The organism is Xanthomonas sp. NCPPB 1638 (assembly GCF_041475635.2).
In the GTDB taxonomy this organism is placed as follows: Bacteria; Pseudomonadota; Gammaproteobacteria; order Xanthomonadales; family Xanthomonadaceae; genus Xanthomonas; species Xanthomonas cucurbitae.
Map to the genome: position 1 here is coordinate 746,040 of NZ_CM192984.1, position 110,670 is coordinate 856,709.

Sequence of the window (110,670 nt, forward strand, 5' to 3'; positions counted from 1 at the left end):
AGGCGGCACGCGCTGAGGCGCAGCGCCCGCACCCTCATCCCTGGTTAGCAGGTTATTTACCATGCTCGTGGTATCAGGCCGGTCGTGTACACGATCCAATCTAATGAGGGAGAGGCGATGCGCAAGCTGTCGGCTATGCTGTGGGTGCCATTGATGCTGATAGGCTGCGGCCGCAGCGAAGGGCCGAAGGAAGCGGCGGGCGCCGGCACTGCCGCGCCAGCGGCAACGCAGGCCGCGCCACCGACGCCAGAGGCCGCCGCAGCGGAACACGCAGCCGTGCCGGAATTTCCCGCCATCCCCACCATCGTTGTCCCGGATATCGTCGGCGTGACGCCCGCCCAGCGTGCGCTGGAGGCCTCGTTGCAACAGATCCTCGACCCCGTCGAAGGCGTCAGCGTGGCCCCGGCACGCTGCGGCGATGGCGGCACGCTCATCAACGATGCCGGCATCACCAGCATCGATGCCAACGGCAACCTGCTGCGCAATGGCGCTGGCGGTCTGTTCAATCTCAAGGCCGACGGCAGCGGCACCGCCAACTTCGACGGCGGCCTGGTCAACGTCAATGCCGACGGCAGCGGCACCATCAACGCGACCGGGCAGGGGGGCGCGCTGATCGATGTGCAGGCCAATGGGGGCGGCACCTACAACGGTCCGGCCGGCCTGATTAGCCTGGATGGCAAGGGCGCCGGCACCTGGAACAGCGACAAGAGCGGGTTGATCGACAATCGTGGCGACGGCAGCGGCACCTGGAACGGGCCGCGTGGGCTGGTCACCATCAATGCCGATGGCTCGGGCAGCTGGAACGGTCCCGATGGCCTGGTGCAGAACCGTGGCGATGGCACCGGCACGGTTGGCACGCCGCCGCGTGAGGTGCGCATGCCGCCGTTGCCGAAGGTGCCACCGGCCGGCCGTTTCCCGCCGCTGCAGAAGTTCGCCCCGCCCGGTGCGCCCTGCGGCTACCTCATCACCTTGAACGACCGCATCCTGTTCGACTTCGACAAGTCCGACATCCGCCCCGACGCCGCGCGCGTGCTCGATACCCTGGCCAGCGCGCTCGGCAAGGTGACGGCCACGGAGATGGAGGTGCGCGGGCATACCGATGCCAAGGGCGAGGACGCCTACAACCAGGCGCTGTCCGAACGCCGCGCCAACGCGGTGCTGGCGGCGTTACGCACGCGCGGTGCCGCGCAGGCGGCAGGCGCGAAGGGCTATGGCGAATCGCAGCCGGTGGCGCCCAATACCGTCAATGGGCAGGACAACCCCGGTGGGCGGCAGCTCAATCGGCGCGTGGAGATCTTCTTGCGGACGTAGCGCGCCATCGCACGCAGGCGGTGGTCACCTCGATGTCGTGCAATGCACTCAGGGAGGAAGGCTTCGCGGACGTACATGTCGGTGTACGACTCTCTCAATCAAGGTGCCCGTTGGGACACCCTGTGGATCAAGCCGATCACCCGCGTGGATCCATCGGTCGCCAACCTGACCAGGCAGCACAGCGATTGGGCGCACGTCGGTCACAATACCGATGCCATTGTTCGATAATGTTGATTCGGGCATGACCAGTCGGGTGACCGCAAAGTATGTGTTCTGGGCAGGTGGCAGCGGTGGAGCAGGGCCGCAAGCAGGGCAGTGCAGGCGATGACTGCAGCGAGGTGATCCGGGTCGCGTCGCCTGCATCGCGGGCAGGCGCTTGGCAGCGGTCGAAAGCAGGGTATTGCACCGGCTGGATGATCACAGCGCTGGGGGTGTGCACGGTGTTGCTGCTCGGTTGCGCGCCGCGCGGGCCGGCTGCGCCTGCGGTACTGCAGTCCCCACAACTGGAGCGGGTGGTCGTGGTATTCCGGCACGGTGTGCGCGCCCCGCTGCAGGGCGAGGCTGCTGCAGCGGATTATGCCGATGCGCCGTGGCCGCAGTGGTCCACGCCCGCCCGCCTGCTCACTCCGCATGGGCGCGTTGGCGTGCAGCGCAGCGGTGCCTACCTACGTCAGTGGCTGGCGCAGCAGGGCGTGTTGCCGCGCGGGGGGTGTCCGGCCCCGGGCAGCGTGGCGGTATGGGCCAATACCGATCAGCGCACCATCGACAGCGGCAGCTTGCTTGCCGAGGCGCTGGCGCCCGGCTGCGGCATTGTCGCCGGGCATCTCCAGGCCGGTCGCAACGATCCGCTGTTCCGGCCGATCGAAGCCGGCGCACTGCCATTCGATGGCACTGCCGCCGTTGCCTACATCATGCAACAGACCGGGGGGCCGGCGGCGTTGTTGGCTGGACATGCGGCTGAATTGCAGGCGATGCAGCACATTCTTAGCTGCACACGCACGCCGTGCGATTTCGCACGCATGCCCTCCTCAATGGCGCCTTCCACCAATGGGCGGGGCCTGGCGCTGGCGGGGCCAATCGATCTGACCTCGGGCACTGGCGAGGTGTTGCTGCTGCAATACGCCGAAGGCCTGCCGTTGTCGCAGGTTGGTTGGGGCCGCGCCACACCTGAGCGCCTGGCGCAGGTCTCGCGGCTGCATGCCTTGTTGTTCGATATCTATGCACGACCGCACTACATGGCTTCGCGCTCGGGTGCGCCGCTGGCGCGCGAGGTGCTGCAGCGGTTTGACGATGCCCAGGCGCCCAGGCTGTCGGTGTTTGTCGGCAGCGACACGCATATCGCCGCGTTGAGCAGCCTGCTCGGCGTGCACTTCCACTTGCCCGGCTACGGTGCCGACGACCCACCGCCGGGCGGGGCACTGTTGCTGGGCCTGTGGCGTCAGGCCGACGGGACGCGTGTCGTGCGTGCACGCTATCTGGCGCAATCGCTGGATCAACTGCGCACGCTGGCGCCGCTGGATCTGGACCATCCGCCGCTGCAACAGGAGCTAGCGCTGGATCTCTGCGCGCCCGAGCAGCGCATGGCATGCCCGCTGCCGGCGTTCGTGCAGGCGCTGGAGACGCGGCTGAAGCTGGATCCGTAGTGGCGGTGTGGCGAAGTCGCTTGTTTGTCCTGCTTGAAGCAGAACGCTCTTCAGCCAGCGGGCCTTGATCCCTTCTCCCACCGGGAGAAGGTGCCCCGCAGGGGCGGATGAGGGCGCGCGCAGCCGCTTGAAAACGCAAATGGGCCGCATCAGCGGCCCATTTGCTACGCCTCACGCTCAAAAGCGCGCGGCTTACTTCAGTTTCGCATCGGTGCGCAGGGCATCGGCGCGGTCGGTCTTTTCCCACGAGAACGAGGTGGCCGAGTGCTGCACGCCGGCACCGTCGGTGTAGCTGAAGTCCTTCGGCTTGCGGCCGAAGTGGCCGTAGGAGGCGGTCTGCTGGTACATCGGGTGGATCAGGTCGAGCATCTGGATGATGCCGAACGGACGCAGGTCGAAGTGTTTGCGGATCAGCTTTTCGATCTGCTCGTCGGCGATCTTGCCGGTGCCGAAGGTGGTGACCGAAATCGAGGTCGGCTCGGCCACCCCGATGGCGTAGGAGACCTGCACTTCGCAACGGTCGGCCAGGCCGGCGGCCACGACATTCTTGGCCACGTAGCGTGCGGCATAGGCGGCCGAACGGTCGACCTTGGACGGATCCTTGCCCGAGAACGCACCGCCACCGTGACGGGCCCAGCCGCCGTAGGTGTCGACGATGATCTTGCGACCGGTCAGGCCGCAATCGCCCACCGGGCCGCCGATCACGAACTTGCCGGTCGGGTTGATGTGGAACTTGGTGCCCTTGTGCAGCCACTTGGCCGGCAGCACCGGCTTGAGGATTTCCTCGCGCACCGCTTCGATCAGGTCCTTCTGCTTGACGCCCGGATCGTGCTGGGTGGACAGCACCACTGCATCGATCGCGGTCGCCACGCCGTCTTCATAGCGCAGGGTGACCTGCGACTTGGCATCCGGACGCAGCCAGGCCAGTGCCGAGTTTTTCTTCTTGCGGATCTTGGCCTGCTGCTCGACCAGGCGGTGCGACAGGTGGATCGCCGCCGGCATGTAGCTGTCGGTTTCGTTGGTGGCATAGCCGAACATCAGGCCCTGGTCGCCAGCGCCTTGTTCTTCGGGCTTCTTGCGGTCCACGCCCTGGTTGATGTCCGGCGACTGCTTGCCGATCAGGTTGAGCACGCCACAGGTTTCGCCGTCGAAGCCGACGTCGGAGCTGTTGTAGCCGATGTCCAGGATCACCTTGCGGGTCAGCGCTTCCAGGTCGATCCAGGCGCTGGTGGTCACTTCGCCGGCCACGATCGCCACGCCGGTCTTGACCATCGTTTCGCAGGCCACGCGGGCGCGCTTGTCCTGAGCCAGGATGGAATCGAGCACGGCGTCGGAAATCTGGTCGGCGATCTTGTCCGGATGGCCTTCGGAGACCGATTCGGAGGTGAACAGGTAGCTGGACATCAGGCTTATATCCCTTGATTCGGATGAAAAGATGGGTGCGGATGATACACGGCCACGGTGACCGTTGCATTGTGCGCCTGAACGTGACGGCATGGGGCAAGTCCAGCGGCGGGCCACGGCGGACGATCGCGTGTGCAAGCGGGTGCCGGCGCAACGTCCACCATCACGCGTCAATGGATCTGCGCCCGGCCTGCTAGCATCGGCCGACGGATTCATTGACCCAGATCGTTCTTGGCGGCGCCATCGCTGCCGCCATCGCGCCGCCGACACAGCGCCGCGCCGCGCTGCTGGCCGGTGCGGCGCTGGGCACCTTGCCCGACCTCGACTCGCTGGCGCTGCTGCCGTTCACCGACGACCCGGTCACCCTGATGACGGTGCACCGCAGCGTCAGCCATTCGCTGTTCGTGCTGCCATTGCTCGGCTGGCTGATCTGGTGGCTGTTCCGCCGCTACGGCAATGGGCGCGTGGCCGGCGCGCCCAGGCGCTGGTTCTGGGCGATACAGCTGGCCTTGGTCACCCACCCGTTGCTGGACGCCTTCACTGTGTACGGCACCCAGCTGTGGTGGCCGTTGCAACCGCATCCGACCATGTGGTCCAGCGTCTTCATCATCGACCCGGGCTATACGCTGTGGCTGCTGCTGGCCTGTGGCATCGCCTGGTTTGCGCGCACCCGCCCGTTGGCGCAGCGCGTGTTGGTACTCGGCCTGGTGGTCAGTTCGGCCTATCTGGGCTGGTCGCTGATCGCCAAGCAGCTGGTCGATCGGCAGGCCGATCACGCACTGGCGGCCATGGGCCTGGCCGATGCGCCGCGCTTCTCGGTGCCGATGCCGTTCAACACGCTGCTGTGGCGCGTGGTGGCGATGACGCCCAATGGCTATGTCATCGGCGAGCGCTCGCTGGTGGCCGACAGCGGCCCGATGCAGTTCCGCGGGTTTTCCAGCAACACCCAGGCGCTGGGCGAGGTGGCCGCGTTCGATTCGGTGCGCCGGCTGACCTGGTTCAACCGCGGCTTCATGCGTGCGCGGCTGGTGGACGACGACCTGATGCTCAGCGACCTGCGCATGGGGCTGGAGCCGGACTACAACTTCAACTTCGTGGTCGCCCATCGCGCAGATGGACGCTGGCAACCGATCGTGCCGCGCCAGGTCCAGGCCGCGTATCGCGCGCCGGTGGCCCGCGACCAGATCCGGGCGGTGCTGGCGCAGATGTGGCACCGGATCTGGAACGCGCCCACCGGCAAGGCGCTGACCGGCGATCTGGAACACGACGGCAGCCCGGCCACCGCACCGGTGTCGGCATCCGCGCCCCGCTAGCGGCTCGCCTGCGCCTGCGTGCACTGTCCTGCATCGTGCGTAGCGTTTGCGCAGCCGTTGCAACGACCAGGGCGCCTCAGGCGGCGTTCGGTAGCGGCGGTGCCACGCCGGCGATCAGCGCATCGAAATAGTCGCGTGTCAGCGCCAGCTGCGCCTGCGGCGTGTCGGCGCGATTGACCACGCTGCGGAAGTCTGCGCTTTGCGGGTGATCCTTGGCATACCAGCCCAGATGCTTGCGCGCGATGCGCACGCCTTGCGGTTGCCCGTAGAACGCGTGCAGTGCTTGCAGATGGCTCAGCAAGGTGTCGCGCACGAAGGTCAGCGACGGCGGCGGCAGCGTCTTGCCTGTGGCCAGGTAATGCGCCACCTCACCGAAGATCCATGGCCGCCCCTGCGCGGCACGGCCGATCATCACCGCATCCACGCCGGTCTCGCGCAATACCTGCGCGGCCTTCTGCGGCGAATCGATATCGCCGTTGGCAATCACCGGAATCTGCAGCGCGGCCTTGATCTGCGCGATGGTGGCGTACTCGGCGCTGCCGTTGTAGTGCTGGTCGCGGGTGCGCCCGTGCACCGCCAGCGCGGCGATGCCGCAGTCCTGCGCGATGCGCGCAATCACCGGCCCGTTGCGGTGGTCGCAATCCCAGCCGGTACGGATCTTCAAGGTCACCGGTACCTCCACCGCCTGCACCACCGCGCGCAGGATGCGCGCCACCAGCGCTTCGTCGCGCATCAGCGCCGAGCCGGCCCAGGCGTTGCATACCTTCTTGGCCGGGCAGCCCATATTGATGTCGATCAGCTGCGCGCCGTGGTCTACGTTGTAGCGCGCCGCTTCAGCCAGTTGCTGCGGTTCGGTCCCGGCGATCTGCACGCTGACCGGATCCGGCTCGCCGGCATGGTCCATGCGGTGCAGCGACTTGCGCGTGCCCCAGAAGCGCGGATCGGAGATGGTCATCTCCGACACCGCCAGCCCGGCACCAAGCTGTTTGCACAGCAGCCGGAACGGCTTGTCGGTCACGCCCGCCATGGGCGCGAGGATCACCTTGGGGGCGATGGTGTAGGGGCCGATCTGCATGGGGGCATTGTAGCCGGGCGGGGAATCGGGAATCGGGAATCGGGAATCGGAAGAGCGTTTCCAGCCTTCGGTCCTGCGCGATGGCTGTGCGGGTCGTAGGACTGGATAGAACGAGGGCGGCGGCTGACCGTACCCTCACCCCAACCCCTCTCCCGGGGGGAGGAGGGGCTTTTATTCCTTACTCTGCCTCGGGGTGGGGGAGCCGCTTCTATTCCTTCTCCCGTCGGGAGAAGGTGGCGCGTTAGCGCCGGATGAGGGTATGGGCGCCCGACGCTGCATCACGCCTTCGACGCGTGCGACTTACACAGCCAGGTCGGGCACCATGCGCGGCATTGACACGGCCGCGCCTTCCAGTTCGGTGGAGCGCGCCGCGTAGCGGGTGGCAAAGCGTACGTGGGTGTTGAAGCTTGCGCCGGGCGACTGCGCCAGCGAGGCCACCAGCGCACCGTTGAAGGCATCGCCAGCACCGGTGGTGTCCACCGTCTGCGCGCTGTCGGCGCCCACCCGGTAATGCGCGGCGGCATCGCCACGCAGTTGCTCGTCGGCATGCGAGATAAAGGCGCCTACCGCGCCCAGCGTCACTACCACGGTGCCACCGGGCAGTAGCTTGCGGCACAGCGAATGCAGCGTGTTGCCGTCCAGCGCGGCCACATCGTCGGCATTGATGCGCTCGCCGACATGGCGGCCGAGCAGGGCAGCGAATTCGGTTTCGTTCGGGGTCAGCACGTCCGACAGCTTGAGCAGGCCGATCGAGGTGGGCGCGTTGGCGGGTGCGGCATTGAGGATGGTGAGTACACCGCATTCGCGGGCCAGCGCCAGCGCCGATTCGATCGTCTCGGCGGGCGATTCCAGCTGCGCCAGCATCACCTGGGCCGCGGCGACCAGCGCGCGCTGGCCGTCGATGAAGCCCGGGCTCAGCACCGCATTGGCGCCGGCACCGATTACGATGGTGTTGCGGCCATGCCCATCGACATAGATGCCGCCGGTGCCGGTGGGTTCATTGCTGGGTTCGGCGATCAACGCAAAGCCGTCATGCGCGGCCAGCGCGCGCGCCAGCGCACCGCCGGCGTCATCGCCCAGCGCGCACAGAAAATGCGTCTTGGCACCGGCACGCGCGGCCGCCACTGCTTGGTTGAATCCCTTGCCGCCCGGGCCGGTGCTGTAGCGACCGGCAATGGTGGCGCCTGGCACAGGCAGCACGTCGCAACGCCAAACGTGATCGACATTGAAAGACCCGACAACCACGACCGAACTCATAAATACCTGCTTGCTTGAATGACTGAGATGACACGTGGCGTGCCGCTATTAGAACGGTACGCCGATGAACCCGCCCCGCCTCAACCGAAATGCGAGAGTACGCCAGCGATGGTAGCGGTCATGAAGGTGGCGATCGAACCACCGAGCACCGCGCGCAGGCCGAATTTGGCCAGATCGTGACGCCGTTCCGGCGCCAGCCCGCCAATGCCGCCGATCTGGATCGCAATCGAGCTGAAGTTGGCAAAGCCGCACAGGGCATAGGTGGCGATCAGCCGGCCTTCCTCGCTCAGGCTGACACCGGCGACCTGGCCCTTCACGATCTGCGACAGCTCGGAGTAGGCGACGAATTCGTTGATGACCACCTTCTGGCCGATCAGCGAGCCCACCGTGGTCGCATCCACCCACGGCGTGCCGATCACCCAGGCCACCGGGGCCAGCAGGTAGCCGAAGAGCGTCGACAGGTTGGTTGGCCGGCCCAGCGCCGCCGCCGCGCCGGTCACCTCGCCCAGCCAGGTCAGCGGTGCGTTGATCAGCGCGATCAGCGCAATGAAGGCCAGCAGCATGGCACCGATGTTCAGCGCCAGACGCAGGCCGTCGCCGGCACCGGCCGCGGCCGCATCGATGATGTTGCTGGTGGTCTTTTCCACTTCCATCTTGACCGTGCCACGGGTCAGCGGCGTGCCGGTTTCCGGCACCAGCAGCTTGGCGACCACCAGGGTGGCGGGCGCGGCCATGATGCTGGCGGCCAGCAGGTGCTTGGCGTAGAAGGCCTGCTGGGCCGGATCGCTGCCGCCGAGCATGCCCACGTAGGCGGCCAGCACGCCGCCGGCGATATGCGCCATGCCGCCGATCATCATCGTCAGCAGCTCGGACTGGGTCATCTTGGGAATGTACGGGCGCACCGTCAGCGGCGCCTCGGTCTGGCCGATGAACACGCTGGCGCAGACGCTGGTGGTTTCCGCACCGGACACGCGCATCACCTTGGTGATCGCCCAGGCCATCGCGCGTACCACCAGTTGCATCACGCCCAGGTGGTAGAGCACGCCCATCAGCGCCGAGAAGAAGATGATGGTGGGCAGCACCTGGAACGCGAAGATGAAGCCGTAGCTGTCGATGTTCATCAGGTTGCCGAAAATGAAGGTGGAGCCTTCATTGACGAAGCTCAGCACCTTCACGAAGCCTTTGCCCAGCGCGTCGAACACGTCGCGCCCGCCCGGCACCAACAGCACCAGCGAGGCGAACGAGATCTGCAGCAACAGGCCGGTGCCGACCAGTTTCCAATCCACGGCGCGGCGGTTGCTGGAGAACAGCCAGGTGATGCCGATGAGCACCGCCAGACCGAACAGGCCGAAACCGATCCTTCCCAAACCTTCGACCATCCCAATCCCCGGAGCTGCTGACTGCAAAACGGGAAGCGTAGAGCAGGGGGTGACGGCGGGCAAGGCGAGCGGCATTCAGACGGCCGCCACTGGCTCGCATCGGCGAGCGGACCGCTAAACTGCGCAATCCGGTCCGGGGCAGGTGCCCCCGGAGGATGCAGGAGTTCGCCATGCGTTACCGTCGTCTGGGTTCCACCGGGCTGCAGCTGTCGGCCGTGTCATTCGGGGCCTGGATCACCTTCGGCAAGCAGATCGGCCGCAGCGAGGCGCGCAACCTGATCGCCGCCGCCTGGGACAACGGCATCAACTTCTTCGACAACGCCGAGGTCTACGCCCGCGGCCGCGCCGAGGAGGTGATGGGCGATGTGATCGCCGACCTGCGCCTGCCGCGCGATGGCTACTGCGTGTCCAGCAAAGTGTTCTTCGGTGCGGTGGACAGCCCGCGCCCAACCCAGCGCGGGCTCTCGCGCAAGCATGTCACCGATGCCTGCCACGCCGCGCTCAAACGCCTGCGCGTGGACTATCTGGATCTGTATTTTTGCCATCGGCCCGACCCGGACACGCCGATCCAGGAAACCGTGCGGGCGATGGACGCGCTGATCCGCCAGGGCAAGGTGCTGTACTGGGGCACGTCCGAGTGGAGCGCCGAGCAGCTGCGCGCGGCGATCGCCATCGCCGAGCGTGAGCATCTGCATGCGCCGTCGATGGAACAGCCGCAATACAACCTGCTGCACCGTCAGCGGCTGGAGCAGGAGTATGCGCCGCTGTGCGCCGCTGGGCTGGGCACCACCATCTGGTCGCCGCTGGCCTCCGGCCTGCTGACCGGCAAGTACAACGCCGGGGTAGCGGCCGACAGCCGGCTGGGGCAGTCCGACAATGCCTGGCTGCAGGACGATGTGCTGGGCACGCCGGAATCCCGCCGTCTCGAACGCGCCCGCGCGTTCTGCGCGGTGGCTGCCGAGCTGGGCCATGCGCCGGCGCCGCTGGCGATCGCCTGGTGCCTGCGCAATCCGCTGGTGTCCACGGTCATCCTCGGGGCCAGCCGGGTGGCGCAGCTGGAAGAGAACCTGGCCGCGCTCGCTGTGCTGGAGCAGGTGGACGCTGCCGGCTGGGCGCAAGTGGAGGCAGTCACACGCTGATTGATGGATTTGATAGAAAATCGGATATCGATATAAAAATGGCGTAATAAAGATGAGAATGAATCTTGATTATCAAATGAGAATTGTTATTATTTGTCGTGCCAACTGACTGGAGATCCCGATCATGACCGCTCACCCCGTGCTGCTTCGCTCCGAACCGGTCAACCTGCGCGACCGCGCTGTGCCGCGTGTGGTTCCTGCCGAAGACCTCATCAGCAGCGAGGCGCTGCTCAAGGGCCGGCGCGAAGTGCTGATCCAACATGGCGATCGCGTCTATCGCCTGCGCCACACCAGCAACGACAAGCTCATCCTGACCAAGTAATTCCCGTCCCCCACGTCATCCCAGCGAAGGGAACCGCTGCGCCCTGGTAGAGAGGGCGCCGCCGCCACGGCTGCCATCGGCCGCCGCAGCAAGCTGCCAGCATCGCTGCGCGCGATGCCGCTGCCGGCACGGTTCCGCAGCCACTGCAATCGCACCACCGGCCCGCTCTGAATGGGCGCCGGCTGTTCGCCGCGGGCGTTGCCGCCGCCGTCCGCCATCCATCTCTCCACCCTCGGTTGCCGTGCGCGGCCGGTTCGCTGTGCGCGCCGCCGGGGGGTTCTTCCACAAAGGTTGCTTGATGATTCGCCTGCATCCGCTGGTGGTCGCGCTGTCGCTTGCGCTGCCTGCCGCCCCGTTGTGTGTCCACGCCGCAGAACCCGATATCGGCGGCGACGCTGCGCGGGAGGTGCACGACTTCGACCGTCTGCAAGTCACCGCCACGCGCACCCAGCGCGCGCTGGTGGATGTGCCGGCCACGGTGGATGTGATCGACCGCGAACAACTGGACAACCAGCTGGTGCGCGAACTCAAGGACCTGTTCCGGTATACGCCCGGGGTGGCGGTGACCAGCACCAACGGCCGCTTCACCGGCGCCAACGGCATCCGCATCCGCGGCCTGGACGGCAACCGGGTGGCGATTTTGGTGGACAACGTGCCGGTGTCGGACACCTTCGCGTTCGGCAGCTACCTCAATGCCAATCGCAACTTCGTCGACCTGGAAACGCTCAAGCGCGTGGAAGTGGTGCGCGGGCCGGCCAGTTCGTTGTATGGCTCCGACGCCCTGGGCGGTGTGGTGGCTTTCGTCACCAAGGACCCGGCCGATTATCTGCGCGACGACAAACACAGCTATGTTGGCCTGAAGTTCGGTTATGAAGGCGACTGGAATGGCCTGTTCGCAGGGGCCACTGGCGCGTTCGGCGGCGAGCGCTGGAGCGGGCTGGTGGCGGTGGCGCATCGCCAAGGCCAGGAAACCCAGAACCAGGGCGACAACCGCAGCCGCGACTTCACCCGCACCGCCGCCAATCCACAAACCGTGGACGGTCGCAGCGTGTTGACCAAACTGGTCTATGCGCCGAGCGCGCAGCAGCGCTTCAAGCTCACCGTGGAAGGCAACGAAGACTACGGCAGCATCGAGGCCTTGAGCAGTATCGATACGCGCTCGCCCACCGCCTCGCTGCGCGTGTTGTCGCAGCAGGGGCGCGATCACCAGACCCGTGCGCGGGTCTCGTTGCGGCACGAGCTGGATGCGTTGGATACCGCACTGGCCGACGACCTGCAATGGCTGCTGTATCGCCAGGACAGCGAAAGCCTGCAACGCACCAACGAGTTGCGCGGCAACAACACCCGCCGCCACAACGAACACAGTTTCGACCAGCGCGTGTATGGGCTGCTGGTCAATGCACACAAGCAGGTGGCCACCGATACGATGCGCCACGACATCACCTATGGGCTGGATGGGACCTGGACCGACACCCGCGCCAAGCGCGACGGCTATTCGCTGAACCTGGCCACTGGCGCGATCAGCAACCGGGTTGGCCAGGATGTGTTTCCGGTGCGCGATTTTCCCAAGAGCCAGACCACGAAGCTTGGCCTGTATGCGCAGGACGAGATCGGCCTGCTGGATGGGCGGCTGTCGCTGACGCCGGGCGTGCGTGTGGACTATTTCCGCCTGTCGCCGCAGCCCGATGACATCTTCCGCGAAGATAATCCGGGCGTGGGGGTGGCAACCATCGATCAAACCCAGGTCTCGCCCAAGTTCGGCGCGGTGTGGCGCTTTTCCGATGCCTGGTCGGCATATGCCAATTATGCGCATGGCTTCCGCGCACCGCCCTACAACGACGTCAATATCGGCTTCACCAATCTGCAGTCGCGCTACACCGCCATCGCCAACCCTGATCTGAAGGCCGAGACCAGCCGCGGCGGCGAGTTGGGCCTGCGCTTCAACGATGCGGTGGGCTATCTCGGTCTGGCGCTGTACTACACCGACTACCGCGATTTCATCGAGTCCAATGCGCCGGCCGGCGTCAACGCCGATGGCTTCATGGTGTTCCAGTCGCGCAACGTGGCCGATGTGGTCATCAAGGGGGCCGAAGCGCGCGGCGGGCTCGACCTGGGCGTGCTGGCCGGCTGGCAGGGTTGGTCGTTGAACAGCGCAGTGGCCTACGCGCAAGGCGACAACCTCACCGACAGCACGCCGCTCAATTCGGTGGACCCGCTGCGCGGAACGCTGGGTGTGGCCTTCGACGGCGAGCAATGGGGCGCCGAACTGATCGGCACCTTCGTCGCGCGCAAGCGCCGTCCGCAGCTGGACAGTTACTACACGCCAGCCGGCTACGCCACGCTGGATCTGATGGGGCATTGGGAGTTCGCCCCTGGTGCCAAGGTCACCGCCGGCATCTTCAATCTTGCCGACCGTCGCTACGTGGACTGGAATGCGCTGCCCAACGGCACGCTCGCCGGCAGCACGGTGGTGGACCGCTTCACCGCTACCGGGCGTACCGCCTCGGTCAGCCTGGCGGTGAGCTGGTAGCGGCCATGTCCATCGCCCGCCCATCGTCGTTGTCACCGAGCGCGCGTGCCACCGGCAGCACGCTGCCGCGCCCGGCGCAGCTGGCCGCGCTGGGGACGGTGCTGTGCCTGTACCGCCCGGCGCTGGGCAACGAACTGGACGGATGGCAGCACGCGATCGAGGCGGCCACCTGTCGGCAGCTGGACAGCGATGGCGTCCGCGAGGGCATCTGTTTCTTCGATGCCGACGGACAATGTTGCTGGCGCCTGTATCTGCTGCCGGACAGCGATTTTCTGAACTGGGATCGGCTGGTGTCGCGGTTGCCGGCGCTGTCGATCGAGCCCCAGGGGCTGGGGGTCGGCGAGCGCCTGTGGCGTCGCCTGGCAGGACGCATGCGCGGCGAAAGCTGGCGATTGAGCGCGCTACGCCTGCGGGCCGCCAGCGATCGCACGCCGTCGCTGGCGGCCAGCCTGGCCACGGTCTCGGCGCTGGGCGCCGACGTCGCCGCGCGCCTGGCGCACGCTGAGGGCATCGACGCACGCGTGGTAGTGGATGATTGCTGTTGCGCGCGTGCCGCCGCGCTGCGGGCTGCCTCACCTGCCACCGCCGGTAGCGACCCGGCCGCCATGACCTCTGCCTTGCTGCGGCTGCCCCGCTGATGCTCCTGATACCACCACCGAGAATCGAGATGAACCGAGTGTTGCCGTGCTGTCTTGCCGCCACGTTGTCCCTGTTGCCGCTGTCGGCGGTTGCTGCCGCCGACCCTGAGCGCGATCGCCAGAGCATCCTGGCCATGCAGGGCGAGTACGCGGTGGACTTCGCCTTCGACGAAACCGTGCTGCTCAAGCCCGGCTACGAACGCGCCTCGGCAATGCGCAGCGGTGCCAACGAAGTGGTCATCGTGGTGGAGGATTCGCCCCGCAAGCTGGTATTGCAGCATTTGCTGGTCGACGAAAAGACCAAGCATGTGACCAAGCACTGGCGACAGGACTGGGTGTACGAAGCGCCCCAGCGCTTCGAATTCACTGCCGAGCAGACCTGGCAGGTGCGTGCGTTGCCCGCATCGGCCACGCAGGGTGCGTGGACGCAATGCGTGTTCGAGGTCAGCGATGCGCCGCGCTATTGCGGCACTGGCCGCTGGGACTACGCCGACGGCCATCCCACCTGGACCAGCGACCTGAGCTGGCGTCCGTTGCCGCGCCGCGAATACACCAAGCGCAGCGACTACAACGCGCTGTCGGTCATCAACCGGCACACGCTCACGCCTGGTGGCTGGACCCACGAACAGTTCAACACCAAGGTACTGCGCAAGCCTGACGGCGCCCAGCAAGCGATCGCGCGCGAGTTTGGTTTCAACGATTACCGCAAGACCACCGAGGTGGATTTCGCTCCGGCGTATGCGTACTGGAAGGGCACCCAGGGCTATTGGGCCAAGGTGCGTGCACGTTGGGCGAGGTTCCTGGACACCCCGCCGGGCCTGCATCTGAAAACCAAGCCGGACGGCATGGCGATGATCCTGCCGATGTTCGAACAGGCCGAACGCGTACAACAAGGCAAGCGGGTCAAGGACGCGCAGATCGCTGCGGTATTCGCGCAATGGGTCGACCCAGCGAATTGACCCCGGGATGTCGTAGGAGCGCACCCGGGCGCGACGAAGCGTTCCTGGGAAGGCCCGTCGCGCCCTGGTGCGCTCCTACTGGGGAACCGGCCGTGATGGCCTGTCCGACGGCATGGCGATGATCCTGCCGATGTTCGAACAGGCCGAACGCGTGCAACAGGGCAAACGGATCAAAGACGCGCAGATCGATGCAGTGTTCGCGAAGTGGGTCGACCCAGCGAATTGACCCCGGGATGTCGTAGGAGCGCACCCGGGCGCGACGAAGCGTTCCTGGGAAGGCCCGTCGCGCCCTGGTGCGCTCCTACGGGGGAGTCGGCCGTGATGGCCTGTCCGACGGCATGGCGATGATCCTGCCGATGTTCGAACAGGCCGAACGCGTGCAGCAGGGCAAGCGGGTCAAGGACGCGCAGATCGATGCGGTATTCGCGCAATGGGTCGACTCAGCGAATTGACCCCGGGATGTCGTAGGAGCGCACCCGGGCGCGACGAAGCGTTCCTGGGAAGGCCCGTCGCGCCCTGGTGCGCTCCTACTGGGGAACCGGCCGTGATGGCCTGTCCGACGGCATGGCGATGATCCTGCCGATGTTCGAACAGGCCGAACGCGTGCAACAGGGCAAACGGATCAAAGACTCGCAGATCGATGCAGTGTTCGCGAAGTGGGTCGACCCAGCGAATTGACCCCGGGATGTCGTAGGAGCGCACCCGGGCGCGACGAAGCGTTTCTGGGAAGGCCCGTCGCGCCCTGGTGCGCTCCTACGGGGGAGCCGGCCGTGATGGCCTGTCCGACGGCATGGCGATGATCCTGCCGATGTTCGAACAGGCCGAACGCGTACAACAAGGCAAGCGGGTCAAGGACGCGCAGATCGCTGCGGTATTCGCGCAATGGGTCGACTCAGCGAATTGACCCCGGGATGTCGTAGGAGCGCACCCGGGCGCGACGAAGCGTTCCTGGGAAGGCCGGTCGCGCCCTGGTGCGCTCCTACGGACAAGGGCGCGGTTATTCCTTGAACATCAGGAACGCCGCTACCAGGATCAGCCCGAACGCGGCCCAGTGATTCCACCTCAGCGACTGGCCCAGGTAGAAGGTGGAGAAGCCGGCGAACACCAGCAACGTGATGACTTCCTGCATGCCCTTGAGCTGCGGCGCGGAGTACACCGCGCTACCCAGGCGGTTGCCCGGCACCTGCAGGCAGTATTCGAAGAAGGCAATGCCCCAGCTGACCAGGATCGCGATCATCAGCGGCGTGCTCTTGTACTTCAGGTGGCCATACCAGGCGAAGGTCATGAACACATTGCTGGCGATCAGCAGCAGCACCGGGTACAGGTAGGCGGTGAAGGGGGCAGTGGGCATGACGGCGGCGGCTGAGAAGGGGCCGGCAGCATAAGCCAGTCCCGTTAAGCGCACGCGACCGTGCTGCCGCGTTTGCTGTCAGCGCTGCATGCCCCAGCGGCGCACGGTCAGCCGCTCGATGGCCTGGAACACCACGCCTTCCACCAGCAGGCCCAGCACGATCACCATGGCCAGTCCGGCGAACACCCGGTCGGTGTACAGCTCGTTGCGGTTCTGGAAGATGTACCAGCCCAGCCCACCCTGGCCGGAGGTGGCGCCGAACACCAGCTCGGCGGCGATCAGGGTGCGCCAAGCGAATGCCCAGCCGATCTTCAGCCCGGACAGGATCGCCGGCAGTGCGGCCGGGATCAGCAGCTGTGCCACGTAGCGCGGCCCACGCAGCCCGTAATTGCGCCCGGCCATGCGCAGGGTCTCCGGCACCGCCTGGAAGCCGGCGTAGGTGGTCAGCGCCAGCGGCCACAGCACCGAGTGCACCAGCACGAACACCAGGCTGCCGGTGCCCAGGCCGAACCACAGCAAGGCCAGCGGCAGCAGCGCGATGGCCGGCAGCGGATTGAACATGGCGGTCAGCGTGCCCAGGACATCGCGGCCCCAGCGGGTAGACGCGGCCACCGCGGTCAGCCCGAACGCCGATACCACGCCCAGCAGATAGCCCTGCGCCAGTACCTGCAGCGAGGCGCCCACCCGGCGCAGCAACTCGCCCGATAGCAGGCCGTCGTAGAACGCGCGTGCGGTCTGCGCCGCGCTGGGCAGCATCAGGTCGTCGCCGACCACGCGCGCGGCGATTTCCCACGCCGCCGCCAGCACCACCAGCACCAGGGCCTTGCGCAGCCACGCCGGCGCCTGCCAGGGGATTGGCGCGGCGGCGGTCAGCAGGGCCGGATCCAGCGGCTGCAGCGCCAGCTCGTATTCCGGGCGCACCGGCGGAACGGGCGGCAGCGCAGTGGCGGGTGCGCGGCTCATGGCAGCGCCTCGCGTTGCAGCGGGGCAGAGCGACGCAGCGGCGCCACCTTGTCGTCGGCCAGCGTGTCGTCAGGCAGGTCGAACAACAGGCGATGGATGCGCTGCGCCGTCTGCTGGAAGGCCACGCTGCCGGGGCTGTGCGGGCCGAAGGCATGCGCATTGAGTTCGGCACGCACCTGGCCCGGATGTGGCGACAGCAGCAGCACGCGGTTGCCGACCACCAATGCTTCCTCGATGGAATGGGTGACGAACAACAGGGTGAAGCGCGCCTGCTCCCACAGCTCCAGCATCTGCTCCTGCATGCGCGAGCGGGTCAACGCATCCAGTGCGGCGAATGGTTCGTCCATCAACAACACGCGCGGGCGCATCGCCAGTGCGCGCGCGATCGCCACGCGCTGCTTCATGCCACCGGACAAGGTGTGCGGATAGGCCTCGGCAAACCCGCTCAGCCCAACCTGGGCCAGGCTCTCGTCTGCCCGCTCGCGGGCTTCGCCGCGGCCGAGCTTGCGCGCTGCGCGTAGCCCGAACACCACGTTCTCGCGCACGGTCTTCCAGGGCGCGAGTTGATCGAATTCCTGGAACACCACCACCCGGTCCGGCCCCGGCCCGGTCACCACCTGCCCATCCAGGCGGATCTGCCCCTCGCGCGGCGGCACGAAGCCGGCCACCGCCTTGAGCAGGGTGGACTTGCCGCAGCCGGACGGCCCCAGCAGCACGAAGCGGTCGGCTGCATGCACATCGAAGCGCACCCGATGGGTGGCCCGCACTACCCGCTGTGCGTTGACGTATTCCAGGCTGACGTGATCGACCTGCAACAAGGGTGTGGCCATCGCTCAGCTCCCGCCCGCAATCAGCGGGTCGTCGAAGAAGTAGTCGCCCACCTTGACCGGCGCCTGCTTCATCGCACCGCTGCGGTGCATGAACTGACCCAATTTCAGCGTGTTCTGTGGCGCCACGGTGAACTGCACCTTGGGGTCCTTGAGGATCTGCAATATCAGCGCACGGTCGATGCTCGACCCGTTACGGCGCAGAAAGATATCTGCCGCCTGCTCCGGATGCGCGGTCACGAACTTCGCCGCCTGATCCAGTGCCGCGACGAAGGCGCCGTAGGTCTTGGGGTTGTCGCTGCGGAATTTCTCGGTGGCGTACAGCACCGTCGCCGACGACGGGCCGCCCTCGATGTCGTAGGAGCTGGTGACGATATGCGCGGCCGGGTTGCGCGCCAATTCCTGCTCCTGGAAGGGCGGGCTGGCGAAATGCGCGGTGATCTCGGTGCGGCCGCGGATGATCGCCGCCGCCGCATCCGGGTGCGGCAGTGCTACCTGCAAGGGGTCCAGCTGATGGGTGCCCTTGTCGCCCCAGCGTTGCTGCGAGGCATGCTGCAGAAACCGCGATTGCACCGATACACCGGTGGCCGGCACGGCGATGCGGTCCTTCGGGGTGAAATCGCCGATGCTCTTGATGCGCGGGTTGTTGCTGATGAGGTAATACGGAAAGTTGCCCAGCGACGCCACACCACGCACGTTCTGCCGGCCACGGGTGCGGTCCCAGATGGTGAACAGCGGCCCGACACCGGCCCCCGCGATATCGATCGAGCCGGTGAGCAAGGCATCGTTGACCGCCGCGCCGCCGGACAGTTGCAGGAACTGCACGTCGATGTCCACGCCGGCCTGCTTGCCTTGTTGCTCGATCAGCCGCTGCTCCTGCGCCACGTCCAGCAGCAGGTAGACGATGCCGAACTGCTTGGCGATGCGCAGCTTGCCCTCTGCCTGCGCCGCGCCGCTCAACAGTGGCAGTGCCGCCAGCAGCAGGACCGCCACGCGCCGCGAGAAACGGCGGCGCAGCAACGGTGCGTGGGAAGTGACGGTCAGACGCATGCAGCGCTCCGGGTGCAAGGGGGGGAGGGGATGGCGGCGCGCTCAGAACGGCGCATCGCCTTCGATGGTGGTGCGGTTGAGCCGGCGGCGCAGGTGGTCTGGCGTACCGGCGGCCAGATGCATCACCGAGCGGTTGTCCCAGAACACCATGTCGTGCGGCTGCCAGCGGTGCCGGTACACCAGCGCCGCGCGCGTGCTGTGCGCGAACAAGGTCTGCAGCAGCGCGTGGCTTTCGTCCTCGGGCAGCCCGACGATGCGGGTGGTGAAATGTTCGCTGATGAACAAGGCCTTCTGCCCGGTTTCCGGGTGCGTGCGCACCACCGGATGCTGCACCGGGGTGACCTCGGCAATCTGCTCCGGCGTCAACGCCGGGCGCCACGGATTGCGCGCGCGCAACTCCTCGTATTTGGCCAGATAGCTGTGCTCGGCGCGCAGGTCCTGCACGGTGCGCTTGAGTGCATCAGGCAAGGTCTGCCAGGCCAGATGCTGGTTGGCGAACAAGGTATCGCCGCCCTCGGCAGGCAGCTCCTGTGCATGCAGCAGCGAACCCAGGCTGGGGGTGTCCTTATATGACAGGTCCGAATGCCAGTAGTGCCCGGCATCGCCCAGGCCGATCGGCTGGCCGTTTTCCTTGATGTTGGACACCACCAGCACTTCCGGATGTCCATGCAGCTGGAAATTACGCAGTACGTGGATCTGCAGCGGGCCGAAGCGGCGGCTGAACTCGACCTGCTGCGCCGGGGTGATGCGCTGGTCGCGAAACACCAGCACGTGGTACTGAAGGTGCGCGCGATGGATGCGCGCGAAGGTGTCCGCATCCAGCGGCTGCGACAATTCCAGCCCGATGACTTCCGCGCCCAGCGGCGCATCGAACGGCACGATCCGCACGCCGGCGGTGTGTCCCGTGTTGGCATCGGCGCGCGGCGGCTGCACGCGCACTGCAGAACTGACGTTGGCCACGAACTTGCACCTCGACAACAGCAAAGGCCGCCTGACACGGCGACCGGACTGGTCACTGTAGGCAGTCGGATTCCTGCTGCGAACGTACGATTGGCAAGGTGCTTATGCGCTGCGGGTATATGCATCGGTTGGCACCATGTGCAGGTCTGCCAACCACACACGGGGGTGCCACGTGACCGCTTGGGCGAGTGACCGCCGCAGGCCAGCGCTTGGTTCAGCTGCTCAACAAGGTTGATGAGCCTCCGTGACTTATTAACTTTTGCAGGGGCCGCGCCAGATGGATCGGTTGCTCTTGCATGCAATGGCAACCGATCTGTGTACTCAATCCGCGCGCAACGCCAACGCAGGCGGCGTGGACAGGATACGCCGGGTGCCGGACCAGCCGGCAAGCAGGCTCAGCGCCAGTCCGAAGGCGCCGCCCAGCAGCAGGCGCGGCCAGTCCGGTGCCAGTGCGATGTCGAAGGCTTGCTGGCCCACCACCGCGCCGATCACTGCCGCCGCGGTCACCGCCAGGCCGGCCGCCAGCAGCCCCAGCGCACCGAATTCCACCAGCACTGCGCCGCGCAACTGCCCGCGGCGTGCACCCAGTGTGCGCAGCACGGCGCTGTCGTAACGGCGCTCGCCGGCAGTGGCCTGCAAGGCGGCCAGCAGCACCAGCACACCAGCCAGCAGGCTGAAGCCCATCACCAGCTGCACGGCTTGTGCCACCTGGTCGATCACCTCGCGCACCCGGCCCAGGATGGCATCGATATCCAGCACCGAGATGTTGGGGTAATCGCGGCTCAGCGACGCCAGCCTGGGCGCATTGCCAGGAGGCAGGTGGAAGGCAGAAATCAGGTTGTAGGGCGCATCGCCCACCGCACCTTCATTGAGCAGCAGGAAGAAGTTGACCCGGAACGAGTCCCAGTCCGCCTTGCGGATGCTGGTGACGGTGAAGCTGCGTTGTTGCTCGCCCAGCAGCAGGGTGATGCGGTCGCCGAGCTTGAGCTGATAGCGCTGCGCCCAGCCTTCTTCCACCGAGGCTTCGGCAGCGGTGCTGTCGGCGCTCCAGAACTTGCCCTGCAGCAGCGTATTGGCTGGCGGAAACGCATGCCGCCAGGAGAAATTGACCGGGCGGTTGTCGCCATCGCCATCGTCGGCCGGATCGCGGTCGCCGCGCACCGGCGGTTTGTCGTTGATGGCGACCAGGCGGCCGGTGGAGAACGGCTCCACTGCCGCATTGTCCACCCCCAGCCCACGCAGCGTTTGCAACACCGGCGCGGTCTGTTCGGGCTGGATGTTCATCAGGAAATAGTTCGGGGTGTCTGCCGGCAGGCGGTCGCGCCATTGGCCGAGCAGGCCGGGGCCGACCACCGCCAGCAGCAATAGCGCGCACAGCGACAGCGACAGGCCGACCAGCTGCACCACGCTCAGGCCGCGCCGGCGGGTGAGCGAGGCCAGGCCCAGTTTCCAGGCGCCGCGCAGGCGGTGCTGGATCGGCCGCAGCAGGGCGAGCAGGCCCAGCCCCAGCAGCATCGCCACCAGCGCCAGCGCGGCCAGGCCGCCCAGCACCCAACCCGCCAGCACCAGGTTGCCGGTGGCGTAGACGGTGAGCGCCAGCGTTGCGGCCAGGGCCGCGCCGTAGACCAGCAACGCACTCGGCGGCACCGCGGCAAAGCTGCGGTTGAGCACCCGCATCGGTGGCACGTTGCGCAGCCGCAGCAGCGGCGGCAGGCCGAAGCCCAGCAACAGCACCAGGCCGATCCCTGCGCCCGCCAGGGCCGGGGTAGCCTGCGGCAACGGCAGCCGGTTCGGAATCAAACTGCCCAGCGCCTGTAACAAGCCTTCCTGCGCCAGCATGCCCAGGCCGATGCCGACCAGGCAGGCCGGGATGGCGGTGAACAGCAATTGCAGCGACAGCATCGCCAGGATGTCGCGCTGCTTCGCGCCCAGGCAACGCAGCACCGCCACGGCATCGATGCGCCGCATCGCAAAGCGGTTGGCCGCCAGCGCGGTCGCCACGCCCGACAGCAGCACGGCGAGCAAGGCCGACAAGGCCAGGAAGCGCCCGGCCCGGTCGAACGCCGCACGCATGCCGCGCTGGGTGTCTTCGATGCCGACCAGGCGATATTCGCTGGCGCGCGGCTTGAGCCAGGCGCGCAGGTCGGCGATGGCATCCGGCGCACCGGCGAACATCAGCCGATAGGAGGCGCGGCTGCCGGGTCCGAGCAGACCGGCGCTTTCGATATCGGCGCGATTGACCAGCAGCGGCGGCGACAACTGCATCAGCTCGCCGGAGGCATCCGGCTCGGCGCGCAGCACGCCGGTGATGGTCAGGTGGCCGGCGCCGAACTCCAGCTGTTCGCCCACGCGCAGGCCCAGCGCCTCCAGCAGGCGTGGGTCGGCATAGGCCTGTCCGGGCGGCGGCGCGGTGTCAGGCGTGCCTTCGGTAGCGCGGCCGTCCCTGGACACCAGCAGCTGCCCGCGCAGCGGATAGCCGGCGCCCACGCCACGGATGTTGGCCATCTGGCTGGCTTCTTTGTGGAACAGCACGCTCGGGAAGCTGACCATGCGCGTGCTCTGCAGCCCGCGCCGCTGCGCTTCGGCGGCGAAGTCGGCCGGAATCTCCTGGCGCCCGGTTACGCCCAGGTCGCCACCGAGCACCTCGGCCGCACTGGAGGTCAGCGCCAGCGTCACCCGGTCCACCAACGTGCCGACGGCAGTCATCACCGCCACGCCCAACACCAGTGCGGCGAACACGGTCAGCAGATCGCCGGCCAGGAATTCGCGGCGTACCGCGCGCGCCGCCTGCTTGACGACGTTCATGCCGACGCGCCGGAGGCTTGCGCGTGCAGGCGGCCGCCGTCGATGCGGTAGATGTGGCGGCAGCGCTGCGCCAGGGTCATGTCGTGGGTGACCAGCACCAGGGTGGTGTCGCTGGTGGCATTGAGCGCGAACAGCAGGTCGCTGACCTGCGCGCCGGTGGCCTGGTCCAGGCTGCCGGTGGGTTCGTCGGCGAACAGGATGCGCGGGCGCGCCACGAAGGCGCGCGCCAGCGCCACGCGCTGCTGCTCACCGCCGGAGAGCTGGCGCGGGTAGTGCCGCGCACGCGCACTCAGGCCCACCGCCTCCAGCACCTCGCGCACCCGCGCCGGGTCTTCGCGCCCGGCCAGCTCCAGCGGCAGTGCGATGTTTTCTTCGGCCGTCAGTGCCGGTAGCAGATGGAAGCTCTGGAACACGAAGCCGACCTCACGGGCACGCAGGGCGGCGCGCGCTTCTTCGTCGAGCTGGCCCAGATCCTGCCCGGACAGCGCGATGCTGCCGTGACTGGGCAGGTCCAGCCCGGCGAGCAGGCCGAGCAGGGTGGTCTTGCCCGACCCGGACGCGCCAACGATGGCGATGCTGTCGCCTTCACTGACCGTCAAGCTCACGTTGTCGAGGATGTGCAGCGTTCCCTCCGGGCCACTGACGGATTTGCCGACCTCGCGGACGTCGATGGCGGTGCGGGTGCTGGAGCGGGGGGCCAGACTGTCGATGAGGAATCTCCGAATGCGTGAAAGAACACTGCGATATGGCGCGCTGGTCCTGTGGCTGCTGACACTCTCCCTGCTTGCGCCGGGGATTGCCGCTGCCAAGCGTCCGGCGACGACCGCACCGATCCTGGTGGTGGGCGACAGCCTGAGCGCTGCGCACAACATCCCGGTGCAGTCCGGCTGGGTCACCCTGTTGGACCAACGCCTGAAGCGTGACATGGCGACGCCCCCGGCGATCATCAATGCCAGTATCAGCGGCGAGACCACCTCCGGCGCGCTGACCCGGCTGCCGGGCCTGCTGCAGAAGCACGCACCCGGCGTGGTGGTGATCGAGCTGGGCGGCAACGATGCGCTGCGCGGGCTGACCCCGGCCCAGCTCAAGAGCAATCTGGAAAAGATGATCCAGCTCAGCCAGGCCTCCGGGGCCAAGGTGCTGCTGCTGGGCATCGACGTGCCGCCCAATTACGGCCCGGCCTACCGCGAGCGCCTGAAGGCGACCTATGCGGACTTGGCAAAGCAATACAACACGGCGCTGGTGCCATTCTTCCTGGAAAAGGTTGCCTTGCAGCCGGGCCTGATGCAGGCCGATGGTCTGCACCCGACCGCTGCTGCCCAGCCCAAGGTACTGGAGACGGTGTGGCCGGCGCTGCGCCCGTTGCTGGGACGCTGATCGGATGGCATGAAACGTTATTCGGCCTTCACGTTGCTTGCACCGGCCATCCGGCATGTTTCACAAAGCTGAAGACCGAGGAAAGTCCATGCGTCAGACCAAGGAAACGTCCGGCCTCGTGCTGGTCGTCGAAGACAACCGCAATATCTCCGAAATGATCGGCGAATACCTGGAAGGCCGTGGCTTCGAGGTCGACTACGCGCAAGATGGACTGGACGGTTACCGTCTGGCCGCCGAGAACAGCTACGACGTGGTCGTGCTGGATCTCATGCTGCCGCGCCTGGACGGCATCGAGGTGTGTCGCCGCCTGCGCAACGACGCACGCAAGTCCACCCCGGTGCTGATGCTGACCGCCCGCGACACGCTGGACGACAAGCTCACCGGCCTGGGCTTCGGCGCCGACGATTACCTGACCAAACCGTTCGCGATCCAGGAGCTGGAAGCGCGCTTGCGTGCCCTGATCCGCCGCGAACGTCGCCAGGTGGGCTCGGAAGTGCTCAAGGTCGCCGATCTGGTGTTGGATCCGGTGAGCATGCGCGCCACCCGCGCCGGCACCGAGCTGCAGCTCTCGCCGATCGGCCTGCGCCTGCTGACCATCCTGATGCGCGAATCGCCGCGCGTGGTGACCCGCCAGGAAATCGAGCGCGAGATCTGGGGCAACGGGCTGCCCGATTCGGACACCTTGCGCAGCCATCTGTACAACCTGCGCAAGATCATCGACAAGCCGTTCGACCGTCCGCTGCTGCACACTGTGCAAAGCGCCGGCTACCGCATTGCCGACATCGCCCAGCCGATGACCTGATGTTCCGGCCGGCCGCCGTCAGGTGGCTGGCCGCTCCTGCAGGCGCTCCCGCGCCACTCGCCCTCCCGTGCCGCCAACAGGCTGCACGACGGACTCACGGACGCGTTGCCCGACCTGCGGCACGCGTCCCTGGATGCAGCAATGCCACACGGGCTCCCGCGAAAAATACGTCTGGCGTTCCTGTTGCAGGTTGCGCTGGCGAGCCTGGCCATCGTGCTGGGCGGGTACCTGATCTCCTTCGTCATCAAGTACAGCCTGGTGCGCACTGTGCTTGCCGACGAAGCGGTGCATTTCTGGCGCATGCACAAGAGCACGCCGGACTACCGGCCGCCGAATACGCGCAATATCCAGGGGTATTTCTCGCCGGCCGGGGCTGTTGCCGATGCGGCGCCAGCGGCGCTGCGGCGCCTGTCGCCGGGCTTCAGCGAAGTGGCCGCCGCCGACGCGCTGGCCTATGTGGACCAACGCCCGGAAGGTCGCCTGTACCTGGTGTTCCCGCGCTCGCGCGCTGCCCATCTCACCTGGTGGTTCGGCGTGGTGCCGGCCATCATCGTGCTGCTGGGAATCTACGGCGTGTCGTGGTTCACCTACCGGGTGTCCAAACGCCTGGTGTCACCGATCAGCTGGCTGGCACGGCGCGTGTCGCAGTGGGACCCGCGCAACCCGGATGTGGACGAACTGGCGCCGGAGCGTTTGCCAGCGGAATTGCAGGGCGAAACCCGGCAATTGGCGCTTGCGCTGCACGCGCTGGGGCAACGGGTCAGCGAGCATGTGGCGCGCGAACGCAACTTCACCCGCGATGCCAGTCATGAGCTGCGCACGCCGCTGACGGTCATCCGCGTGGCCAGCGACATGGCCCTGGCAGACGACGATCTGCCGCAGCGTAGCCAACGCAGCCTGCGTCGGATCCAGCGCGCCGGCCGCGACATGGAAGCGGTGATCGATGCATTCCTGATCCTGGCCCGCGAGGCGGAGATCGATCCGCAGAGCGAGACCTTCGACTTGTCCGAATTGGCCAGTGAGGAGGTCGATAGCGCGCGTGAACTGCTGGGCGACAAACCGGTGTCGTTGCGCATGGTCGGCGACCGGCACCTGCAGATGTTCGCCCCACCGCGGGTGATGCGGGTGGTGTTGAGCAACCTGCTGCGCAATGCCTGCGCCTATACCGACACCGGCAGCATCGAGGTGGAGGTGGCCCAGGACCGGATCGTGGTGCGCGATACCGGTATCGGCATGACCGACGAAGCGCGTGCACGCGCATTCGAGCCGTTCTTCCGCGCCGATCCCACGCGTCCGCAGGGCACCGGCCTGGGCTTGTCGATCGTCCGCCGGCTGTGCGACCGCTTCGGCTGGCGCATCGAGCTGGAGAGCCAGGCCGGCGTGGGCACTTCGGTGGCGGTGGTGGTGGCCTGAGGCTGGCCGGATGCCGGTCGCGACGGGGATCGGGAGATCGCGTGGGTGGCGCGCGCCGCGTCGCCGCATCAGGCGGGGACCTGCGTGACGCGGAGGGAATGCGCGCTGGCGTGTCACCGGGGAGCCAGCGACGCGGAAGCAGAGTCTCGCTGCGTCGCTCAGTGCACTCCGGCGACGCATGGCCGGAGCGCACTGAGCGACGCCCTGGGCGATCACTCCAGCACCGGGGCCACGGCCTTGCGCCACAGCGCGTAACCATCCGCAGTCATATGCAGCCTGTCTTCGCGGAACAGCTGCGGGCGCGGCGTGCCGTCGGCGTCGAGCATGGGGGTATGGACGTCCACGTAGTCGGTCTGCGGAAACTGCGCCAAGGCATCGCGGATCAGCCGATTGGCGGTTGCCACCGACGGCAGCAGCCCCGCGCGCGCGGGGCTGGGCTTGATCGATAGATAGCTGATCCGCGCCTCGGGCAGGTCGCGCCGAATGCGCTGCACGAATGCCACGACATCGTCGCGCACCTGTTCGGGCGTGCGCCCGCTGTTGAGATCGTTGTCGCCGGCATACAGCACCACCTGGCGCGGGGCGTACGCAATCACGATGCGGTCGGCATACCAGGTGCTGTCGCGTACCTCCGAACCGCCGAAGCCGCGGTTGATGACCGGCTTGCCGGGAAAATCCTGCGCCAGTGTGTCCCAGAAGCGGATCGAGGAGCTTCCCACGAACACGATGCCATGCCGGGGAGGTGGCTGGCGCGCGTCGCTGGCGGCGAAGCGTTGCATGTCCTGTTCCCAGGCGGTGCTGGAGACCTGGCTGGGGACGGCGGGCGCGGTCTCCAGGGCGATGGCCTGGCTGGAGACCAGCAGCAGCGTAGCCAGCAGTGCGCGTAAGCGGTATTGGATCATGAGCAACCCTGCAGCGAAGGAGCCAGTGGGCATGGTGCCGCAGTCTGCAAGCCGTGGGCAAACCAGTCCGTCGCTGGCGGTGCGTGGCATCACGGTGCAAGATTCGCACTTTCCCCAGCAGCGAACAGGCCATGCATTCTTTTTGTTTCCGGCCGCGCCCTTGCGGCTGCAGGTCCTGACGCATGGCCGATCAGCTGGGACACGTGCCGCGCGGCCCGCGCCGCATGCTCAAGGCGGCGATCTGGTCGTGGCAGGGATTGCGCGCGGCGTGGCTGCACGAATCCTCGTTCCGGCTGGAAGTCTGCCTGGCGGTGGTGATGGCGCCATTGGGAGCATGGCTGGGGCAGTCGCCGCTGGAACGCATCGCGTTGATCGCGCCGTTGCTGATCGTGCTGGCGGCCGAACTGTTGAACTCGGCCATCGAAGCGGTGATCGAGCGCTACGGCCCGGAACACCATGTGCTGGCTGGCCGCGCCAAGGACATGGGCTCGGCGGCGGTGTTCCTGCTCCTGCTCAATGTGCTGTTGTGCTGGGGCCTGGTGCTGTTGCCACGGATCGTTTGAGCGCCGACCGCTGTGGCGTCTGCCGGCAAGCGGGGCGTGACGGTACAGCCCGGTGCGTTGCGTCCGCGCGCAGCGACGCAGTCAATGCGCCGGTGCGCGTCTGGAGTTGCCGGTGGCGGGCCGCCTGCATCGCTGGGCGCTCATTGCACTGCCGTGATGCCCAGCCGCTTCGCCATGCGCGCAAGATTGGCGCGGTCCAGCTTCAGTGCGCGCGCGGCAGCCGACCACTGGTAGCGATGACGCTCCAGCGCCGTCCGAATCAACTGTTCTTCGAATGCGGCCACGCGCTGGCGATATCCCAGGCTTGCCTCCGCTGGATGTTCGGCCTCCGGAACAGGTGCGTCGGCAGCGACCTGGGCAAGCGCCAGATGTGCCACCCCCAGTGACACGATGCCTTGGGGGCCCGGGCCGGTGCCCATGGCCTTGATGACCGCGCGGCCAATGACGTGCTCGAGTTCGCGCACATTGCCTGGCCATGCGTAAGCCAGCAGCGCTGCCTGGGCAGGCCCATCCAGGCGCAGCCCGCGCAGGCGATAGCGCGCACGGGCGTCTTCCAGGAAGTAGCCGGCAACGCGCAGCACGTCCCGTCCCCGGGCCCGCAGGGCGGGAACGCGGATTGGATAGACCGTGAGCCGGTGATAGAAGTCAGCACGCATGGCACCCTTGCGAACCTGCTCGGAAAGATCCGCATTGGTCGCCGCGATCACCCGTACGTTCACGTGATGCTCGCGGTCCGATCCCAGGCGTTGGACTTGGCCCTCCTGCAGGACGCGCAGCAACTTGGCCTGCGTGGCAAGGGGAAGCTCGCCGACCTCGTCGAGAAACAAGGTGCCACCGTCGGCCAGTTCGAACTTGCCCCGACGGTCTGCATGCGCACCGGTATAGGCGCCCCTGACGTGCCCGAAGAGTTCGCTCTCCACCAGCGTGTCAGGCAGCGCTGCACAGTTAAGGCTGACCAGCGGTTTGCCACAGCGCGAGGATGCGGTGTGCAGGGCGCGCGCCACCAGTTCCTTGCCAACCCCGGTCTCGCCCTGGATCAGCACGCACAGGTCGCTGGGACCGGCCAGCGCGATCTCCCGGATCAAGGCTTTGTAGGCAGGACTCTGGCCGATCAGCTGTCGCTGCGCATGCGGGGCATCCCGCAGGATCTGCGCGGCGTGTTCGTGTGCGGCCTCGGCCAGGTCGGTCAGTGCCTCCATGCGCTGCGCCGCCGCCACGGAGGCACCCGCCAGGCCGGCAAACGCCGATAACACGTCCAGTGCGTCATGGGTGAAGCGCTCGGTCTCCAGCGCATCCAGCGTGATGATCCCCCAGGGACGCCCGTCCACACGCAGCACGCATCCCAGGCAGTCATGCACCGGGAGATGGCCCTGCACGCTCTCCACCAGCCCATCGTAGGGATCGGGCAACGGACTGTCAGGGTCGAAGCGCACCGGCCCCGCCGCGTCGAGGATCCTCGCCAACCGCGGGTGTTCGGTGACACGAAAGCGCCGCCCCATCGTGTCCGGGGTCAGCCCGTCCACCGCCACCGGGACCAGATCCTGTCCCTCCAGGCGCAGCAGCGCAGCGGCATCGCACGGCAACAAGGTCCGAAAACCCTCCAGCAGACGGCGGTAGCGATCTGCGTCGGGCAGATCCTGGGTGAGGTCCGAGAGCAATGGCAGCAGTGCAAGTAGCTGGCTGGATTGAGTCATTTCGACCTGTATGGAGTCGATTCGACTCATTTCATGCTGGAGTCATTATGACACGGAAGATCGCAAAGTGATTGATCTCAAAGGATAAGCGGGTTGGTACGGGCTTTGCTGCCATGCGCTGCACACCAAACGAGAGACCGCTCATGTTGTCCGAGATCCACCGCGCCACCGTCGCCTCCACCGTCCCGCTGCTCGAACAAGGTGGAGAGGCGCTGATAACCCATTTCTACAAGAAGATGCTGGCCGATCACCCCGAAGTACGGCCTTACTTCAACGCTGCGCACCAAGCCAATGGCGATCAGCCGCGCGCGCTGGCAAACGGCGTGTTGATGTATGCGCGGCACATCGAGCGCCTGGAGGCACTTGGCCCCCTGGCCACCCAGATCGTCAACAAGCACGTGGCGCTGCAGATCCAGCCGGAACACTACCCGATCGTTGGCAACTGCCTGATCGCGGCCATCGCTGAAGTGCTTGGCCCGAACACGGCCACGGTTGCCGTGCTGGACGCATGGGCCGCCGCCTATGCGCAGCTGGCGCAGATCCTGATCGATGCAGAAAGCGCGCGCTACGCCGAGCAGGAGGCTGCCCATGGCGGTTGGCGGGGCGGCCGCGATTTCACCGTGGTCGGCAAGACCATCGAGAGTGCAGAGATCACTTCGTTTTATCTCGCCCCGCTCGATCAGGGGCCGGTGATGGACTTCCAGCCAGGCCAGTACATCGGCCTTCACCTGTGGATCCAGGGGCAGGAACATCGTCGGAACTATTCGCTTTCCGCGCCGCCCAATGGCAAGACCTACCGCGTCAGCATCAAGCGCGAGGCCGGCGGCGTGGTATCCAACCATTTGCACGACAGCGTCGACATCGGCGACACCCTGGAACTCAACGCGCCCAGTGGCGCGTTCACCCTGGTGGCCGGCACACGTCCGATCGTGTTGATCAGCGGTGGCGTGGGCATCACGCCGATGCTGCCGATGCTGGCGCAGGGGCTGGAGACGGGGCGGCCGATCACCTTCATCCATTGCGCACGAAACCGCGATGTGCACGCGTTCAAGGACAGGATCGATGCGGCGGCTGCCGCACATCCTCAGCTCACGCACTATTACTGCTACGACACGGTGGCAGGCGCTGAATCGCAAATGCCGCACGGCGTGGGGCTGCTCGATGCGGCTCGCCTGAGTCAGTGGATGCCGGCAGATACATCCGGTGCCCGGGACGTGGATGTGTATTTCCTTGGGCCGAGGCCTTTCATGCGCATGCTGCGCAGGCAGCTGTCCGAACTCGGGGTGCCTGACGCGCAGGTGCGCTTCGAGTTCTTCGGCCCCGCGTCGGCGTTGCAATAGCGGCGGGCCTGGGCGACCGGTCACGCGTCAGGCGATCGCTGCACCATATCCGCAGGTGCTGTCGTGGTGTGTCATCGCCGCTGTGATCCCGCCTGGCCCTTCGCCCCGGGCGCGCGTCGGTGGACGCATCGGTTGCGCGGGTCGTTGCTGCATATTCGGCCGCCAAGGGTTGCCGGCCTCTATCGCGGCCGGTAGCCCCGCGCGAGGCTGCGCGCGTGCATGCGGGCTTGACCTGCGGTATGCCATGCTGCGGCCATCTTTCGATGGGGCAGCTGCATGTCCGTGCTGATGCGTACTTTGGTGGTGTTGATGCTGACCGTCTTTTTGTCTGGCTGCGGCTATAACGCGATCCAGCAAAAAGAGGAGAGCGTGAAGGCGGGTTGGTCGGAAGTGCTCAACCAGTACCAGCGTCGCGCCGATCTGATTCCCAACCTGGTGCGCACCGTGCAGGGCTACGCGCAGCAGGAACGCCAGGTGCTGACCGAAGTGACCAATGCCCGCGCACGCGTGGGGCAGATCCAGGTCAATGCCGACGATGAAGCATCGCTCAAGCAATTCCAGCAGGCCCAGGGCGAATTGGGCAGCGCGTTATCGCGCCTGCTGGTGGTGAGCGAAAACTATCCGCAGCTCAAGTCCGACCAGTCGTTCCGCGATCTGCAGGTGCAGTTGGAAGGTACCGAAAACCGCATCACCGTGGCGCGCGGCCGCTACATCCAGACCGTGCAGGATTACAACACCTACATTCGTTCGTTTCCGCAGGTCGTCACTGCCAAGCTCTTCGGTTATCAGCCCAAACCGAATTTCAGCGTGGAAAACGAAGCGCAGATCTCGCGCGCGCCGCAGGTGGACTTCGGCAACCAGCAGGCACCGCAGCCGCAGCCTGCACCACAGCCTGCCCAGTAATCAGCAGCCTGCGCAGTAATCACAAGCCCCTCCCCCCCCTCGGGAGAGGGGTTGGGGTGAGGGTACTTCGCGAAGCTTCTGTGTTTTCCAACTGCACGTGGCTTCGCTCGCACCTTCATCCGCCCCTTCGGGGCACCTTCTCCCCCATGAAGGGGGACAATGTCCCGGTGGGAGAGAGGGGAAAGACTGAGTGTCAGTACGCATCAGGTAGGAGTTGGCAATGCGGCGAACGTCTTCGAAAGTGGTGTGGATGATGGTGTTGCTGCTGCCGGCGTCGCTGCTGGCGCAGGAGCTGGCGGCCATTCCGCCGCTGCACTCGCCCGTCGTCGATGTCACCGGGACGTTGGATGCGGCGCAGGTCCAGCAGCTGGAACAGCAGGCGCGAGCGCTGCAGCAACGCAAGGGCGCGCAGCTGCAGATCCTGGTCGTGCCGACCACGCAGCCGGAGACGATCGAGCAGTACACCCAGCGCGTGTTCGATACCTGGAAGATCGGGCGCAAGGGCGTCGACGATGGGGTACTGCTGTTGGTGGCTAAGGACGATCGCCGCGTGCGCATCCAGCCCGGCTATGGCCTGGAAGGCGCCATTCCCGACATCGTGGCCAATCGCGTGATCCAGGAGTATCTGGCGCCGCGCTTCCGCGAGGGCAACTACGGCGGCGGTATCGGCGACGCCACTGCAACGCTGGCCGGCCTGATCGAGGGCGAGGCGCTGCCGGCGCCGGTCAGCGGGCACCAGGGCGGGGCCGGCAATGGCGGCGGTGGCTGGATCATGGCGTTGTTTGTCGGCTTTGTGGTCGCGATGGTGGCGCGCGGCATCCTGGGGGCGTTGCCGCGTCCGGTGCGGGCCTTGTTGACCGGCATTGCGGCCGGTGGCGCGGCGCTGCTGTTCACCTCCCTGCTGCTGGCCAGCACCGGTGCGGCCGTCATTGGGCTGTTGGCCGGGTTGGCCTCGGCATCGCCGGGGCGCTTCGTGGGCGGCGGTGGCTGGGGCGGGGGTGGGTTCGGTGGGTTCGGAGGCGGTGGCCGCGGTGGTTTTGGCGGCGGCGGCTGGGGTGGCGGTGGTGGTTCATCGGGAGGCGGTGGCGCCTCGGGGAGCTGGTAATGCGGTGGCTCAGGCATGTCTTCGCGCCCTCGGCGCAACGCAGATTTCCAGCGTCCTGCATGGAGACGATCGCCGCGGCGGTGGCCGCCAGCGAACGCAGCCACACCGGGCAGATCATGGTGGCGGTCGAGGCGGACCTGCCGATGGCCGCGCTATGGCGCGGGCATACCGCGCGGCACAGCGCCGAACAGGCCTTCGCGCACCTGCGCACCTGGGAGACGGAGGCCAACAACGGGGTGCTGATCTATCTGCTGCTGGCCGACCACGCCATCGAGGTGGTGGCCGATCGTGGCCTGCGCGCCCGGGTGCCGGACGCCCAGTGGGGCGAGGTGTGCCGGCGTATGCAGCAGTTCCTGCGCGAGGGCCAGTACGAGGTGGCGGTGCTGGCGGGCATCGAGGCGGTGACCGAGCTGCTGGCCGCCCACTTCCCACGCGACGCTCATGCCCCGCATGAAGACGAGCTGCCCAACCGGCCACAGCTTTTAGGCTGAGGGTGCCTGAGGTGTCAGAATAGCGGCCTCGCTTTTTTATGATCCGCGGTCCGCATGATCTATCTGCACGCCATCGACCCCATCGCCTTCTCGCTTGGCCCGGTGCAGGTGCACTGGTATGGCTTGATGTACCTGGCGGCCTTCTTCTCGGCCTGGGCACTGGGGCGCTCGCGCGTCCTGCGCGGCCGCTTGCCGGGCGTGGACATGGACGGGTTCTCCGACCTGCTGTTCTACGGCATGCTGGGTGTGGTGCTGGGCGGGCGCATCGGCTACATGCTGTTTTATGCGTTCGACACCTTCCTGGCCAACCCGCTGATCCTGTTCAAGGTCTGGGAGGGCGGCATGAGCTTCCACGGTGGCCTGCTCGGGGTGCTGCTGGCCTGCTGGCTGTGGGCGCGCCGCCATCGCCTGCACTTCTTCGACGTGATGGATTTCGTCGCGCCACTGGTGCCGCTGGGCCTTGGGTTCGGGAGGCTGGGCAATTTTGTCGGCGGCGAGTTGTGGGGCAAGTTCACCCAGGCCGGTTGGGGCGTGATCTTTCCGCATGCACCGGAGCTGGCCAATATGGCGCCGGCACAGATCCAGGCGCAATACGCCGCCGGGGCACTGGATCGGTTCGCGCGTCATCCGTCGCAGCTGTATGAAGCGGCGTTGGAAGGCGTGGTGATGTTCGTGGTGCTGTGGGCGCTCTCGATGAAGCCGCGCGCCCGCTATGCAGTGTCGGGCGTGTTTGCGTTGCTGTACGGCGTGTTCCGCTTCGTCGTGGAATTCGTGCGGGTACCGGACGCACCGATCGGCTACCTGGCGTTCAACTGGCTGACGATGGGGCAGATCCTGAGCCTGCCGCTGATCGCAGTGGGGCTGGTGTTGCTGGCGATGTCGCGCCGCGCCCCGGTGTTGCAGCCGGTGCTGCCGGTGCCTGCCAGCGTGGAGGCGGCCAAGTGAAGCCGTATCTGGACCTGCTGCAGCATGTGCTGGAACACGGTGCCGAGAAGTCCGACCGCACCGGTACCGGCACGCGCAGCGTGTTCGGCTGGCAGATGCGCTTCGACCTCACTGCCGGGTTTCCGCTGGTCACCACCAAGAAACTGCACCTGCGCTCGATCATCCACGAGCTGCTGTGGTTCCTGCAGGGCGACACCAATATTGGCTATCTCAAGGACCACCAGGTCCGTATCTGGGACGAATGGGCCGACGACAACGGCGACCTCGGCCCGGTGTACGGCAAGCAGTGGCGGCGCTGGACCGGCCCGGACGGCGTGGAGATCGACCAGATGCAGTGGCTGGTGGACGAGATCAAGCGCAACCCGGATTCGCGGCGGCTGGTCATCAGCGCCTGGAACGTGGGCGAACTGCCGCAGATGGCCTTGATGCCCTGCCATAGCCTGTTCCAGTTCTATGTGGTGGACGGCAAGCTCAGCTGCCAGCTGTATCAGCGCAGCGGCGATATCTTCCTGGGCGTGCCGTTCAACATCGCCAGCTATGCGCTGCTGACGCACATGGTGGCGCAGGCTACCGGCCTGGGCGTGGGCGACTTCGTGCATACGCTGGGCGACGCGCACCTGTATGCGAACCACTTCGACCAGGCCCGCGAACAGCTGGCCCGCGCCCCGCGTGCGTTGCCGACACTGCGCCTGAATCCCGAAGTGACCGACCTGTTTGCGTTCGGCTTCGATGACATCGCCATCGAAGGCTATGACCCGCATCCGGCGATCAAGGCGCCGGTGGCGGTATGAGTGGGCAGAACAGCCGGCTCGCCATCTCCCTGATCGTTGCTTTCGACCGCAACAACGCCATCGGCCGCGACAACGACCTGCCGTGGAAGCTGCCGGACGATCTCAAGCGTTTCAAGGCGCTGACGCTGGGCAAGCCGATCCTGATGGGTCGCAAGACGGCGCAATCGCTGGGGCGTGCGCTGCCGGGACGTTTGAACCTGGTGCTGACGCGGTCGGGACAGGTACCGTTCGAGGGCATGCAGGCGGTGGCATCGGTCGATCAGGCGATCGCACTTGCCGAGCAGGCGGGTGCGCCGGAGGTGTGCGTGATCGGTGGTGGCGAGGTTTATCGGCTGACGCTGGAGCGTGCCGACCTGTTGGCCGTCACCGAGGTGGACACTGCGGTCGAACAGGCCGATACGCATTTTCCGGCGATCGATCCGGCGGTGTGGATGCCGGTGCAGCGCGAAGAACATGCCGCCGATGCGCGGCACGCGTTCGCATTCTCCTATGTGGAGTATCGGCGCCGCTGAGCGGCGGGGCTTTGGCGGCGGGCAAGGCCGGGCAACGCGCGACGCCGCAGTGCAGGGCCGCGCAGCAGTCGTGGATCGACGCCCGGCACATCACTGGACGCGCTTGTGGACCACCAGCTCGCCCAGCTCGATCAAACGCGCACGCACGATGTTGCGGCTCAGTCCCAGCAAGGCCGCGGTTCGGACCTGGTTATGGTGGCAATGCCGGTAGGCGGCGCGCAGCAGCTGCGCTTCGACGGTGGCATGCAGCGCGCCGTCATTGCTCTCGAACAAGGTAGCGAAGGCGCGTGCGAGCAAGGCCGCAGCATCGTCGGGCTGCGTCTCGCTGGAGGACTGGGTGGGCAAGCGCAGCTGCGACAGCCGGATATCGTCGGCGCGCACCACGCCGTCGCGGTGGATCAGCAAGGTGTGGTGGATGACATTTTCCAGCTCACGGATGTTGCCCGGCCACGGGTGCTGCACCAGGCGCTGCTCGGCCTCCGGGCTGATCGTCACCTGGCCATGGCCCAGGCGCTGGCTGTAGATCTGCACGAAATGACGGATCAACGGCGCAATGTCGCCGGGCCGTTCGCGCAGCGGCTTGAGTTCCACGCCCACCACGTTGAGCCGGTAGAACAGGTCCTGGCGGAACTGCCCCTGGCCGATGGCCTGGTCCAGCGGCACGTTGGTGGCGGCCAGCACCCGCACGTCGATCGGAATGCTGCGGCGTGAGCCCAGGCGCACCACTTCGCGCTCCTGCAACACGCGTAGCAACTTGACCTGGATCGGCATCGGCAGGTCGCCGATCTCGTCGAGAAACAGCGTGCCGCCATTGGCTTCCTCGAACCAGCCGGCCTTGGCGCTGAGCGCGCCCGTGAAGGCGCCTTTTTCGTGCCCGAACAATTCCGCATCCACCAGCGATTCGCTGAAGGCTCCGCAATTGACCGCCACGAACGGATGCTGCGCACGCGCGCTGAGGCTATGGATATGGCGTGCCACCAGCTCCTTGCCGGTTCCGGATTCGCCCATGACCAGCACGCTGGCTTCGCTGGGCGCCACGCGTTCCAGGTGCGCCAGCAATGCCTGCGATGCCGGGTCTTCGAACACGTGCGCCGCTGCAGTCCTGCCGTTGCCGGCAGCGGCGCGTTGTGACACCGAAGGCAGGGTCAGTAGACGAAAATCGGACATGGGCCGGACGCGAAGAGGGAGAAGGGGGCGCTGCGCAACAACCAGATGCGCAAGCGAACTCGCTGTGGCGACAACGCCGCCAACGGATTCATGAGTAGAAGCTGGGCGTTGGTGCCTGTTGCCGTAGCGCCCATTCGCCGAGTTCGCGCACCTTGTAGTCGACCGGGTCGTGCAGGGTATGGGTGCGCAGATTGCGCCAGTAGCGGTCCAGCCGCAGCGCCGCATGGGTGGCGCGCGCGCCGGTGACCTCGAAGAGTTTGCTGCTGACCTCCAACCCCACGCGTGTGGTGGCGACCTTGGCGGCGGCCACTGCCAGGGCCACCTGCGCGCGTTCCTCGCCGGTGAGCGCATGTTCCTTGCGCCAGGCAGCATCGAGCAGATCGGCGGCGCGACCGGCCAGCAGGCGCGCGCTTTCCAGGCCCAGCCAGAACTCGCCGTAATGGGCCAGGATGTAGGGATCGTCGCTGGCTTGCGCGACTCCGGAGCGATGCCAGGGGCGTGTTTCGGTCAGAGTGTAGCTGCGCGCTTCGTCGAAGGCGCCTTCGGCGATGCCGAGGAAGACATGCGCAAACAGCAGTTGCGCCAGCAGCGGGCGCAGGCAGGCGAACGGCGTGCTCAGCGGGCCGGGATCGAGCAGCAGCTCGTTCTCTTCCACCCGGACGCGCTCGAAGGTGGTGCTGCCGCTGTCGGTCTGGCGCTGGCCGATGTTGTCCCAATCGTGGCCCAGCGTGATGCCGCTGCGTGCGGTGGGCACCGCGCCGATCAACAGCGTGCCGCTGCGTTCGTCCAGTGCGGAGGCGATCAGCATCTGCGAGTCGAGCGCGCCGGAACAAAAACTCTTCTTGCCGGAAAATTCGCGCCAGCCCGCGTGCTGCACGGCGATGGTGCGCGTATCCAGGGGATTGAGCGCGTTGCCCCAGAACCACTGCTTGCGCGCGGTCTGCTCCAGCCACGGCTGCCATTGTGCCCGCTGGCCGAACAAGCGCACCGTGGCCAGCATCAGGTGGTGAAAACCGAAGACGTGCGCGATCGAGCTATCGACCTTGGCGAATTCGCGCACGCTGGTCAGCACCTCGCTCCAGCTGGCGCCAAGACCGCCGTACTGCACCGGGATGCTCAAGCCCAGTAGGCCGCTGGCGCGCAATGCATCGCGTTCTGCCTTGGGGGTGCCGCCACGCGCATCGCGTTCGATCGCGGTGGCAGCGAATTCGGTGGCCAGGCGCCGGGCCGTGTGCAGCGGATTGAGCATGGTGGGTTGCAGTTGCTGGCTGGTCATGCGCGATAACCTCGTTCGGGTCGCAGGTAAATGATCGATGCACGGTGGTGCGGGTGCATGCCGGCGGGCAGTGGCAGGTGTCGGCAGGCGATCACCACAGACCTACACTGCATGGATGTCGTGCAGCGCAGCCAGCAGCTCCTGGCGCGCCGCACGCAGCGTGGCCTCGTGCACCTGGCGGTCGCGTGGCCGCGGCGTGTCCAGCACCTGGGTATGCACGATGGATCCGGGCTGGCCGCCGATCACGACGGCACGGTCGCTCAGATAGGCCGCTTCCTCGATATCGTGCGTCACCAGCAGCACGGTGAAGCCATGCTCGCCGGCCAGACGCAGCAGCAGCTCCTGCAGCCGGATGCGGGTGAACGCATCCACGGCGCTGAAGGGTTCGTCCAGTAACAGCACCTGCGGTTGCCGGTACAACCCGCGCGCCAGTGCCACCCGCTGCGCCTGGCCGCCGGAGAGTTGCTTGGGCAGGGTCTGCGCGTGGTCGAGCAGGCCGACTTCGGCCAGCAACTGCTGCACGCGCGGCGACTGCCGTGCTGCCGCCGGCGAGAGGCCGGCGTCGTCGGCGAAGGCGACGTTGGCCGCCGCGTCCAGCCAGGGCAGCAGGCGCGGCTCCTGGAAGATGAAACCGATCCGGCGGTCGATCCCCTGTACGCGCTTGCCGTCCAGCAGCACCTCGCCGCTGTAGTCGCGCTCCAGGCCGGCCACGATACGCAACAAGGTGCTCTTGCCGCAGCCGCTGGCGCCGATCAGGCTCAGCACTTCTCCCGGTGCCACGCGCAGGTCGATGTCCTGCAGCACGCGGCGCGCGCCGAAGCGTTTTGCCGCCACCCGGATCTGCAGGCCGGCACTCATGCCCGGTGCGCCGCGTGCGGATGGGTGTGGCGGTTCTGCAGGTTGTCGCGCCAGTGCAGTGTGCGGGTTTCCAGCGCCTTGAGCACGCTGTCGCTGAGCTTGCCGAGCAGGGCCAGCAATACGATGGCGGCGATGACGATGTCCGGCCGTGAGGTTTCGCGCCCGTCGCTCAGCAGATAACCCAGCCCGCGCGTGGCGGCGATCAATTCGGCGGCCACCAGAAACATCCAGGCCAGGCTCAGGCTGGTACGCAGCCCGGTAAAGATGGAGGGCAGGGCGGCCGGCAGCAGGATCCGCTGCACCATGCGGCCCCAGGACAGGCCATAGGTCTCGCCCAGCTCGATCAGCGTGCGGTCGACCTGGCGCAGGCCATTGGCCACACCCAGATACATCGGAAAAAACGCACCGATGGCGATCAAGGTGATCTTCGGTGCTTCATCGATGCCCATCCACAGCAACAACAAGGGCACCCAGGCCAGGCTGGGAACCGCACGCAGCGCCTGGAAGCTGGGATCCAGCAAGCGTTCCAGCCAGCGGTTCAAGCCGACGCCGATGCCGATCAGCAGCCCCAGCCCGGCGCCCAAAGCAAAGCCCACCAGCACCCGCAGCACGCTGGCGCCCAGGTGGCCGGCCAGTCCGCGGCCGGCTTCGTCTGCAAGCGTGGTCAGGATCTGGCTGGGAGGCGGCAGCAGATGACGTGGTGTCCAGCCCAACGCCGAGCACAGTTCCAGTGCGGCGAAGAAGGTCACTGGCAGCACCAGGCCCAGACTGCCGGCAGGCAGGCGCCAGTGCCGCTGCAGGGAGGGTGGCAGGGTGCGCGACAGGCGCAGCGAGGTCTGATTCATCGTGGTCGTCATCCCTGCACCACGCGTGCGCGCGTGGCATAGCGTGGATCGATCAGTGTGCCCAACACCTGGGTCAGGTCGGTTCCGGGCCGCACCAGGCCTTCTTCGAGCAGGATCGGCGCGGCGCTGCGCAAGGCCGCCAGCTGTTCGGCGCCGATCACTGGCTGGCTGAGATCGGTGCGCTGCAACTGCAGTTGCGCCACCGGCACCGAGAGCCGTGCCTGTTCGGCGATCAGCTTGGCCAATGCCTGCGGATGCGCGATCGCCCAACGGCGCGCCTTTTCATAAGCCTGCAGTACCAGCGGAATCTGCTCGGGGTAGGCGGCGGCAAATTTGTCGCTGGTGTTCAAGAAACCATACGAATTGAAGGCGACGTTGCGATAGAGCAGCCGTGAGCCGGCTTCGAGCTGGCTGGCGGCCATATGCGGGTCCAGTCCGGCCCAGGCATCGACGTTGCCGCGTTCCAGGGCGATGCGCCCATCCGGATGCTGCAGATGGACGATCTCGACATCGTTTCGGTGCAAGCCGACTTCGTGTAGCGCGCGCAGCAGGAACAGATACGCATCGGTGCCCTTGGTGGCGGCCACCCGTTTGCCCTTCAATTCGGCCACGCGCTGGATGGGCGATTGCTTGCCGACGACCAGGGCGACCCACTCCGGGCGCGAGTACACATAGATCGACTTGACCGGATTGCCGTTGGCGCGGCCCAGCAGCGCGGCCAGGCCGGCGGTACTGGCGAAGTCGATGCTGTTGCCGGCCAGATACTCCAGTGCGCGATTGCTGCCGGCCGACAGCACCCAGGTGACCTCGGTGCCTTGCGGCTTGAGCGCCGCTTCCAGCCAGCCGAAGTGCTTGAGCACCAGCGAGGTGGGCGAGTAATAGGCGTAATCCATGCGCAGTCGTTCGGGAACGGCGATCTTGCGTGGTGCATCCGCCGCGCTGGACAACAGCGGCGGGGCAGCCAGCGCGACACCGGCCAGCGTTCCGAGTTTGAGCAAATTGCGTCGTTTCATGGGTGCTCCGGTCAGCGCGCCGCAGCGCGTGGCACGATGGTGTTGGCGATGACTTCGCCGAAGGGGCCGCTCAGTGGTTGCCCGGGCAGTGCTTGCCGGCGCGCGCGTGGCAGCAGCGGGAAGACCAGTTCGGCGAAGCGATACGCCTCTTCCAGATGCGGATAGCCGGAAAAGATGAAGGTGTCGATGCCGAGCGCGGCGTATTCCTCGATCCGCTGCACCACCGTTTGCGGGCTGCCGACCAGGGCAGTGCCGGCTCCGCCGCGAACCAAGCCAACCCCGGCCCACAGGTTCGGGCTGACTTCCAGATCGGCGCGCGTGCGGCCCTGGCCACGCCCATGCAGGGCGGCCATGCGCCGCTGGCCGACCGAGTCCATGCGGGCGAAGGCACGCTGCGCGCGCTCCACGGTGTCATCGTCCAGATGACGGATCAGCGCATCGGCGGCGGCCCAGGCCTGCTCATCGGTTTCGCGCACGATCACATGCAGGCGGATGCCGAAGCGCAGCGTGCGCCCGAGCGCGGCGGCCTTGTTGCGAACGGTGGCGATCTTCTGCGCCACTGCGGCCGGCGGCTCGCCCCAGGTGAGGTAGGTGTCCACCTGTTCGGCGGCCAGATCGTGCGCCGCATCGGACGAACCACCGAACCACACCGGTGGATACGGCCGCTGCACGGTGGGATACAGCAGTTGCGCCGCCTTGACCTGCAAATGCTTGCCATCGAAGTCGTAGCTCTGGCTGTCATGGCTGTGGCGGATGATCTCGCGCCAGATCCGGATGAATTCGGCCGAGGCGTCGTAACGGTCGGCATGATCGAGAAACACGCCATCGCCTTCCAGCTCGCCGCGGTCGCCGCCGGTGACCAGATTGACCAACAAGCGCCCGCCGGAGAGGCGGTCGAAGCTGGCCGCCATGCGCGCGGCCAGTGCGGGCGCCATCAGCCCGGGGCGCAGCGCCACCAGAAACTTCAGTTGGCGCGTGGCATTGATCAGGCTGGACGCGATCACCCACGGGTCTTCGCAGGAGCGCCCGGTGGGAATCAAGACCCCTTCATAGCCCAGCGTGTCGGCCGCCACGGCCACCTGGGTCACGTAGTCGGCGCTGACCTGGCGCGCGCCCTCGCTGGTGCCCAGATAGCGGCTGTCGCCGTGGGTGGGAATGAACCAGAACATCTCCATCGCAATCTCCTTAATGTGGGCTGCCGGGCTCGCGCCGGCGAACCGGATCAGGCAATGCGCAGTCGCGCGTCGGGGCGTACGCCCAATACGCCGGCAGCGCGTTCGGCGGCCAGGGCGATGCGTTGGCGTAGCGCCGGATCGACCACCTGGTAATCGCGAAAATCGCTTTCGCTGGCATAGATGCCGATCGGCAACGTCAGTGCCTGGAAGAACGCGAACAATGGCCGCAGCTGGTGATCGATCACCAGCGCGTGTCGCTCGCTGCCACCGGTGGCGGCCAGCAATACCGGTGTGTCGATCAGTGCGTGCATGTCGATCAGGTCGAACAGGTGCTTGAGCAAGCCCGGATACGAACCGCGATACACCGGTGCGACCACCAGCAGCAGGTCTGCCGTTTCGATCTGGCGCAGCACCTGTTCGGTGCTTGCATCGACATCGCCGCGCCACTGCGCCGCTCCCAATGCGCGTGCGATATCGCCCAGGTGGATGCGGCTGGGTTTGAGCGCCAGATGCTGCGCCAGCTCGTCCAGGGTGGCATCGGCCAGGGCCAGGCTGCGCGATGGGCGCGCGGTACTGCCGGACACGGCAACGACATTCAATGGTGTGCGCATGCGAGATTCCTGTGGGGGCGGTGTCGAGCCGTCACGCAAACTCCGTGCCATGGCGACAGTCGCGCTGTTGCTGCACAGACAACAAACGCGGGAGAAACCTGCGTCGATGTGCCGGCAGCGGGTAATGGCATCTGACTGCATGGCGCGATGCAGTGCAATGGCAAAGCACCATCGGGATTGGCGTGCGCTTAGCAGATTTGAGAATGAGCTAATGAAATTGCAGAAAACAGGCTGTTTCAAGTGGCTTTTTCTGCAATCCTTATGCTGTCGTCGGTATGAGCATAGAGCGCGCAGCGATAAGCGCCGCAAACATGTTTGCAGGGAAACAGCGAATCAGCAGTTTGTGTATTTTCGTCGCGCGACACATGGGCGCCACCGGGGATGCGCTGTGAATCGTGCGAGTGGATTTGTTTAGTTCGATACGGCCCGGTGTTTGCGGGAGGGTCGCGGACACGGGGTTGGAGGCGGGAATTGTCACGACCATCGGGTTTGTCGAATGAGCGCCGGTGGTGGTGCGCGCATCGCCGATACCCGTAAGCCATCGTGCAGATTGGGTGGCATTCGTGTCGCGGCGCTGGCTGCGTCGTGTCGCCGTATCGGTTTGGTGGGGGGCGGGGTGGCTGCCTTGACGCAGCGTGCAATCGTCGCCCGTGCGATGCGGATTGCATGGCGATTATCTGGATATGTCGCACGGGGATAAGCGTGGCACGCGATGTGCGTTGCCTGCACGTGCAGTGACGCGCACTGCAGCACGCTGGCCGCACCCATGGGCCCGGTGATGCGTCACTGGCCGCGCAACGTCGTCCTCTCCCTTCAATCCTCCGATTCCCGCAGGAGTTTTCAATGAGCCACTCATCCAACGCTGCGCCGCTGACCTTCGCCTACTGGGTTCCCAACGTCAGCGGCGGGCTGGTTGTCAGCACGATCGAACAGCGCACCGACTGGAGCCTGGACTACAACGTGCGGCTGGCGCAGGCCGCCGAGCACGCCGGCTTCGATTACGCGCTGACCCAGATCCGGTTTACTGCCGGCTATGGCGCCGAGCATCAGCATGAGTCGGTGTCCTTCAGTCAGGCCTTGCTGCACTCCACCTCGCGCCTGAAGGTACTGGCGGCCATCCTGCCCGGCCCCTGGACACCGGCCGTGGTGGCCAAGCAGATCGCCACCATCGACCACATCAGCAACGGGCGCATCGCCATCAATGTGGTCAGCGGCTGGTTCAAGGGCGAGTTCGATGCCATCGGCGAGCCGTGGCTGGAGCACGACGAGCGCTATCGGCGTTCCAGGGAATTCATCCAGGTGTTGAAGGGGATCTGGACCCAGGATGCTTTCAGTTTCCATGGCGACTTCTACCGCTTCGACAACTACACCCTCAGTCCCAAACCGCTGCAGAAGCCGCATCCGGAGATCTTTCAGGGCGGCAGTTCGCGTGCGGCGCGCGACAATGCGGCAAGCGTGTCGGACTGGTATTTCACCAATGGCAACACGCCCGAGCAGTTGCGCGTGCAGATCCAGGACCTGCAGACCAAGGCCGCCGCCAATGGTCATACGGTTCGCGTGGGCGTCAACGCCTTCGTGATCGCGCGCGAGACCGAGCAGGAAGCCCAGGCGGTGCTGCAGGAAATCATCGCGCATGCGCATGTGGAGGCGGTCAAGGCGTTCGCCGATGCCACGCGGCAGGCCGGCCAGGCATCGCCGGAGGGCGAGGGCAACTGGGCCACCTCCACCTTCGAGGACCTGGTGCAGTACAACGATGGTTTCCGCACCAACCTGATCGGCACGCCGCAGCAGATCGCCGAGCGCATCCTCGCCTTGCAGGAAGTAGGCGTGGATCTGGTGCTGTGCGGCTTCCTGCATTTCATCGAAGAGGTGGACTATTTCGGCCGCGAAGTGCTGCCGCGCGTGCGCGCGCTGGAGGCGCAGCGCGCGGAGTCGGCGCTGGCCTGATCTTGCGCCGCCAGTTCGCCAGTTCGCCAATTCGCCAATTCGCCAATTCGCCAATTCGCCGGCCGCCAGGCAGACTTATTCGGTGGCCGGGCGTGCGCCACCAGCGCCTGGGGCGCCGGCAGCGGGGGGGGCGCCCTTGCCATTGGCACCAGCACCACCGCCGTTTCCGCCACGTCCACGTCCACGCCCGCGTTGGCGGCCCTGGCCTTCGCGCGGACGTCGAGGGGCGTGCGCGGCCGGTGTCGCCGGGGCGGTGACTTCACGTCCCGGGACCTGCACCACGCACAGTTCTTCGGTGTCCAGCTGCAGCGCAGTGAGCTTGCCGCCCCAGACCGCGCCGGTGTCGATGGCATGCACACCCTGGGTAATCGTCAGCCCCAGCGCCGACCAGTGCCCGCAGACGATCTTCAGATCGCGCTCGACCCGGCCCGGTACCTCGAACCAGGGGTACAGCCCCTGGGCCTGCGTGCCCGGCGTGCCCTTGTCTTCGGTGGCGATGCGCCCGCGCGGGGTGCAATAGCGCATGCGCGTGAACAGGTTGATGATGGCGCGGCTGCGCTCGTAGCCGCTCAGGCCCGGCGACCAGCCGGGCTGGTCGCCGTACATATTGCGCAGCAGCTTGCGGTAGCCGCTGCCCTGCAACTGTTGCTCGACCTCGCGCGCATGCTTTTCGGCCAGTTGCGTGGTCCACTTCGGCGCCAGCCCGGCATGGATCATCATCCAGCCCAGCGTGCGGTCCACATGCGCCAGTTTTTGCATGCGCAGCCAGTCCAGCAGCACGTCGCGGTCTTCGGCCAGCACAACGCGCTGCAGGTCCGGATTGACCTTGCGTTGCTCTTCTTCCGAGCGCGCGCCGATCGCCAGCAGCGACAGGTCATGATTGCCCAGCACCACCACGCTGTGCGCGCGCAGCGAATGCACCAGGCGCAGCGTTTCCAGCGATTGCCCACCGCGGTTGACCAGATCGCCGCAGAACCACAGCGTGTCCTGTGCCGGGTCGAAATTGATCTTCTCCAGCAATCGCTGGGTAACGTCGTAGCACCCTTGCAGGTCGCCAATTGCCCAGACGCTCATCGCGTTCGCTCCATCAGTCCAGCCGTCATCAGTGCAGCGTCCTGGGTACGCTCAGCACGAAGGCGGCGATCGGGGCGATGAATTCGGTGCCATCGTCGGCCACCATGTCGTAGTGGCCTTGCATCTGTCCATGCTCGGTGCCCAACACCATGCTGGACGTGTAGTCATAGGTTTCGCCCGGCCGCAGCCAGGGCTGGTCGCCGACCACGCCTTGCCCATCGACCTGCTCGGTGCGGCCGTCGGCGTCGGTGATCTGCCAGTGGCGGGCGATCAGGCGTGCAGGCAGGGTGCCCGCGTTGAGGATGCGGACGTTGTAGGCGAAGGTGTAGCGGCCTTCGTCGGGGACCGATTGCTGGGCGAGGAAGCGTGGCAACACCTCCACCTCGATCCGGTAGCGTGGATCATCGTGCATACGAAAAGTCTAAATAGAGTGTGGGAGCCGCGCTCACGTCGGCTCGACATTGGCCAGCCGGATGAAATCGGTGACCTCGAGTTGTTCGGCGCGGGCATCCGGGCGCACGCCGGCGGCCTCGAACTGCGCCGCATCGCAGACCCCGGACAAGGCGTTGCGCAAGGTCTTGCGGCGCTGTCCAAAGCCGGCGCGGACCACATCGGCAAAACGGCGCCGGTCGGTGATCTCTACCGTGGCCGGGTCGCGCGGCACCAGCCGCACCACCGCCGAGTCCACCTTCGGTGGCGGCCGGAACGCGCCAGGCGGCACCACGAACAGCGCAGTGACCTCGCAGTACGCCTGCAACATCACGCTCAGCCGGCCATACACCTTGCTGCCGGGGCCGGCGGCCATGCGGTCGACCACTTCCTTCTGCAGCATGAAGTGCATGTCGGCCACGGCGCCAGCGTGGTCCAGCGCATGGAACAGGATCGGCGAGGAGATGTTGTAGGGCAGGTTGCCGACCAGGCGGATCGGGCTGCCATTGGCCAGCGCGGTGAAGTCCACGCTGAGCACGTCGCGGTGGATGATGTTCAGCGCACCGATCGGCGCGGCGGTCTCGGTCAGCGGGGCGATCAGGTCGCGATCGAACTCGATCACGGTCAACGCGCCGTGCTTGCGCAGCAGCGGGAAGGTGATGGCGCCCTGGCCGGGGCCGATTTCGACCAGGTGCTGGCCGGCGCGCGGGTCCACCGCCTGGACGATCCGGTCGATGTAATACCGGTCGGCAAGAAAGTGCTGGCCGAGCGACTTCTTGGCCGGTGCGCTGAAGGAAGAATTCATCCACGCAGTTTAACGGAGCCGGCGGCCGCACGCGGTGTCGGTGCCAGCGCTGCAGTGTGCGGCCAAGGGCGCGCCAGGCCACGTGGCAGTGCTGCGGCGTCTGCTCAGCCGCGCGCCGCCAGCCGGGCGCACAGCGCGGTTGCCGCCATCAGGCTGGACGGGTCGGCGATGCCGCGCCCGGCCAGTTCCAGCGCGGTGCCGTGATCGACCGCCACGCGCGGGTAGGGTAGGCCAAGGGTGATATTGACTGCTTGCTCGAAGCCGCTGTACTTGAGCACCGGCAGGCCCTGGTCGTGATACATCGCCACCACCGCATCGAAGCCGCTCAGTTTCTGCGGCAGGAAGGCGGTATCTGCCGGCAATGGACCGATCAGCTGCAAGCCTTCGCCGCGCAGTTGCGCCAGCAGCGGAATGATGACGTCCAGTTCTTCACGGCCCAGGTGGCCATCCTCGCCCGCATGCGGGTTGAGCCCGAGCACGGCGATACGTGGCGCAGGCAGGCCGAAGTCGCGCTGCAGCGAGGTGTGGGTGATGCGCAGGCACTGCGCCAGCGCTTGGGCGGTAATCGCATCGGCCACCGCGCGCAACGGCAGGTGGGTGGTGACCAGGGCGACGCGCACGATGTGGTTGGCCAGCATCATCACCACCGGGCAGCCGGCCTGCTCGGCCAGCAACTCGGTGGTGCCGGTATAGGCGATGCCGCCGGCGTTGATGACCGCCTTGTGCACCGGCCCGGTCACGATACCCTGCAGGCGCCCGGCCAGGCAGTTCCCGGCAGCGGTGCGCAGGCCGGCGATCACCGCCGCGGCATTGGCCGGATCAGGTGTGCCGAAGCGGGTCGGGATGGCCTGGCGAATCGGGAACAGCGGCAGGTCGCCGGGTGCCCGTGCAGGCTGGTCGGGATCGAGCAGCCGCACAGACAAAGACAGCGCCTGTGCGGCGCTGTGCAAGGTATCTGGATCGGCATAGGCGATCAGGTGCGCATCCGAACGCGGCCGTTGGGCAAGCCGGATGCACAGCTCCGGCCCGATCCCGGCCGGCTCGCCTGGCACCAGCGCGAGCGACGGGACCGGCATCGGCTTAGCGCGCCGGCTGTGCCGACGGCGGGGTCGGGGCAGCCGGTTCTGCCGGCTTGCTCGCCTTGTCCGGCTCGGCAGTGGCATTGCCGTCGGCACGGTCGCCGCTGCGGTAGCTCACATAGGCTTCGCCGCGCAGTTCCTGCAGGTAGCGGTTGTACTCTTCTTCCAGCTTGCGACGGCCGATCGTCTCGCGGATCTGGCCGCGCTGGTTATCGGCACTGACGTCGGTCTGGCGGCTGCCGACGCGCTGAACGATATGCCAACCAGCCTGGGTACGGAAGGGTTCGGACACCGCACCGTCGGCCAGGCCTTCGACCTGCTTGCCGAAATCCGGGCCGAAGGCATCGGCCGGGAACCAGCCCAGGTCGCCGCCCTGGCTGCGGCTGTTGGTGTCTTCGGAGGATTCCTTGGCCGTTGCCTGGAAATCGGCGCCGCCGGTGATGCGCGCACGCAGCGTGTCGATCTTGGCCTTGGCCTGGGCTTCGGTCTGGTTGTCGCCGATGCGGACCAGGATGTGCCGCGCGTTGTACTCGGTCACCATCTTCTTTTCGCCGCCGGCATTGGCGTCGCGCATTTCCACCAGCTTGAGCAGCTGGAAGCCGCTGGGGCCACGCAGCGGGCCGGCCACCTGGCCTGGCTGCATGTCGCGGATCAACTGTGCGAAGGCATTGGGAATTTCGTCCAGGCTGCGCCAGCCCAGATCGCCGCCTTCCAGTGCATTGGGGCTGTCCGAATAGCGCACCGCTGCAGCCGAAAAGTCAAGCTCGCCCTTGTCGATCAAGGCCTTGACGCCATCGACCTTCTTCTGGCCGGTGGCGATCTGTTCGGCGGTCGCGCCTTCCGGCAGGCCAACCAGGATGTGCGCCAGGTGATACTGGCTGCCGGTGGTGGCCTGCTGGGCCAGCGCGCTATCCACTTCGCCTTCGCTGACGCTGATGCGGCTCTGCGCGAAGCTCTGGCGCAGGCGCTGCACGATGATTTCATCGCGCACCGAGTTGCGGAAATCGCTGTAGCCCATGCCGTCGGCCGCCAGCTTCTGGCGTAGCCCATCGACGCTGGTACCGTTCTGCTGGGCAATGCTGGCAATGGCGCGGTTGAGCTCTTCGTCGCTGACGCGGATGCCGCTGCCGTCGGCACGACCGACCTGCAGCTTGACCAGGACCAGGCGCTCGAGCACCTGGCGCTGCAGCACATCGTCGGGCGGCAACTGGTTCTCGCGGCCGGCATATTGCGACTTGACGTTGCGCACGGCGCGATCAAGCTCGCTCTGCAGCACCACGTCCTCGTCCACGATGGCGGCGATACGGTCCAGTGGTTGGGACTGCTGCGCCGATGCCAGCGGCGGGACCGCGCTGGCGAGGGCCAGCAACGAGGCAAGAACAACGGAGAAAGGCTTGGTCATGGAATCAGGTTCGGATCGTAATCGTCCGGATTGGTCGTGGTGTTGCTGGGCGGGACCAGGTACAGGTCGTCGCGGTAATAGCCGAGAATAGCACGGCGCAAGGTGCGGTCCGTGTTCTGGCCAAACGAGCTCAAGCCCTTGAGCACGAACTCGAACTGGATGGAGTTGTCCATCTCGCCATCGCGGTTGCGCACGAACCGGCGCACCAGCGCGCGCACGGCCAGGCAGCAGCTGTCCCACTGCACGCCACCGATGATTTCCAGCGGTTTGCGGTCCAGCAGCGAATAGTAGTAACGGCCGACCGCGCTCCAGCTCGGGTTGATCGGATACAGGAACGAGAAATCGGCCTGCTTGAGCTGGTCGGTTTCGTCGATCAGGTTGCGCCGGTAGCGGTAGGCCAGGTTGATGATGCCGTCGTTGCCCAGCAGGTAACGCGTGCGCAGGCTGGCCAGATCCTCCTTGCGCGAGTTCGGGTTCCACTGGTAGGTAGCGCCCATCGACCAGCGGTCGTTGATCATGTAGTTGGCGTCGGCCACCCAGGCGGACTTGCCCTGCTCGATGGGCTGTTCGCTGCCGGCGGCGGCGTTGGTGCTGTTGTTGATGGTGACCAGCGAGTCGTTGAAGTACAGGATCTGGCCTGCGCTCAGCGACAGCTTCTCGCGGCCGTCGTCCTGGCGCAGCCAGCGCGAGGTCACCGCCAGGGTCAGCTGGTTGGCATCGTTCTGGCGGTCGGCGCCGGTATAGCGGCTGTCGCGGAACAGCTGCCCGTAGCTGAAGGTGAACGGGCGGGTGTCGAACACCGGCAGGTCGTCCTGGTCGCGATACGGCACGTACAGGTAGTACATGCGCGGTTCCAGGGTATTGAGATAATTGCTGCCGAACAGCGAGGTTTCGCGGTCGAAATACAGGCCAGCATCCAGCGAGGCGATCGACAGGCTGCGCGTAGGCGTGCGGTTGCCGGTCAGCGGCGCGGTGTTGGCCAGGGTCGAGTCCAGCTGGTAGGCGGTGTAACGCCAGGCCACGGTCGGGGTCATGAACCAGGCCGCGCCCGACAACGGCATCGAGATGTACGGCTTGATGTCCAGGCGCGAACCGCTGCCGTATTCCTTGTTGCGGATATTGGTGCGGACGTAGTCGTCGCCTTCCTCACGATTGCTGCCTCGGTTTCTTGGCGGCACCACAAGGTACGAATCGTCATGCGTAAAGCGCACCGCCTCGGCGTACACCCCGGCCTCGAAGATCCCCAGCGGCTTTTCCCAGGTGAAATAGGCGCGTGGTTGGCGGTTGTAGGGCAGGGCCTGCTCGTCCAGGGTGTAGTCGGTGAGCTGCCAGCGGTCGGCCATCAGGCCGGCGGTCCAGGTCTCGCCAGTGCCATAGATGCCTGCGGTACTCTGCAGGCTGGAGGCCGAGCCCATGCCGTTGATGCGGCTTGTGAAATCTTCCACGTAGCGGGTGTCGCTGACCCAGGCGATGCTGCTGCGCGCCTGCCAGTGGCTGTCGATGTTGTGATAACCGGTGTAGAAGACGCTGCCGCGGTCCTTCTTGCGCAGGTTGTCGTTGGGCAGGTAGTTGCCGGTGATCTCGCCGCGGCCGCCTTCGTACAGATAGCGGAATTCGGTGCCGAACATCAAACCGCGCTTGCTCATGTAGCGCGGCAGCAGGGTGGCGTCGTAGTTCGGTGCCAGGTTGAGGTAGATCGGCTGCAGGTAGTCGAAGCCGTTACGCCCGGACAGGCCGAACTGCGGGAACAACAAGCCGGTCTGGCGGCGGTCGTCGATGGGGAACTTGAACCACGGGAAGTACAGCACCGGCACCTTGCCGATCTGCAGCACGGCGCTGCGCGCAGTACCGAAGCCTTCTTCGTTGTCCACGTCGATCTCCGGCGCACGCACGCGCCAGATCGGCTGCGACGGGTCGCAGGTGGTGTAGGTCGAACGGTGCATCTGGCCGACCTGGCCTTGCAGGTCCACGGATTCGGCGCCGCCGTTGCCGCGCCGGTCCACCAGTTGGTACTGGATGTTGGTGACCTTGTGGCTATCGGTGTCCTGGTTGCCTTCGGCGCGGTCGGCCACCATGCGGAAGGAGCTGTCCTGGTAGCGCACGTTGCCTTCGGCGATGTAGTTGCCGGTCTCGGTGTCCATGCGCAGGCTGTCGGCGCCCAGGAACTGGTCGCCACGCCTGAGCGCCACGTTGCCCTGGTACTGCGGCGTAGTGCTGGTGCCGGACAGCTGGTCGCCTTCGATGTCGGTGGGCAGCTGTTGACGTATCTCGGCGGCCTTGGGATCGGGCGCGGGCGCGCCGTCGAAACCTGGGAGCGGATCCACGGCCGGGCACAGTCCCCAGTTCAACGGCTTGTCAACGGCCATGGCCGGGAGGCAGATGGCAATGCTCAAGGGCAGGGGCAACAGGCGAAGAGCTCGGCGCACGCGGGTTCAACCAATAAAATGGTCGCTAGCTTGACGTATACCCGGCATAGGGGCAATGAAGAACCCGGCCTGGAACCCGGACAGGTTCAGCGCCGGCCCGGCGCGGCCGACGTGCGGCCAAGGCTCAGCGCAATGCGGCAACGTGGGCGACGCTGCTCTCACGCAAGGCCTGCAGGTCGTAGCCGCCTTCCAGCATGGACACCACGCGGCCGTGCGCATGCCGCTCGGCCAGGGTGCGCAGGGCGGCGGTCAGCCAGCCGAAATCGTCGTCGTCCAGCATCAGGTCGGCCAGCGGATCGCGCAGATGGGCGTCGAAGCCGGCCGAGATCAGGATCAGTTGCGGGCGAAACGCATCGATCAGCGGCAGCATCTGGTCTTCCCAGACATTGCGGAAGCGCAGGCCGTCGCTGCCCGGCGGCAGCAGCAGGTTGTGGATGTTGCCCACCCCGCGCTCGTGGACGCTGCCCGAATGCGGGTACAGCCCGGACTGGTGGGTGCTGAGGTATTGCACGGCCGGGTCGCGTTCGAAGATGGCCTGGGTGCCGTTGCCGTGGTGCACGTCGAAATCGACGATGGTGATGCGCTCCAGCCCATGCCGGTCGCGGGCGTGGGCGGCGGCCACGGCGATATTGTTGAACAGGCAAAAGCCCATCGACACTTGCGCGGTGGCGTGGTGGCCCGGCGGGCGCACCACGCAGAAGGCGGTGCGGGTGAGGTCCTGCATCACCGCGTCCACCGCCGCGATGCCGGCACCGGCCGCGCGCAGGGCGGCCGCGCGCGAAGCCGGCACCATGCGGGTGTCCACGTCCAGCTGGCGGTAGCCGGTGAAAGGGGTTTCCAGCACCGCATCGACCTGTTCGCGCTCGTGCACGCGGCACAGGTCGCCCAGCTTGGCCAGCGGCGCCTCGCGCCAGGCCAGGTCGGGAAAGGCGGCGCGCAAGGCCTCGACCACCGCTTCCAGGCGGGCGGGACTCTCGGGGTGCTCAGGGCCGGCGTCGTGGCCGAGGCAGGCGGGGTGGGTAAAGACCAGCATGGGGCAACTCTAGCCTCTCCGTGGCGCCGGGCACATGCTCACGCGCGACGGCGGTCGTGCCGCCACAGCACTTCCTGCTGGCCATCGACACGTGCCAGCACACGTGCCAGCACGAACAGCAGGTCGGACAGGCGGTTGAGATAACCGATCGCCTCGCTGCGCACCGCTTCCTGGCGCGACAGCGCGACGGTTTCGCGCTCGGCTCGGCGCACGATGGTGCGGGCCAGATGGCAGTGCGCGGCCGCCTCGCCACCGGCCGGCAGGATGAATTCCTGCAGCGGCGGCAAGCTGTCGTTGAAATGGTCCAGCTGCTGCTCCAGGGCCTGGATGTCGGCTGCGGTGATGGCCGCATGCCCGGGGATGCACAGTTCGCCGCCCAGATCGAACAATTGATGCTGCACGGTGGTCAGCAGCGCGGCGATCGCGGTCGGCACACCGGGGGCCGCCAGCAGCACGCCAATGGCCGAATTGGCTTCGTCCACGGTGCCGTAGGCGTTGACGCGCAAGGCGTCCTTGCCGGTACGGCTACCATCGCCCAGGCCGGTGCTGCCATCGTCGCCGGTGCGCGTATAAATACGGGAAAGACGATTGCCCATGACGTCAGTCGGCCTGGGTCTGGCGTGGCGGGGCCACCAGGCGTTCGGCGACGACCTGGACGAGCGCCGCCGCCGCCACGTACAGCGCAGCACTGCGCAGGTACGGCCCCAGCCAGTCGGTGTAGTTCTTGAACCAGCCGGCCACGGTGGGCTGGCTCACGCTGGCGCTGACCCAGTAGAAGCTGCCCTGGGCGATCAGCTGGCATAGCGCCACCGCGATCAGCAAGGCGGGAACCAGGGTGACCAGCGCGCCCCACCGCGCGCCGCGATAGTGCCGACGCAGCCAGACGCCGCCGGCCCACAGCGCAAAATACGCCGGGATCAGGCACCAGTACGCCGGCGACACGCAGTAATGCTGCCAAAAGCTCATGCCCTGGCCGGTGATGACCAGCCAGTCCACTGCGACCGCCAGCCCCATCAAGAGCGGGAATGCCAGCCGGCTGCGCGCGGCCAGATGGAAGCCGCCGATGAAAAAGACCGCCCAGGAGGCATCCGGCACCGGCGCGAAGTGATTGATCCGGGTGCCGGCCATCAGCACCGCCAGCAGGCTCAGGATCAGGGTGTCGTGCGAGCGAGAGGTCATGCGCGAGGGGGCCGGTTCACAGGCCGTGGAGTGTAGCGTGGAACCCGGCGCACCCGCGCCATCGCGGTGCGGCCGGCACGGGCCCGGGGGCGGTCCATGGACGCGGCGACCTGCCGCAGGCCGCCGCGGCAACGCGCCCGGAGCGAGGGCTTATCATATGGCGATGACACATGCACATGACGTTCTGATCGTTGGTGGCGGCCTGGTCGGCTCCAGCCTGGCGATCGCACTGGACCGCCTCGGCCTGGATGTCGGGCTGGTGGAACTCACCCCCGCCGGCACTCCGCCGGCCGTGTTCGACCAACGCAACCTGAGCTTCGCTGCGGCCACCGTCAATGCGCTTGGCACGCTCGGGGTGATGGCCAAGCTGCGCCGCCCGCCCGGCCCGATCCGGCGCATCCACGTCAGCCGTGCCGGCGACTTCGGGCGCGTGCAGCTGGAAGCGGCCGACTACGGGCGCGACAGCTTCGGCCAGGTGGTGGTGGCAAGCGATTTCGGCGACGCCTTGCAGGCACGTCTGGATGAAACGACCGGTGTGCGCCGCTACCGCCCGGCGCGCTGCATCGGCGTGGAGCCGGTGCGCGACGGCCTGCGCGGACTGCGGCTTGCCGGCGATGAGGGGGAACAGAGCGTCCACGCCCGTTTGGTCGTCGGCGCCGATGGCAGCTACAGTGCGGTGCGTGAATTGCTGCATCTGGGCTCGGATCAACACGATTTCCTGCAGACCCTGTTCGTGGCGCGCGTGCGCGCGTCCCGGCCGCCGGACGGCACGGCCTGGGAACGGTTCACCGACCACGGGCCAACCGCGCTGTTGCCGCGGGGCGACCGCCATTACGGCGCCATCCATTGCGTGGCGCGTGGCGAGGCCGAGGCGGTGGCCGCCCTGGATGACGCCGGCTGGCTGGCCCGATTGCAGCGCGCGGCCGGCTGGCGCGCCGGGCGTTTCGTCGCCAGCGGGCAACGCAGCGCCTATCCCTTGGTGCAGGTGCTGGCGAATGCCCTGATCGCCGAACGCGTGGTGCTGCTGGGCAATGCCGCACAGACGCTGCACCCGATCGGCGCGCAGGGCTTCAACCTGGGCCTGCGCGATGCGCTGACGCTGGCCGAACTGATCGAACACGATCGCAGCGATGCCGGCGCCAGTGCCTTGTTGACCGCGTATCTGGCGCGCCGTCGCGTGGATCGCGAACAGACCATCGCATTCTCCAGTGGCCTGGCACGCCTGACCGGCAACCCGGCGCCCTTGCTGCGGCCATTGCGCAGCCTGGGATTGCTGGCGACCTCGCAGGCCGCGCCGCTGCAATCGATGCTGGTCGGCGGTGCAATGGGCTTCCGTGGCGAGGTGCCGCAGCTGTGCCGGGGGATCGCATGAGCCGGCGTCCTGCACGCGATGCGGTGATCGTCGGTGGCGGCGTGGTGGGCGCGGCCTGTGCGCTGGCGCTGGCCGATGCCGGCTTGAACGTGGCGCTGGTGGAAGGGCGCGAGCCCGCGCGCTGGCAGGCCGACCGGCCAGACCTGCGCGTGTATGCATTCGCTGCCGACAACGCCGCGTTGCTGGACGGCCTGGGGGTGTGGGCGGCAGTGCGGGCTACGCGCGCGCAGCCGTACCGGCGCATGCGGGTGTGGGATGCCGGCGGTGGCGGCGAACTGGGTTTCGATGCCGATACGCTGGGGCGCGACCAGCTGGGCTGGATTGTCGAGCACGACCTGCTGGTCGATCGCCTCTGGGCGGCCGTGCATGCCGCCGGCATCGCCCTGCATTGCCCGGCCCGCGTGGTCGAGCTGGAACAGGACGCCGCCGGCGTGCGCCTGCGCCTGGACGATGGCAGCCGGCTGGAGGCGGCCATTGCGATCGCCGCCGACGGTGCAGCCTCCACCTTGCGCGAGCTGAGCGGCGTGCCGGTGGCGCGGCATGCCTATGCGCAACGCGGTGTGGTCGCCTTCGTGGACACCGAACACCCGCACCAGGCCACCGCCTGGCAGCGCTTTCTGACCACCGGGCCGTTGGCGCTGTTGCCGTTCGCCGATGGCCGCAGTTCGATTGTATGGACCCTGCCCGACGCCGACGCCGAGCGCGTGCTGGCATTGGACGATGCGGCGTTCTCGCGCGAGCTGACCCTGGCGTTCGCCGCGCGGCTGGGCCACATGCGCGTGGTGTCCGCACGCGCGGCATTTCCGTTGCAGCGGCAGCTGGTGCAGCAGTATGTCAGTGGACGGGTGCTGGCAGTGGGCGATGCGGCGCACGTGGTGCATCCGCTGGCCGGCCAGGGCGTCAACCTGGGCCTGCGCGATGTCGCCGCGTTGCGCGACACGGTGCGACAGGCGCTGGCCAAACGTGCCGAATGGGCCGCTCCCCATCGCCTGCAGCGCTGGGCACGGGTCCGGCGCAGCGAGAACACGCTGGCTGCCTACGGCTTCGACACGATCAACCGCGTGTTCTCCAACGACGACCTGCACCTGACCCTGTTGCGTGGATCGGTACTCGGCTTGGCCGGCCGCCTGCCGCCGCTGGTCGATGTGCTGTGGAGGCGCGCTTCCGGCGCTGGCTGACGGGCCTGCAGGCCCGTCAGCCGCGATGCGGCGGACGGGAGGGCTTTGCATATGTCTATTTGCTTATAGCGGACGACGCATCTTCCATACGACGGATGTGAGCGGCGTGGCTACAGTCGGGCCATGAGTCCACCCGCCTTGTCTTTCGCGTCTTTCTTGTGGCTGCCCTGCAGCCTGCCCCGCGATGCCGTGGTCCGGGGAGCGCGACCCGCCACCCCGGGCGGCCTGGCCAGCGTGCAGATGCTGGATTTCGCCGGCTTCGACGACGGTGCGCGCATGGCGGCGCACGTAGCGCCCAGCACGCTGGCGCAGTGCGCCGTTGCCGGCCATTGGATGGACAGGCCGGTAGCGCCTGACGATGTGCACCAGGGGCCTGCGCGGGCATCGTGGCTCGGCGTGTCCGAGACAGACGCTGGCACTGCTCGGCAGTGTCGATGACGGCCTGTTGCGCGAACAGCGCTGGCTGTACAGGCAACGGCTCGTTACGCAGCAGCGGCAATCGCCGGGCGATCTCGGCGCACGGCCACCCTCTTGATCGCTGTGCCGGCGCAGCCGTTGCGCTGCAGACCCTCCACTTTTTCCTCCCCCCCGTCGCGTCGCCTTCATCCATTCATTCGCATCGGAGATCCGCCCAGTGGAACGCGTTCGCCTACCTTCCCGTCGTCGCGCCGTGTCGACCTGTCTGTCGTCGCCTCGGCGTCTGCGCCTGCTCGCCGTTGCCCTTTTCGCTGCAGCGACGCCGATCGCGGCACTGGCGCAGTCCGTGCCGGAAACGGTCTCGCCGCCGCAAGGCATCAACGTGGGCGGTACCAGCTTCCTCGACGGGTTCGGCTCCACCACGCCCGGCTGGACGTTCATCGGTTATGCGCGGCATTTCAATTTCAACGCGATCAAGGATGCGCGCGGCAACGACTCGCCGGCCTTTCGCGATCCCAGCATCGGCGCCTCGGTCCTGCTGTCGCAGCTGATCTACGTCACGCCCTACACCTGGATGGGCGGCTCGCTGGCGTTCAATGCCATCCTGCCGTTGGTGAACTACGACACCTCGTTCGCGGCCGATAGCCCGGTGCGGCTGCGCGACAACGGCTTCGGTGTGGCCGATGTCTCTTTCGGCCCGGCCTTGCAGATGCCGCCGGTCATGCGCGACGGGCGTGTCCTGTTCTTCCAGCGCTTTGCGATCGACGCCTTTGCACCGGTCGGCAAATTCGACCACGATGTGTCGATCAACCAGGGCAATGGATACTGGGCGGTGGCACCGCACTGGGCTTTCACCGTACAGCCCAGCGATGATTGGGAAATCAGCATGCGGCTGCATTATCTCTACAACTTCCGCACCAGCCGCGCCGGCGGCGTTCCGCCGATACCCGGCTTCCAGTTCCGCAACGGGCAGGCCGGCGACGTGGTCTGGGCCAACTTCGCCAGCTCGGTGAAGGTGAGCGAACAACTGCGACTGGGCATCAACGGGTATTACCTGCAGCAGCTGCAGGACAACCGTACCAATGGTCAACGCGTGCCCGACAGCAAGCGGATGCAGTTCTATGTGGGCCCGGGGCTGTCCTGGCGTCTGGACAAGGAAAACCTGCTCAACTTCAACGTGTATTTGCCGGTCGATGTGAAAAATTCCGTGGCCGGCAACAACGTCAACCTGATGTTCGTGCATTCGTTGTAGTGCGCGTCTGCCCGTGGCAGCCTGTGCTGCCACGGGTCCGCCCGGCAACCATGCCGGCAAGCGGCCTGCGGCCGCCTCGCATGCCCGCCACAGCGGGTGCGGGTAATCCCCGGGCAATCGACCCGCTCAATCGGCCCATGCAGGCCGATACAGGTGCAGCACGGCGGCCTGCCTCCCAGCCCTCGGGCCGCACGCAACCAGGAATGGTTCGTCCCTGGCGCCATTCCCTCGCGCCGTACTGCAGCGCACGTTCACCTGAACGGCAAAACTGGCAATGACTGGTATAAAAAACCTTGCGGATGAGGGCGCTTGATGGCACTTTGGATCTCAAGGATACCTTCTTGGAACTCCGCAGGGATTGGTCGTCCCCTTGGGGCCTGATGCGCGCGGTCCCGACACAATCAGTGCAACTGGTCCGATCGCATTGGGCCGCGTTGCGGGAGTGCAGCATGGCAAGCCACATTGTCGGTATCGCAACGGCGCCGATTCGTGCACGCGGCGGGCTCGGATTCGTGCAAGATGGCGCCACTTTCGCGGTCACCGACACATGCGCACGGCACGTACGGACGACCCCGGGCAACGCGACGCGATCATGCGTGGCGCGTCCTTCGACGGCTTCATGCAGGCGCGGTGCATTGCGGCGGCGTGCCGAGTCACCGCCTCACCCGACTTCCCAACGCAAGGCCCACTTCCCATGACCATGTCCTCCGTGTTCTTCGAACACCGCATCAAGGTGCGACACCTGCGAGTCATCGAGGCGTTGGACCGACAAAAGAGCCTGCTGCGCGCCTCGCGGGTGTTGAACGTGACCCAGCCTGCGCTCACGCGTGCGCTGCAGGAAATCGAAGAGATCGTCGGTGCGCCGTTGTTCGAGCGCCACTCGCGTGGCGTGCGTCCCAATGCCATGGGCGAGGTGCTGGTGCAGACCGCGCACGTGGTGCTGGGACAACTGCGCCGGGCGCAGGACACCTTCGAGGGGCTGTTGCAGGACGACGCGCTGACCATCACCGTCGGCGCGTTGCCGGTGGCGGCCAGTGGTCTGCTGCCGGCGGTGCTGGCGGCCCTGTACCGTACCGAGCCGACGCTGCGCGTGCGCCTGCTGCACGGCCGCACCGACGAGCTGCTGCCCAAGCTGGCCGGTAACGAGGTCGATCTGGTGGTCGGCAGGCTGTATCCCCTGGTGCGCTACGACGCACTGATCCGCAAGGTGCTCTACAGGGATCCGATTGCCTTGGTAGCGCGCAGCGACCACCCGCTATTCGTGAACGGCCCGGTGCGGGTTGCCGAAGCGGCGGCTTATCGACAGGTATTGCCGACCTTGAGCCAGCATGTGGAACGCGACGTGGCGCAGGTGATGCGCGAACACGGGCTGGCCACGCGCGACCATCTGCGTTCCAGCTCGGCCAGTTTCACCCGCGAGATCCTGCTTGGCACCGATAGCATTGCGGTGATGCCGAGCATGATGGTGTCCGGCGACATCGCACGCGGCGAGCTGCGTGCGTTCCAGTTGCAGCAGCCGGCGCAGGCGCGCGCGGGTGGCTTGATCTACCGCGATGGCAGCGCCATCCACAAACCCGGCGTGCGGCTGCTGCTGCGCGAACTCGAACACCAGCTGGCGCTGATGGCCGAGCAGGGCGCGATCTGGGTGGATCGCCACGAGGGCGAAGAGGAACTGCTGCTGGAGGCGTCTGCGTGAACGCGGCGGCGGCCTCGGTATTGGCCGCACGCGCATGCCGGGAGCCGCTGCCGCGCCGATGAGGCAATGCCGGCAAACGCCGCAGCCCCGGGAGCAGGACGCGTCGATGCCGATGGCACAGCCAGGGCCTCGCACGTGCGGACAGCCGGCAACCCGACAAGCTGTTCGGCGTCGTGGCACACGCCGGGCCGGAGCGGCGCCTCGCGCCAGCGGCCGGCGTACCGATCAGGGCTGGTCGGTCAAGGACCGCTTCAACTGCGCCTTCTGCAATTTGCCGGTAGCCGTACGTGGCAGGGCCTGGACCACGCGCAGATGCTTGGGCACCTTGTACTTGGCAAGCCGTGCGATCAGGTACTCGCGGATCTGTTCCAGATCCAGCGTCGGGCCGGCCGGGACGATGGCCAGATACCCGACCTCGCCCCACTGCGGGTCGGCGATGCCGACCACCGCGCATTCGCGAATCTGCGGATGATCGGCCAGCGTGGCCTCGATCTCGGCGGGATAGACGTTCTCGCCGCCGGAAATGAACATGTCCTTCTTGCGATCGACCACCCAGAAGAATCCATCGGCGTCGCGCCTGACGATATCGCCGGTATGAAACCAGCCTTGCGCGTCCAGCGCCTCGGCGCTGGCGTGCGGATCGCGCCAATAGCCAGGGCTGAGATTGGGCCCACGTAGCAGCAATTCGCCAGCCACCTCGGGTGGGCAGTCGTTGCCGTCGGCGTCCAGCACCCGTGTCTGCACGGCCGGCGTGGAGATGCCGACGGCGCCCAGCTTGCGGCGGATCACGGCCTGGTCGACCGACATGCCGAACACCGTGCCGGCCTCGCTCATGCCGTACCCGCAGACCATGGGGATGCCATCTTCCAGCCAGCCAAGCAGATCCTCGCCAGCGTGCGGCGCACCGCCGCTCACCAGCGCAGTGAGGTGGCGAAGGGCAACAGGATCGAAGCCAGGTTGGTGCCGGAAGGCCTGCATCATCTGCGGCACACCGACGTAGTGGGTGATTGCCAGGGTGCGATCGCACAGCCAGTTCAACGTACGCTCCGGTTCGAAGCCGTTGGACACCTGGATCGAGCCACCCACCGCCAGCGCAGGACGGACGTTGGTGACCAGGCCGATGACATGGAACATCGGTGCCTCGCACAGGAAACTGCTGCGCGCGTCCACCTGCGTGAGCACGCCGAAGTTCTGCGCTGTCTGCTGCAGGTTGCCTTCGCTCAGCATCACGCCCTTGGGCTGGCCGGACGTGCCGGAGGTGAACAGGATCAGGCTGACACGCTCGGGAGCAATGGCGGGCATCTGTGCTGCGGCGAGCGCACTGGCGTCCTCGACGAAGGCCGCCAACGCCTCCACGTCCGCGCGCCCGGCCGCGACCTCGTCGCCCAGTACCAGGCATGGCTCGGCACGCTGCAGCAGGATATCCAGCTCGGCGGCACTGAGCCGCCAGTTGAGCGGAACGTAGATGGCACCGACCCGACCACAGGCAAAGTGCAGCGCCACCTGCCAGACCGAATTGCGCGCCAGCACCGCCAGCCGTTCGCCTTCGACACAGCCGCGTGCCAGCAACAAGGCGGCGAGCCGGCCGACCAGATCGTCCAGTTCGGCGTAGCTCCAGTGCCGATCCAGTACCAGGTCGCGGGCCGCGAGCCGGTGCGGGGTGAGGCGGGCGTGCAGGGCAATCGAGTCGATCGGCGAAGTCATGGCGCTGTGTTCCGAAGGCAGGGCTGAAAGGAAGGCGACGACAGGCACACGGGGGAGGGGAGGAAACGCCTGCGCGCGACGCGAAGTGGTATGCAGGCGCAGCGGCAGTGCACGCCGGCCACGCTGCGGGCCGGCCAGTTGCGTTGGTCGCGTGCCGTATCCGGCTGTGCAGTGCAACGGCATGGCGGCATCGGCGATCCGGTCTGGCGGCCAACGCTACCTAGCGAGCAATCCTCAGGCGGTCGCGGCCTGCGCCGGGAATCGGCATGTCCCTGGCGGACATGCCGATTCCTGTGCGCCGTCCACATCCAGTTGGGGACGGCGGGTCGGGTTGGGTCGGTCAGGCTCAGGTTCTGCTTTTGCTGAGGTCGTACTCGCCCAGCCCGGGCTTGTAGCTCTTCTCGTCGATGAACTGCCGGATCCCTTCCTTGCGCGCGTTGTTGTCGAAGGAATTGGCCGCTTCCTGCATGCGGACCAGATAGTCTTCGGCTTCGTCGTAGGTCATGGTGCCCACGCGACGCACCGCATCCTTGGCGTACTTGAGTGCGATCGGATTCTTGCGCAGCAACAGCTCGGCCACCTCGCGCGTACGCGCCTCAAGCCGCTCCAACGGTACGCTTTCGTTGACCAGGCGCCATTGCGCGGCCTGCTTGCCGTCCACCATCTCGCCGGTCAGCGTCATCCACATGGCGTCGCGCATCGACAGCAGTTCCACGGCCACCTTGGTGACGCCGCCACCGGGCAGGATGCCCCAGTTGATCTCCGACAGACCAAACTGCGCTTCGTCGGCAGCGATCGCCAGGTCGCAGGCGAACAAGGGGCCAAAGCCGCCGCCGAAACACCAGCCGTTGACCATGGCGATGGTCGGCTTCTGGTACCAGCGCAGGCGGCGGAACCAGCCGTAGGACTCGCGCTGCGAGCGGCGCACGCCGCGTAGGCCCTGCGCCTCGGTCTCGCGGAAATATTCCTTCAGGTCCATGCCGGCCGACCAGGCGGTGCCCTCGCCGCTGAGCACCAGCACGCCGACGTTCTCGTCGAATTCCAGTTCGTCCAGCACGTCCATCATGCGGCGGTTCAACGCCGGACTCATCGCATTGCGCTTTTCCGGGCGTGCGAACTTCACCCAGGCAATGCGGTTCTCGATGCGGACAGATACCACGTCATGCTCGTTCAAGCGGTGTCTCCTTCAGATCGGGGTACAGGGAATCAAGCCCCGTCGGCCAGCATGGCTTCCGGCGGGGCGGTGCGTTCCAGCGTGGCGCTGGCGTTCAATTTGCAGAGCAACTGCAGCAGGGTGCGTTGCTCGCCTGGCTGCAGGCTGCTGCAGGTGCGCTCCACAGCGCGCGCCAGGCAGCCTTGGGCCACCACCAGCGTGCGCTGGCCGGTTACAGTGAGATACAGCCCCTTGCTGCGCCGGTCACGGCCGGCCAGGCGCTCGATCAGGCCTTGCTCGGCCAGTGCATTGGCGATCTTCATGCCGGCGGCGCGGTTGACCAGCAGGCGGTTGCCGAGTTCAGTCTGATCGCACCCGGGTTGGTCGCGAATATGGATCAAGGCGGTGACGCGCGCCGGGGTGAGCTGCAGGTCGGCCAGCTCCTGGCGGGCCGCATGCGTGGACGCCAGGGCGGCCAGTTGCAGCTGATAACCAAGGTCTGCAGCGAGTGTCGGGCGTGTGGTCATTGTCCATCCAGATTGTATCCGTAAAATACAATCTAGCCGACCGCCTGGGACACTGCAAGCGGTGTTTTCCGGCGCACGCCACGGCCCGGTTCACGTTTGCGCAGGGTGTCTGCCGCGCAGGATGGCGTTTACTGCACCAGCCACCCGGCCAACTGTTCGCGGGTGAGAAACCCGCTGTGGTGCAGGTCGAGCGCGTCGAATTCGTCGGCCAGGGCCGGGTTGGCCTGGGCTTCGGCACGGCTGATACGGCCGTCTGCGTCGATGTCCAGTGCCTGGAAGTCGATCCGATAGCGGCTGCCGACCACGCTATCGGGTTGGATCGATCGCACGATCACGCTGGACTCCCCCCGTGGGCGTTCCAGCTGGGTCTGGTGGGTGATCTGGCCACTGGCCAACGGTTGGGTCCGGATGGCGCTGGGGACCTCGATCAGCGGCATGCTGCTGGCCGGCGTGGGCGCAGACGACTGCTGTGCGGCGGCGGGCCCGCACACAAGCAGCAGGGCGGCGAAGGTGGTAGTGCGGATGGTGGTCATCAGATCCCCCTGATGGTGAATAGCCGGCAAGCATAGAACGGGCCGCACGCTTGAGGGCATGACCGTTGCCGGTGCGCAGCGGTTGCGACGGTGCAGTGCACGGCCAGTGGCGGCCTGTCTCCATGGCGGCTATCCGGGAATGAAGGGGAACGCGATCTTCAGCAGGCCTTTTAAGCCGCCTTCGGCGGTACTGGCCACGGCCTTGGCGCCCAGGCTGTTGAGGGCTCGCCGCACGTCCTCCCAGCGCAGTTGTGCAATGTCCTTCTTCAGCAGGTCCGACACTTCCTCGGCAGTGGGCGTGAGCTTGTGCAACGCGCGCATGGTGGCCTGCGGATCGGGCTGCAGATAGCCCCAGCGCTCGGCGATCCTGAGCAGGGTGTCGAAGCGCACCGCGACCACCTCCCGGTTGCGCTCGTACACCGGCAGCGCGCCGACCTCGACGATGGCCTGCTCGAACTGCTGTGCGTCATCGGGGTGTTCGATGCGCACGGCCAGAAAGCCTTCCTTGCGGCTGCGTTCGCTGACGTGCTTGGCGCCGGAACGCAGGTTGTCCTCGGTCAAGACATTGGCCACGATGCGCTGCATCGCCGCATCGCCTTCCTCGGGAACCAATGCACGCCAGCGTGCGTAGCCGTCGCGGCGCAAGGCCCTCACCTTGGCCGGAGTGACCCGCAACTGCAGCGCCACTGCTGCATTGGAGCTGTTGCGCGAAACGGCGCCATCGCGCTCCAGCAGCACGAAAATCAGCAATTCCAGGTCGCGTTTGGTCAGCGACTGAAACCCCTGCAATAGGGTCAGGCGCAGGAATTCGCTGCCGAAGGCGGCTGCGTCCTTGAGTTCGATCGGTTGCATGGGACCTTCTCCACGAGTGACCTGCAGGATGCCAGCAGGCGGTTGCGCGAGCTGAGACACGATGCGATGTGTACAGCAGTTTCAGCATCCGGTGTCGTGTCCGGCGCGCTGCCGACTGGACGTTTCAACTGCGGCGTTTCACTGTGCCGGAACCTTGCCGTGTCACACACGCCTTCGCAGATGCGGTTCGGTCCGGTTGCAGGGCGATACGCGGGCAGATGCATGCATGGCCGCAATCACGCACGATCCAGTAAGGTGCGCAGGCAGTCCTGGTTTGGCAACGCGCGCGATGGCGCGGATGCCGGGTGGCGAGGTGTCCATGCCCGCGGTCTGCAGGCCATGGATGCATCGCTACCAGAGGCAGCATGGATCATCCGCGGCCGGGTAGGGCTTGCTTTCACTTTTCTTGAAGGAGGTTTGCATGTCCGTGGAATCCTTGACGCGTCGCCGCCTGCTTGCCGCCTTCGGCGGTGCCGGCATCCTGCTCGGCGCGCCAGCGTGGGCGCTGCCGAAGAAGAAGCCTGGAAAACCGCTCAATGTCGCACTGGCCGGCCTGGGCGGTTATGCCAGCGAACAACTCGCCCCGGGCCTGGCCTTGACCAAGCATTGCAAGCTGGCGGGCATCGTGACCGGCACGCCATCGAAGATTCCGCAGTGGCAATCCAGGTACGGCATTGCCGATCGCAACGTCTACACCTACGAGAACTTCGACCGCATCGCCGATAACGACGACATCGATGTGGTGTATATCGTCACCCCGACCCATCTGCATGCGCCACTGACGTTGCGTGCGGCGGCGGCCGGCAAGCATGTGTGGTGCGAAAAGCCGATGGCCATGCACGCGGGCGAATGCGAGGCGATGATCGCGGCCTGCAAGCGCAACAAGGTCGCGCTGACGATCGGCTACCGCATGCAGCACGAACCCAATACGCGCCGGTTGATCGCAATGGCCGGCGAAAAGCCCTTCGGTGCAATGCAGCGCGTGCGTGCCGAGGCCGGCTACAACGGCTACCGCGGCACGGCCAAGGCCGACCGCCCTTGGCGCCTGCGCTCGCAGTTCGGTGGCGGCGCGATGTACGACATGGGCGTGTATCCGCTCAACGCCGCGCGCTACACCGTGGGTGCCGAACCGCTGGCGGTAACCGCCAAGCGTTGGACCGACCGCCCCGAGCTGTTTGACGAGGTGGACGAGCATATGGACTTCACGCTGGAGTTCCCCAACGCCGTGCGGGCGCAGTGCAAGACCAGCTTCGGTGCCAGCATGAATGTGCTGCGCGCCGAGTGCGAGCGCGGTTGGTACGAACTGTCGCCGTTCCAGAGCTACCAGGGCGTGACCGGCAAGGCCAGCGATGGCCGCGTGCTCGATGCCAAGGTGCCGCACCAGCAAGCGCTGCAGATGGACGAGGACGCGTTGGCCATCATCAACGGCACGCCCTTGCGCGCGCCCGGCGAAGAAGGCCTGCGCGACATCCGCATTGTCGATGCGATCTACCGCTCCGCACGCGAGGGCAGCAAACGCATCGTGCTGTAAACGTAAACGAGCCGGTTCCGGCCCTCATCGGGCCGTTGGAACCGCCTTGAACGCATCGGTCGGCTCTCAATGGAAAGCGGGGAGCCGACCAACCGCTTTTACGATTCCCGATTCCCGATTCCCGATTCCAGCCTCACTCCCGCATCGCCAGCACCGTGATCTCTTCCCGGTCGTGATACAGCTGCTTGGCTCGCACGGTCAGCGCTTTCTCCGCCTGCTGCTCGAACAGGTCCAGGCACAGACGCGTTTCTTCCCAGCGTTTTTTCATCGGCAGCTTGAGGTTGAAGATGGTGTGGCGGCACCAGCCTTCGCGCACCCAGGTGGCCATGCGCTCGGCAACGCGGCGCGGTTGCTCCACCATGTCGCAGACCATCCAGTCCAGCGATTGCGCCGGCTTCCAGTGAAAGCCGTCCGCGCGCAGATGTTCGACCAGCCCGGTGGCCAGCACATGCTCGCGCAACGGGCCGTTGTCCACGCTGGTGACGTGCACATGCTGGCGCGTCAGCACCCAGGTCCAGCCGCCGGGGGCAGCGCCCAGATCGGCGGCACGCATGCCGGGTTTGACCAGGCGCTCGCGTTCTTCGTGAGTGAGCAGGGTCAGCAGCGCTTCGTCGAGCTTGAGCGCCGAGCGCGACGGCGCTTCGGGCAGCAGTTTCAGGCGGGGAATCCCCAGTGGCCACGGCGCACTGTCGTCGGCATCGGCCACTGCCAGCAGCGCGTGGTCGCCATCGAGAAAACACACATGCAGGCGCGGCAGGCGCGCGTGCGGCTTGTCGGTCAACAGGCCGGCCTTGCGCAGTGCTGGGCGCAGCGCGTTGCCGAAGCTGCGCGCCAGCCCCGCCAGCGGTTTGCCGGCATCCGAATCCGGGTGTTCCACCCACAGGTCGCCAAAGCGCGGTTGCCCGTCCAGCGCGGCCAGGATCGGCGTGATGCGGTCCTTCGGATCGATGCCCTTGAGTTCGGCAAGCACGACCAGCTTCTGGCGCGCAAAGATCAGCTCGCGCCACTGCAGCCTGGCGGCCAGTGCTGCGGCCTCGTCGCAGACGAACAGCACGTAGCCATCGTTACGTTGCGTACGTGCATAGCCGGCAATGCCGACGAAGGCCGCGCGCGCGCTCAGTTCCGCCGCCAATTCAGGCTCGAAGCCCTGGCGGCAATAGCAGAGCAACCCGCTCATCGCGGCGCCCGCACAGCGCGGTCAGTAATGGTCACCGCCGCCCTCGCCGTAGCTGCGCAGGACCGCACAGGCCTGTTCGCGCTGTACATCGCGCACCACCTCGATGCCACGGCGGGTCAGTTCGCCCACCCAGTCGGCGGGCAGTGGACCTTCGTCGAATTCGGTCAGCGCCATTACGTCTTCGGCGCGGGCACCGATCAGCAGCCGGTCGATGCCGGCCCACACCGTGGCGCCATAGCATTGGCAGCACGGTTGCGCGGAGGTGGCCAGGGTGATCGGCGCCAGCACGTCGTTCAGGCGCGGCGTCTGCAGGCGCTGCTGCGCCAGCATGTAGGCCATGTTCTCGGCATGCGCCAGCGAGGTGGTCTGCGGCACCACCCGGTTCACCGCCGCAGCAATGATGTGATGATCCGGCCCGAACACCACCGCGCCGAACGGGCCGCCGGTGCGGGCTTCCACATTCATCCGCGACAGCGCGATGGCCAGCGCCACCTTGTCGTCGTCGCCGGGATAGGCGCGGCTGGCATCCACGAAGTCATGGATCCAGGCGGGCAGGGTGAGGTGGACTTGCGCGTAGAGCATCACTGGACGACCGGTAGCGGAGAAGAAACCAAGCGGCGCAGTGTATCGACCCGGACGCGGCGCGCAAAACGCTGTCGCCGCCGGATCCGGGTGCCGCTGGCACCGATGGTCTTCGGCGTGCCGGCGCAGCGCCTGCGCGACTACCGCGCAGGGTCGCCCGACGATACGGGGTCTACTGCGCAGCGCATTGGCCGGACACGCACTGGCAGGCGCTGATCTCGCGAGAGCCGCACACGCTCATCATGCCGCTGGACTGGCACTGTGCCATCACGGCTTTCGGGTCGGTTGGGCTGTTGACGTTGACGCAGGCCGGATAGGCACCGCAACAGTTGCCCACGTTCTTCACCGTGCAATCCGCATCGACCTTGCAGGCGGTGACCACGGTCAGCGGGGTCGGGGCGGATGCAGGCGGTGGCGTCGGCGCGCCCGGCGTTGCGGCGACACAGCCGACCAGGAGGGACGAAGACAGCAACAGCAGAATGCTCAGATACCAGGACAAGGCGCGGGTCATGTGGTTGCTCCGATCACGGCAGGTGAGGGGGCATGGTAAGCCTTGATGGCCAGGCTGCGGCCAACCGCTGCCGTCAGTTCGCCTTTGTATGCAGCGCAGTGCACCACAGCACGCCGATGAGCAGGCAGGCCATGGCCGCCAGCTCCAATGGCGTGGGCAGGCGCATTTCCCAGGCGAACCCGTAGATCAGTGCGAATACCGTCTCAAAGACGATCATCTGCCCCACCAAGGTCAGCGGCAGCACGCGGCTCGCGCGGTTCCACAGTGCATTGCCGATGACCGAGGCCAGGATGCCCAGCAGCAGCGAAACACCCCAGAAGCCGGCCCAGTCGATCGGCGCGTGCCAGGTACTGCCGATCAACGCTGCAGGTGCCAGCAATGCGGCCAGTGCGCCGGTCACCACGCCGGTCAACAGCGACCAGTCACCGCCGGACAGATCGGGGCAGCGTCGTAGCCAGCGCGCATTGACGATGGAATAGGCCGACCACGACGCCAACGCACCCGCCGCGCACAGCAAGCCCGCGACGCGGGTGAGACGATCGCCTGCCTGCTGCCCGGAGTCGTCCTGCACGGTGTCCAGCGCGACCAATGCCACGCCGATGACGCACAGTGCGCACGGCGCGGCGAGCCGCTGCAGCTGTACCGCGCCCGCCGCGCGGGTACCGATGACGGTCACCACCACCGGCAACAGGCCGATAATCAGTGCGGTGGCTGCACTGCCGGCCCACTGCACGGCGCTGCCCAGCAGTACGTAGTAGATCAGATTGCCCATCAGGCTCAGGCGCACCAGCGCCCACCACTCGGCGCGACCCAGGCGGGCGGCGGTGAGGCGTGCCCGTGGTGCCAGCACCAGCGCGGCCACCACGCCATAGGACAAATAGCGCGCCACTGCCAGCTGCATCGGCGTGAACGCTGACAAGAGTTGTGGGGCCAGGAACACCAGTCCCCACAGCGCACCTGCGCCAATACCGCAGGCGACGCCCATCGTCAAACGTTCACGCATCGTGCGTCTCCGTGCATGTCATGCCCCGCAGCGTGCAGTGCGGCAGCTGGATGAGCAAGGTATCGCCGTGCGCCAGCGCCGTAGGAGCGCACCCCGCGCGCGATAGGCTTTCCCGGGAATGCCCCATCGCGCCCGGGTGCACTCTTACGGCTGGCGCGGGGTGGTCCAGGTGTCGCGCAAGGTCACGCTGCGGTTGAAGACCGGCGTTGCCGCGCCGTGGTCGCGGCGATCGGCGACGAAGTAACCGGTGCGCTCGAACTGGAACGCCTGCTCCGGCGTTGCCTGCGCGGCAGAGGGCTCCACATAGCCGCGCACGCTGCACTTGGACTCGGGGTTGAGATGGTCGCGGTAGGTCTTGCCCTCGGATTCGTCGTCGGGCTTTTCCACCGAAAACAGGCGGTCGTACAGGCGGATTTCCGCTTCTACCGCATGCGTGGCGCTAACCCAGTGGATGGTGCCCTTGACCTTGCGGTTAGCACCTTCCATCCCCGGGCGCGATTCCGGGTCCAGCCAGCCGCGCAGTTCGACGATGTCGCCAGCGGCGTTCTTGATGACCTCGTCCACGCGGGCAATGCCTGCCCCGCGCAGACGGATCTCGCCACCCGGCACCAGCCGCTTCCAGCCCTTGGGCGGAACTTCGGCGAAATCCTCGCGCTCGATCCACAACTCGCGCGCGAACGGCACCTCGCGCGTGCCGAAGCTTTCGTCCTTGGGATGGTTGGAAAACTGCAGCGTCTCAGTGTGGCCGTCGGGCAGGTTGGTCAGCACCAGCTTGAGCGGCTCGATCACGGCCATGCGGCGCGGCGCGGCGGCATCCAGATCCTCGCGCAGGCAGCCTTCCAGCACCGAGAAATCGATCATCGAATTCTGCTTGCTGATGCCCACGCGGTCCACGAACAGGCGCATTGCCGCCGGTGTGTAGCCACGCCGACGCAGGCCCTGCAGCGTGTACATGCGCGGGTCGTCCCAGCCGTCCACCAACTGTTCTTCCACCAGCGCGGTGAGCTTGCGCTTGCTCATCACCGTGTAGTTGATGTTGAGGCGCGAAAACTCGATCTGACGCGGCTTGGCCGCTTCGCGCGGCAAGCCCTTGTCCAGCAGCGGCTGCAGCAGTTCCGGGTGACCGGCCAGGTCCACCTTGTCCACGCACCAGTCGTACAACGGGCGATGATCTTCGAATTCCAGCGTGCACAACGAGTGGGTGATGCCTTCCACCGCATCGCCCAGCGAATGCGCGAAGTCGTACATTGGGTAGATCGGCCAGGTGTTGCCGGTGTTCTGGTGCTCCACATGCTTGATGCGGTACAGCGCCGGGTCGCGCAGGTTGATGTTGCCGCTGGCCATGTCGATCCTGGCGCGCAGGGTGCGTGCACCATCGGGGAATTCGCCTGCGCGCATGCGCCGGAACAGATCCAGGTTTTCGTCCACGCTGCGCTCGCGGTACGGCGAGTTGCGGCCCGGCTCGGTGAGCGTGCCGCGGTACTCGCGTACCTGTTCGGCAGAGAGGTCGCAGACGAAGGCATGGCCGTCGCGGATCAGTTTTTCGGCGGCCAGGTAATACACCTCGAAGTAGTCCGAGGCATGGCGCAGCTGCGCCCACGCAAAGCCCAGCCAGCGCACGTCGTCCTGGATGGCGACTACGAATTCGGGGTCTTCCTTGGCCGGATTGGTGTCGTCCAGGCGCAGATTGCACAGTCCGCCGAATTCGGCCGCCAGGCCGAAATCCAGGCAAATCGCCTTGGCGTGGCCGATGTGCAGGTAGCCGTTGGGCTCGGGCGGGAAGCGCGTGCGGATGACCGTGTGCTTGCCGCTGGCCAGGTCCTCGCGAACGATCTGGCGGATGAAGTCTTTCTTCTCCGCCGGGGCGGTGGCGTCGGTGACGGGAATCTCGGACATGCGGGGCATCGGCAATAAGTAGACCGCAAGTTTAGGCGGTGGCACCGGTTAGGGGTAGGCGGCTGTCGCGCCAGCGTAGGAGCGCACCCGGGCGCGATGGGGTGTTATCGGGAAGGCCAGTCGCGCCCAGGTGCGCTCCTACGTTGGTGGTGGGCTGGCATGGAGCCTACAGAGCGCTTGTCGCGCCAGCCGTAGGAGCGCACCCGGGCGCGATGGGGTGTTATCGGGAAGGCCAGTCGCGCCCAGGTGCGCTCCTACGTTGGTGGTGGGCTGGCATGGAGCCTACAGAGCGCTTGTCGCGCCAGCCGTAGGAGCGCACCCGGGCGCGATGGGGTGTTATCGGGAAGGCCAGTCGCGCCCAGGTGCGCTCCTACGTTGGTGGTGGGCTGGCATGGAGCCTACAGAGCGCTTGTCGCGCCAGCCGTAGGAGCGCACCCGGGCGCGATGGGGCGTTACCGGGAAGGCTTGTCGCGCCCAGGTGCGCTCCCACGTTGGTGGGGTGCATGCATCAGCCGGATTGCCGCCAGCCCGGTGGCACGGCATCCGGCGCGGCCAGTGCGCGCAGGCGCTTGAACAGCACGGTGGTTTCGGCCACGTTCCACACCCGCAGCGCGACCTCGAAGGTGTCCAGCGGCTTGGTCAGGAAGTCCTTGGCACCCAGGCCCAGGGCGCGATGCCGCGCGCTGCGGCTGGGGTCGGCGGTGAGCACGATCACCGGCAGGAAATGGCCCGGATCGGACAGCCGCGCCAGCTGTTCCAGCAGCGCATAGCCATCCAGCTCCGGCATCTTCAAATCCAGCAGGATCAGATCCGGCGCGAAGGCCGACACCAGTCCCATCACCCGCAGCGGGTCGGTGGTGGCGATGACCTGCTGGAAGCCTTCGCGTTGCAGCAGGTCTTCCAGCAGCCGCACATTGGCCGGTTCGTCATCGACGATGAGGATGCGGGAGCCGAGGATATCGTCGCGCGTCATGCGAGCAGCCTGTCGAGTACAGTGAAGAATTCCGCCACGTCCAGCGGTTTGGTCAGATACGCATGCACGCCCTGGTTGCCCACCCGTGCCAGCGTGGCACTGGTGGCATCGGCGCTGATGACCACCACCGGCACCTGTGCTGTGGCCGGCTGCGCCTGCAGTTCGCGCAACAGTTCTTCGCCATTGCCGTCGCTCAGGTGCAGGTCCAGCAGGATCAGGTCCGGCAGGCCGTGCTGCAACAGGTCGCGCGCCTGCGCCAGGCTGGCCGCTTCCAGCAGTTGCCACTGCGGTCGGCGCTCGGTGAGCGTGCGGATCAGCGCCTGGTTGGAGGGGTTGTCCTCGATGCTCAGCAAGCGGCACACGCCGCTGCCGCTGGTGCTGGGCGGCAACAGGGTACGTGGCGCTTCGTCGCGCTGCGGTTCGCCCTGCGGCAGCGCGATCCAGAAGCGTGCGCCGTCGCGGCTGCTGTCCACGCCGATCCGCCCACCCATCGCCTCGATCAGGCGCTTGCTCAGCGCCAGCCCCAGGCCGGTGCCTTCCACCGCCGAGCGCTCCGCGCCAAGCCGCTCGAATGGCGTGAACAGGCGCTCGATCTGCGCCGGCGTCAGCCCCGCGCCCTGGTCGGCCACGGTGATGCGAACCTGGTCGCCATCCAGCGTGGCAGTGACCTGTACCCGGCCGCCGGTGCGATTGAACTTGACCGCGTTCGACAACAGGTTGAGCAACACCTGGCGCAGTCGCTGGACATCGGCGCGGACGGTCCACGGACCATCGATGAGCGGTGGCTGCAGGCTGACGCCGTACCGATCGGCGTCCGGTGCGATCAGGCCCTGGGCCTCGTGCAGGGCGTCGCGTACCGCGATCGGCTCGGGGCTCAGATCCAGCTTGTCGGCTTCGATGCGCGCGATGTCCAGCAGTTCGGTAATCAGCCCCAGCAGGTGTCGGCCGGCGGCCAGGATGTGCTGCAGATGGCGTCGTGGGCCGGGTTCGGGCAGATCCATTTCCAGCACCTGCGCATAGCCCAGAATGGCGTTGAGCGGGGTGCGTAGTTCATGGCTGCTGCGCGAAAGGAATTCGGTCTTGGCGTGGTTGGCGGTCTCGGCTTCGCGTCGCGCCAGCTGCGCTTCGGCCGCGCGCGCGGCCAGCAGCTCGCTGGCCTGCGCCAGGCGCTGCCCGACCTGCCCCAGCTCATCGCCGGCACGCGGCTGCGCCGCCAGCGGCAGGCCTTCGCCCAGGCGGTCGGCATTGGCGGCCAGGGTGCGCAGGCGCCCGGACAGCGCCGAGGCAAACCAGGCCACGGCGAAGACCGCGCCCAGGCCGCCCAGCATCGCTGCGCTCAGGGTGATGATGAGGTTGCGTTGCCGCAAGCCTTGCGCCTTGGCGCTGCGCACCTGCAGTTGTGCGGTTTCGTAGTTGCGTAGTTCGCGCAGTTCCGCACGCAGGATGTCGAGCTTGTACTTGCCGTCCCACAGCTGGCGGATTTCCTCTTCGCGACTCAGGTCCGGTGCCAGCAGGCGGCGCCAGCCCTGCATCTTCTCCGCGAACAGCGGTTTGATGCGGGCAAAACGCTGCGCCTGTGCCGGGTCGGTGATGCGTTGGGAGAGCCGGTCGGCCACGCCTTGCAGGCGCGGTTCGGCATCGCGGTACGGGGTCAGGAACTCATCGCGGCGCACCAGCCGGTACCCGCGCACGCCGGCTGCCGTTTCGGCCAGCAGCGCGTGCGCCTCGTACAGGTCGCTCAGCACCTCCAGGGTCTGGCGAACGTCGTTTTCGGCGGCGATGTTCTGCCGTTCCACGCTGTAGATCGCCATGAGCGCCACCGCCAGCAACAGCAGCGGCAAGGTGACCACCGCCAGGCTCTTGCGGGTGATCGGCCAATCGTTCCAACGCACCGCCAATGCATTCATAGCGCAAGTCCGGATTGGACCGCGTACACCGCGGCCTGGGTGCGATCTTTTACCTCAAGTTTCTGCAGGATGCGCTCCACATGCACCTTCACCGTGCCGGGAGAAATCCCCAGTTCAGCTGCAAGGCTGGCATTGGTGAGTCCGCGCGGAAGCAGCGACAGCACCTGTTTTTCGCGCTTGCTCAGCCCATTGAGGCGATCGTCCTGCAGCGGCCTGCGCCGACGCGTGACCACAGGCTTGGCAGGCTCGCCCACCATCGCCGGCAGCAACAGCGCAAACGCCTGCAAGGCCTGCACGTCGTCGTTGCCGGGCGCCGGGCGGCCGTCGTTCCAGGCCACGCACAGCATGCCGTGGCTGCTGCCCAGCGCCTGAATCGGTACCCTGGCCTCGCGCATATCGGCCGGGCGCGGCGGCATCAGCCAGGCCGCTTCATGGCTGTCGCCGGCCGCGCTGGCACCGGGCGGCAGCGCGCGTCCGCGGCTGGCCATGAGCAGCGTGCGCGGCCCGCGCTGCGCCAGGACCGCGCCGTGCTCCAGGCCCAGCAGCAGCAGCACACGGGCAAGCACCGTGTCGCAGGCCTGTTCGGGTGTGTGCGCCTGACGCAGCGCCACAGCCACCTCCCACAGCGCCTGCCAGCGCGCGCTGTCGGAGGCCTCGCGGCGCAAGGCCAGGCGCCAATCGCCTGCATTGGTCATGGTTTCCATGTGTTCGCTCTACGCCGATCAGCATATTTGAGTATATGCCTATCGGCAGAATTGTTGGGGTCGCTTGATTTCGATACTGGGCTCGCCTGCTGAGGCACCTCACAACAACCACCTGGAGATTTCCCCATGCGTCGCATTCTGTCTTCCCTGGTCCTGGCTCTGGCCGCCACCCCGGCGCTGGCTGGCGGTGTGATGCACTACAGCGACAAGGCCAAGTTGCCGGCCGCCGGCGAGGAGCGCGAAGTGGCCGCGCTGTTCGATACCTGGAACGCCGCCCTGGCGACCGGCAACCCGCACAAGGTGGCCGACCTGTATGCGCCCGATGGCGTGCTGTTGCCGACCGTGTCCAACGAAGTGCGCGCCTCGCGCGAGCAGATCGAGAAGTACTTCGAGCTGTTCCTGACCAAGAAGCCGAAGGGCGTGGTCAACTACCGCACCGTGCGCCTGCTCGATGACGACAGTGCAGTGGACGCCGGCGTATACACCTTCACGCTGACCGACAAGGACGGCAAGAAGAGCGACGTGCAGGCGCGCTACACCTTCGTCTACGAAAAGCGCGACGGCAAGTGGCTGATTATCAATCACCACAGCTCGGCGATGCCGGAAGTCGATACGCGCTCTGCAGCGGTCAAGGCCAAGTAACGCGGTGCGGCCGTACGCGCCGGCCGGGCAGGCTTGAAAGCCGCTCCGGTCGGCGCCATCCAGCGGGCAATCCTCACGATTGCGGAGTTGCACCATGCTGGGAATCGGCGCTTTCAAACAACGCATGCCCCGTCCGGGCGAGGCACTGCCAGGACGCGATCAGGCGCTACCGCTGTACAACACGCATCTGGTCAACGGACATCCGTTGCGCGGCGAATTCGCCGGGCTGGCACAGGTGCAATTCGGGCTGGGTTGCTTCTGGGGTGCAGAACGCAAGTTCTGGAACGTCCCAGGGGTGTTCACCACGGCAGTGGGTTATGCCGGCGGCGAAACGCCGAATGCCACCTATGACGAGGTCTGTTCCGGACAGACGGGGCACACCGAGGCGGTGCTGGTGGTCTACGACGCGCAGTCGGTGTCGTTCGCACAGCTGTTGCGCACGTTCTGGGAAAGCCATGACCCCACCCAGGGCATGCGTCAGGGGAACGATGTCGGAACGCAGTACCGCTCGTCGATCTATTGCACCACGCAGGACCAGTACGACGCCGCGCTTGCCAGCCGCGACGCGTACCAGCAGCAGCTGGACGCGGCGGGCCATGGCGCGATCACCACGGAGATCCGTTTCCCGGCGCCAACGTTCTACTACGCCGAAGACGGTCACCAGCAATACCTCGCCAAGCACCCCAATGGTTATTGCGGGCTTGGCGGAACGGGAGTGAGCTGCCCGATCGGGCTGGATGCCTGACGGAAAGGCGAGGCCGGATCCAGACGCTGTCCACGTTCGCGTGGCGGCGTGCGGATGGCCGTCAGCGACCGGCAGCGTCATCACGACAGGCAGCGCATGGGAGTGCATGCCAGGCAACTTGGATGGCTGCGCCGGAGACGGCGTGGCCATTTTTTTGGCATCCGCAGTGCACCAGGCGCCGCGGATGCCGGCCCGGTGCGGAAGCGATCAGACAAATTCGCCGCAAAACATGCCACGGAGCTGGGCAAGTGTGTCGCTGCGCTCGGGATGCAGCAGGCGCATGCAGGCCACTGCAAAACCGACCGGGCTGGTGCCCGGCGCGGTGATGACCCCGTCGGCAGTGACGACTTTTTCATGACGAAATTGCTTGGCGCCAGCGTACGGCACCACATGATCCTGCAGGAACGCCAGCGAGTTGCTGGTATGCGCACGGTCGTCGAGCAGGCCGGCGTAGGCCAGCGCAAGGGTCGCCCCGCAGATCGCAGCAACCGGTCGCTGCTGCTGCACGCGTTCGACCAACAAGCCGCTCAGGCCCGGGATCTCGCCGGCCTGCCAACGCTCGCTGCCAGGCAGGATCCACAGGTCCGCTGCCAGCGGCGCCAGGTCCGAGAGGGCGAATTCCGGGACGATGCGCAGGCCGCCGATGGACTGCACCGGTTGGCCGTCGATACTGGCGATGGCCACCTGGTCCCCGAACCATTCGCGCGCCGCTGGCAGTACCACGCCGATCTCCCAATCGGCCACGCCATCGACCATCACCACTGCAATGTTTGCCATCGTCTGCCAGCCAGTTGAGGAAACCGGATTCTAGGCAGTGCGCTTGGCAGCGGTGTAAGCGCGGTGTGCAGACGCAGCGCCGGGTGCGACGGCAGGATGGCGTGGACCGTCTTGTCTGCGTTGGGCGGTGGGCCGAGCGCTTGACCGATCGGTCGATCAACGGAGAACTGGCGCTGTGTGCGCGCGTTCAAGGATGCAGCCCGGCATTGCATAAACGCGCGGTGTGCGTGCCTGGCCGGTCAGAACTAGCCGGTCAGAACCGGCCTGCGGTTGTTGCGCGCACGCGTGCTGAGCAAGGCCATGCTCACCAACAAAAACGCCCGCGGCCAGTGGCAGCGGGCGTCGGTCTTGTGCCTTGCGTGCGGCGATCAGCCGGCCAGTTTGTCGGCAATGGTCTTGCGCAAGGCCTGCAGGTCCTTGGCGAAGGTCTCGATGCCGCCGGCCAACTTTTCGGTGGCCATCGCATCGGCGGCCAGGTCGGTGGCGAAGCTGTCGGCGTTGATCGGGGTGATCTGCGCGTTGTCAGCTTGTGCGGGCGAGAGCTTGCGCGGCAGCTCGCCGTGTTCGGCGTCGAGCTTTTCCAGTAGGTCGGGAGAAATGGTCAGGCGGTCGCAACCGGCCAGCGCTTCGATCTGCGCGGTGGAGCGGAACGAGGCGCCCATCACCACGGTGGGCGAGCCACGGCGCTTGAATGCGTCGTACACGGTGCGCACGAATACCACGCCCGGGTCTTCATCGATGCTGGCCGGGGTCTGGCCCTGGGCGAGGGAGTAATCCAGGATGCGGCCCACGAACGGGGAGATCAGGAAGACGCCGGCTTCGGCGCAGGCCAGCGCCTGCGAGTGATTGAAGATCAGCGTGAGATTGCAGTCGATGCCTTCGATCTGCAGCTGGCGCGCGGCTTCGATGCCTTCCCAGGTGGCGGCGATCTTGATGAGGATCTTGTCCTTGGGCACGCCACGCTCGGCGTACATCGCAATGAACTTGCGGGCCTTGGCGATGGTGGCCTGGGTGTCGTGGGCAAGATCGGCATCCACCTCGGTGGACACGCGCCCCGGGACCAGTTCGGCCAGTTTGACGCCCACGCCGATGGTCAGGCGGTCGGCGACCTCGTGGACGGTGGTGGTGCGGTCGTCGCCGCCGTGCTCGCGGCCCCAGGCCAGTTCGCGTTCGATCAGGTCGGCGTAGACCGGCAGGTCCAGCGCCTTCTTGACCAGAGTGGGATTGGTGGTGCAATCAACCGGCTTCAGGCGTTTGATGGCGTCGTAATCGCCGGTGTCGGCGACCACCACGGACAGGTCGCGCAGTTGGGCCAGCTTGGAGGGGGATGCAGTCATGCGGGTTCTCTCGAATCGTGGAACGGGTCGGGGATGGCGCAGCGCGCTACGTTAACGCGCCGCGCGCTGGAAGTCGCCCGCAGTGGTGGGTTGAATGCTGCTTGCCGGAATGGCAGGCGGCATCGGCAAGATGAGGGCGCGCTGCATCGATCGCAATGCAGGGCATTTTGCCCGCAGCAGGAACCGTGCCGATGAGGCTGCTGCAGCGTCGGCGTCCGCTACAGATGCAGCAAGGCGACGCGTGCGCGTCGCCTTGTTTGTGACATCAATCAATACGGCGCAAGACAACCGCACCCGTGCTGCGCTATCCCGAATCCCGAATCCCGAATCCCGAATCCTCAGGCCGCAACCGCCTTGGGTCCGGTGGCGGCTTGGTCCAGCGTGAACAGCGTCTGCGGCAATTCCTTGAACAGTTGCGACAGCTGCTCGAGGAAGGTCGTCATCGCCGAACTGCGGCGCCAGGCCATGGCAATACGGCGACTGGGCTGTTTGTCCTCGCGGAAACGGATCAGCCGGATGCTGTCCGAGCGTGCCACCGGCGGCTTGACCGCCAGCAGCGGCAGCAGGGTCACACCGACATTGGCGGCCACCATCTGGCGCAGGGTTTCCAGGCTGGTGGCCTGGAATTCGGATTTTTCCAACGCGCCGGCCAGGTGGCAGACATCCAGTGCCTGCTCGCGCAGGCAGTGGCCGTCTTCCAGCAGCAACAGGCGTTGTTCGGACAGATCGTCCAGCGTCATGCTGTCGTGGCGCGCCAGCGGATGGCCTTCGGGCACGGCCAGGACGAAGGGCTCTTCGAACAGGAATTCGGCATGCAGTTGGTCGTCCTGCAGCGGCAGTGCCAGCAGTGCGGCATCCAGGCGGCCTTCGCGTAGCTGATACGCCAGCTGGTCGCTCTTTTCTTCGATCAGCAACAGCTCCAGGCGCGGGAAGCGCTCGCGGATGCGTGGCACCACATGCGGCAACAGATACGGCGCCAGGGTGGGGAAAATGCCCAGCCGCACGGTGCCCGCCTCCGGATCCTGGCTGCGCCGGGCCGCTTCCTTCAGCTGTTCCACTTCCGCGACGATGCTGCGCGCGCGCATGGCGGCCTCGCGGCCGGCCGGGGTGAGCATCACCTTGCGTGGGGCGCGCTCCACCAACGGTATGCCGAGCTCCTCTTCGAGCTTCTTGATCTGGGTGGAGAGGGTGGGCTGGCTGACGAAACATGCCGTGGCCGCACGACCGAAATGTTTGTGGTCGGCCAGGGCAACCAGATACTTCAGGTCGCGCAGATTCATATGCAGCCGTCCTCGTAGCGTTGATGGGGGGACTGACCTCGGGTGACAGCTTAGCGCCGCTCGTGTCCGGGCGGCAGATGTGGCTGCGTTTACGCGGCTTGCGCGACGTTTTGGGCGCTGACCGGCACGCTGGAGCGGATCAGGTAATCGAACGCACTCAGGGCGGCCTTGGAGCCTTCGCCCATGGCGATCACGATTTGCTTGTACGGCACGGTGGTGGCATCGCCGGCGGCGAACACGCCCGGTACATTGGTCTGACCACGCTCATCGACGATGATCTCCCCACGCGGCGACAGGGCCACCGTGCCGCGCAGGAACTCGGTGTTGGGCAGCAGGCCGATTTGCACGAATACGCCCTCCAACGCGATGCGCTGGATACTGCCAGCGAGCCGGTCGGTGTAGACCAGGCCGGTGACCTTCTGCCCGTCGCCCAACACTTCGGTGGTCTGCGCGCTGGTGATGATGTGCACGTTGTGCAGGCTGCGCAGCTTGCGTTGCAGCACTTCGTCGGCGCGCAGCCTGTCGTCGAACTCCACCAGCGTGACATGCGCCACGATGCCGGCCAGGTCGATCGCCGCTTCCACGCCCGAATTGCCACCGCCGATCACCGCCACGCGCTTGCCCTTGAACAACGGACCATCGCAGTGCGGGCAATAGGCCACGCCCTTGTTCCTGTACTGGTCTTCGCCCGGCACGTTCATCTGCCTCCAGCGCGCACCGGTGGACAGGATCACCGTCTTGCTCTTGAGCAAGGCGCCATTGGCCAGCTTGATCTCGACCAGGCCATCGGCACCGGCCGGCACCAGTTGCTCGGCACGCTGCAGGTTCATGATGTCCACCTCGTACTGGCGCACATGCTGTTCCAGCGCGGCGGCCATCTTCGGGCCTTCGGTTTCCGGCACCGAGATGAAGTTCTCGATCGACATGGTGTCCAGCACCTGGCCACCGAAGCGTTCGGCCGCCACGCCGGTGCGGATGCCCTTGCGTGCGGCATACACCGCTGCGGCAGCACCGGCCGGGCCACCGCCAATCACCAGCACGTCGAAGGCCTGCTTGGCGGCGATTCTGGTGGCATCGCGCTTGGCGGCGTTGGTATCGAGCTTGGCGACGATCTGCTCCAGCGTCATGCGGCCCTGGTCGAACAGTTCGCCGTTCAAGTACACGGTCGGCACCGACATGATCTGGCGAGTTTCCACTTCATCCTGGAACAGCGCGCCATCGATGGCGACGTGCTGGATGCGCGGGTTGAGCACGGCGGCCAGGTTCAGCGCCTGCACCACGTCCGGGCAGTTCTGGCACGACAGCGAAAAATAGGTTTCGAACCGGTAGTCGCCATCCAGTTGCTGCACCTGTTCGATCAGCTCGGCGGTGGCCTTGGACGGGTGGCCGCCCACCTGCAGCAGCGCCAGTACCAGCGAGGTGAACTCGTGGCCCATCGGCAGGCCGGCAAAGCGCAGCGAAATGTCCTGGCCCGGCGTGGTCAGCGCGAAGGAAGGCTTGCGCTGGTCGTCGTCGCGGTGCGCTTCCAGGCTGATCTTGTCCGACAGCAGCACCAGGTCTTCCAGCAGGTCGAGCATGTCGCGCGAGCCGGGGCTGTCGTCGATCGAGGCGTGGATCTGGATCGGGCGCGTTACCCGTTCCAGGTAGGCGGTCAGCTGGGTCTTGAGATTGGCATCCAACATGGAAAACTCCTGGAAATGGGCAAGGGGAGGGTGTGGCGCCGCTGCGCCTGCGCAGCTCGCCTGGGGAGGAAGGGGTGAACCGCAGCCGGCGCGCGGTGGGGAGGCGTGCTGGCGATGGCGGGCGGACAGTCCGGCACCGGCTCCGGTTCACCCCCGGCCCGGAATACCGGGCCAGGGATGCGCGGCGGCTTAGATCTTGCCGACCAGGTCCAGCGACGGAGCCAGGGTCTTGGCGCCTTCCTTCCACTTGGCCGGGCAGACCTGGCCAGGATTGTTGGCCACGAACTGCGCCGCGGTCAGCTTGCGCAGCGTCTCGGTGACGTCGCGAGCGATGGAGTTGTCGTGGATTTCCAGGGTCTTGATGACGCCTTCCGGATTGATGATGAAGGTGCCGCGCAGCGCCAGGCCTTCTTCTTCAATGTGCACGCCGAAGGCGCGGGTCAGCTTGTGTGTCGGGTCGCCGATCAGCGGGAACTGTGCCTTGCCCACGGCCGGGGAGGTTTCGTGCCATACCTTGTGCGAGAAATGCGTATCGGTGGTGACGATGTAGACCTCGGCGCCTGCCTTCTGGAACGCGGCATAGTTGTCGGCGGCGTCTTCCACTTCGGTCGGGCAGTTGAAGGTGAATGCGGCCGGCATGAAGATCAGCACCGACCACTTGCCCTTCAGGCTGGCCTCGGTCACTTCGATGAAGTTGCCATTGTGGTACGCATTGGCCTTGAACGGCTGGACCTGGGTGTTGATGAGAGACATTCAGTTTCCTCGTGCGATGAAGGGGGAGGGGGATGGAACAGGCGCCATGGTAGGCAGGATCGATAGATTCCTCAAATCGATTAATGGGATTGCATAGATAGTCTTCGGCTATCGACCTTGTAGGCGGCATCTGCCGAAACGCTGCGGGCAGCGGTCCCGGATAATGGTCCGCCGAGGTTTCCCACGAGTGGCTGAATCGTATGAGCGATGTGTCCGGCGGTCTTGCTGCCGATCAATTGCTGCACCGGGCAGCGCAACGCATCGATCGCCGCGATGCCGAGCCGCTGCTGCTGCATGCCCTGGGCCGCGACCGCGCCTGGTTGTTCGCGCACGGCCGCGATCCGGTGCCGGCGCCCCTCGCCACCGCGTTCGAAGCCCTGGTGCAGCGGCGTGTGGCCGGCGAGCCGGTGGCCTACCTGACCGGCTCGCGTGGCTTCTGGACGCTGGATCTGGAGGTGTCCCCGGCCACGCTGATCCCGCGCGCCGATACCGAAACGCTGGTGGAGCTGGCCCTGGAGCGGCTGGACCACGCCCCAGGCCGCCGGGTGGCCGACCTGGGCACCGGCAGTGGCGCGATCGCCCTGGCCCTTGCCAGCGAACGCCCGCAGGCCCAGGTGGTCGCCACCGACGCCAGTGCGGCCGCGCTGGCCGTCGCCCGACGCAACGCCGATCGTCATCGCCTATCGAACGTGCAGTTCCGCCACGGCAGCTGGTTCGTGCCGCTGGCGGGCGAGCGCTTCGACCTGATCGCGAGCAACCCTCCGTATATCGCCGCCGGCGACCCGCATCTGGCGCAGGGCGATCTGCGCCACGAACCGGCCAGCGCACTGGCTTCCGGCAGCGATGGGCTGGACGATATCCGCCAGATCGTGGCCGATGCACCGGCGCACCTGCGCAGCGGCGGGTGGTTGCTGCTTGAGCATGGCTGGGATCAGGGTGAGGCGGTGGCGGCCTTGCTGCGCACGCATGGATTCGCTCGGGTGGCCACGCATCGGGATCTGGAACAGCGCGATCGGGTGAGCCTGGGCTGCTGGGAGCCGGGCGTGGCGGTGTGAGGCGCCCGGCCGCTGCCGTGCGTTGGGCCAGGCAGCGTCACGCGCAGTGGCGTGCACGATCGCGCACCGTGCCAGATCCAGGGGCGGTGCCCCTCACGGCGGGCCGATACAATCAACGCTTTCGCCCAGGACCGACGCATGCGCACGCTCTATCCCGAGATCGCCCCCTACGAGCAGGGCAGCCTGCAGGTCGACGACCGCCACACGCTGTATTTCGAACAGTGCGGCAACCCGCAAGGCAAACCGGTGGTCCTGCTGCACGGCGGCCCGGGTGGCGGTTGCAACGCCAAAATGCGGCGCTTCCACGACCCGGCCAAGTACCGCATCGTGCTGTTCGACCAGCGCGGTTCGGGCCGTTCCACCCCGCATGCCGATCTCACCGACAACACCACCTGGGATCTGGTGGCCGACATCGAACGCCTGCGCACGCACCTGGGCATCGAGCGTTGGCAGGTGTTCGGTGGCAGCTGGGGCTCGACGCTGGCGCTGGCCTATGCACAGACCCACCCGCAGCAGGTCACCGAGCTGGTGCTGCGCGGCATCTTCCTGCTGCGCCGCTTCGAGCTGGAATGGTTCTACCAGGAAGGTGCCAGCCGGCTGTTCCCGGATGCCTGGGAGCACTACATCAACGCGATTCCGACCGAGGAACGTGGCGACCTGATCGCCGCCTTCCATCGCCGCCTGACCAGCGACGACGAGGCCACGCGGCTGGCCGCCGCCAAGGCCTGGAGCGTGTGGGAAGGCGCCACCAGCTTCCTGCATGTGGACGAGGACTTCGTTACCGGGCACGAGGACGCGCACTTTGCGTTGGCCTTCGCCCGCATCGAGAACCACTACTTCGTCAACCAGGGCTTCTTCGAGGTGGAAGGCCAGTTGCTGCGCGACGCGCACCGCATCGCCGACATTCCCGGCGTGATCGTGCACGGCCGTTACGACGTGGTCTGCCCGCTGCAAAGCGCCTGGGATCTGCACAAGGTGTGGCCGAAGGCGCAGCTGCAGATCAGCCCGGCTGCAGGGCATTCGGCGTTCGAGCCGGAAAATGTCGATGCGCTGGTGCGTGCGACGGATCGGTTTGCCTGATTGCCGTGACGTGTGCCGCGACGCGGGAAACCCGTCATAACGGCGTGGGTCGCCCGTCCCCCGCGCGAAGGGCACGTCCTCTGTAGGAGCGCACCTGGGCGCGAGGGGCTTTATCGGTAAGGCATTCGCGCCCAGGTGCGCTCCTACGTGTGTACCTGTTGTTTGCCCCTGTGTGTAGCAAGACGGTCACCGTGGCAGCAGGCCCTCGGCCAGCGGCGGCTCAGTCCGGCTCCAGGTCGAGCCGGAAAATGTCGATGCGCTGGCGCGCGCGAAGGGCACGTCCTCTGTAGGAGCGCACCTGGGCGCGAGGGGCCTTATCGGTAAGGCATTCGCGCCCAGGTGCGCTCCTACGTGTGTACCTGTTGTTTGTCCCTGTGTGTAGCAAGACGGTCACCGTGGCAGCAGGCCCTCGGCCAGCGGCGGCTCAGTCCGGCTCCAGGTCGAGCCGGAAAGTGTCGATGCGCTGGCGCGCGCGCGAAGGGCAGGTCCTCTGTAGGAGCGCACCTGGGCGCGAGGGGCTTTATCGGTAAGGCATTCGCGCCCAGGTGCGCTCCTACGTGGGGACCTGTTGTTTGTCCCCGTGTGCTGCAAGACGGTCACCGTGGCAGCAGAGCCTCGGCCAGCGGCGGCAGGATGCGCGCCAATCGCTGCGCCCATGCCATTTGCCCGGCGGCATCGGCAATCAGGTCCTGGCGGATCTCCAGTTCCACATGCGGCAGGCCGCGGCCTTCGCCGTAGACCGGAATGGCGTAGTCGGTGGCATCGCTCACCGCATACGGCTGGTTGTCGCCAACCACCAAGTCCGGTTCCGCGCGCAAGGCGTCCAGCAGGCGATGCGCCAGCCGGGTGTCGCGGTGGTACAGCACGCCGGCATGCCAAGGACGCGCCTGGCCGGCCATCACGGGGGTGAAGCTGTGCATGGAGACCAGCAGCGTCGGTTGCCGGCGTGCAGTGCGCGCGTCCAGCTCGGCGGCAATGCGGTCGTGGTACGGCGCGAAGATGGCATCGATGCGCTGCTGGCGCTCAGCCAGCGTCAGCTGCAGATTGCCGGGCACCGTGGTGCCGTCGCTGATGTCCGGTATCCGGCTGGCGGCGCCATCGGGCCGGTTGCAGTCGATTACCAGCCGCGAATAGGTCTGGGTGATGGCAACCGCATCCAGCGCCTCGGCCAGCAGGCGGGTGACCTGCGCAATGCCGATATCCCAGCCGATATGGCGGTTCAGCTCAAACTGCGGCAGGCCCAGGTTGGCCAGCCGTGCCGGCACGCGTTGGCCGGCATGGTCGGCGATCAATAGCCAGGGCGATGCGGCCTGCGCGTTGTAGACGGTGAACGGCGCCGGATCCTCGGCACCCAGCAAGGGATCGACCACGGCATCAGCCATGCGGGGTGCCGTCCAGCGCGTGGTCGGCCAGGTACAGGCCGGCCCATAGCTTGGGGTCCATCTGGTAGCCCTCGGCCATCTTCTGCACCAGCCAGACGCCGACCTGCGTGCGCGGGATTTCATGCACGGTGATGTCTTCGCTGGCATCGCCGCCGCCGGCGCCGACCTTGCGCAGCCCGGTGGCGCGCACGAAGGCGATCCTCTCGCTGCTGGCGCCGGCCGAGCTGGGGCCGATCATCAGCACTTCCGCGTGGTCCGCGGTCCAGCCGGTTTCTTCTTCCAGCTCGCGGATGGCCGACAGTTCGATCGATTCGCCGGCATGCACGTCGCCCACCAGCCCGGCCGGCATTTCGATGGTGCGGGCCTGCAGCGGCACGCGGAACTGCTCGACGAACAGCATCGCATCGTCCGGGGTCACCGCCACGATGATCGCGGCCAGGCCGCCGGCATGCACGCGCTCGGAGTACTCCCAGGTGCCGCGCACCACCATGCGCTGGTACTTGCCTTCGTAGACCACGGTGGGCGGCGTGTCGTGTCGGTTCATGCAGTCGGGCCTTCGGACAGGGAGGTGGGAGGAAGTGGTGGCGTGGGGGCGGTGCAGGCGGCCAGCAGCCGCCGGCGCGTGAGCGGGCCAAAGCGCAGGCTCTCGCAGAGCCCGGTCACCATGTCGGGATCGGCCGGCGCACGCGTGAAACCAGTCGCGGCCAGGTCCAGTGGTGCATCCAGCGCAATGGTGGTGAGCTGGCGCCACAGCAGCGCATGTTCGCGTTGTTCGCGCAGCCGCGCCGCCATCTGCGCGGCGCCGCGCAGGCGCAGGAACGGGATCTCGTCGATGCGCTCCAGCAGTGCATCCAGGCTGCCAAAATGCGCCAGCAGCACCGCCGCCGATTTGGCGCCAATACCGGTGATGCCAGGAATGTTGTCGATCGCATCGCCGCACAGCGCCAGGTAGTCGGCGATCTGGTGGGCATGCACGCCATGGCGTGCCTTCACTCCGTCCATGCCCCAGCGCAGATTGCGCGCGTAGTCCCATTGCTCGTCGTGTTCGAACAACAGCTGCGACAGGTCCTTGTCGGCCGAGACGATGACCCCGCGCAGGCCGTGCCCGCGCGCGCTGTGCAGGGCGCTGCCGATCAGGTCGTCGGCCTCGTACTCGCGGTGGGCCAGCACGCTCAGCCCCAGCGCCGCACACAGCGCCTTGCAATGGGCGAACTGGCGCCGCAACGCGTCCGGCGCCAGTTCGCGGTTGGCCTTGTAGGCGGGGTAGATCGCATGCCGGAAGCAGCTGTCCAGCGCCTCGTCGAAGGCGATGGTGATGTATTGCGGTTGCTCGCGTTCGAGCAGGTCCAGCAAAAAGCGCGCAAACCCGTGCACGGCGTTGGTCGGCCAGCCCTGCGCGTCCTGGAATTCATCCGGAATCGAATGCCAGGCGCGAAACACGTACAGGCTGGCATCCACCAGGTACAGCGGCTCCGGTCGCGGGCCGCCCGGCAGCGCCGCTGCAATGGCGCCGGGCAGCGTGCTCATGGGGTCCAGTCGCGCAGCAGGGTACGCGGGTCCGGGCGCTCGCGTTCGGGCACCTGCAGGCGCGGCGTCCCGATATGGATGAAGCCGGCGATGCGTTCGTGTTCCTGCAGGCCCAGGTAGCCGCCCACGGCCGGGTCGTAGGCCATCCACGCGGTCAGCCATTGCGCGCCGAAGCCATGCGCCTGCGCGGCCTGCAGCAGCGCAAAACACACGCAGCCGGCAGTGAGCAGTTGCTCCTGCTCGGGCACCTTGTGGTCCGGCCGCAGCGTGGCGATCACCACGATCACCAGCGGCGCATCGTTGAAGCGGTTGCGGTCTTTTTCCACCGCCGCCGGCGGTGTCAACGGATCGGCGGCCTGGGTGCGCTCGGCGAGGAAATCGCCCAATGCGTGGCGTGCATCGCCTTGGATACGCAGGAACCGGAACGGCACCAGCTTGCCGTGGTCGGGCACGCGCACGGCCGAGGTCAGCATGCGCAGCAGGGTGTCTTCATCCGGGCCGGGTTCGCCCAACTGCTTGGAGGGGACCGAGCGACGCGCATCCAGCGCCTGAAGCGAATACGGTGCGTGCATGGATCAGTGTTCTGGGGGAGTGCGGCAATTATAGACGGGCGCTACCCGAGGCCTGCCGCCGCCCGGCAGACGGGGACACCGCACGCCGAGGTGACAGCGGCATCTGCGTGTTGATGGCGGCCGCCACGCGAGGCGATGGCGTTGTGTTCCAACGCAGCGCTTCGATCGCATCGACAACCGCGGGACGCTGCTTTCCAAGAGCTTATGCACACTGCAGGAAACGAGCTGGACAGGGCGTGTCGAACGCTTAACCCCGACCCGGGTATAACCGTGCGTGGCAGGCTCCACCATGGCGTTGCGAGCTAGGATGGAAAGAGAAAACGCTATCCCTGGACGGTCACGAGTAAAGTGAGATATTCGTCACACTTAGCGAGCGAGCGAAACGCCTACCATGCTGTAGCGGAAGTTGGGGCCGCGTCTGTTTCTTTTCGTTCTGAAATTTTCACGCCTGCAGAGGCGGGGAGCCTTTGCGCATGACCTTCCAGCCCAGTCCGTCGGGACACCCGGGCCGTGACCAACGCTTGCTCGTGCAGGCGCACGACGTGTTCGTGCCGCCGCTCGTGCAGGTATTTGCAGCTGCCGTTGCACATTTCGACGATGTGCTGTTCGATCGTGCCGAATCGGCCGGCAGCTCGCAATTGCTGTTTCTGGATGGCATGCGCGAATTGCGGCGCAAGCGCGAGGACGTGGCGCGGCAATTCCGGCAACAACTGGAGGACGGCTGGCAGGCGCTGCTGCTGGGAACGCCGTTGTCGGCCGAGGTGGTGCTGGCGGGTGAGCTGGGTGCCGGTCCGTTGAGCCTGGTGCCCGAACACGTACTCGAATCGCGGCTGGCGGTGCGCAACCTGGCGACCGTGCTGCTGCGCGATTTCAAGCAGGTGCTGGCGCGCGTGAATCGCCGTCTGGGCTGGATCGCCGGTGGCCTGGAGTTGGTGGCCGATACCAATCCGTTCGGGCCGGAGCATCTGGGCGTGGCGATCCACGAAGCCTTCGCCACCTGCGACCTGGCGCCGGAAGTGCGCCTGGTACTCATCAAGCTGTGCGAGCGCGATCTGGCCGAGCCGATCGGCAAGCTCTACGCGCGCCTGGACGAAACCTTGGTCAAGGCGGGGGTGATGCCAGAAATTTCCCAGCCCAGGCGCGTCCCTTCGCCACGCATGCCGGCACCTGACGCCATGGCGGAGCCGCAGTCGGAAACCACGCACGCCGGCGCAGGCGAGGGCGAGGATCCGAACGATCAGTACGCGCCGGCTTGGGCCAATCGCTTTCTGGATCGCTGGGCGCACAGCCGTGGACGCATGCAGGCGGCCGCGCAGCGCGGCCATGCAGAGGGCGTTGGCGGCGGCATGGACGGCGGTGACGCCGATCATCCCGGCGGTAGCCAGGGCATGTTGCTGGATGCATTGCACGAACTGTTGCGGCAGACCCGCACCGCGCGCGACAGCGCCGCTTCCGCTGCCTCGGTGGCAGTGGGGCAGCAGCGCCCGTTGAGCCAGCGCGAGATGATGTCGGTGCTGTCGCTGCTGCAGGCCACACCCAGCACGACCCTGCAGGCAGCGATCGGCGACGACAACGAATCGCTCGCGCAGCGGTTGAAGAACGAAGTCCTCAACAGCGCCACGCGGCTGGGCGTGGACCCGGCCACCGCCAAACTCGATCCGATGGACGAAGATGCCATCGATCTGGTCGGCATGCTGTTCGACGTGATGCTGGACGAACGTGACCTGGAGAACCGCTCGCGCGAGATGATCGGCCGGTTGGTGGTGCCCTTCATCAAGGTCGCGCTGCTGGATCGCAAGATGTTCGTGCAGAAGACCCACCCGGCACGGCGCCTGCTCAATTCGCTGGCCGAGGCGTGCGAGGGCAATACCGGCGACAGCGCTGCAGAGCGCGTGTTGATGGGCAAGGTGGAGGAAATCGTCGACCGGTTGGTGGCCGAATTCAACGAGAACCTGGCGATCTTCCTGACCCTGGAAGAGGAATTCCGCGATTTTCTGTCGCAGCACCGCCGGCGGGTGGAGATCGCCGAACGTCGTGCCACTGAAACCCAGCGTGGCCAGGAAAAGCTTGAACTGGCGCGTGGCCGCGCACTGGCGGAATTGGTGCAACGGGTGCCCGAGGGCGCGGACCTGCCGCGGGCGGTGGAGGAGTTCCTGCGCCAGCCGTGGCTGCATCATCTGACCATGGCGATCCTGCGCGACGGCGAGGATGGCCCGGGCACGCTGGAAGCGCTGGCGCTGGCCGACGGGATGCTGGAAGAACTGGGCCAGGCACGCCGCTATATCATCGGCAAGCCGTGGTTGCAGGTCTGGCAGCCGGCCCTGCACCGTGTGTTTGCCAGCGTGGGCCTGCATGGCGATGCGACGGTGGTGGCCATCACCGCGCTGCACGACACCTTGCAGGCGATCGCCGAGGCCCGCCCGGATCTGGAAAAGGCGCTGCCGGAACTGCCGCAGGTCAACCTGCCGCCGCCGGCGACCGAAAGCGTCAGCGTGGTGCTGGGGGCCGACGCGGCGGCACAGGGCATCGACAGCGCCGACGCCGAGCGCTTCCGCGCGATGGATATCGGTACCTGGCTGGATTTCGTCGACAAGGACGGCAAGGTGCAGGCGGGCAAGCTGTCGTGGGTGAGCCCGATCTCGCAGCGATTGTTGTTCGTCAACCGGCGCGGCGTGCGCTTCTGTGTGGCCTCGCCGGAAGAACTGGCGGTGATGGTGCGGCTGGGGCGCCTGCGCGAGCACATCAACGACGGCGCGTTCGACAGCGCGATGCAGGGCGTGATCGACCGGCTGGATCCGCTGCACACCAACAGCACGGTGCACTGAGCGCGCTACCGTCTGTCGCTGTGGCGTTGACCGCTATGGCTGTTGCGTGGATGGGCCGGGGGCGCAGCGACGCCAGCGCGCACCGCGCGCTCTGCTAGCATCGCCGCTACTGGAGCGCGAGACCGGAGCAACCATGGCTGTGCAGGTGCTGGTGCTGAAAGAACGGGCGGCAGGCGAACGCCGGGTGGCCGCGACGCCGGAAACGGTCAAGAAGATGGTCGCGCTCGGCGCCCACGTCTGGATCGAGCCGGACGCCGGTCGCGCCAGCGCCATGGACGATGCCGCGTATGTGGCCGCCGGTGCGCAGCCTGCCGACGCGCAGACGCTGGCGCAGGCCGACGTCCTGCTTTGCGTGCAGGCACCGCCCACCGAGTTGCTGTTGCAATGCAAGGTGCAGGCGGTGGTGATCGGCATGCTTGCACCCGATGCCGACCCTGCCCGCGCGCAGGCGATTGCCGGGCGCGAGCTGATCGCGTTTGCATTGGAGCGGCTGCCGCGTACCACCCGCGCGCAGGCGATGGACGTGCTGAGTTCGCAGGCGGGCATGGCCGGCTACAAGGCGGTGCTGATCGCCGCGCAACTGGCGCCGCGCTTCTTTCCAATGCTGACCACCGCGGCAGGCACCCTGCGCCCGTGCAAGGTGCTGGTGATCGGTGCCGGTGTGGCGGGCCTGCAGGCGATTGCCACCGCCAAGCGGCTGGGCGCGCAGGTGGAAGGCTTTGACGTGCGGCCGGAAACGCGCGAACAGATCGCCTCGTTGGGCGCACGCTTTCTGGATCTGGGCGTCAGCGCCGCCGGCGAAGGCGGCTATGCGCGCCAGCTGACCGACGATGAACGCGCCGAACAGCAGCGCCGCCTGGCCGACCACCTCAAGGGCGTGGACGTGGTGGTGTGCACTGCGGCGGTGCCCGGGCGGCCCGCGCCGAAGATCGTGACCATCGACATGGTGCGTGGCATGCGCGCTGGCAGCGTGATCGTGGATCTGGCCGCGGAAACCGGCGGCAATTGCGCCGCCACGCGCGCGGGCGAAACCTATGAGCTGGACGGCGTGACGATTGCCGGCCCGCTGAATCTGGCCAGCCAGGGCGCGGTGCACGCCAGTGAGATGTTCGCGCGCAACGTCCACGCGTTCGTGGCCTTGTTGCTCAAGGACGGCGCGCTGGCATTCGATTGGGACGATGAGTTGCTCGCCAAGACGCGGTGGTCGGCGCCGACGGGGTAGTCCGGCCAATCGGTTGCCCGCAACGTCGAACCTGCCGTCTGTTTGTAGGAGCGTGCCTGCGCGCGACGGCGCGTTACCGGGAATGCCCGTCGCGCTCGGGCGCGCTCCTGCGACCGGGGAGGGCGGGTCAATCCTCCGTGGGCGGATGCGCGCGCAGCCAGGTGCTGCGTTCGGCCGGGCTCATCGTCTGCCAGCGTTGCTGTAGTGCATTGCGCTGTTGGGGAGTGAGCGTGCGCATGCGGTCGAACAAGGTCCTGGCTTCGCGGCGTTGCTCCGGGCTCATGTTGCGGAAGCGGTCCATGCCGGCCTTGGCCTGCTTGCGCTGCTCGGGCGTCATGTCCAGCCAGCGGCGGGCGTGGCGATACATCCGCGGGCGCTCTTCGGGCACGTCGTTCCAGCGTTCGCGCAAGGCGTCGATCAGCACCTGACGCTGTGGCGGGCTGAGCTGGTCCCAATCGGGCATCGAGGTCTGGTTGCGCGCGCCGGGGCCGTGCGGTCCGGGACCATCCAGCGGCTTCGGACCCGGTGGCTGGTCCTGTGCCAGCAACGGCGCACATGGCCCGGCGCAGAGCAACAGGGTCAACAGCAGGCGGGTGATGCGGGTCATCGTGCTCATTCCATGGCCAGGGCGGTGTTGGACCCGAGCCAGACGTACAGGTCCGGGTCCTGGGTGAGAAGGTCGTCGGTTTCGGTGCTCGCGGTAGTGTCGGCGAGCGCCTGGGTGGGCGGCGGCTGCGGCGTGGTGTGGTCGCCGGGCCGCAGTTGCAGGCCGATCCCGACCGCCAGCAACGCCGAGCAGGCGGTGGCCAGCAGCCAATGGCCGCGGCGCAAGCGCGCGGCGGGCGCCTGGCGGGCCTGGCGCAGGCGCGCCAGTGTCTGCGGCGGCAGGCTGTCGAGGGCGTTGGCGTGCAGCTGGCGCAGCTGCGCATCGAACTGGGCCGGATCGTGGGAGCGGTTCACAGGAAATCCTCAAACTGTTTTTGCAGCGCATCGCGGGCGCGCGACAGGTGCGTCTTGACCGAGCCTTCGGAGCAGCCCATCGCCTTGGCGGTGGTGGCCACGTCCAGATCCTCCAGCACGCGCAGGGTGAAGGCTTCGCGCTGGCGTGCCGGCAGGCCGCGCAGCGCGTGGACCAGCCGCTGATAAGCCTGCTGGTGTTGCTGTTGCCCGGCCGGGCCGACGCCGGGGTCGGCCCAGTCGATGTGACCTTCGTCATCGCTGCGCTCGGCTGGCGCCCAGAACTTCAAACGAAAGCTGCGCCGGCGCTGCAGGTCGATGATGCGGCTGCGCAGGATGCTCCAGAACAGCGGCGTCCATTCTTCGGCCGGGCGCTCGCGGTAACCGAGCAGCTTCACCATGGCGTCCTGCACGGCATCCAGCGCGTCTTCGCGATGACGCAGGCCGGCCTCGGCAAAGCGGAACGCACGCGGGCCGATGCCGGCCAGGAAGGCATCCAGCGACACGGGGGCGGCGGCCGGGGCCGCAGGCTGCGGATCGAAAGGGGTTCCCACCAGCACAGCGTAGCTTCCGCGAGGACGATACGACGTCAACGGCTGAGTGACGGTTCGGTTGACACGCCCGCTGGATGGGTATGATCGGCAGGGCCGCACCGGCCAGTGGAGCGATCGACCATGAGTGACGGTTTCGTAGCGCTGTACATCTTCATGCTGGCGGCCATCGCTGGCCACGTCATCATCTCGCGGGTGCCGGTGATCCTGCATACGCCGCTGATGTCCGGGTCCAACTTCATCCATGGCATCGTGCTGATCGGGGCGATGGTGGTGCTGGGACATGCCGATACCACGCTGGAGAAGGCGCTGGGCTTCGTGGCCGTGGCGCTGGGCGCGGGCAATGCCGCCGGCGGCTACGTGGTGACCGAGCGCATGCTGGACATGTTCAAGCCCAGCCGTCGCAAGCCGCCGGGCGGGGAGGCGCCGTGAACGTGTCCACTCCCGAGTTGTTGTCGTGGCTGGTCAAATCCAGCTACCTGGTGGCCGCCACCTTGTTCCTGCTGGGCCTGCAACGCATGGCCTCGCCACTGACCGCGCGCAGCGGCATCCGCTGGGCCGGGCTGGGCATGCTGATCGCCACGGTCGCCACGTTCTTCCTGCCCGAATTGCACAACGTGCCGCTGATCCTGGCGGCGCTGGCGATCGGTACCGGGGTGGCGTGGTGGTCGGCCAGGAAGGTGGCCATCACCGACATGCCGCAGATGGTGGCCCTGTACAACGGCATGGGTGGCGGCTCGGCGGCGGCGATCGGGGCGGTGGAACTGCTGCGGTTCTCGTTCCTTGCCAACCGAGACACCGCGCACTGGAGCGCGCAGGCTATCGCCGAACTGGCCGCACGGCGGCCGGACACCACCACCGTGGTGCTGGCGGTGATCGGCTCGGCCATCGGTGCGGTGTCCTTGTCCGGTTCGATCATCGCCTGGGCCAAGCTCGACGGAAGGCTCGACCGGCGGGTGACCTTCCCCGGCCAGCAGGTTTTCAACCTGGTGGTGGCACTGGCGGGGGTGGTGCTCGGCATCTGGGCAGCGAGCAGCCTGCAGCCGGCGGCGATCATCGGCTTCTTCGTGGTGGCGCTGGCGCTGGGCGTGCTGATGACGCTGCCGATCGGTGGCGCCGACATGCCGGTGGTGATCTCGCTGTACAACGCCTTCACCGGGTTGGCGGTGGCCTTCGAAGGTTATGTGCTGGGCAACGAAGCGCTCATCATCGCCGGCATGATGGTGGGCGCGGCCGGCATCCTGCTGACGCGGCTGATGGCCAAGGCGATGAACCGGCCGATCAGCGGCGTGCTGTTTTCCAACTTCGGCGGGGGCGGGCAGGCGCAGGACATCGGCGGCGTGCAAAAACCCATCGAGGCCGGCGACGTGGCCGCGATGATGGCCTTCGCCGAGCGGGTGGTGATCGTGCCCGGCTACGGCATGGCGGTGGCGCAGGCGCAGCACAAGATCTGGGAGCTGGCGCAGCGCCTGATCGCGCGTGGGGTCAAGGTGACGTTCGCGATCCATCCGGTGGCCGGGCGCATGCCCGGGCATATGAACGTTCTGCTTGCCGAAGCCGGCGTGCCCTACGACCTGATCGCCGACATGGACGACATCAATCCGGAATTCGCCAGCACCGATGTGTCGCTGGTGATCGGCGCCAACGACGTGGTCAACCCGGTGGCCAAGACCGACCCGGCCAGCCCGATCTACGGCATGCCGATCCTGGACGTGGTCGATTCACGCAACACGGTGGTCATCAAGCGCGGCAAGGGCACCGGATTTGCCGGCATCGAGAACGCGCTGTTCTACGCTGACAATACCCGCATGCTCTATGGCGACGGCGCAGAGGCCGCCAGTGCCCTGGTCAGCGAATTGAAGGCCCTGGATGGCGGCGGGCATTGAGCGTTTGGTGTATTGCGGTCGCGCTCGACTGCGCAGGTGACAAGCCAACGGTCGGTCGGGTGTGCGCCGTGGTGTTGCCAGGTGCGCTCAGATGCCCGGATCACACGTCCTGCGCGTCGAGTGCGCGGTGCCCTCACCGCCTGCGGGACACGCCGTGAATCCATCCATGCAGGCTCGATGGCGGCATCCCTGCCGCCAACGGTCCCGCAAGCGGCGAGGAGACCGCACCGGAGAGTTGGCTGGTGGGTTTATTGAAGAGCGAAGACACCGCACGTGGACGGTCGCTCGGTTGAAACGCTGCACACCGACCAACGTGACTTGGTCCTTGCCCGCTCACCGTCGGGGGACCTTATGCGGCATGGATGCCGCATAAGAGCCTTAATCTACAGGGACGTACTTGCGACGTGTCCTGCGATGGGGGGCGGGCAAGGGCCCCACAGCAAGCACGCAGCGCTTTCCCAGATATCGCTGAGTGGTCGCAAACCAGCAACGATGGCGTTTGAGGAGCCACGTCACGCGAAACGGCACGGGTGACACATCAGCGTCAAGCAACTCCTGGGTTGGCGACTGCAACGGCCGCACCGGAGTCAGCGCGCGGCCCACCCTGCCAGCACCAGCGCGGTGGCGTAGCACAGCAGGTCGAAGCCGTTGGTGGCCAGTTGCAGCAGGGTCCAGGCCAGGTGGGGCCCCATTTTCTGCGCCGAGTTCCAAGGGTCCAGGCCCAGTGGCCCGCCGAACTGGGCCGAGGCGATGCCCCAGTTGGCCCCGACGATGACCAGCGCGGTTGCCACCACCGCCATGCCGATCCGCAACGGGCCGCGACGCAAGGTGCCCAGGCGCAGCATCCAGGCCGCCTCCAGCGCGACCAGTACCGCCATCCAGCCGGCCTGGTTGCCGAGCGTCAGGGCGATGAGCAGCCAGGCGATGAGCGCGGTGGCGCATCCCAGCAGCAGGAGCGGGGGCCAGAGCCAGTGGGCGGTTCTGGCGGACGCGGAAGTGGGCGGCATTGGAGCTCCTGGCAGTGCCGACATGATAGAGCGCATCGCACACGTTGCGCTGCCCTGCATGCCCGGATGGAATGCAGCGTCGCTGCCGCTTGCTGCGATCGCCAGGGCCGGCGTCGCCGCGCTCGGCTAGAATGGCCGACTTGCGCGCGTCTGGCGCGGCCCCATATCCAGCCCATGTATTCCCGTAGCAGCGAACCCGTCCAGTTCGAACGCGATTGCGATGCCGTCATGGTGCCGCAGGGCGATTCGGTGACCCTGCCCGCCGGCAGTTACGGCTACATCACCCAGGCGCTGGGTGGCAGCTATACCGTGTTTGTCGAAGGCAACCTGTTCCGCATTGCCGGAAAGGACGGCGATGCGATCGGCAAGCAAGCCCCGCCGGGGCTGGAGCTGCCCGACAACGCCAGTGACGAGGAGGTCGAAGCGCTGGTGTGGCAGCAGCTGCGCACCTGCTTCGATCCGGAGATTCCGTTCAACATCGTCGATCTGGGCCTGGTGTACGAAGCGGTGCTGGGCCATCGCGAGGAAGATCGCCAGCGGCGGGTGGACGTCAAGATGACGCTCACCGCGCCCGGCTGCGGCATGGGCGAGATTCTGGTCGACGACGTGCGCAGCAAGCTGGAAATGATTCCGACCATTGCCGAGGCCGATGTCGAGCTGGTGTTCGACCCGCCATGGGGCCGGCATATGATGTCCGAAGCGGCCCGTCTCGAGACCGGCATGCTCTGATCGCCAGGCGCCATGTCCACCGATGTGGCGCTGCGTCCTTTCGCCCGCCATACAGGAATCTTCCGGTGTCCGTGTCCTTCGCTTCCACCCGTTCCCCGTCGCCGCGCACGGCCGACGAACTGTCCGTGATCCTCGCCGCGCCCGGCTTCGGGCTGCATTTCACCGACCACATGGTCGCCATCTCCTGGAGCAGCGAGCAGGGCTGGCATGACGCGCAGGTGCGCGCCTACGGCCCGCTGCAGCTGGATCCGGCTGCCTCGGTGCTGCATTACGGCCAGGAGATCTTCGAAGGCATCAAGGCCTACCGGCATGCCGATGGGTCGATCTGGACCTTCCGCCCTGACGCCAATGGCGCGCGCCTGCAGCGCTCCGCGCGGCGTCTGGCGCTGCCGGAACTGCCGGTGGACCTGTTTGTCGAATCGCTGCGCCAGCTGGTGGCCGTGGATGGCGGCTGGGTGCCGTCGGCACCGGAAACCAGCCTGTATTTCCGCCCCTTCATGATTGCCGATGAGGCCTTCCTGGGCGTGCGCGCCGCGCACAAGGCCTCGTACTACGTGATCGCCAGCCCGGCCGGCCCGTATTTCGCCAAGGGCGTGGCGCCGGTGTCGATCTGGTTGTCCACCGAGTACGCGCGTGCTGCCAAGGGCGGCACCGGCGCGGCCAAGTGTGGTGGCAACTACGCCGCTTCCCTGCTGCCGCAGCAAAAGGCCCAGGCCCAGGGCTGCTCGCAGGTGCTGTTCCTGGACCCGGTGGAAGGCAAGTACATCGAAGAGCTGGGCGGCATGAACGTGTTCCTGGTCTACAAGGACGGCACGCTGGTGACGCCGGAATTGTCCGGCAGCATCCTGGAAGGCATCACCCGCGACAGCATCCTGCAGCTGGCCCGCGACCGTGGTATGCGCGTGGTCGAGCGCAAGGTCGCCATCGACGAGTGGAAGCAGGGCGTGGCCTCCGGCGAGATCGCCGAGGTGTTCGCCTGTGGCACGGCGGCGGTGGTCACCCCGATCGGCGAGCTCAAGGGCGAGGGATTTGCGGTCGGCAATCTCGCCGCGCCGGCGGGCGAAGTCACCATGTCGTTACGCCAGGAGCTGACCGACATCCAGTACGGGCGCCTCCCGGACCGCCACGGCTGGTTGGTACGTTTGTCCTAAACCAGCGCTCGACGGCACAAAACAGGCCTCCGCGTGTCAGCGCGGGGGCTTTTTTGTGCTCAATTCGATCGCTATGCAGCAAAGACAGCCTAACCAAGTCGCCTGAATGGGCGAAGCGGGCTGAACATGACTGCCGTGTGTCACAGGTTGGCAAATTAGTTTCTGGAAATGCCAATTATGTATTGTTCGGTTCGTTTCAAGTGGGTTAGGTTCGCTGAACGGATCGATAACAAAAGGGGCGATCCGGGGCTCGGCACCAAACAGTACAGATGTTGCCGATTACACCGCCACGGCGGCTATCTTTTTGATCTGGAAGGGAATTCGATGTCGAACGCAGCTCTGCACACGCGCCGTCGCGTGCTCACCATCGCCAGCGCCACCGCGCTGACCTCCCTGGTGCTGGCCACCCCGGCCTTTGCCGGCGAGGTCTACCTGGATGGCCTGGCCAGTGCCCCGACCCACCAGAAATTCATCGTGACCTACAAGGACGGCGCCACCGCGCTGGCCAACCCCACCGCCCTGGGCACCTCGCTGCGTGCCGCCGCGCGGGCGATGCCGGCCAGGGCCGGCAAGGCGCTGGGCCTGAACCCGGTCCGCCGCCTGGCGCTGGGACCGGAGCTGGTCAAGACCGATCGCGCGCTGGATCGTGTCGAAGCCGAGGCGCTGATGCGCCAGCTGGCCGCAGATCCGAGCGTGCAGGCCGTGGAAGTGGACCAGCTGCTGCACGCCACGCTGACCCCCAACGACGCCCGCCTGTCCGAGCAGTGGGCATTTGGCACCACCAATGCCGGCCTCAACATCCGCTCGGCCTGGGACAAGTCCTCCGGTGCCAATGTGGTGGTGGCGGTGATCGATACCGGCATTACCAACCATCCGGACCTGAACGCGAACATGCTGCCGGGCTATGACTTCATCACCGATGCCAGCACCGCGCGCGACGGTGACGGGCGTGACAGCAACGCTGCCGACGAAGGCGACTGGAACTCGACGTCGGGCTGTGCCATTTCCAATTCCAGCTGGCACGGCACCCATGTCGCCGGCACGGTGGCGGCAGTGACCAACAACACCACCGGCGTAGCGGGTACTGCCTTCAATGCCAAGGTGGTACCGGTGCGCGTGCTGGCAATGGCGCGGTTTCGCGTGGTACCACCGTGGTAGTGGCAGCCGGTAACAGTTCGGCCAATGTCTCCACCGCGTTGCCGGCCAATTGCAACAACGTGATCGCGGTGGCGGCCACCACCACGGCCGGCGCCCGGGCCAGTTATTCCAACTTCGGTGCCGGGATCGATGTGTCCGCACCAGGCTCGGGGATCCTGTCCACGCTCAATAGCGGCACCACCACGCCAGGCAACGCCAGCTATGCGTCCTAAGATGGCACCTCGATGGCGGCGCCGCATGTGGCCGGCGTGGTTGCTCTGGTGCAGTCGGTCGCTCCGGCGCCATTGACGCCCGCGGCGGTGGAAACCCTGCTGAAGAACACGGCGCGGGCACTGCCGGGTGCGTGTTCGGGCGGTTGCGGTGCTGGCATCGTCAATGCCGATGCCGCGGTGACAGCGGCGCGCGACGGCGAGAATGGTGGTGGCGGTGGTGGTGGCAACACCCTCAGCAATGGCACCCCGGTCACGGGGCTGACCGCAGCGACGGGCGCAGAGCTGAACTACACCATCACCGTGCCCGCCGGCAGCGGCACGCTGACGGTAGCCATCAGTGGCGGTAGCGGCGATGCGGATCTGTATGTCCGTGCCGGCAGTGCGCCGACCGACACCGCCTACGCCTGCCGGCCGTTTCTCGACGGCAATACTGAAACCTGCAACATCAGTGCACCCTCGGGAACCTATTTCGTGCGCGTCAAGGCCTTCAGCACGTTCTCCGGTGTAACCCTCAGGGCCAGCTACTAAGGCTCGCCGCCGCACACGGGCGCTGCCCACCGGCCTGGCCGGCAGGTGCAGCGCGCCGTCACTGATGACTTCGCGATGTGCTGCCCACGCCTGTCACCTCGACAGGTGCAGGCAGGGCATTGCCCGCTGGCCGGATGCCATTGGCCAGTGGTCGAAGGGGCGTCGCCGCCCAACCCGTTTTTCCGGCCCGATCCGCCGCTGCGGCACGGGATCGGCTACTTGCCGCAGCTGCGGCACCACTTGCTAGAGAGAGGAACGTTTCAATGTCCAATGTGTCGCAACGTCGCGCATTTGCGCGCGGCCTGGTCGTGCTGGGTGTTTCCGCGCTGACGTCCCTGCTGGCCGTGCCGGCGTTCGCCGGCCAGGTCAATCTGTCGGGGCTTGATTCGCAGCCCACGCTGGATCGCTTCATCGTCAAGTACAAGGACGGCAGCAGCCCGGCGGTGAGTCCTGCTTCGATGCGTGCGTCGTTGACCTCGGTGGCCAGCGCAGTTCCTGCACGGGCCGGTCGCGCGCAGGGCCTGAACCATGTGCGCCGTACCGCGCTGGGTTCGGAAGTGCTCAAGACCACCCGTGGGCTGGACCGTGCCGAGGCCGAGACGCTGATGCGCCGCATCGCCGCCGACCCGAGTGTCGACTACGTCGAAGTCGACCAGATCCTGTACCCCACGCTGACCCCGAACGACCCGCGCCTGTCCGAGCAATGGGGCTTTGGCACCACCGCGGCGGGCATCAACGTGCGCCCGGCCTGGGACACCGCCACCGGCACCGGTGTGGTCGTTGCCGTCATCGACACCGGCATCGCCAGCCACCCGGACCTCAACTCCAACGTCCTGCCGGGCTATGACTTCATCAGTGATGCCACGCGTGCCCGTGACAACAATGGCCGCGACAACAACCCGGCCGACCAGGGCGACTGGACCGTGGCCAATGAGTGCTTCTCCGGCTCACCGGCCTCCAACTCGAGCTGGCACGGCACTCATGTCGCCGGCACGGTTGCCGCGCTGACCAACAACAGCACCGGTGTTGCCGGTACCGCGTTCAATGCGCGGATCCTGCCGATCCGTGTGCTGGGCCGGTGTGGTGGCTCCACCTCCGATATCGCCGATGCGATCGTGTGGGCGTCTGGTGGTTCGGTTTCCGGCGTGCCCGCCAATGCCAACCCGGCCGAGGTCATCAATATGTCGCTGGGCGGCAGCGGCGCCTGTTCCAGCACCACCCAGAGCGCCATCAATTCAGCCGTGTCGCGTGGCACCACGGTGGTGGTGGCTGCCGGCAATAGCAATGCCAACGTGTCCACCGCCAACCCGGCCAACTGCGCCAACGTGATCGCGGTAGCATCGATCACCTCCAGCGGCGCGCGTTCGAACTTCTCCAACTTCGGCGCGGGCATCGATATCGCCGCTCCGGGTTCGGCCATCCTGTCGACCTTGAACACTGGCACCACCACCCCAGGCTCGGCCAGCTACGCCAGCTACAACGGCACCTCGATGGCGGCGCCTCATGTGGCCGGCGTGGTGGCGCTGGTGCAGTCGGCGGCCAGCCGTCCGCTGACTCCGGCGGCGGTGGAGACCCTGCTGAAGAACACCGCCCGTCCGCTGCCGGGCGCCTGCTCGGGCGGCTGCGGTGCCGGCATCGTCAACGCGGCCGGCGCGGTCAGCCAGACCCCGTAACGCCACACGGACGGCGCGATGCCGGCACGGTTGCCGGCATCGTCGTCGGGCCGGTCCCGACCGGTCTGTCGGTGTCTTGAAGTCCACACTGCCCCGCTTCGGCGGGGCAGTGTGCGTTTCGGGTATCGGTGATTGTTGGGCAACAGGCTGCCGGTCTTGGTGATGGCTGAACAAAACGTCGGTGGATTGCCTGGGCGCGCTTCAGCGCCGGGTGCCACACGCCGATAGCCATCGCATGTGAGGCGTGGCCGTATCCAGCCGCCACACGATCGGGCAGGGCGCCTTGCCTTGCGGATTCCAGGTCCTTGGGGAGGGATTGATCCATGTCGCATCCATCGGTTGGCGTGCTGCGCCGCGCCGTCGTCTTCTGTGCACTGTCTTGTACGTTTCACGCCGCTGCGGGCGAGGTCAGTCTGCAAGGGCTGGGGTCCAATACCACGCACCAGCGCTTCATCGTCAGCTATACCAATCGCGTCGGCAGCAGCCGTGACACCGGGCTGTCTGCGCCGTGGAGCGAGATTGCCCGTGCCGTACCTGCACGGCAGGGGCGCGCACTGGGTCTGTCGGCCACGCGCCGCCTGAGTACCGGGCCGATGCTGTTGGTGGCCGACCGCACGCTTGATCGGGTGGATGCCGAAAGCCTGATGCGGCGGCTTGCTGCCGACCCGGCGGTCAAACGGGTGGAAGTGGATGTCCTGATGCGCCCGTTGCTGGTGCCCAACGACCCCGGCCTTCCGCAGCAATGGGCGATGGGCACCAGCAACGCCGGCCTCAACATCCGCCCGGCCTGGGACCGTTCCACCGGCAAGGGCATCGTGGTGGCGGTGATCGATACCGGCATCACCGCACATCCTGACCTGGCCGCGAACATCCTGCCTGGCTACGACTTCATCACCGATCCGGGCATTGCCCGCGACGGCAATGCGCGCGATGCGAACGCCGCCGACCAGGGCGACTGGACAGCCGCGAACGAATGCGGGTCCGGTGCGTCCGCGTCCAGCTCCAGCTGGCACGGCACCCATGTGGCCGGCATCGTCGCCGCCGTCGGCAACAACAGCGCCGGCGTGGTCGGTACCGCGTTCAACGCCAGGCTGCTGCCGCTGCGGGTGCTGGGCCGGTGTGGCGGCTACCTGTCCGATATCGCCGATGCCATCGTCTGGGCAGCGGGCGGCAAGGTGACCGGGCTGCCTGCCAATCCGAATCCTGCCACGGTGATCAATCTGTCGCTGGGCGGCTACGGCAGTTGCTCGGCGACGATGAGTAACGCCATTGCCGCTGCGGTGACGCGTGGCAGTTCGGTGGTGGTGGCCGCGGGCAACAGCAACATGGATGTCTCCACCAGCGTGCCGGCCAACTGCCCGAACGTGATCGCGGTGGCGGCCACCACCTCGGCCGGTGCAAAGGCCAGTTTTTCCAACTTCGGCAAGGGCGTGGATATCGCGGCGCCGGGCCAGGCCATCGTTTCCACGCTCAACAGCGGCACCACGGTACCGGGCAATGCGGCGTATGCGACGTACAGCGGAACCTCGATGGCCGCACCGCATGTGGCCGGGGTGGTGGCGTTGATGCAGTCGGTGGCCTTGAACCCGCTCACGCCGGCAACGGTCAAGGCCTTGCTCAAGAGCAGCGCACGTCCATTACCGGTGGCCTGCACCCAGGGCTGCGGCGCAGGGCTGGTGAACGCCGACGCAGCACTGGCAGCGGTGATCGAATCGACTACGCTGGCCCGCAATGTGGCGCGCACGGGGGTGAGCGCGGCGCAGTCGGACGTGGTGTATTACCAGGTCAACGTACCGGCCGGCACGCGCGCGCTGAAAGTGACGCTGGGCGGCGGCAGCGGCAATGCCGATCTGTCGCTGCGCGCAGGCGCGTTGCCCAGCGACAGTGCGTACAGCTGTCGCAGCACGCTGCCCGGCAATGCCGACAGCTGCACGCTGAACATGCCGGCAGCAGGGACCTACTATGTGCGGCTGAAGGCGACGCTGGCGTTCTCGGGAGTTGCTGTCACTGCGGCGTACTGAATGTTGCAAATGCACGCAGGCACAGCGCCACTGCCTGCGTGGACGGGAGTTGTCGATCAAGCGCATTCGCAGAGCACGCAGCCCCGCGCTTCCAGCGCCTGCAATAACCGGGCAGCCGGCAATTCCAGCAGCAAGCCGCGCTGGCCCGCGTTGATCCATAGCGCGGGCGCATCCAGCGCGGTGGCTTCCACCAGCACCGGCGCCTGCCGCTGCTGGCCAAGCGGGCTGATGCCGCCCACCTTGTAGCCGGTACGGCGCTCGGCATCGGCCACGTCCATCATGCGGGCAGACTTGCCACCTTGCGCGCTGGCGAGTTTTTTCAGCGACAGGCGCCGGTCGCAGGGAATCACCACGCACACCGCCTGGTCGTCGACCCAGGTCATCAAAGTCTTCAACACCGTCTGCGGTGCCAGGCCGAGCGTCGTGGCCGCCTGCAGGCCCTTGGCATCGGCATCGGCCTGATAGTGGTACGGATGCAGCACGTACGCTACGCCCGCCGCGTCCAGGGCGCGGGTGGCGCGGGTGGCCTTGCTCACGGCGTCAGATCGACTCGAAGCGGTTGGCGGCGACGTTCTTGCGCACCTGGTCCGGGTTCCAGACGCGCCCGTTCATGGCGATATAGACGCCGGCGGGCAAGGATTGCACCGCACCCACCGCGCAGCCGATGTTGAATTCCGCATCCGAGCCGCGGAAGCGTGCCGGGTTGAGCGCGCCGGTCATCACGATGGTCTTGTCGGGAATCGACTGCAGCACCTTGCCGGTGGCCACCATCGAATCGGTACCGTGGGTAATCAGTACGTGGCGGGTGGGCTGGGCGGCGATGGTGGCGCGGATCAATTCGCGGTCGGCGTCGGTGATGTGCAGCGAATCCTTGCGGATGATCGGAATCACCGTGAAGCGAAAGGTCACGCCCAGTTCCTTGAGGATCTGGCCGATCTGCGGGTCGCCGATCTGGTAGTCCGATTTGTCGTCGAAGTAGATCTTGTCGATCGTGCCGCCGGTGGTGACGATCAGAAGGTCTTGCATGCTGCCAATCCTGTAGGGCCGACGCGGTGCAGGCCGCGCGAGGGCCGTCATGATACCGCCCGTCCGAGATGCTGCCAGCGCACCCTGCGGCAAGCAGGGCAGGGAGATCCCCGACTTGCGCTTATGCGCGGCGGTTGGCGGTGTGCTGGCGGGCACCGGTCGCGGGCAAAGGCGGCCGCCCGTACGGTGCGCGGCTCAGCGCGCCTTGCGCTTGCCACCCATGCGCGCGGCTACGCCAGGCCCACTGACCAGCCCGATCACCAGCAGCGCCAGCAGCAATTCCAGCCAGGCCAGGCCGCGTGCCTCGGGCTGGCTCCAGGCAGCCATCACGCCATGGCTGAACCAGCCCAGCGCGAACACGCCCGCCCAGAACCGCGCACGCGCGCTGCGCACCGCCAGCACGCCCATCCATGCCGGCGGCAGCGCGAAGACCAGCAGCGATGCGGTGCGCCGCGCATCGTCGTGAAACCAGATCACGAACAGCACCGCCAGCGCCAGCAGGGCGGCCGTCAGCAACCAGTGCACCGCGCGCAGGCTCATGCGGCGGCCAGCCGCTGCGCGATATCGGCCACCCGGCGGCCCAGCGCGCGCGCCAGCAGGGCTTCATCCTCGCTGGGTTGCGGGTCGCCGCCGGCGCCTGACACATGGCTGGCGCCGTACGGCGTGCCGCCGCTGGTGGTATGGCTGAGCGCGGCTTCGGTGAACGGGATGCCCACGATCAGGCAGCCGTGGTGCAGCAGCGGCAGATGCATCGACAACAGGGTGGATTCCTGCCCGCCATGCAGCGAGGCGGTGGAGGTGAACACCGCTGCCGGCTTGCCCGCCAACGTGCCATTGGCCCATTCGGCGCCCAGGCTGTCGAGGAAGTGCTTCATCGGCGCGGCCATGTTGCCGAAGCGGGTCGGGCTGCCCAGCAACAGGCCGCTGCAGTCGGCCAGGTCGGCGCGGTCCACGTAGGGTGCGCCTTCGTCCGGCACCGGCGGGGCGCTGGTCTGGGTCACTGCGGCCACTGGCGGCACGGTGCGCAAGCGCGCGCGCATGCCGGGCACTTCGCCGATGCCGCGCGCGATCTGCCGCGCCAGCCGCGCCACCGAACCGCCACGGCTGTAATACAGCACCAGAATCTCCGCCATCGTGTTCCTGCCGCCTGTCTGAGTTGCCGCAGTATCGGCCAAGCCGCTGCCCCACTGCACGCTGCCGCTGCGACAAGGCCGCGATGACGGCGCATCGGGTACCCTTGCGCGATGGCGCGCGTGAACAAACTCCACCACTGGAAAGAACGTTTGCACGACCGCGCGCGGACGATGAGTTTCGGGCGCTTCCTGTGGCGCCGCTTCCTGGATGACCGTCTGTTCCAGGCCGCCGCGTCGCTGGCCTATACCACGGTGTTTGCGCTGGTGCCGCTGGCGATCGTGGTGTTCGGCGTGCTGTCTGCCTTCCCCGCGTTCAACGAGTGGAAGGACGCACTGACCGACTTCATCTTCAACAATTTCGTGCCCGGTGCAGCGCGTTCGGTGCAGAACTATCTCAACCGTTCGCTGGAAGACCTGGGCAAGTTCACCGTGGCCGGCATGGTGGCGTTGGTGGCCTCGCTGCTGATTACCCTGCACAGCATCGAGCAGACCTTCAACAGCATCTGGCGGGTGGCCGCCGCGCGGCCGAAGGTGACCCGGTTCCTGATCTATTGGACGGTGCTGACGCTGGGCACGATGCTGGCCGCCGCGGCGATGGCGATGGCCGCCTACGTGTTCGCGCTGCCGCTGTTCCGCACCACCGAAGGCCAATGGCTGGCCGAATTTGCCTGGCGGCTGGCGCCAATGGCGGTGGAGTTCGTCTGCATCGTGCTGATCTACCGGGTGGTGCCGCAGCATGCGGTGCGGCTGCGGCATGCGCTGCCGGGCGCGTTGCTGGCGGTGATCCTGATGGAGATCGTGAAGTGGGGCTTCGGCTTCTACCTGGGCAATTTCCAGACCTACCAGCGTATCTACGGCGCGCTGTCGGCGCTGCCGATCCTGCTGTTGTGGATTTACCTGAGCTGGGTGTCGGTGTTGCTGGGTGCATCGCTGGCCTCGTCGATGTCCGCCTTCCGCTACCAGCCCGAGGCCATGCGCCTGCCGCCGGGCTTCGAGATCTACGGCCTGCTGCGCCTGCTCGGGCGGTTTCGCCAGGCACGCCTGCATGGCAACGGCCTGGACGAAGACCGCATCCTGGCGCTGGAGCCGATGCTTACCGACAGCTTGATGCAGCAGCTGCTGTGCGAGCTCAAACGCATCCGCCTGCTGCGCTGCGACGAGCGCGGCCAGTGGCTGCTGGCACGCGACCTGGACGCGGTGCCGCTGGCCGAACTCTACGAAAGCTGCCAGTTGCGCGTCCCCATCGAAGACCGCCCGCTGCCCTGTCGCGACGATGCCTACGGCCAGGCCGCCGCCGCCGCGCTGGAACACCTGCGCCAACCGCTGCGCAGCGTACTCGCGCAACCGGTTGGCGACCTCTACACCCACCTCCCCGGAGATCCTCCATGACCGTGCGCCTTGTGCGCGGCGCCTGCGCGCTGCTGTTGCCGCTGTTGTTGCTGACCGCCTGCAAGCCCACCGGCGAGGGCACGCCTGCGGCCAACCCGGCGACCACTGCCCCGCCAGCCGGGACAGCGGCCCCCACGGCGCCTGCCGCTGCGGCCAACACCTCGGTGGTGCAGCAGACCGCCGTGATGCCCAGGCTGTCGCTGCCCACCGTCTCGGGCGAGACCTACGACCTGGCCGCGCATCGCGGCAAGTGGGTGGTGGTGAACTTCTGGGCGACCTGGTGCGCGCCCTGCCTGAAAGAGATGCCGGAGCTGTCGGCCCTGCACACCATGCGCGACACCGTCGAAGTGGTGGGCCTGGCCTACGAAGACATCACCACCGCCGACATGCAGGCGTTCCTGAAAGACCATCCGGTGTCCTACCCGGTGGCCATCCTCGACCCGTACCAGCCGCCTCAGGATTTCGCCACGCCACGCGGCCTGCCGATGACCTACCTGATCGGACCGGACGGCAAGGTGGCCAAGCAGTTCCTGGGCCCGGTCACGGCGCGCGATATCGAAACGGCGGTGGGCATCACCGGCAAGACCGGTTGATGCAGTCCGCGCGTTTCGTGGTCAGCGGCGTGGTGCAGGGCGTGTGGTATCGCGCCTCCACCCGCGAACAGGCGCTGGCGCTCGGCCTGCGTGGACATGCACGCAACCGGGCCGACGGCAGCGTGGAGGTGATCGCCGCCGGCAACCCGGCGGCGCTGGACACGTTGGAACGCTGGCTGTGGCAAGGTCCACCGACGGCCAGCGTGGTGACGGTGGTGCGCACACCCTGCCCGATTCCTTCCACTGAAGACTTCGTGACTGGCTGAGCGCACGCCAGCGCACGCGGGCAACAGAGTTGGATCGCCTCGCCGATAACCCTGTCAACGCGATCAGGCGTTCAGGGGAATGTAATGGCCGCTCCATCTCAGGATCACACTCACGGGCACCACCTGCCTACCCATGGCCGCACGCGCGCGTTGGCACAGGGCGGGCCGTGGCTCTATCTCGGCGCGTTGGTGGGCAGCGGCTGGCTGTTGTTCCAGCAGCCGCAGACGCGGGTGTTGCAGCCCGGTCAGACGGCTGCGGGTTGGCTGCTGGCCTGGACTTTTGCCGGCATCGTGATTGGTGCGGTGATGTGGAGTCTGCGGCTTGCGCGGCGTGGCCTGGGTGCGCCCAGCGCCAGCTATCCGCTCTCGGCGCGCCTGCCCGAGTCCTGGGCTGATGCCTATGCGGCACTGCTGCGTCCGGCGGCTGTGACCCCGGTGAGTTCCTCCAGGCTCGATCCGGCCGCCAGCCAGCGCGGCGCGGCCTGGCACCGTTTCGGCGGCGGCATGCTCAGTGCGGAAAGCTTCGACCCCAATGACGCCACCCGCGCCCCATGGGACAACCTGGATGCCCAGGCCTGCATTGCGCGGCTGGATGAAGTGCGCAGCGCCTGGCAGAACGCCAGCGCCAACCGCGCGCTGCACCAGGAGCGTCGCTACTGGCTGGACATCGTGCTGTCGCTGCTCGATCACGGCGTGATGCGCCCGTTGCAGGACGGCTATCTGCCCGACACCGCCGCGCTGCGCACCGAACGTTTCCTGCTCGGCGCCGACGCCGGCCCGGCCGTGCTGGCCGAAGTGCCGGCCCTGTTCGCGCGCCGCCTGGCGCTGGCCATCGATGCCATGCCCCTCGCACAGTGCGAAAGCGCGCACGCGCAGTGGCGTCTGCTGCAGCAATTGCATGCGCTGGTGACCGAAAGCCGCATGCTGGACGAGCGTTCCCAGGTGATCCAGGTACTGGCCTGGAACCCGGACGTGGATCTGGACCAGGTGGAGGTGGCCTACATCCTGGCGGCCGAATACCGCAGCGGCCTGCGTGACTGGCTGCGCCGCGCCGCGCTGGTGCGCCTGCCCGACAGCGCGCTGCGCCTGGACGAAATGTTGCTGGCTTCGTGCAGCCCGCTCGGCGCGCAGGCCGACGATGTGGACTACATGGAAGCGATGCGTCCGCTGCATCGCGGCTTCATGCAGTTGTTCAATCAGCGCCTGAGCCAGCTGGTGCTGCAGGCCGAGCAGGCCGAACGTCAGGCCGGGCTGCATCCGCTGCCGCGCGCCACTGCGGCCAGCGACGAGGTCTCTCAGGACTGGCCGGCGTAATCGTCGATCGGTTCCAGCATGCCGTAGCGTTCCTTGTGCGGCTTGCCGTGCAAGGGCGGCAGCGGTAGCGGTTCCTCGGGCACCGCGGTGTCCGGGAGCCGGTCCAGCAGGTTGCGGATCAGGCTCAGCCGGCCGCGTTTCTGGTCGTTGAAGTCCACCAGCGTCCACGGCGCCGCCGGGGTGTGGGTTGCTTCCAGCATGCGCTCGCGCGCCTCGGTGTAGGCGTCGTATTTATCGCGCGACTGCAGGTCCACCGGCGACAGTTTCCAGCCCTTGAGCGGGTCTTCGTGCCGCTCGGCAAAGCGTTCTTCCTGCTCGGCCTGGTCCACGCACAGCCAGTACTTGAATAGCAGGATGCCGTCATCGACCAGCAGTTGTTCGAAGCACGGCGCCTGCTGCAGGAACGTTTCGTACTGCGCATCGGTGCAATAGCCCATCACCCGTTCCACGCCGGCGCGGTTGTACCAGCTGCGATCCATCAACACCAATTCGCCAGCAGCCGGCAGATGCGTCACATAGCGCTGGAAGTACCACTGCGTGCTTTCGCGGTCGCTGGGTTTGGGCAGCGCCACCACCCGGCATTGGCGTGGATTGAGGTGGCTGGCGATGGTCTGGATCACGCCGCCCTTGCCGGCGGTGTCGCGGCCTTCCACCAACACCAGCGCACGCTGATTGGTGTGGCGCAGCCAGCGCGCCATGCCGACCAGTTCCAGTTGCAGCGGTGCCAGCAGTTGTTTGTAGGCCTTGCGTTTGAGGTGCGACATGCGCGTTCCGGCAAGAGTGCAGAGCGCGCAGGCTATGCCCCCAGGCGTGGACGCAGTGTCGCCAGATTGCAGGGCTTGGTGCGGGCATCCAGCTGCGCGCGCACGATCTTTTCCCAGGCGGTGCGGCAGGCCGAGGTGGAGCCGGGCAGGCAGAAGATGAAGCTGTGATTGGCCAACCCTGCGAACGCGCGCGATTGCAGCGAGGAAGTGCCGATTTCATCCACGCTGACCGCGCGGAACAGTTCGCCGAAGCCGGGCATCAGCTTGTCCAGCAGCGGGGTGATCGCCTCGGGCGTGCTGTCACGGCCGGTGAAGCCGGTGCCGCCGGTGATCAGGATGCCGTTGATCTGCGTATCGGCGATCCAGGCCGACACGATCGCCC

The 110,670-nt window shown here is 66.8% G+C and carries 103 protein-coding genes and 6 pseudogenes (2 of these 109 running past the window's edge); 48 read left to right on the plus strand and 61 right to left on the minus strand.

Annotated elements, in window-relative coordinates; all coding sequences use genetic code 11:
• From ACCQ13_RS03080 to ACCQ13_RS03095, 4 genes and pseudogenes are all read left to right on the plus strand, one after another.
• Nucleotides 1-16 carry the 3' end of a TetR/AcrR family transcriptional regulator gene (locus ACCQ13_RS03080; protein ID WP_167526820.1) on the plus strand. The gene continues 557 nt to the left of window position 1, outside the view, so the window shows 16 of its 573 coding nt (coding positions 558-573); its start codon lies off the left edge, out of view; it ends in the stop codon at nt 14-16.
• A 101-nt stretch (nt 17-117) separates the two neighbouring features.
• Nucleotides 118-1,311, plus strand: a complete 1,194-nt coding sequence (locus ACCQ13_RS03085) for an OmpA family protein (protein WP_104602716.1) — start codon at nt 118-120, stop codon at nt 1,309-1,311.
• Nucleotides 1,312-1,332: 21 nt separating this feature from the next.
• A pseudogene (locus ACCQ13_RS03090) lies at nt 1,333-1,639 on the plus strand (hypothetical protein); the annotation flags it as partial.
• Nucleotides 1,640-1,724: 85 nt separating this feature from the next.
• Nucleotides 1,725-2,954, plus strand: coding sequence for a histidine-type phosphatase (locus tag ACCQ13_RS03095; protein ID WP_372372339.1), 1,230 nt, complete (start codon nt 1,725-1,727; stop codon nt 2,952-2,954).
• Nucleotides 2,955-3,146: 192 nt separating this feature from the next.
• Here the strand turns inward: ACCQ13_RS03095 and metK are convergent, their stop codons facing one another.
• Nucleotides 3,147-4,358, minus strand: coding sequence for a methionine adenosyltransferase (gene metK, locus ACCQ13_RS03100; protein WP_159406625.1), 1,212 nt, complete (start codon nt 4,356-4,358; stop codon nt 3,147-3,149).
• A 215-nt stretch (nt 4,359-4,573) separates the two neighbouring features.
• Here metK and ACCQ13_RS03105 point away from each other — a divergent pair, with 215 nt between their 5' ends.
• Nucleotides 4,574-5,671 (plus strand): metal-dependent hydrolase, encoded by a 1,098-nt coding sequence (locus ACCQ13_RS03105; protein WP_159406626.1) that lies wholly within the window; start codon nt 4,574-4,576, stop codon nt 5,669-5,671.
• 76 nt (nt 5,672-5,747) lie between these two features.
• On the opposite strand, the gene dusB is transcribed toward ACCQ13_RS03105, so the two are convergent.
• The 3 genes from dusB to ACCQ13_RS03120 form a co-directional block, all read right to left on the minus strand.
• The gene (gene dusB / locus ACCQ13_RS03110) at nt 5,748-6,746 is read right to left on the minus strand and encodes a tRNA dihydrouridine synthase DusB (protein WP_104602713.1); all 999 of its coding nucleotides are present in this window, start codon (nt 6,744-6,746) and stop codon (nt 5,748-5,750) included.
• A 300-nt stretch (nt 6,747-7,046) separates the two neighbouring features.
• Nucleotides 7,047-8,003: a ribokinase gene (locus ACCQ13_RS03115; protein WP_104602712.1), complete on the minus strand. Its 957-nt coding sequence runs from the start codon at nt 8,001-8,003 to the stop codon at nt 7,047-7,049.
• Nucleotides 8,004-8,083: 80 nt separating this feature from the next.
• Nucleotides 8,084-9,382, minus strand: coding sequence for a NupC/NupG family nucleoside CNT transporter (locus ACCQ13_RS03120; protein ID WP_159406628.1), 1,299 nt, complete (start codon nt 9,380-9,382; stop codon nt 8,084-8,086).
• Nucleotides 9,383-9,537: 155 nt separating this feature from the next.
• Between ACCQ13_RS03120 and ACCQ13_RS03125 the strand changes: the two genes are divergently transcribed.
• From ACCQ13_RS03125 to ACCQ13_RS03165, 9 genes and pseudogenes are all read left to right on the plus strand, one after another.
• A complete protein-coding gene (locus ACCQ13_RS03125) occupies nt 9,538-10,521 on the plus strand; it encodes a potassium channel beta subunit family protein (RefSeq protein WP_208800456.1) in 984 nt (327 codons plus the stop codon).
• Between the two features lie 124 nt (nt 10,522-10,645).
• A complete protein-coding gene (gene hemP, locus ACCQ13_RS03130) occupies nt 10,646-10,843 on the plus strand; it encodes a hemin uptake protein HemP (protein WP_104602710.1) in 198 nt (65 codons plus the stop codon).
• A gap of 298 nt (nt 10,844-11,141) precedes the next feature.
• Nucleotides 11,142-13,373, plus strand: coding sequence for a TonB-dependent hemoglobin/transferrin/lactoferrin family receptor (locus ACCQ13_RS03135; RefSeq protein ID WP_104602709.1), 2,232 nt, complete (start codon nt 11,142-11,144; stop codon nt 13,371-13,373).
• Between the two features lie 5 nt (nt 13,374-13,378).
• The gene (locus tag ACCQ13_RS03140; RefSeq protein WP_104602708.1) at nt 13,379-14,011 is read left to right on the plus strand and encodes a ChuX/HutX family heme-like substrate-binding protein; all 633 of its coding nucleotides are present in this window, start codon (nt 13,379-13,381) and stop codon (nt 14,009-14,011) included.
• A gap of 29 nt (nt 14,012-14,040) precedes the next feature.
• On the plus strand, nt 14,041-14,970 hold the full coding sequence (locus ACCQ13_RS03145; RefSeq protein WP_104602707.1) for a DUF6607 family protein: 930 nt from the start codon (nt 14,041-14,043) through the stop codon (nt 14,968-14,970).
• Between the two features lie 106 nt (nt 14,971-15,076).
• A pseudogene (locus ACCQ13_RS03150) lies at nt 15,077-15,196 on the plus strand (DUF6607 family protein); the annotation flags it as partial.
• 106 nt (nt 15,197-15,302) lie between these two features.
• Nucleotides 15,303-15,422, plus strand: a pseudogene (locus ACCQ13_RS03155) (DUF6607 family protein); the annotation flags it as partial.
• Nucleotides 15,423-15,528: 106 nt separating this feature from the next.
• A pseudogene (locus ACCQ13_RS03160) lies at nt 15,529-15,648 on the plus strand (DUF6607 family protein); the annotation flags it as partial.
• 106 nt (nt 15,649-15,754) lie between these two features.
• Nucleotides 15,755-15,874: pseudogene (locus tag ACCQ13_RS03165) on the plus strand (DUF6607 family protein); the annotation flags it as partial.
• A gap of 93 nt (nt 15,875-15,967) precedes the next feature.
• Here the strand turns inward: ACCQ13_RS03165 and ACCQ13_RS03170 are convergent.
• The 7 genes from ACCQ13_RS03170 to ACCQ13_RS03200 all read right to left on the minus strand — a co-directional run bounded on the left by ACCQ13_RS03170 (nt 15,968) and on the right by ACCQ13_RS03200 (nt 23,525).
• A complete protein-coding gene (locus ACCQ13_RS03170; protein ID WP_104602706.1) occupies nt 15,968-16,321 on the minus strand; it encodes a DMT family protein in 354 nt (117 codons plus the stop codon).
• A gap of 78 nt (nt 16,322-16,399) precedes the next feature.
• Nucleotides 16,400-17,284 (minus strand): ABC transporter permease, encoded by an 885-nt coding sequence (locus tag ACCQ13_RS03175; protein ID WP_104602705.1) that lies wholly within the window; start codon nt 17,282-17,284, stop codon nt 16,400-16,402.
• Complete coding sequence (locus tag ACCQ13_RS03180) at nt 17,281-18,114, minus strand: ABC transporter ATP-binding protein (protein WP_104602704.1); 834 nt, start codon at nt 18,112-18,114, stop codon at nt 17,281-17,283. Before ACCQ13_RS03180 ends, ACCQ13_RS03175 begins: the two co-directional genes overlap by 4 nt.
• A gap of 3 nt (nt 18,115-18,117) precedes the next feature.
• Entirely contained in the window at nt 18,118-19,161 is a 1,044-nt protein-coding gene (locus ACCQ13_RS03185; protein WP_104602703.1) for an ABC transporter substrate-binding protein, read from the minus strand.
• A gap of 42 nt (nt 19,162-19,203) precedes the next feature.
• Nucleotides 19,204-20,121: a TauD/TfdA dioxygenase family protein gene (locus ACCQ13_RS03190; protein ID WP_104602702.1), complete on the minus strand. Its 918-nt coding sequence runs from the start codon at nt 20,119-20,121 to the stop codon at nt 19,204-19,206.
• Nucleotides 20,122-20,442: 321 nt separating this feature from the next.
• Nucleotides 20,443-22,926 (minus strand): ABC transporter permease, encoded by a 2,484-nt coding sequence (locus ACCQ13_RS03195; RefSeq protein WP_159406631.1) that lies wholly within the window; start codon nt 22,924-22,926, stop codon nt 20,443-20,445.
• The gene (locus ACCQ13_RS03200; protein WP_104602700.1) at nt 22,923-23,525 is read right to left on the minus strand and encodes an ABC transporter ATP-binding protein; all 603 of its coding nucleotides are present in this window, start codon (nt 23,523-23,525) and stop codon (nt 22,923-22,925) included. Before ACCQ13_RS03200 ends, ACCQ13_RS03195 begins: the two co-directional genes overlap by 4 nt.
• 109 nt (nt 23,526-23,634) lie before the next feature.
• Here ACCQ13_RS03200 and ACCQ13_RS03205 point away from each other — a divergent pair, with 109 nt between their 5' ends.
• The 3 genes from ACCQ13_RS03205 (at nt 23,635) to ACCQ13_RS03215 (ending at nt 26,518) form a co-directional block, all read left to right on the plus strand.
• On the plus strand, nt 23,635-24,303 hold the full coding sequence (locus tag ACCQ13_RS03205) for an arylesterase (protein WP_208800458.1): 669 nt from the start codon (nt 23,635-23,637) through the stop codon (nt 24,301-24,303).
• Between the two features lie 88 nt (nt 24,304-24,391).
• Complete coding sequence (locus ACCQ13_RS03210; RefSeq protein ID WP_005408123.1) at nt 24,392-25,105, plus strand: response regulator transcription factor; 714 nt, start codon at nt 24,392-24,394, stop codon at nt 25,103-25,105.
• A gap of 141 nt (nt 25,106-25,246) precedes the next feature.
• The gene (locus ACCQ13_RS03215) at nt 25,247-26,518 is read left to right on the plus strand and encodes a sensor histidine kinase (protein WP_104602698.1); all 1,272 of its coding nucleotides are present in this window, start codon (nt 25,247-25,249) and stop codon (nt 26,516-26,518) included.
• A gap of 212 nt (nt 26,519-26,730) precedes the next feature.
• On the opposite strand, the gene ACCQ13_RS03220 is transcribed toward ACCQ13_RS03215, so the two are convergent.
• Nucleotides 26,731-27,420 carry an SGNH/GDSL hydrolase family protein gene (locus ACCQ13_RS03220; protein WP_159406632.1) on the minus strand — a complete coding sequence of 230 codons (690 nt, stop codon included), beginning with the start codon at nt 27,418-27,420 and terminating at the stop codon, nt 26,731-26,733.
• A 182-nt stretch (nt 27,421-27,602) separates the two neighbouring features.
• Between ACCQ13_RS03220 and ACCQ13_RS03225 the strand changes: the two genes are divergently transcribed.
• Nucleotides 27,603-27,983, plus strand: coding sequence for a diacylglycerol kinase (locus ACCQ13_RS03225; protein WP_104602696.1), 381 nt, complete (start codon nt 27,603-27,605; stop codon nt 27,981-27,983).
• A 140-nt stretch (nt 27,984-28,123) separates the two neighbouring features.
• Here the strand turns inward: ACCQ13_RS03225 and norR are convergent, their stop codons facing one another.
• On the minus strand, nt 28,124-29,677 hold the full coding sequence (gene norR, locus ACCQ13_RS03230; protein ID WP_104602695.1) for a nitric oxide reductase transcriptional regulator NorR: 1,554 nt from the start codon (nt 29,675-29,677) through the stop codon (nt 28,124-28,126).
• 143 nt (nt 29,678-29,820) lie between these two features.
• Here norR and hmpA point away from each other — a divergent pair, with 143 nt between their 5' ends.
• The 7 genes from hmpA (at nt 29,821) to ACCQ13_RS03265 (ending at nt 35,764) form a co-directional block, all read left to right on the plus strand.
• Nucleotides 29,821-31,017 (plus strand): NO-inducible flavohemoprotein, encoded by a 1,197-nt coding sequence (hmpA, locus tag ACCQ13_RS03235; RefSeq protein ID WP_104602694.1) that lies wholly within the window; start codon nt 29,821-29,823, stop codon nt 31,015-31,017.
• Nucleotides 31,018-31,293: 276 nt separating this feature from the next.
• Entirely contained in the window at nt 31,294-31,920 is a 627-nt protein-coding gene (locus ACCQ13_RS03240) for a LemA family protein (RefSeq protein ID WP_104602693.1), read from the plus strand.
• Between the two features lie 220 nt (nt 31,921-32,140).
• Nucleotides 32,141-33,025, plus strand: coding sequence for a TPM domain-containing protein (locus ACCQ13_RS03245; protein ID WP_104602692.1), 885 nt, complete (start codon nt 32,141-32,143; stop codon nt 33,023-33,025).
• Nucleotides 33,025-33,516, plus strand: coding sequence for a TPM domain-containing protein (locus ACCQ13_RS03250; protein WP_104602691.1), 492 nt, complete (start codon nt 33,025-33,027; stop codon nt 33,514-33,516). Before ACCQ13_RS03245 ends, ACCQ13_RS03250 begins: the two co-directional genes overlap by 1 nt.
• Before the next feature lie 54 nt (nt 33,517-33,570).
• Entirely contained in the window at nt 33,571-34,461 is an 891-nt protein-coding gene (lgt, locus tag ACCQ13_RS03255; protein WP_104602690.1) for a prolipoprotein diacylglyceryl transferase, read from the plus strand.
• Complete coding sequence (locus tag ACCQ13_RS03260; RefSeq protein ID WP_104602689.1) at nt 34,458-35,252, plus strand: thymidylate synthase; 795 nt, start codon at nt 34,458-34,460, stop codon at nt 35,250-35,252. The genes lgt and ACCQ13_RS03260 overlap by 4 nt, the downstream gene beginning before the upstream one ends.
• Nucleotides 35,249-35,764, plus strand: coding sequence for a dihydrofolate reductase (locus ACCQ13_RS03265; RefSeq protein WP_104602688.1), 516 nt, complete (start codon nt 35,249-35,251; stop codon nt 35,762-35,764). Before ACCQ13_RS03260 ends, ACCQ13_RS03265 begins: the two co-directional genes overlap by 4 nt.
• A gap of 90 nt (nt 35,765-35,854) precedes the next feature.
• Here ACCQ13_RS03265 and ACCQ13_RS03270 read toward each other — a convergent pair whose 3' ends face one another.
• The 7 genes from ACCQ13_RS03270 to msuE form a co-directional block, all read right to left on the minus strand.
• Nucleotides 35,855-36,931, minus strand: coding sequence for a sigma-54 interaction domain-containing protein (locus ACCQ13_RS03270; RefSeq protein WP_104602687.1), 1,077 nt, complete (start codon nt 36,929-36,931; stop codon nt 35,855-35,857).
• A gap of 88 nt (nt 36,932-37,019) precedes the next feature.
• Nucleotides 37,020-38,207: an acyl-CoA dehydrogenase family protein gene (locus tag ACCQ13_RS03275; RefSeq protein ID WP_104602686.1), complete on the minus strand. Its 1,188-nt coding sequence runs from the start codon at nt 38,205-38,207 to the stop codon at nt 37,020-37,022.
• A 102-nt stretch (nt 38,208-38,309) separates the two neighbouring features.
• Entirely contained in the window at nt 38,310-39,065 is a 756-nt protein-coding gene (locus ACCQ13_RS03280) for an ABC transporter ATP-binding protein (RefSeq protein ID WP_159406633.1), read from the minus strand.
• Nucleotides 39,062-39,910, minus strand: a complete 849-nt coding sequence (locus tag ACCQ13_RS03285) for an ABC transporter permease (RefSeq protein WP_159406634.1) — start codon at nt 39,908-39,910, stop codon at nt 39,062-39,064. The genes ACCQ13_RS03280 and ACCQ13_RS03285 overlap by 4 nt, the downstream gene beginning before the upstream one ends.
• A gap of 8 nt (nt 39,911-39,918) precedes the next feature.
• Complete coding sequence (locus tag ACCQ13_RS03290; RefSeq protein ID WP_159406635.1) at nt 39,919-40,923, minus strand: aliphatic sulfonate ABC transporter substrate-binding protein; 1,005 nt, start codon at nt 40,921-40,923, stop codon at nt 39,919-39,921.
• Between the two features lie 11 nt (nt 40,924-40,934).
• Nucleotides 40,935-42,098 (minus strand): FMNH2-dependent alkanesulfonate monooxygenase, encoded by a 1,164-nt coding sequence (gene ssuD, locus ACCQ13_RS03295; RefSeq protein ID WP_159406636.1) that lies wholly within the window; start codon nt 42,096-42,098, stop codon nt 40,935-40,937.
• A 47-nt stretch (nt 42,099-42,145) separates the two neighbouring features.
• Nucleotides 42,146-42,709, minus strand: coding sequence for an FMN reductase (gene msuE / locus ACCQ13_RS03300; RefSeq protein ID WP_104602683.1), 564 nt, complete (start codon nt 42,707-42,709; stop codon nt 42,146-42,148).
• Between the two features lie 843 nt (nt 42,710-43,552).
• Between msuE and sfnG the strand changes: the two genes are divergently transcribed.
• On the plus strand, nt 43,553-44,656 hold the full coding sequence (sfnG, locus tag ACCQ13_RS03305; RefSeq protein WP_104602682.1) for a dimethylsulfone monooxygenase SfnG: 1,104 nt from the start codon (nt 43,553-43,555) through the stop codon (nt 44,654-44,656).
• Nucleotides 44,657-44,731: 75 nt separating this feature from the next.
• On the opposite strand, the gene ACCQ13_RS03310 is transcribed toward sfnG, so the two are convergent.
• The 9 genes from ACCQ13_RS03310 to ACCQ13_RS03350 form a co-directional block, all read right to left on the minus strand.
• Nucleotides 44,732-45,730 carry a symmetrical bis(5'-nucleosyl)-tetraphosphatase gene (locus ACCQ13_RS03310; RefSeq protein ID WP_104602681.1) on the minus strand — a complete coding sequence of 333 codons (999 nt, stop codon included), beginning with the start codon at nt 45,728-45,730 and terminating at the stop codon, nt 44,732-44,734.
• A gap of 28 nt (nt 45,731-45,758) precedes the next feature.
• Entirely contained in the window at nt 45,759-46,142 is a 384-nt protein-coding gene (gene apaG, locus ACCQ13_RS03315) for a Co2+/Mg2+ efflux facilitator ApaG/CorD (protein ID WP_159406637.1), read from the minus strand.
• A 33-nt stretch (nt 46,143-46,175) separates the two neighbouring features.
• Complete coding sequence (gene rsmA / locus ACCQ13_RS03320) at nt 46,176-46,964, minus strand: 16S rRNA (adenine(1518)-N(6)/adenine(1519)-N(6))-dimethyltransferase RsmA (protein WP_104602679.1); 789 nt, start codon at nt 46,962-46,964, stop codon at nt 46,176-46,178.
• A 104-nt stretch (nt 46,965-47,068) separates the two neighbouring features.
• Complete coding sequence (gene pdxA, locus ACCQ13_RS03325) at nt 47,069-48,040, minus strand: 4-hydroxythreonine-4-phosphate dehydrogenase PdxA (protein ID WP_104602678.1); 972 nt, start codon at nt 48,038-48,040, stop codon at nt 47,069-47,071.
• Between the two features lie 4 nt (nt 48,041-48,044).
• On the minus strand, nt 48,045-49,445 hold the full coding sequence (locus ACCQ13_RS03330; RefSeq protein WP_104602677.1) for a peptidylprolyl isomerase: 1,401 nt from the start codon (nt 49,443-49,445) through the stop codon (nt 48,045-48,047).
• Nucleotides 49,442-51,871, minus strand: a complete 2,430-nt coding sequence (gene lptD, locus ACCQ13_RS03335; protein WP_159406638.1) for an LPS-assembly protein LptD — start codon at nt 51,869-51,871, stop codon at nt 49,442-49,444. The genes ACCQ13_RS03330 and lptD overlap by 4 nt, the downstream gene beginning before the upstream one ends.
• Nucleotides 51,872-51,995: 124 nt before the next feature.
• Nucleotides 51,996-52,904 carry a histone deacetylase family protein gene (locus tag ACCQ13_RS03340; protein WP_159406639.1) on the minus strand — a complete coding sequence of 303 codons (909 nt, stop codon included), beginning with the start codon at nt 52,902-52,904 and terminating at the stop codon, nt 51,996-51,998.
• 38 nt (nt 52,905-52,942) lie between these two features.
• Nucleotides 52,943-53,500, minus strand: a complete 558-nt coding sequence (locus ACCQ13_RS03345) for a cob(I)yrinic acid a,c-diamide adenosyltransferase (RefSeq protein WP_159406640.1) — start codon at nt 53,498-53,500, stop codon at nt 52,943-52,945.
• A gap of 4 nt (nt 53,501-53,504) precedes the next feature.
• Nucleotides 53,505-54,083, minus strand: a complete 579-nt coding sequence (locus ACCQ13_RS03350) for a hypothetical protein (protein ID WP_159406641.1) — start codon at nt 54,081-54,083, stop codon at nt 53,505-53,507.
• Nucleotides 54,084-54,246: 163 nt separating this feature from the next.
• Between ACCQ13_RS03350 and ubiH the strand changes: the two genes are divergently transcribed.
• The 4 genes from ubiH to ACCQ13_RS03370 all read left to right on the plus strand — a co-directional run bounded on the left by ubiH (nt 54,247) and on the right by ACCQ13_RS03370 (nt 59,998).
• Nucleotides 54,247-55,455 carry a 2-octaprenyl-6-methoxyphenyl hydroxylase gene (gene ubiH / locus ACCQ13_RS03355; protein ID WP_159406642.1) on the plus strand — a complete coding sequence of 403 codons (1,209 nt, stop codon included), beginning with the start codon at nt 54,247-54,249 and terminating at the stop codon, nt 55,453-55,455.
• Nucleotides 55,452-56,633 (plus strand): UbiH/UbiF family hydroxylase, encoded by a 1,182-nt coding sequence (locus ACCQ13_RS03360; protein WP_104602673.1) that lies wholly within the window; start codon nt 55,452-55,454, stop codon nt 56,631-56,633. The genes ubiH and ACCQ13_RS03360 overlap by 4 nt, the downstream gene beginning before the upstream one ends.
• A gap of 634 nt (nt 56,634-57,267) precedes the next feature.
• A complete protein-coding gene (locus tag ACCQ13_RS03365) occupies nt 57,268-58,302 on the plus strand; it encodes a SphA family protein (RefSeq protein ID WP_104602671.1) in 1,035 nt (344 codons plus the stop codon).
• A gap of 694 nt (nt 58,303-58,996) precedes the next feature.
• Complete coding sequence (locus tag ACCQ13_RS03370) at nt 58,997-59,998, plus strand: LysR substrate-binding domain-containing protein (protein WP_104602670.1); 1,002 nt, start codon at nt 58,997-58,999, stop codon at nt 59,996-59,998.
• A 225-nt stretch (nt 59,999-60,223) separates the two neighbouring features.
• Here ACCQ13_RS03370 and ACCQ13_RS03375 read toward each other — a convergent pair whose 3' ends face one another.
• From ACCQ13_RS03375 to ACCQ13_RS03395, 5 genes are all read right to left on the minus strand, one after another.
• Nucleotides 60,224-61,702 carry an AMP-binding protein gene (locus ACCQ13_RS03375; RefSeq protein WP_274392047.1) on the minus strand — a complete coding sequence of 493 codons (1,479 nt, stop codon included), beginning with the start codon at nt 61,700-61,702 and terminating at the stop codon, nt 60,224-60,226.
• A gap of 346 nt (nt 61,703-62,048) precedes the next feature.
• Nucleotides 62,049-62,876 carry a p-hydroxycinnamoyl CoA hydratase/lyase gene (locus tag ACCQ13_RS03380; RefSeq protein ID WP_104602668.1) on the minus strand — a complete coding sequence of 276 codons (828 nt, stop codon included), beginning with the start codon at nt 62,874-62,876 and terminating at the stop codon, nt 62,049-62,051.
• A gap of 32 nt (nt 62,877-62,908) precedes the next feature.
• On the minus strand, nt 62,909-63,382 hold the full coding sequence (locus ACCQ13_RS03385; protein WP_104602667.1) for a MarR family winged helix-turn-helix transcriptional regulator: 474 nt from the start codon (nt 63,380-63,382) through the stop codon (nt 62,909-62,911).
• 128 nt (nt 63,383-63,510) lie between these two features.
• Nucleotides 63,511-63,915: an EF-hand domain-containing protein gene (locus ACCQ13_RS03390; protein ID WP_167526821.1), complete on the minus strand. Its 405-nt coding sequence runs from the start codon at nt 63,913-63,915 to the stop codon at nt 63,511-63,513.
• 129 nt (nt 63,916-64,044) lie between these two features.
• Nucleotides 64,045-64,767, minus strand: coding sequence for a hypothetical protein (locus tag ACCQ13_RS03395; protein WP_104602665.1), 723 nt, complete (start codon nt 64,765-64,767; stop codon nt 64,045-64,047).
• Between the two features lie 421 nt (nt 64,768-65,188).
• On the opposite strand from ACCQ13_RS03395, the gene ACCQ13_RS03400 reads away from it, so the two are divergent.
• Complete coding sequence (locus ACCQ13_RS03400) at nt 65,189-66,298, plus strand: Gfo/Idh/MocA family protein (RefSeq protein WP_104602664.1); 1,110 nt, start codon at nt 65,189-65,191, stop codon at nt 66,296-66,298.
• Between the two features lie 133 nt (nt 66,299-66,431).
• On the opposite strand, the gene rlmM is transcribed toward ACCQ13_RS03400, so the two are convergent.
• From rlmM to ACCQ13_RS03440, 8 genes are all read right to left on the minus strand, one after another.
• Nucleotides 66,432-67,475 (minus strand): 23S rRNA (cytidine(2498)-2'-O)-methyltransferase RlmM, encoded by a 1,044-nt coding sequence (gene rlmM / locus ACCQ13_RS03405; protein WP_104602663.1) that lies wholly within the window; start codon nt 67,473-67,475, stop codon nt 66,432-66,434.
• 21 nt (nt 67,476-67,496) lie between these two features.
• Nucleotides 67,497-68,057, minus strand: coding sequence for a nucleoside deaminase (locus tag ACCQ13_RS03410; protein WP_104602662.1), 561 nt, complete (start codon nt 68,055-68,057; stop codon nt 67,497-67,499).
• A 172-nt stretch (nt 68,058-68,229) separates the two neighbouring features.
• A complete protein-coding gene (locus ACCQ13_RS03415; RefSeq protein ID WP_104602661.1) occupies nt 68,230-68,568 on the minus strand; it encodes a hypothetical protein in 339 nt (112 codons plus the stop codon).
• A gap of 73 nt (nt 68,569-68,641) precedes the next feature.
• Nucleotides 68,642-69,571, minus strand: coding sequence for a DMT family transporter (locus ACCQ13_RS03420; protein ID WP_104602660.1), 930 nt, complete (start codon nt 69,569-69,571; stop codon nt 68,642-68,644).
• Nucleotides 69,572-69,715: 144 nt separating this feature from the next.
• Nucleotides 69,716-71,467, minus strand: coding sequence for a glutamine--tRNA ligase/YqeY domain fusion protein (locus tag ACCQ13_RS03425; protein WP_159406644.1), 1,752 nt, complete (start codon nt 71,465-71,467; stop codon nt 69,716-69,718).
• Nucleotides 71,468-71,975: 508 nt separating this feature from the next.
• On the minus strand, nt 71,976-72,440 hold the full coding sequence (locus ACCQ13_RS03430) for a response regulator (protein ID WP_104602658.1): 465 nt from the start codon (nt 72,438-72,440) through the stop codon (nt 71,976-71,978).
• Nucleotides 72,437-74,347 carry a hybrid sensor histidine kinase/response regulator gene (locus tag ACCQ13_RS03435; RefSeq protein ID WP_159406645.1) on the minus strand — a complete coding sequence of 637 codons (1,911 nt, stop codon included), beginning with the start codon at nt 74,345-74,347 and terminating at the stop codon, nt 72,437-72,439. The genes ACCQ13_RS03430 and ACCQ13_RS03435 overlap by 4 nt, the downstream gene beginning before the upstream one ends.
• The gene (locus ACCQ13_RS03440; protein WP_104602656.1) at nt 74,344-75,051 is read right to left on the minus strand and encodes a helix-turn-helix transcriptional regulator; all 708 of its coding nucleotides are present in this window, start codon (nt 75,049-75,051) and stop codon (nt 74,344-74,346) included. Before ACCQ13_RS03440 ends, ACCQ13_RS03435 begins: the two co-directional genes overlap by 4 nt.
• Nucleotides 75,052-75,177: 126 nt before the next feature.
• Between ACCQ13_RS03440 and ACCQ13_RS03445 the strand changes: the two genes are divergently transcribed.
• Nucleotides 75,178-75,693: an SgcJ/EcaC family oxidoreductase gene (locus tag ACCQ13_RS03445; RefSeq protein ID WP_104602655.1), complete on the plus strand. Its 516-nt coding sequence runs from the start codon at nt 75,178-75,180 to the stop codon at nt 75,691-75,693.
• A gap of 94 nt (nt 75,694-75,787) precedes the next feature.
• On the plus strand, nt 75,788-76,438 hold the full coding sequence (msrA, locus tag ACCQ13_RS03450; protein ID WP_159406646.1) for a peptide-methionine (S)-S-oxide reductase MsrA: 651 nt from the start codon (nt 75,788-75,790) through the stop codon (nt 76,436-76,438).
• A gap of 207 nt (nt 76,439-76,645) precedes the next feature.
• Here msrA and ACCQ13_RS03455 read toward each other — a convergent pair whose 3' ends face one another.
• From ACCQ13_RS03455 to ahpC, 5 genes are all read right to left on the minus strand, one after another.
• Nucleotides 76,646-77,215: a type 1 glutamine amidotransferase family protein gene (locus ACCQ13_RS03455; RefSeq protein ID WP_159406647.1), complete on the minus strand. Its 570-nt coding sequence runs from the start codon at nt 77,213-77,215 to the stop codon at nt 76,646-76,648.
• Nucleotides 77,216-77,583: 368 nt separating this feature from the next.
• Nucleotides 77,584-78,552 carry a transaldolase gene (locus ACCQ13_RS03460; RefSeq protein WP_159406648.1) on the minus strand — a complete coding sequence of 323 codons (969 nt, stop codon included), beginning with the start codon at nt 78,550-78,552 and terminating at the stop codon, nt 77,584-77,586.
• 338 nt (nt 78,553-78,890) lie between these two features.
• Nucleotides 78,891-79,832 (minus strand): LysR substrate-binding domain-containing protein, encoded by a 942-nt coding sequence (locus tag ACCQ13_RS03465; RefSeq protein WP_104602651.1) that lies wholly within the window; start codon nt 79,830-79,832, stop codon nt 78,891-78,893.
• An 89-nt stretch (nt 79,833-79,921) separates the two neighbouring features.
• The gene (gene ahpF / locus ACCQ13_RS03470; protein WP_159406649.1) at nt 79,922-81,514 is read right to left on the minus strand and encodes an alkyl hydroperoxide reductase subunit F; all 1,593 of its coding nucleotides are present in this window, start codon (nt 81,512-81,514) and stop codon (nt 79,922-79,924) included.
• 189 nt (nt 81,515-81,703) lie between these two features.
• The gene (gene ahpC / locus ACCQ13_RS03475) at nt 81,704-82,267 is read right to left on the minus strand and encodes an alkyl hydroperoxide reductase subunit C (RefSeq protein ID WP_003488826.1); all 564 of its coding nucleotides are present in this window, start codon (nt 82,265-82,267) and stop codon (nt 81,704-81,706) included.
• 200 nt (nt 82,268-82,467) lie between these two features.
• Here ahpC and prmC point away from each other — a divergent pair, with 200 nt between their 5' ends.
• Nucleotides 82,468-83,322 carry a peptide chain release factor N(5)-glutamine methyltransferase gene (gene prmC, locus ACCQ13_RS03480; protein ID WP_104602649.1) on the plus strand — a complete coding sequence of 285 codons (855 nt, stop codon included), beginning with the start codon at nt 82,468-82,470 and terminating at the stop codon, nt 83,320-83,322.
• Between the two features lie 138 nt (nt 83,323-83,460).
• Nucleotides 83,461-84,402, plus strand: coding sequence for a prolyl aminopeptidase (gene pip / locus ACCQ13_RS03485; RefSeq protein ID WP_159406650.1), 942 nt, complete (start codon nt 83,461-83,463; stop codon nt 84,400-84,402).
• Nucleotides 84,403-84,998: 596 nt separating this feature from the next.
• Here the strand turns inward: pip and ACCQ13_RS03490 are convergent.
• From ACCQ13_RS03490 to ACCQ13_RS03505, 4 genes are read right to left on the minus strand one after another with little or no spacing between them, the layout of a single operon-like run.
• Nucleotides 84,999-85,784 (minus strand): N-formylglutamate amidohydrolase, encoded by a 786-nt coding sequence (locus ACCQ13_RS03490; RefSeq protein WP_104602647.1) that lies wholly within the window; start codon nt 85,782-85,784, stop codon nt 84,999-85,001.
• Nucleotides 85,777-86,328 (minus strand): NUDIX hydrolase, encoded by a 552-nt coding sequence (locus tag ACCQ13_RS03495; RefSeq protein ID WP_167526822.1) that lies wholly within the window; start codon nt 86,326-86,328, stop codon nt 85,777-85,779. The genes ACCQ13_RS03490 and ACCQ13_RS03495 overlap by 8 nt, the downstream gene beginning before the upstream one ends.
• Nucleotides 86,325-87,311, minus strand: coding sequence for a 5'-3' exonuclease (locus ACCQ13_RS03500; RefSeq protein WP_104602646.1), 987 nt, complete (start codon nt 87,309-87,311; stop codon nt 86,325-86,327). Before ACCQ13_RS03500 ends, ACCQ13_RS03495 begins: the two co-directional genes overlap by 4 nt.
• Entirely contained in the window at nt 87,308-87,883 is a 576-nt protein-coding gene (locus ACCQ13_RS03505; protein ID WP_104602645.1) for a nitroreductase family protein, read from the minus strand. Before ACCQ13_RS03505 ends, ACCQ13_RS03500 begins: the two co-directional genes overlap by 4 nt.
• A 473-nt stretch (nt 87,884-88,356) precedes the next feature.
• Between ACCQ13_RS03505 and pacR the strand changes: the two genes are divergently transcribed.
• Together pacR and ACCQ13_RS03515 are read left to right on the plus strand one after the other, a co-directional pair.
• Nucleotides 88,357-90,708 (plus strand): PacR family protein, encoded by a 2,352-nt coding sequence (gene pacR, locus ACCQ13_RS03510; RefSeq protein ID WP_104602644.1) that lies wholly within the window; start codon nt 88,357-88,359, stop codon nt 90,706-90,708.
• A gap of 133 nt (nt 90,709-90,841) precedes the next feature.
• Nucleotides 90,842-91,930 (plus strand): NAD(P) transhydrogenase subunit alpha, encoded by a 1,089-nt coding sequence (locus ACCQ13_RS03515; protein ID WP_159406651.1) that lies wholly within the window; start codon nt 90,842-90,844, stop codon nt 91,928-91,930.
• Between the two features lie 127 nt (nt 91,931-92,057).
• Here the strand turns inward: ACCQ13_RS03515 and ACCQ13_RS03520 are convergent, their stop codons facing one another.
• Genes ACCQ13_RS03520 through ACCQ13_RS03530 form a run of 3 tightly spaced genes read right to left on the minus strand, consistent with a single transcriptional unit; the run spans nt 92,058 to nt 93,447 of the window.
• Nucleotides 92,058-92,537: a DUF3106 domain-containing protein gene (locus ACCQ13_RS03520; RefSeq protein WP_104602720.1), complete on the minus strand. Its 480-nt coding sequence runs from the start codon at nt 92,535-92,537 to the stop codon at nt 92,058-92,060.
• Nucleotides 92,538-92,542: 5 nt separating this feature from the next.
• Nucleotides 92,543-92,890 carry a hypothetical protein gene (locus tag ACCQ13_RS03525; protein ID WP_104602642.1) on the minus strand — a complete coding sequence of 116 codons (348 nt, stop codon included), beginning with the start codon at nt 92,888-92,890 and terminating at the stop codon, nt 92,543-92,545.
• A complete protein-coding gene (locus ACCQ13_RS03530) occupies nt 92,887-93,447 on the minus strand; it encodes an RNA polymerase sigma factor (protein WP_104602641.1) in 561 nt (186 codons plus the stop codon). The genes ACCQ13_RS03525 and ACCQ13_RS03530 overlap by 4 nt, the downstream gene beginning before the upstream one ends.
• Before the next feature lie 114 nt (nt 93,448-93,561).
• Here ACCQ13_RS03530 and ACCQ13_RS03535 point away from each other — a divergent pair, with 114 nt between their 5' ends.
• Both ACCQ13_RS03535 and ACCQ13_RS03540 read left to right on the plus strand, forming a co-directional pair.
• Nucleotides 93,562-93,870 (plus strand): NAD(P) transhydrogenase subunit alpha part 2, encoded by a 309-nt coding sequence (locus ACCQ13_RS03535; protein ID WP_159406652.1) that lies wholly within the window; start codon nt 93,562-93,564, stop codon nt 93,868-93,870.
• The gene (locus ACCQ13_RS03540; RefSeq protein WP_159406653.1) at nt 93,867-95,324 is read left to right on the plus strand and encodes an NAD(P)(+) transhydrogenase (Re/Si-specific) subunit beta; all 1,458 of its coding nucleotides are present in this window, start codon (nt 93,867-93,869) and stop codon (nt 95,322-95,324) included. The genes ACCQ13_RS03535 and ACCQ13_RS03540 overlap by 4 nt, the downstream gene beginning before the upstream one ends.
• Before the next feature lie 587 nt (nt 95,325-95,911).
• On the opposite strand, the gene ACCQ13_RS03545 is transcribed toward ACCQ13_RS03540, so the two are convergent.
• Complete coding sequence (locus ACCQ13_RS03545) at nt 95,912-96,331, minus strand: hypothetical protein (RefSeq protein ID WP_159406654.1); 420 nt, start codon at nt 96,329-96,331, stop codon at nt 95,912-95,914.
• Between the two features lie 174 nt (nt 96,332-96,505).
• Between ACCQ13_RS03545 and sufT the strand changes: the two genes are divergently transcribed.
• From sufT to ACCQ13_RS03570, 5 genes and pseudogenes are all read left to right on the plus strand, one after another.
• Complete coding sequence (gene sufT, locus ACCQ13_RS03550; RefSeq protein ID WP_104602637.1) at nt 96,506-97,060, plus strand: putative Fe-S cluster assembly protein SufT; 555 nt, start codon at nt 96,506-96,508, stop codon at nt 97,058-97,060.
• A gap of 65 nt (nt 97,061-97,125) precedes the next feature.
• Nucleotides 97,126-98,211, plus strand: coding sequence for a branched-chain amino acid aminotransferase (locus tag ACCQ13_RS03555; RefSeq protein WP_104602636.1), 1,086 nt, complete (start codon nt 97,126-97,128; stop codon nt 98,209-98,211).
• 324 nt (nt 98,212-98,535) lie between these two features.
• A pseudogene (locus tag ACCQ13_RS03560) lies at nt 98,536-100,109 on the plus strand (S8 family serine peptidase).
• A 263-nt stretch (nt 100,110-100,372) separates the two neighbouring features.
• Nucleotides 100,373-101,782 carry a S8 family peptidase gene (locus ACCQ13_RS03565; protein ID WP_159406655.1) on the plus strand — a complete coding sequence of 470 codons (1,410 nt, stop codon included), beginning with the start codon at nt 100,373-100,375 and terminating at the stop codon, nt 101,780-101,782.
• Nucleotides 101,783-102,105: 323 nt separating this feature from the next.
• A complete protein-coding gene (locus tag ACCQ13_RS03570; RefSeq protein WP_159406656.1) occupies nt 102,106-103,803 on the plus strand; it encodes a S8 family peptidase in 1,698 nt (565 codons plus the stop codon).
• 56 nt (nt 103,804-103,859) lie between these two features.
• Here the strand turns inward: ACCQ13_RS03570 and ybaK are convergent, their stop codons facing one another.
• From ybaK to wrbA, 4 genes are all read right to left on the minus strand, one after another.
• A complete protein-coding gene (ybaK, locus tag ACCQ13_RS03575; RefSeq protein WP_104602634.1) occupies nt 103,860-104,339 on the minus strand; it encodes a Cys-tRNA(Pro) deacylase in 480 nt (159 codons plus the stop codon).
• Nucleotides 104,340-104,343: 4 nt separating this feature from the next.
• A complete protein-coding gene (locus tag ACCQ13_RS03580; protein ID WP_104602633.1) occupies nt 104,344-104,829 on the minus strand; it encodes an asparaginase domain-containing protein in 486 nt (161 codons plus the stop codon).
• A gap of 195 nt (nt 104,830-105,024) precedes the next feature.
• The gene (locus ACCQ13_RS03585) at nt 105,025-105,369 is read right to left on the minus strand and encodes a DUF2069 domain-containing protein (protein ID WP_104602632.1); all 345 of its coding nucleotides are present in this window, start codon (nt 105,367-105,369) and stop codon (nt 105,025-105,027) included.
• Nucleotides 105,366-106,022, minus strand: coding sequence for an NAD(P)H:quinone oxidoreductase (gene wrbA / locus ACCQ13_RS03590; RefSeq protein ID WP_208800461.1), 657 nt, complete (start codon nt 106,020-106,022; stop codon nt 105,366-105,368). Before wrbA ends, ACCQ13_RS03585 begins: the two co-directional genes overlap by 4 nt.
• 51 nt (nt 106,023-106,073) lie before the next feature.
• Here wrbA and ACCQ13_RS03595 point away from each other — a divergent pair, with 51 nt between their 5' ends.
• From ACCQ13_RS03595 to ACCQ13_RS03610, 4 genes are all read left to right on the plus strand, one after another.
• A complete protein-coding gene (locus ACCQ13_RS03595) occupies nt 106,074-107,351 on the plus strand; it encodes a YihY family inner membrane protein (protein ID WP_159406657.1) in 1,278 nt (425 codons plus the stop codon).
• Nucleotides 107,348-107,944: a TlpA family protein disulfide reductase gene (locus ACCQ13_RS03600; RefSeq protein WP_159406658.1), complete on the plus strand. Its 597-nt coding sequence runs from the start codon at nt 107,348-107,350 to the stop codon at nt 107,942-107,944. Before ACCQ13_RS03595 ends, ACCQ13_RS03600 begins: the two co-directional genes overlap by 4 nt.
• Nucleotides 107,944-108,210: an acylphosphatase gene (locus ACCQ13_RS03605; protein ID WP_104602628.1), complete on the plus strand. Its 267-nt coding sequence runs from the start codon at nt 107,944-107,946 to the stop codon at nt 108,208-108,210. The genes ACCQ13_RS03600 and ACCQ13_RS03605 overlap by 1 nt, the downstream gene beginning before the upstream one ends.
• Nucleotides 108,211-108,294: 84 nt before the next feature.
• Nucleotides 108,295-109,524: a hypothetical protein gene (locus ACCQ13_RS03610; RefSeq protein WP_104602627.1), complete on the plus strand. Its 1,230-nt coding sequence runs from the start codon at nt 108,295-108,297 to the stop codon at nt 109,522-109,524.
• On the opposite strand, the gene ppk2 is transcribed toward ACCQ13_RS03610, so the two are convergent.
• Nucleotides 109,506-110,288 carry a polyphosphate kinase 2 gene (gene ppk2 / locus ACCQ13_RS03615; RefSeq protein ID WP_159406659.1) on the minus strand — a complete coding sequence of 261 codons (783 nt, stop codon included), beginning with the start codon at nt 110,286-110,288 and terminating at the stop codon, nt 109,506-109,508. The genes ACCQ13_RS03610 and ppk2 overlap by 19 nt on opposite strands.
• Nucleotides 110,289-110,320: 32 nt before the next feature.
• Nucleotides 110,321-110,670: the 3' portion of a molybdenum cofactor biosynthesis protein B gene (moaB, locus tag ACCQ13_RS03620; protein WP_104602625.1), read on the minus strand. 169 nt of this gene lie beyond the right edge of the window; the window shows 350 of its 519 coding nt (coding positions 170-519); its start codon lies beyond the right edge, outside the window; its stop codon occupies nt 110,321-110,323.

What these genes read in the sequence shown, in the direction of transcription:
- ACCQ13_RS03085 (WP_104602716.1), top strand. Translation starts at nt 118, where the DNA reads ATGCGCAAGCTGTCGGCTATGCTGTGGGTGCCATTGATGCTGATAGGC.
- ACCQ13_RS03095 (WP_372372339.1), top strand. Translation starts at nt 1,725, where the DNA reads ATGATCACAGCGCTGGGGGTGTGCACGGTGTTGCTGCTCGGTTGCGCG.
- metK (WP_159406625.1), bottom strand. Translation starts at nt 4,358, where the DNA reads ATGTCCAGCTACCTGTTCACCTCCGAATCGGTCTCCGAAGGCCATCCG.
- dusB (WP_104602713.1), bottom strand. Translation starts at nt 6,746, where the DNA reads ATGCAGATCGGCCCCTACACCATCGCCCCCAAGGTGATCCTCGCGCCC.
- ACCQ13_RS03115 (WP_104602712.1), bottom strand. Translation starts at nt 8,003, where the DNA reads ATGAGTTCGGTCGTGGTTGTCGGGTCTTTCAATGTCGATCACGTTTGG.
- ACCQ13_RS03120 (WP_159406628.1), bottom strand. Translation starts at nt 9,382, where the DNA reads ATGGTCGAAGGTTTGGGAAGGATCGGTTTCGGCCTGTTCGGTCTGGCG.
- ACCQ13_RS03125 (WP_208800456.1), top strand. Translation starts at nt 9,538, where the DNA reads ATGCAGGAGTTCGCCATGCGTTACCGTCGTCTGGGTTCCACCGGGCTG.
- hemP (WP_104602710.1), top strand. Translation starts at nt 10,646, where the DNA reads ATGACCGCTCACCCCGTGCTGCTTCGCTCCGAACCGGTCAACCTGCGC.
- ACCQ13_RS03135 (WP_104602709.1), top strand. Translation starts at nt 11,142, where the DNA reads ATGATTCGCCTGCATCCGCTGGTGGTCGCGCTGTCGCTTGCGCTGCCT.
- ACCQ13_RS03140 (WP_104602708.1), top strand. Translation starts at nt 13,379, where the DNA reads ATGTCCATCGCCCGCCCATCGTCGTTGTCACCGAGCGCGCGTGCCACC.
- ACCQ13_RS03145 (WP_104602707.1), top strand. Translation starts at nt 14,041, where the DNA reads ATGAACCGAGTGTTGCCGTGCTGTCTTGCCGCCACGTTGTCCCTGTTG.
- ACCQ13_RS03170 (WP_104602706.1), bottom strand. Translation starts at nt 16,321, where the DNA reads ATGCCCACTGCCCCCTTCACCGCCTACCTGTACCCGGTGCTGCTGCTG.
- ACCQ13_RS03175 (WP_104602705.1), bottom strand. Translation starts at nt 17,284, where the DNA reads ATGAGCCGCGCACCCGCCACTGCGCTGCCGCCCGTTCCGCCGGTGCGC.
- ACCQ13_RS03180 (WP_104602704.1), bottom strand. Translation starts at nt 18,114, where the DNA reads ATGGCCACACCCTTGTTGCAGGTCGATCACGTCAGCCTGGAATACGTC.
- ACCQ13_RS03185 (WP_104602703.1), bottom strand. Translation starts at nt 19,161, where the DNA reads ATGCGTCTGACCGTCACTTCCCACGCACCGTTGCTGCGCCGCCGTTTC.
- ACCQ13_RS03195 (WP_159406631.1), bottom strand. Translation starts at nt 22,926, where the DNA reads ATGAACGTCGTCAAGCAGGCGGCGCGCGCGGTACGCCGCGAATTCCTG.
- ACCQ13_RS03205 (WP_208800458.1), top strand. Translation starts at nt 23,635, where the DNA reads ATGAGGAATCTCCGAATGCGTGAAAGAACACTGCGATATGGCGCGCTG.
- ACCQ13_RS03210 (WP_005408123.1), top strand. Translation starts at nt 24,392, where the DNA reads ATGCGTCAGACCAAGGAAACGTCCGGCCTCGTGCTGGTCGTCGAAGAC.
- ACCQ13_RS03215 (WP_104602698.1), top strand. Translation starts at nt 25,247, where the DNA reads ATGCCACACGGGCTCCCGCGAAAAATACGTCTGGCGTTCCTGTTGCAG.
- ACCQ13_RS03220 (WP_159406632.1), bottom strand. Translation starts at nt 27,420, where the DNA reads ATGATCCAATACCGCTTACGCGCACTGCTGGCTACGCTGCTGCTGGTC.
- ACCQ13_RS03225 (WP_104602696.1), top strand. Translation starts at nt 27,603, where the DNA reads ATGGCCGATCAGCTGGGACACGTGCCGCGCGGCCCGCGCCGCATGCTC.
- norR (WP_104602695.1), bottom strand. Translation starts at nt 29,677, where the DNA reads ATGACTCAATCCAGCCAGCTACTTGCACTGCTGCCATTGCTCTCGGAC.
- hmpA (WP_104602694.1), top strand. Translation starts at nt 29,821, where the DNA reads ATGTTGTCCGAGATCCACCGCGCCACCGTCGCCTCCACCGTCCCGCTG.
- ACCQ13_RS03240 (WP_104602693.1), top strand. Translation starts at nt 31,294, where the DNA reads ATGTCCGTGCTGATGCGTACTTTGGTGGTGTTGATGCTGACCGTCTTT.
- ACCQ13_RS03245 (WP_104602692.1), top strand. Translation starts at nt 32,141, where the DNA reads ATGCGGCGAACGTCTTCGAAAGTGGTGTGGATGATGGTGTTGCTGCTG.
- ACCQ13_RS03250 (WP_104602691.1), top strand. Translation starts at nt 33,025, where the DNA reads ATGCGGTGGCTCAGGCATGTCTTCGCGCCCTCGGCGCAACGCAGATTT.
- lgt (WP_104602690.1), top strand. Translation starts at nt 33,571, where the DNA reads ATGATCTATCTGCACGCCATCGACCCCATCGCCTTCTCGCTTGGCCCG.
- ACCQ13_RS03265 (WP_104602688.1), top strand. Translation starts at nt 35,249, where the DNA reads ATGAGTGGGCAGAACAGCCGGCTCGCCATCTCCCTGATCGTTGCTTTC.
- ACCQ13_RS03270 (WP_104602687.1), bottom strand. Translation starts at nt 36,931, where the DNA reads ATGTCCGATTTTCGTCTACTGACCCTGCCTTCGGTGTCACAACGCGCC.
- ACCQ13_RS03275 (WP_104602686.1), bottom strand. Translation starts at nt 38,207, where the DNA reads ATGACCAGCCAGCAACTGCAACCCACCATGCTCAATCCGCTGCACACG.
- ACCQ13_RS03280 (WP_159406633.1), bottom strand. Translation starts at nt 39,065, where the DNA reads ATGAGTGCCGGCCTGCAGATCCGGGTGGCGGCAAAACGCTTCGGCGCG.
- ACCQ13_RS03285 (WP_159406634.1), bottom strand. Translation starts at nt 39,910, where the DNA reads ATGAATCAGACCTCGCTGCGCCTGTCGCGCACCCTGCCACCCTCCCTG.
- ACCQ13_RS03290 (WP_159406635.1), bottom strand. Translation starts at nt 40,923, where the DNA reads ATGAAACGACGCAATTTGCTCAAACTCGGAACGCTGGCCGGTGTCGCG.
- ssuD (WP_159406636.1), bottom strand. Translation starts at nt 42,098, where the DNA reads ATGGAGATGTTCTGGTTCATTCCCACCCACGGCGACAGCCGCTATCTG.
- msuE (WP_104602683.1), bottom strand. Translation starts at nt 42,709, where the DNA reads ATGCGCACACCATTGAATGTCGTTGCCGTGTCCGGCAGTACCGCGCGC.
- sfnG (WP_104602682.1), top strand. Translation starts at nt 43,553, where the DNA reads ATGAGCCACTCATCCAACGCTGCGCCGCTGACCTTCGCCTACTGGGTT.
- ACCQ13_RS03310 (WP_104602681.1), bottom strand. Translation starts at nt 45,730, where the DNA reads ATGAGCGTCTGGGCAATTGGCGACCTGCAAGGGTGCTACGACGTTACC.
- apaG (WP_159406637.1), bottom strand. Translation starts at nt 46,142, where the DNA reads ATGCACGATGATCCACGCTACCGGATCGAGGTGGAGGTGTTGCCACGC.
- rsmA (WP_104602679.1), bottom strand. Translation starts at nt 46,964, where the DNA reads ATGAATTCTTCCTTCAGCGCACCGGCCAAGAAGTCGCTCGGCCAGCAC.
- pdxA (WP_104602678.1), bottom strand. Translation starts at nt 48,040, where the DNA reads ATGCCGGTCCCGTCGCTCGCGCTGGTGCCAGGCGAGCCGGCCGGGATC.
- ACCQ13_RS03330 (WP_104602677.1), bottom strand. Translation starts at nt 49,445, where the DNA reads ATGACCAAGCCTTTCTCCGTTGTTCTTGCCTCGTTGCTGGCCCTCGCC.
- ACCQ13_RS03340 (WP_159406639.1), bottom strand. Translation starts at nt 52,904, where the DNA reads ATGCTGGTCTTTACCCACCCCGCCTGCCTCGGCCACGACGCCGGCCCT.
- ACCQ13_RS03345 (WP_159406640.1), bottom strand. Translation starts at nt 53,500, where the DNA reads ATGGGCAATCGTCTTTCCCGTATTTATACGCGCACCGGCGACGATGGC.
- ACCQ13_RS03350 (WP_159406641.1), bottom strand. Translation starts at nt 54,083, where the DNA reads ATGACCTCTCGCTCGCACGACACCCTGATCCTGAGCCTGCTGGCGGTG.
- ubiH (WP_159406642.1), top strand. Translation starts at nt 54,247, where the DNA reads ATGACACATGCACATGACGTTCTGATCGTTGGTGGCGGCCTGGTCGGC.
- ACCQ13_RS03360 (WP_104602673.1), top strand. Translation starts at nt 55,452, where the DNA reads ATGAGCCGGCGTCCTGCACGCGATGCGGTGATCGTCGGTGGCGGCGTG.
- ACCQ13_RS03370 (WP_104602670.1), top strand. Translation starts at nt 58,997, where the DNA reads ATGACCATGTCCTCCGTGTTCTTCGAACACCGCATCAAGGTGCGACAC.
- ACCQ13_RS03375 (WP_274392047.1), bottom strand. Translation starts at nt 61,702, where the DNA reads ATGACTTCGCCGATCGACTCGATTGCCCTGCACGCCCGCCTCACCCCG.
- ACCQ13_RS03385 (WP_104602667.1), bottom strand. Translation starts at nt 63,382, where the DNA reads ATGACCACACGCCCGACACTCGCTGCAGACCTTGGTTATCAGCTGCAA.
- ACCQ13_RS03390 (WP_167526821.1), bottom strand. Translation starts at nt 63,915, where the DNA reads ATGACCACCATCCGCACTACCACCTTCGCCGCCCTGCTGCTTGTGTGC.
- ACCQ13_RS03395 (WP_104602665.1), bottom strand. Translation starts at nt 64,767, where the DNA reads ATGCAACCGATCGAACTCAAGGACGCAGCCGCCTTCGGCAGCGAATTC.
- ACCQ13_RS03400 (WP_104602664.1), top strand. Translation starts at nt 65,189, where the DNA reads ATGTCCGTGGAATCCTTGACGCGTCGCCGCCTGCTTGCCGCCTTCGGC.
- rlmM (WP_104602663.1), bottom strand. Translation starts at nt 67,475, where the DNA reads ATGAGCGGGTTGCTCTGCTATTGCCGCCAGGGCTTCGAGCCTGAATTG.
- ACCQ13_RS03410 (WP_104602662.1), bottom strand. Translation starts at nt 68,057, where the DNA reads ATGCTCTACGCGCAAGTCCACCTCACCCTGCCCGCCTGGATCCATGAC.
- ACCQ13_RS03415 (WP_104602661.1), bottom strand. Translation starts at nt 68,568, where the DNA reads ATGACCCGCGCCTTGTCCTGGTATCTGAGCATTCTGCTGTTGCTGTCT.
- ACCQ13_RS03420 (WP_104602660.1), bottom strand. Translation starts at nt 69,571, where the DNA reads ATGCGTGAACGTTTGACGATGGGCGTCGCCTGCGGTATTGGCGCAGGT.
- ACCQ13_RS03425 (WP_159406644.1), bottom strand. Translation starts at nt 71,467, where the DNA reads ATGTCCGAGATTCCCGTCACCGACGCCACCGCCCCGGCGGAGAAGAAA.
- ACCQ13_RS03430 (WP_104602658.1), bottom strand. Translation starts at nt 72,440, where the DNA reads ATGACGCGCGACGATATCCTCGGCTCCCGCATCCTCATCGTCGATGAC.
- ACCQ13_RS03435 (WP_159406645.1), bottom strand. Translation starts at nt 74,347, where the DNA reads ATGAATGCATTGGCGGTGCGTTGGAACGATTGGCCGATCACCCGCAAG.
- ACCQ13_RS03440 (WP_104602656.1), bottom strand. Translation starts at nt 75,051, where the DNA reads ATGGAAACCATGACCAATGCAGGCGATTGGCGCCTGGCCTTGCGCCGC.
- ACCQ13_RS03445 (WP_104602655.1), top strand. Translation starts at nt 75,178, where the DNA reads ATGCGTCGCATTCTGTCTTCCCTGGTCCTGGCTCTGGCCGCCACCCCG.
- msrA (WP_159406646.1), top strand. Translation starts at nt 75,788, where the DNA reads ATGCTGGGAATCGGCGCTTTCAAACAACGCATGCCCCGTCCGGGCGAG.
- ACCQ13_RS03455 (WP_159406647.1), bottom strand. Translation starts at nt 77,215, where the DNA reads ATGGCAAACATTGCAGTGGTGATGGTCGATGGCGTGGCCGATTGGGAG.
- ACCQ13_RS03460 (WP_159406648.1), bottom strand. Translation starts at nt 78,552, where the DNA reads ATGACTGCATCCCCCTCCAAGCTGGCCCAACTGCGCGACCTGTCCGTG.
- ACCQ13_RS03465 (WP_104602651.1), bottom strand. Translation starts at nt 79,832, where the DNA reads ATGAATCTGCGCGACCTGAAGTATCTGGTTGCCCTGGCCGACCACAAA.
- ahpF (WP_159406649.1), bottom strand. Translation starts at nt 81,514, where the DNA reads ATGTTGGATGCCAATCTCAAGACCCAGCTGACCGCCTACCTGGAACGG.
- ahpC (WP_003488826.1), bottom strand. Translation starts at nt 82,267, where the DNA reads ATGTCTCTCATCAACACCCAGGTCCAGCCGTTCAAGGCCAATGCGTAC.
- prmC (WP_104602649.1), top strand. Translation starts at nt 82,468, where the DNA reads ATGAGCGATGTGTCCGGCGGTCTTGCTGCCGATCAATTGCTGCACCGG.
- pip (WP_159406650.1), top strand. Translation starts at nt 83,461, where the DNA reads ATGCGCACGCTCTATCCCGAGATCGCCCCCTACGAGCAGGGCAGCCTG.
- ACCQ13_RS03490 (WP_104602647.1), bottom strand. Translation starts at nt 85,784, where the DNA reads ATGGCTGATGCCGTGGTCGATCCCTTGCTGGGTGCCGAGGATCCGGCG.
- ACCQ13_RS03495 (WP_167526822.1), bottom strand. Translation starts at nt 86,328, where the DNA reads ATGAACCGACACGACACGCCGCCCACCGTGGTCTACGAAGGCAAGTAC.
- ACCQ13_RS03500 (WP_104602646.1), bottom strand. Translation starts at nt 87,311, where the DNA reads ATGAGCACGCTGCCCGGCGCCATTGCAGCGGCGCTGCCGGGCGGCCCG.
- ACCQ13_RS03505 (WP_104602645.1), bottom strand. Translation starts at nt 87,883, where the DNA reads ATGCACGCACCGTATTCGCTTCAGGCGCTGGATGCGCGTCGCTCGGTC.
- pacR (WP_104602644.1), top strand. Translation starts at nt 88,357, where the DNA reads ATGACCTTCCAGCCCAGTCCGTCGGGACACCCGGGCCGTGACCAACGC.
- ACCQ13_RS03515 (WP_159406651.1), top strand. Translation starts at nt 90,842, where the DNA reads ATGGCTGTGCAGGTGCTGGTGCTGAAAGAACGGGCGGCAGGCGAACGC.
- ACCQ13_RS03520 (WP_104602720.1), bottom strand. Translation starts at nt 92,537, where the DNA reads ATGACCCGCATCACCCGCCTGCTGTTGACCCTGTTGCTCTGCGCCGGG.
- ACCQ13_RS03535 (WP_159406652.1), top strand. Translation starts at nt 93,562, where the DNA reads ATGAGTGACGGTTTCGTAGCGCTGTACATCTTCATGCTGGCGGCCATC.
- ACCQ13_RS03545 (WP_159406654.1), bottom strand. Translation starts at nt 96,331, where the DNA reads ATGCCGCCCACTTCCGCGTCCGCCAGAACCGCCCACTGGCTCTGGCCC.
- sufT (WP_104602637.1), top strand. Translation starts at nt 96,506, where the DNA reads ATGTATTCCCGTAGCAGCGAACCCGTCCAGTTCGAACGCGATTGCGAT.
- ACCQ13_RS03565 (WP_159406655.1), top strand. Translation starts at nt 100,373, where the DNA reads ATGTCCAATGTGTCGCAACGTCGCGCATTTGCGCGCGGCCTGGTCGTG.
- ACCQ13_RS03570 (WP_159406656.1), top strand. Translation starts at nt 102,106, where the DNA reads ATGTCGCATCCATCGGTTGGCGTGCTGCGCCGCGCCGTCGTCTTCTGT.
- ACCQ13_RS03580 (WP_104602633.1), bottom strand. Translation starts at nt 104,829, where the DNA reads ATGCAAGACCTTCTGATCGTCACCACCGGCGGCACGATCGACAAGATC.
- ACCQ13_RS03585 (WP_104602632.1), bottom strand. Translation starts at nt 105,369, where the DNA reads ATGAGCCTGCGCGCGGTGCACTGGTTGCTGACGGCCGCCCTGCTGGCG.
- ACCQ13_RS03595 (WP_159406657.1), top strand. Translation starts at nt 106,074, where the DNA reads ATGGCGCGCGTGAACAAACTCCACCACTGGAAAGAACGTTTGCACGAC.
- ACCQ13_RS03600 (WP_159406658.1), top strand. Translation starts at nt 107,348, where the DNA reads ATGACCGTGCGCCTTGTGCGCGGCGCCTGCGCGCTGCTGTTGCCGCTG.
- ACCQ13_RS03605 (WP_104602628.1), top strand. Translation starts at nt 107,944, where the DNA reads ATGCAGTCCGCGCGTTTCGTGGTCAGCGGCGTGGTGCAGGGCGTGTGG.
- ACCQ13_RS03610 (WP_104602627.1), top strand. Translation starts at nt 108,295, where the DNA reads ATGGCCGCTCCATCTCAGGATCACACTCACGGGCACCACCTGCCTACC.
- ppk2 (WP_159406659.1), bottom strand. Translation starts at nt 110,288, where the DNA reads ATGTCGCACCTCAAACGCAAGGCCTACAAACAACTGCTGGCACCGCTG.